This is a genomic window from Streptomyces sp. NPDC058145 (assembly GCF_042884245.1).
Taxonomy (GTDB): domain Bacteria; phylum Actinomycetota; class Actinomycetes; order Streptomycetales; family Streptomycetaceae; genus Streptomyces.
Genome location: NZ_JBHVUH010000018.1, coordinates 18584 through 133926 on the forward strand (window position 1 = coordinate 18584; position 115343 = coordinate 133926).

At 69.5% G+C, this 115343-nt stretch carries 84 protein-coding genes and 9 pseudogenes (1 of these 93 cut by a window edge); 42 read left to right on the forward strand and 51 right to left on the reverse strand.

Annotated features, from left to right (window positions below):
- The first annotated feature begins 158 nt into the window (after window positions 1–158).
- The 6 genes and pseudogenes from ACFVVO_RS32995 (at window position 159) to ACFVVO_RS33020 (ending at window position 4454) form a co-directional block, all read left to right on the forward strand.
- Complete coding sequence (locus ACFVVO_RS32995) at window positions 159–1481, forward strand: UDP-glucose dehydrogenase family protein (RefSeq protein WP_390059912.1); 1323 nt, start codon at window positions 159–161, stop codon at window positions 1479–1481.
- A 195-nt stretch (window positions 1482–1676) separates the two neighbouring features.
- Window positions 1677–2011 (forward strand): annotated as a pseudogene (locus tag ACFVVO_RS33000) (hypothetical protein); the annotation flags it as partial.
- Window positions 2012–2483: 472 nt separating this feature from the next.
- On the forward strand, window positions 2484–2651 hold the full coding sequence (locus tag ACFVVO_RS33005; protein ID WP_390060083.1) for a hypothetical protein: 168 nt from the start codon (window positions 2484–2486) through the stop codon (window positions 2649–2651).
- Entirely contained in the window at window positions 2648–2806 is a 159-nt protein-coding gene (locus ACFVVO_RS33010; RefSeq protein ID WP_390060084.1) for a hypothetical protein, read from the forward strand. Before ACFVVO_RS33005 ends, ACFVVO_RS33010 begins: the two co-directional genes overlap by 4 nt.
- A gap of 19 nt (window positions 2807–2825) precedes the next feature.
- A complete protein-coding gene (locus ACFVVO_RS33015; protein ID WP_390059913.1) occupies window positions 2826–3170 on the forward strand; it encodes a hypothetical protein in 345 nt (114 codons plus the stop codon).
- Between the two features lie 273 nt (window positions 3171–3443).
- Entirely contained in the window at window positions 3444–4454 is a 1011-nt protein-coding gene (locus tag ACFVVO_RS33020) for an NAD-dependent epimerase/dehydratase family protein (RefSeq protein WP_390059915.1), read from the forward strand.
- 94 nt (window positions 4455–4548) lie between these two features.
- Here ACFVVO_RS33020 and ACFVVO_RS33025 read toward each other — a convergent pair whose 3' ends face one another.
- A complete protein-coding gene (locus ACFVVO_RS33025; protein ID WP_390059916.1) occupies window positions 4549–5424 on the reverse strand; it encodes a glycosyltransferase family 2 protein in 876 nt (291 codons plus the stop codon).
- Window positions 5425–5510: 86 nt separating this feature from the next.
- Here ACFVVO_RS33025 and ACFVVO_RS33030 point away from each other — a divergent pair, with 86 nt between their 5' ends.
- Window positions 5511–6224 carry a transferase gene (locus ACFVVO_RS33030; RefSeq protein WP_390059918.1) on the forward strand — a complete coding sequence of 238 codons (714 nt, stop codon included), beginning with the start codon at window positions 5511–5513 and terminating at the stop codon, window positions 6222–6224.
- A pseudogene (locus tag ACFVVO_RS33035) lies at window positions 6106–6384 on the forward strand (hypothetical protein); the annotation flags it as partial. The gene ACFVVO_RS33030 and the pseudogene ACFVVO_RS33035, both read left to right, overlap by 119 nt.
- A gap of 73 nt (window positions 6385–6457) precedes the next feature.
- Here ACFVVO_RS33035 and ACFVVO_RS33040 read toward each other — a convergent pair.
- Window positions 6458–6600 (reverse strand): annotated as a pseudogene (locus tag ACFVVO_RS33040) (transposase); the annotation flags it as partial.
- 102 nt (window positions 6601–6702) lie between these two features.
- Window positions 6703–6999 (reverse strand): hypothetical protein, encoded by a 297-nt coding sequence (locus ACFVVO_RS33045; RefSeq protein ID WP_390059920.1) that lies wholly within the window; start codon window positions 6997–6999, stop codon window positions 6703–6705.
- 593 nt (window positions 7000–7592) lie between these two features.
- On the opposite strand from ACFVVO_RS33045, the gene ACFVVO_RS33050 reads away from it, so the two are divergent.
- Together ACFVVO_RS33050 and ACFVVO_RS33055 are read left to right on the forward strand one after the other, a co-directional pair.
- Complete coding sequence (locus ACFVVO_RS33050; protein ID WP_390059921.1) at window positions 7593–9272, forward strand: zinc-ribbon domain-containing protein; 1680 nt, start codon at window positions 7593–7595, stop codon at window positions 9270–9272.
- Window positions 9273–10149: 877 nt separating this feature from the next.
- Window positions 10150–11091, forward strand: a complete 942-nt coding sequence (locus ACFVVO_RS33055; RefSeq protein WP_390059923.1) for a hypothetical protein — start codon at window positions 10150–10152, stop codon at window positions 11089–11091.
- A gap of 99 nt (window positions 11092–11190) precedes the next feature.
- Here ACFVVO_RS33055 and ACFVVO_RS33060 read toward each other — a convergent pair whose 3' ends face one another.
- Window positions 11191–11430, reverse strand: coding sequence for a hypothetical protein (locus tag ACFVVO_RS33060; protein WP_390059924.1), 240 nt, complete (start codon window positions 11428–11430; stop codon window positions 11191–11193).
- Window positions 11431–11439: 9 nt separating this feature from the next.
- Complete coding sequence (locus ACFVVO_RS33065; protein ID WP_390059926.1) at window positions 11440–11643, reverse strand: hypothetical protein; 204 nt, start codon at window positions 11641–11643, stop codon at window positions 11440–11442.
- Window positions 11644–12215: 572 nt separating this feature from the next.
- On the opposite strand from ACFVVO_RS33065, the gene ACFVVO_RS33070 reads away from it, so the two are divergent.
- The 11 genes from ACFVVO_RS33070 (at window position 12216) to ACFVVO_RS33120 (ending at window position 27310) form a co-directional block, all read left to right on the forward strand.
- A complete protein-coding gene (locus ACFVVO_RS33070) occupies window positions 12216–14078 on the forward strand; it encodes an ABC transporter ATP-binding protein (RefSeq protein ID WP_390060073.1) in 1863 nt (620 codons plus the stop codon).
- A 95-nt stretch (window positions 14079–14173) separates the two neighbouring features.
- The gene (locus ACFVVO_RS33075; RefSeq protein WP_390059928.1) at window positions 14174–15658 is read left to right on the forward strand and encodes an NUDIX domain-containing protein; all 1485 of its coding nucleotides are present in this window, start codon (window positions 14174–14176) and stop codon (window positions 15656–15658) included.
- On the forward strand, window positions 15655–16926 hold the full coding sequence (locus ACFVVO_RS33080) for a protein-L-isoaspartate O-methyltransferase (RefSeq protein WP_390059930.1): 1272 nt from the start codon (window positions 15655–15657) through the stop codon (window positions 16924–16926). The genes ACFVVO_RS33075 and ACFVVO_RS33080 overlap by 4 nt, the downstream gene beginning before the upstream one ends.
- Window positions 16927–17017: 91 nt before the next feature.
- A complete protein-coding gene (locus tag ACFVVO_RS33085) occupies window positions 17018–17230 on the forward strand; it encodes an NUDIX domain-containing protein (protein ID WP_390059932.1) in 213 nt (70 codons plus the stop codon).
- Window positions 17227–18471 (forward strand): phosphotransferase, encoded by a 1245-nt coding sequence (locus tag ACFVVO_RS33090; protein WP_390059934.1) that lies wholly within the window; start codon window positions 17227–17229, stop codon window positions 18469–18471. The genes ACFVVO_RS33085 and ACFVVO_RS33090 overlap by 4 nt, the downstream gene beginning before the upstream one ends.
- A 297-nt stretch (window positions 18472–18768) precedes the next feature.
- Window positions 18769–19509 carry a GNAT family N-acetyltransferase gene (locus ACFVVO_RS33095; protein WP_390059936.1) on the forward strand — a complete coding sequence of 247 codons (741 nt, stop codon included), beginning with the start codon at window positions 18769–18771 and terminating at the stop codon, window positions 19507–19509.
- Window positions 19506–20162 (forward strand): M15 family metallopeptidase, encoded by a 657-nt coding sequence (locus ACFVVO_RS33100; protein WP_390059938.1) that lies wholly within the window; start codon window positions 19506–19508, stop codon window positions 20160–20162. Before ACFVVO_RS33095 ends, ACFVVO_RS33100 begins: the two co-directional genes overlap by 4 nt.
- Window positions 20163–20197: 35 nt before the next feature.
- Window positions 20198–20536 (forward strand): class I SAM-dependent methyltransferase, encoded by a 339-nt coding sequence (locus ACFVVO_RS33105; protein WP_390059940.1) that lies wholly within the window; start codon window positions 20198–20200, stop codon window positions 20534–20536.
- Window positions 20527–22572 carry a methyltransferase, FxLD system gene (gene fxlM, locus ACFVVO_RS33110; RefSeq protein WP_390059942.1) on the forward strand — a complete coding sequence of 682 codons (2046 nt, stop codon included), beginning with the start codon at window positions 20527–20529 and terminating at the stop codon, window positions 22570–22572. The genes ACFVVO_RS33105 and fxlM (ACFVVO_RS33110) overlap by 10 nt, the downstream gene beginning before the upstream one ends.
- 696 nt (window positions 22573–23268) lie before the next feature.
- Window positions 23269–25935 (forward strand): AAA family ATPase, encoded by a 2667-nt coding sequence (locus tag ACFVVO_RS33115; RefSeq protein ID WP_390059943.1) that lies wholly within the window; start codon window positions 23269–23271, stop codon window positions 25933–25935.
- Window positions 25928–27310 (forward strand): McrC family protein, encoded by a 1383-nt coding sequence (locus ACFVVO_RS33120; RefSeq protein ID WP_390059945.1) that lies wholly within the window; start codon window positions 25928–25930, stop codon window positions 27308–27310. Before ACFVVO_RS33115 ends, ACFVVO_RS33120 begins: the two co-directional genes overlap by 8 nt.
- Before the next feature lie 153 nt (window positions 27311–27463).
- On the opposite strand, the gene ACFVVO_RS33125 is transcribed toward ACFVVO_RS33120, so the two are convergent.
- Window positions 27464–27958 carry a helix-turn-helix domain-containing protein gene (locus tag ACFVVO_RS33125; protein WP_390059947.1) on the reverse strand — a complete coding sequence of 165 codons (495 nt, stop codon included), beginning with the start codon at window positions 27956–27958 and terminating at the stop codon, window positions 27464–27466.
- Window positions 27959–28061: 103 nt separating this feature from the next.
- Here ACFVVO_RS33125 and ACFVVO_RS33130 point away from each other — a divergent pair, with 103 nt between their 5' ends.
- Both ACFVVO_RS33130 and ACFVVO_RS33135 read left to right on the forward strand, forming a co-directional pair.
- On the forward strand, window positions 28062–29603 hold the full coding sequence (locus ACFVVO_RS33130) for a VWA domain-containing protein (RefSeq protein WP_390059948.1): 1542 nt from the start codon (window positions 28062–28064) through the stop codon (window positions 29601–29603).
- A gap of 297 nt (window positions 29604–29900) precedes the next feature.
- Entirely contained in the window at window positions 29901–30554 is a 654-nt protein-coding gene (locus tag ACFVVO_RS33135; RefSeq protein ID WP_390059950.1) for a hypothetical protein, read from the forward strand.
- Here ACFVVO_RS33135 and ACFVVO_RS33140 read toward each other — a convergent pair.
- Window positions 30520–31119, reverse strand: a complete 600-nt coding sequence (locus ACFVVO_RS33140; RefSeq protein ID WP_390059951.1) for a hypothetical protein — start codon at window positions 31117–31119, stop codon at window positions 30520–30522. The two genes, ACFVVO_RS33135 and ACFVVO_RS33140, sit on opposite strands and share 35 nt — an antisense overlap.
- Before the next feature lie 886 nt (window positions 31120–32005).
- On the opposite strand from ACFVVO_RS33140, the gene ACFVVO_RS33145 reads away from it, so the two are divergent.
- The 4 genes from ACFVVO_RS33145 to ACFVVO_RS33160 all read left to right on the forward strand — a co-directional run bounded on the left by ACFVVO_RS33145 (window position 32006) and on the right by ACFVVO_RS33160 (window position 46151).
- Complete coding sequence (locus tag ACFVVO_RS33145; RefSeq protein WP_390059952.1) at window positions 32006–38383, forward strand: protein kinase; 6378 nt, start codon at window positions 32006–32008, stop codon at window positions 38381–38383.
- Window positions 38384–38424: 41 nt separating this feature from the next.
- Window positions 38425–41376 (forward strand): DEAD/DEAH box helicase, encoded by a 2952-nt coding sequence (locus ACFVVO_RS33150; protein ID WP_390059954.1) that lies wholly within the window; start codon window positions 38425–38427, stop codon window positions 41374–41376.
- Complete coding sequence (locus ACFVVO_RS33155; protein ID WP_390059955.1) at window positions 41376–45521, forward strand: Eco57I restriction-modification methylase domain-containing protein; 4146 nt, start codon at window positions 41376–41378, stop codon at window positions 45519–45521. The genes ACFVVO_RS33150 and ACFVVO_RS33155 overlap by 1 nt, the downstream gene beginning before the upstream one ends.
- Before the next feature lie 246 nt (window positions 45522–45767).
- Window positions 45768–46151, forward strand: coding sequence for a hypothetical protein (locus ACFVVO_RS33160; RefSeq protein WP_390059957.1), 384 nt, complete (start codon window positions 45768–45770; stop codon window positions 46149–46151).
- Between the two features lie 46 nt (window positions 46152–46197).
- Here ACFVVO_RS33160 and ACFVVO_RS33165 read toward each other — a convergent pair.
- Window positions 46198–46284, reverse strand: a pseudogene (locus tag ACFVVO_RS33165) (DUF397 domain-containing protein); the annotation flags it as partial.
- 4 nt (window positions 46285–46288) lie between these two features.
- Window positions 46289–47058, reverse strand: a pseudogene (locus ACFVVO_RS33170) (Scr1 family TA system antitoxin-like transcriptional regulator); the annotation flags it as partial.
- A gap of 157 nt (window positions 47059–47215) precedes the next feature.
- Between ACFVVO_RS33170 and ACFVVO_RS33175 the strand changes: the two are divergent.
- Complete coding sequence (locus tag ACFVVO_RS33175; RefSeq protein WP_390059958.1) at window positions 47216–48022, forward strand: hypothetical protein; 807 nt, start codon at window positions 47216–47218, stop codon at window positions 48020–48022.
- A 79-nt stretch (window positions 48023–48101) separates the two neighbouring features.
- On the opposite strand, the gene ACFVVO_RS33180 is transcribed toward ACFVVO_RS33175, so the two are convergent.
- The 3 genes from ACFVVO_RS33180 to ACFVVO_RS33190 form a co-directional block, all read right to left on the reverse strand.
- Complete coding sequence (locus ACFVVO_RS33180; protein ID WP_390059959.1) at window positions 48102–49247, reverse strand: restriction endonuclease; 1146 nt, start codon at window positions 49245–49247, stop codon at window positions 48102–48104.
- A 177-nt stretch (window positions 49248–49424) separates the two neighbouring features.
- Window positions 49425–50744: a hypothetical protein gene (locus ACFVVO_RS33185; RefSeq protein WP_390059960.1), complete on the reverse strand. Its 1320-nt coding sequence runs from the start codon at window positions 50742–50744 to the stop codon at window positions 49425–49427.
- 260 nt (window positions 50745–51004) lie between these two features.
- On the reverse strand, window positions 51005–53560 hold the full coding sequence (locus tag ACFVVO_RS33190; RefSeq protein ID WP_390059962.1) for a hypothetical protein: 2556 nt from the start codon (window positions 53558–53560) through the stop codon (window positions 51005–51007).
- Window positions 53561–53628: 68 nt separating this feature from the next.
- Here ACFVVO_RS33190 and ACFVVO_RS33195 point away from each other — a divergent pair, with 68 nt between their 5' ends.
- The 4 genes from ACFVVO_RS33195 (at window position 53629) to ACFVVO_RS33210 (ending at window position 59169) form a co-directional block, all read left to right on the forward strand.
- Window positions 53629–55680: a hypothetical protein gene (locus ACFVVO_RS33195; protein WP_390059964.1), complete on the forward strand. Its 2052-nt coding sequence runs from the start codon at window positions 53629–53631 to the stop codon at window positions 55678–55680.
- On the forward strand, window positions 55677–55961 hold the full coding sequence (locus tag ACFVVO_RS33200) for a hypothetical protein (protein WP_390059966.1): 285 nt from the start codon (window positions 55677–55679) through the stop codon (window positions 55959–55961). The genes ACFVVO_RS33195 and ACFVVO_RS33200 overlap by 4 nt, the downstream gene beginning before the upstream one ends.
- Complete coding sequence (locus tag ACFVVO_RS33205) at window positions 55958–56593, forward strand: nucleotide exchange factor GrpE (protein ID WP_390059968.1); 636 nt, start codon at window positions 55958–55960, stop codon at window positions 56591–56593. Before ACFVVO_RS33200 ends, ACFVVO_RS33205 begins: the two co-directional genes overlap by 4 nt.
- A 74-nt stretch (window positions 56594–56667) precedes the next feature.
- Window positions 56668–59169, forward strand: a complete 2502-nt coding sequence (locus ACFVVO_RS33210; RefSeq protein WP_390059969.1) for an Hsp70 family protein — start codon at window positions 56668–56670, stop codon at window positions 59167–59169.
- A gap of 324 nt (window positions 59170–59493) precedes the next feature.
- On the opposite strand, the gene ACFVVO_RS33215 is transcribed toward ACFVVO_RS33210, so the two are convergent.
- The 7 genes from ACFVVO_RS33215 to ACFVVO_RS33245 form a co-directional block, all read right to left on the reverse strand.
- Complete coding sequence (locus ACFVVO_RS33215) at window positions 59494–59673, reverse strand: hypothetical protein (RefSeq protein ID WP_390059970.1); 180 nt, start codon at window positions 59671–59673, stop codon at window positions 59494–59496.
- Between the two features lie 233 nt (window positions 59674–59906).
- Window positions 59907–60281, reverse strand: a complete 375-nt coding sequence (locus tag ACFVVO_RS33220) for an ImmA/IrrE family metallo-endopeptidase (protein ID WP_390059972.1) — start codon at window positions 60279–60281, stop codon at window positions 59907–59909.
- 68 nt (window positions 60282–60349) lie between these two features.
- Window positions 60350–61138 carry a hypothetical protein gene (locus ACFVVO_RS33225; protein ID WP_390059974.1) on the reverse strand — a complete coding sequence of 263 codons (789 nt, stop codon included), beginning with the start codon at window positions 61136–61138 and terminating at the stop codon, window positions 60350–60352.
- A gap of 105 nt (window positions 61139–61243) precedes the next feature.
- Entirely contained in the window at window positions 61244–62356 is a 1113-nt protein-coding gene (locus ACFVVO_RS33230; protein WP_390059975.1) for a hypothetical protein, read from the reverse strand.
- Window positions 62357–62361: 5 nt separating this feature from the next.
- Entirely contained in the window at window positions 62362–64236 is a 1875-nt protein-coding gene (drmB, locus tag ACFVVO_RS33235; RefSeq protein WP_390059977.1) for a DrmB family protein, read from the reverse strand.
- Window positions 64233–67376, reverse strand: a complete 3144-nt coding sequence (locus tag ACFVVO_RS33240) for a helicase-related protein (RefSeq protein WP_390059978.1) — start codon at window positions 67374–67376, stop codon at window positions 64233–64235. The genes drmB and ACFVVO_RS33240 overlap by 4 nt, the downstream gene beginning before the upstream one ends.
- Window positions 67377–67434: 58 nt before the next feature.
- Window positions 67435–68841, reverse strand: coding sequence for an RNA polymerase sigma factor RpoD/SigA (locus ACFVVO_RS33245; protein WP_390059980.1), 1407 nt, complete (start codon window positions 68839–68841; stop codon window positions 67435–67437).
- A gap of 297 nt (window positions 68842–69138) precedes the next feature.
- On the opposite strand from ACFVVO_RS33245, the gene ACFVVO_RS33250 reads away from it, so the two are divergent.
- From ACFVVO_RS33250 to ACFVVO_RS33260, 3 genes are read left to right on the forward strand one after another with little or no spacing between them, the layout of a single operon-like run.
- Window positions 69139–70965 (forward strand): AAA family ATPase, encoded by a 1827-nt coding sequence (locus ACFVVO_RS33250; protein ID WP_390059982.1) that lies wholly within the window; start codon window positions 69139–69141, stop codon window positions 70963–70965.
- Window positions 70962–72215 (forward strand): McrC family protein, encoded by a 1254-nt coding sequence (locus tag ACFVVO_RS33255; RefSeq protein ID WP_390059984.1) that lies wholly within the window; start codon window positions 70962–70964, stop codon window positions 72213–72215. Before ACFVVO_RS33250 ends, ACFVVO_RS33255 begins: the two co-directional genes overlap by 4 nt.
- Before the next feature lie 30 nt (window positions 72216–72245).
- Window positions 72246–74381 (forward strand): UvrD-helicase domain-containing protein, encoded by a 2136-nt coding sequence (locus ACFVVO_RS33260; RefSeq protein WP_390059985.1) that lies wholly within the window; start codon window positions 72246–72248, stop codon window positions 74379–74381.
- Between the two features lie 55 nt (window positions 74382–74436).
- Here the strand turns inward: ACFVVO_RS33260 and ACFVVO_RS33265 are convergent, their stop codons facing one another.
- From ACFVVO_RS33265 to ACFVVO_RS33290, 6 genes and pseudogenes are all read right to left on the reverse strand, one after another.
- On the reverse strand, window positions 74437–76089 hold the full coding sequence (locus tag ACFVVO_RS33265) for an N-6 DNA methylase (protein ID WP_390059986.1): 1653 nt from the start codon (window positions 76087–76089) through the stop codon (window positions 74437–74439).
- Window positions 76090–76550: 461 nt separating this feature from the next.
- A complete protein-coding gene (locus ACFVVO_RS33270; RefSeq protein WP_390059988.1) occupies window positions 76551–77015 on the reverse strand; it encodes a DUF6308 family protein in 465 nt (154 codons plus the stop codon).
- Between the two features lie 1014 nt (window positions 77016–78029).
- Window positions 78030–80369: a tetratricopeptide repeat protein gene (locus tag ACFVVO_RS33275; RefSeq protein WP_390059989.1), complete on the reverse strand. Its 2340-nt coding sequence runs from the start codon at window positions 80367–80369 to the stop codon at window positions 78030–78032.
- Window positions 80370–80993: 624 nt separating this feature from the next.
- Window positions 80994–81161, reverse strand: coding sequence for a hypothetical protein (locus ACFVVO_RS33280; protein ID WP_390059991.1), 168 nt, complete (start codon window positions 81159–81161; stop codon window positions 80994–80996).
- Window positions 81162–81294: 133 nt separating this feature from the next.
- Window positions 81295–82073: pseudogene (locus ACFVVO_RS33285) on the reverse strand (BREX system Lon protease-like protein BrxL).
- A complete protein-coding gene (locus ACFVVO_RS33290) occupies window positions 81956–82522 on the reverse strand; it encodes a BREX system Lon protease-like protein BrxL (protein ID WP_390059993.1) in 567 nt (188 codons plus the stop codon). The pseudogene ACFVVO_RS33285 and the gene ACFVVO_RS33290 overlap by 118 nt, the downstream one beginning before the upstream one ends.
- 151 nt (window positions 82523–82673) lie before the next feature.
- Between ACFVVO_RS33290 and ACFVVO_RS33295 the strand changes: the two genes are divergently transcribed.
- Window positions 82674–85286: an ADP-ribosylglycohydrolase family protein gene (locus ACFVVO_RS33295; RefSeq protein ID WP_390059995.1), complete on the forward strand. Its 2613-nt coding sequence runs from the start codon at window positions 82674–82676 to the stop codon at window positions 85284–85286.
- 466 nt (window positions 85287–85752) lie between these two features.
- On the opposite strand, the gene ACFVVO_RS33300 is transcribed toward ACFVVO_RS33295, so the two are convergent.
- From ACFVVO_RS33300 to ACFVVO_RS33340, 9 genes are all read right to left on the reverse strand, one after another.
- A complete protein-coding gene (locus tag ACFVVO_RS33300) occupies window positions 85753–86031 on the reverse strand; it encodes a DUF6093 family protein (RefSeq protein ID WP_390060074.1) in 279 nt (92 codons plus the stop codon).
- Window positions 86032–86167: 136 nt separating this feature from the next.
- Window positions 86168–87289, reverse strand: coding sequence for a hypothetical protein (locus tag ACFVVO_RS33305; RefSeq protein WP_390059996.1), 1122 nt, complete (start codon window positions 87287–87289; stop codon window positions 86168–86170).
- Window positions 87290–87388: 99 nt separating this feature from the next.
- Window positions 87389–89470 carry a methyltransferase, FxLD system gene (gene fxlM / locus ACFVVO_RS33310; RefSeq protein WP_390059997.1) on the reverse strand — a complete coding sequence of 694 codons (2082 nt, stop codon included), beginning with the start codon at window positions 89468–89470 and terminating at the stop codon, window positions 87389–87391.
- Window positions 89471–89493: 23 nt separating this feature from the next.
- A complete protein-coding gene (locus ACFVVO_RS33315) occupies window positions 89494–90768 on the reverse strand; it encodes a lanthionine synthetase LanC family protein (RefSeq protein ID WP_390059999.1) in 1275 nt (424 codons plus the stop codon).
- Complete coding sequence (locus ACFVVO_RS33320) at window positions 90765–93836, reverse strand: lantibiotic dehydratase (protein WP_390060000.1); 3072 nt, start codon at window positions 93834–93836, stop codon at window positions 90765–90767. Before ACFVVO_RS33320 ends, ACFVVO_RS33315 begins: the two co-directional genes overlap by 4 nt.
- Window positions 93837–93922: 86 nt before the next feature.
- Window positions 93923–94093 (reverse strand): FxLD family lanthipeptide, encoded by a 171-nt coding sequence (locus ACFVVO_RS33325; RefSeq protein WP_390060001.1) that lies wholly within the window; start codon window positions 94091–94093, stop codon window positions 93923–93925.
- A gap of 899 nt (window positions 94094–94992) precedes the next feature.
- Window positions 94993–95196, reverse strand: coding sequence for a DUF5999 family protein (locus ACFVVO_RS33330; protein WP_390060003.1), 204 nt, complete (start codon window positions 95194–95196; stop codon window positions 94993–94995).
- 167 nt (window positions 95197–95363) lie between these two features.
- A complete protein-coding gene (locus ACFVVO_RS33335; RefSeq protein ID WP_390060005.1) occupies window positions 95364–95951 on the reverse strand; it encodes a hypothetical protein in 588 nt (195 codons plus the stop codon).
- Window positions 95948–96223, reverse strand: coding sequence for a hypothetical protein (locus ACFVVO_RS33340; RefSeq protein WP_390060006.1), 276 nt, complete (start codon window positions 96221–96223; stop codon window positions 95948–95950). Before ACFVVO_RS33340 ends, ACFVVO_RS33335 begins: the two co-directional genes overlap by 4 nt.
- A gap of 643 nt (window positions 96224–96866) precedes the next feature.
- Between ACFVVO_RS33340 and ACFVVO_RS33345 the strand changes: the two genes are divergently transcribed.
- Together ACFVVO_RS33345 and ACFVVO_RS33350 are read left to right on the forward strand one after the other, a co-directional pair.
- Window positions 96867–98255, forward strand: coding sequence for a Tat pathway signal protein (locus tag ACFVVO_RS33345; RefSeq protein WP_390060008.1), 1389 nt, complete (start codon window positions 96867–96869; stop codon window positions 98253–98255).
- Between the two features lie 31 nt (window positions 98256–98286).
- A complete protein-coding gene (locus ACFVVO_RS33350; RefSeq protein WP_390060009.1) occupies window positions 98287–98754 on the forward strand; it encodes an SAM-dependent methyltransferase in 468 nt (155 codons plus the stop codon).
- Window positions 98755–98763: 9 nt separating this feature from the next.
- Here ACFVVO_RS33350 and ACFVVO_RS33355 read toward each other — a convergent pair whose 3' ends face one another.
- Window positions 98764–99045 (reverse strand): hypothetical protein, encoded by a 282-nt coding sequence (locus tag ACFVVO_RS33355; RefSeq protein ID WP_390060011.1) that lies wholly within the window; start codon window positions 99043–99045, stop codon window positions 98764–98766.
- Window positions 99046–99087: 42 nt separating this feature from the next.
- On the opposite strand from ACFVVO_RS33355, the gene ACFVVO_RS33360 reads away from it, so the two are divergent.
- A complete protein-coding gene (locus tag ACFVVO_RS33360; RefSeq protein ID WP_390060012.1) occupies window positions 99088–99420 on the forward strand; it encodes a hypothetical protein in 333 nt (110 codons plus the stop codon).
- Window position 99421: 1 nt separating this feature from the next.
- Here the strand turns inward: ACFVVO_RS33360 and ACFVVO_RS33365 are convergent, their stop codons facing one another.
- From ACFVVO_RS33365 to ACFVVO_RS33400, 8 genes and pseudogenes are all read right to left on the reverse strand, one after another.
- A complete protein-coding gene (locus ACFVVO_RS33365) occupies window positions 99422–99949 on the reverse strand; it encodes an ATP/GTP-binding protein (protein ID WP_390060076.1) in 528 nt (175 codons plus the stop codon).
- Between the two features lie 49 nt (window positions 99950–99998).
- Window positions 99999–100436, reverse strand: a complete 438-nt coding sequence (locus ACFVVO_RS33370; RefSeq protein WP_366912249.1) for a DUF742 domain-containing protein — start codon at window positions 100434–100436, stop codon at window positions 99999–100001.
- Between the two features lie 40 nt (window positions 100437–100476).
- Window positions 100477–100953 (reverse strand): roadblock/LC7 domain-containing protein, encoded by a 477-nt coding sequence (locus ACFVVO_RS33375; protein WP_366912250.1) that lies wholly within the window; start codon window positions 100951–100953, stop codon window positions 100477–100479.
- On the reverse strand, window positions 100950–103430 hold the full coding sequence (locus ACFVVO_RS33380; protein WP_390060015.1) for an ATP-binding protein: 2481 nt from the start codon (window positions 103428–103430) through the stop codon (window positions 100950–100952). The genes ACFVVO_RS33375 and ACFVVO_RS33380 overlap by 4 nt, the downstream gene beginning before the upstream one ends.
- A 315-nt stretch (window positions 103431–103745) precedes the next feature.
- The gene (locus tag ACFVVO_RS33385) at window positions 103746–105320 is read right to left on the reverse strand and encodes an ABC transporter substrate-binding protein (RefSeq protein WP_390060016.1); all 1575 of its coding nucleotides are present in this window, start codon (window positions 105318–105320) and stop codon (window positions 103746–103748) included.
- A gap of 306 nt (window positions 105321–105626) precedes the next feature.
- A pseudogene (locus tag ACFVVO_RS33390) lies at window positions 105627–105855 on the reverse strand (IS5/IS1182 family transposase); the annotation flags it as partial.
- 209 nt (window positions 105856–106064) lie between these two features.
- Window positions 106065–106265 (reverse strand): hypothetical protein, encoded by a 201-nt coding sequence (locus ACFVVO_RS33395; RefSeq protein WP_390060017.1) that lies wholly within the window; start codon window positions 106263–106265, stop codon window positions 106065–106067.
- Between the two features lie 142 nt (window positions 106266–106407).
- Window positions 106408–106566, reverse strand: a complete 159-nt coding sequence (locus tag ACFVVO_RS33400; RefSeq protein WP_390060018.1) for a hypothetical protein — start codon at window positions 106564–106566, stop codon at window positions 106408–106410.
- Between the two features lie 381 nt (window positions 106567–106947).
- Here ACFVVO_RS33400 and ACFVVO_RS33405 point away from each other — a divergent pair, with 381 nt between their 5' ends.
- Entirely contained in the window at window positions 106948–107556 is a 609-nt protein-coding gene (locus tag ACFVVO_RS33405) for a CAP domain-containing protein (protein WP_390060020.1), read from the forward strand.
- Window positions 107557–107685: 129 nt separating this feature from the next.
- On the opposite strand, the gene ACFVVO_RS33410 is transcribed toward ACFVVO_RS33405, so the two are convergent.
- Together ACFVVO_RS33410 and ltrA are read right to left on the reverse strand one after the other, a co-directional pair.
- Window positions 107686–108891: an RNA-guided endonuclease InsQ/TnpB family protein gene (locus ACFVVO_RS33410; protein WP_390060077.1), complete on the reverse strand. Its 1206-nt coding sequence runs from the start codon at window positions 108889–108891 to the stop codon at window positions 107686–107688.
- A gap of 104 nt (window positions 108892–108995) precedes the next feature.
- Window positions 108996–110747, reverse strand: a complete 1752-nt coding sequence (ltrA, locus tag ACFVVO_RS33415; protein ID WP_390060021.1) for a group II intron reverse transcriptase/maturase — start codon at window positions 110745–110747, stop codon at window positions 108996–108998.
- 617 nt (window positions 110748–111364) lie between these two features.
- On the opposite strand from ltrA, the gene ACFVVO_RS33420 reads away from it, so the two are divergent.
- On the forward strand, window positions 111365–111562 hold the full coding sequence (locus ACFVVO_RS33420; protein ID WP_390060022.1) for a transposase: 198 nt from the start codon (window positions 111365–111367) through the stop codon (window positions 111560–111562).
- Window positions 111563–111732: 170 nt separating this feature from the next.
- Window positions 111733–111858 (forward strand): annotated as a pseudogene (locus ACFVVO_RS33425) (ABC transporter ATP-binding protein); the annotation flags it as partial.
- Here ACFVVO_RS33425 and ACFVVO_RS33430 read toward each other — a convergent pair.
- From ACFVVO_RS33430 to ACFVVO_RS33455, 6 genes and pseudogenes are all read right to left on the reverse strand, one after another.
- Window positions 111809–112318: a hypothetical protein gene (locus ACFVVO_RS33430; protein ID WP_390060023.1), complete on the reverse strand. Its 510-nt coding sequence runs from the start codon at window positions 112316–112318 to the stop codon at window positions 111809–111811. The pseudogene ACFVVO_RS33425 and the gene ACFVVO_RS33430 overlap by 50 nt on opposite strands.
- Before the next feature lie 83 nt (window positions 112319–112401).
- Entirely contained in the window at window positions 112402–112605 is a 204-nt protein-coding gene (locus ACFVVO_RS33435; RefSeq protein ID WP_390060025.1) for a DUF4157 domain-containing protein, read from the reverse strand.
- Window positions 112606–112862: 257 nt separating this feature from the next.
- Entirely contained in the window at window positions 112863–113576 is a 714-nt protein-coding gene (locus ACFVVO_RS33440; protein WP_359555959.1) for a zinc ribbon domain-containing protein, read from the reverse strand.
- A gap of 771 nt (window positions 113577–114347) precedes the next feature.
- Window positions 114348–114410: pseudogene (locus ACFVVO_RS33445) on the reverse strand (zinc ribbon domain-containing protein); the annotation flags it as partial.
- 4 nt (window positions 114411–114414) lie between these two features.
- Entirely contained in the window at window positions 114415–114978 is a 564-nt protein-coding gene (locus ACFVVO_RS33450) for a phage tail protein (protein WP_390060027.1), read from the reverse strand.
- A protein-coding gene (locus tag ACFVVO_RS33455) for a putative baseplate assembly protein (protein WP_390060028.1) crosses the window boundary here: on the reverse strand, window positions 114975–115343 show its end. The gene runs 1596 nt beyond the window's last position; the window shows 369 of its 1965 coding nt (coding positions 1597–1965); its start codon lies beyond the right edge, outside the window; its stop codon occupies window positions 114975–114977. The genes ACFVVO_RS33450 and ACFVVO_RS33455 overlap by 4 nt, the downstream gene beginning before the upstream one ends.

Below are 115343 nucleotides of genomic sequence, written 5' to 3' on the forward strand. Positions count from 1 at the left end.
TGGCTCCGACCGGGCCCCCCCACATCTTATCATAACTTTATTCGTGCTCGGCTGTAAATACCCACCCAACTTTACTAGGCGCATTCTTACCGGCTTTTCGGGGGGTGGGGCCGATGGTTTTTGGCCCCCCCACGGCACCAACCGACAAGGACAGCAAGATGCGAGTTTCCGTGATCGGCTGTGGTCACCTCGGCATCCCGCACGCCGCGGCGATGGCCGAGCTTGGCCACGAGGTCATCGGCGTGGACGTCGACCAGACCAAAGTCGGCCGGCTCAACGCCGGCGAGTGCCCCATCTACGAGGTGGGGCTTCCCGAGCTGATCGCACGGCACACCGCGAGTGGACGTCTGCGGTTCACCACCGACATCCGCGAGGCCGCAACCTTCGCCGAGCTGCACTTCATCGGCGTCGGCACGCCCATCGACGCGGACGGCCGCTCCTACGACACCCGCCAGGTCTACGGCGCCATCCGCCAGCTCGCCCCGCACCTTGACCGGCCGTGCACGATCGTCGGGAAGAGCACGGTCACCGTCGGCACCACCAGCCAGGTCACAGCCCTCGCCCAGCGCCTCGCGCCAGCGGGGCAGGCCGTCGACATCGTGTGGAACCCCGAGTTTCTGCGCGAGGGGCACGCGGTCGAGGACACCCTGCGCCCGGACCGCATCATCGCCGGTCTCACCACCGCCGAAGGTGAGAAGGCGATCCGCGCCGTGTACGCCCCCATCCTGGACACTGGCGTCCCCATCTTCGTTACCGACCCGCCGACCGCCGAGCTGGCCAAGGGCGCGGCGAACACCTTCCTCGGCTTGAAGATCAGCTACATCAACGCCGTGGCCGACATGTGCAAGGCCGCCGGAGGCGACGTCACCCAGATCGTGGACATCCTCGGCATCGACCCCCGCATCGGTAGCGGCGGTATGCGACCCGGCATCGGCTATGGCGGCGGCTGCCTGCCCAAGGACGTCCGCGCCTTCACCGCGAGCGCCCGGCAGCTCGGCGCCGAGAAGGCCGCCACCCTTCTGCTCGCTGCCGAGAAGATCAACGAGAGCCGTACCAGCGTCGCCCTGGAACTCATCACCCACGCCCTGGGCGACCGGCCCATCAGGGACGCCCGGATCACCCTATGGGGCGCGGCGTTCAAACCCGGCACCAACGACGTCCGGGAGTCCCCCGCCCTCGCGCTGGCGCAGGCCCTGCAGCGGGCCGGCGCGCACGTCACCGTGCACGACCCGCAGGCCGTGCGGACCGCCATGCAGCGCAATCCCGAACTCGACTACACCGACGACCTGGCGCAGTCGGTCGACGGCGCCCACGCCGTGGTGCTGGGAACCGAGTGGCCCGAATACCGGCAGGCCGACCCCGAAGCTCTCCGGGACAGCGTGACAGACCCGCTGATGGTCGACTGCCGCACCACCCTCGACGCCGCTCGCTGGCGCTCCGCCGGCTGGACCGTGCACCAGATCGGGCGGCCCGAGAAGTAGTCCCGGACCGGACGTACGGCATTGCTCGTCTGGCCCCCCCGAAGCCGCTTCGGGGGGCCACTGCTGCCGCCCCGCCGCTACCGCGCAAGGGCCCCAAGAGGAAACGGCCTGGACCTGTCCGCGCGGCCGCCTACGCTCGAACGCATGAGCAGCCCCATGTCGCTGGCCGCCCTGGAACCGGTGCTGAAGCGGGACAAGGAACTGATGATCAGCGGGGCAGTCGGCACGCTGTACGTCATGGTGAAGGGCAGCGACTGGATACCCGGATGCATCCTCGTCGACGGTGCCCCACAGGCAGTCGGACTCACCCGCGGGCAGTTGCCGCCCGGCTGTTCTGCCCCCAGGTGGTCACGGACACGGGCGCGAAGCTGTCCAAGTCCCTCATCCGAGAGGGGTGCGCACCCTTGCCTGACGGTGCGGCCCCCTGGATGCTCGACACCCGAGAGTGGCCCGGCTCGTTGGGTGAGTACGTCGACCGCTTGCTCAGTCTGACGGACGTATTACTCGCCGACCCCCGCCACTTCTTCCGGCTTCCCTGGCGCCCGTTGCTCGCCGCACGCGCCGCGATCGGCGGGCGCCCACAAAAGAGACCGGACCACCCCTCAGCCTGGACAGCGATCCGGGGTGGTCCGGTCGAGGGAGTCCCTGGTCAGGGCCCCGGTGCCGATGGTACCGGGGTGGTCGGCGTGCCCGAACTCGGGTGCGGCTGCAACCCCCTGCCCCATCGCGAAGTTAGAGCGGGTCACAGTTGCAGCTCGGTCGGGACCTGCACCACCAAAAGTCAGCCACGGCGGCGGGCTCGCCGAACGAGCACCCGTCACGTGTGTCTCCAGCAACCCCCCGCCGACCTCAGCCACACTTCGGTCCGTCCGACCGCTGGCCGCTGGTCGTGCTGCTCATCGACGAAGCCCACACCTACTTCTGCGACAAGGGCAGCGACCCGCCGAGGGGGCGCAGCAGATCCTGAAGTCCCTCAACGCCGACCACGAGTCCCCGGCGTTCATGGCCGCGTCGCTGCAGTACAGCGAGGACTGGCAGTGCTTCACCGGATTCCCGGTCGTGGCCCGCTGGAGCCTGGAGCAGGACTCGCCCGCCCTGTTCGAGGAGGGAAGCCGCACCGGTACGCGACATGTCTGGGGCGGCCGCACAGCATCGCACTGCCGGCGGTGACGACGACGGAGCCGCCCGGCCCCTACTGGCTGCGCCCCTTCCGCGGTGACCGGCTCGTCCCGCCGACGGCGCTGGGTGAGCAACTCGACCTGTTCCAGCCCGGCCCGACTCCGCACGAAGCGGTGCTCAGCTCCATGCTGAGCACGATCTCGTGACACGGAAGGTGGTACGCCAATGACCGCCGCCACCCGAGCGCCGACCGCATTCGCGGGCATCTCAGCCGACTACATCCGCCGCACCTACGAGGAAGTATTGGGAGACGCCCGGATCGGCCCCCCGGCCCCGGGCGACGAGAAGCGCGCGCGTCTTACGGCCAGCCTGCTCATTCAGCTCCGCGTACTCCTCGCGCACCTCGAAGCCCGGGCAGGTGAGATACCCGGGGAGACCGGCAAGACCGCCAAGCACGTCATGAGCCGCACGCGCGAGACCCTGGCCCTGGGTCTCACCGGGCCCAGGCCCCCCACCAACTTCACGACATGGCATGCCTGGCCCGGTCGCTGCTTGAGATGTGCAGGCTAGCGGCCGTCCTTTCGCCGGGCCGCGCCCAGCCGCCGGACATAGAGACTCCGTTGCCGCACGACGCCCCCTGAGCGTGCAGCAACGGGCAAGACGCCCGCAGCAGCCCGGCCGGGTACTCCCCCAGGTTGCTGTGGGACAGACTCCGCCCGTCCTTGACCAGGCAGTCGGCGCGGGCGGAGACCGGCGCTGGGGTTCCACCCCCCGTTGGGCCCCAGCGCCGGCACGCACCTGTGCGCGTTCGAGTCGCACACCTCACCACAGACGGAGGGCACTGTGCACGACACCCAGTTAACGGAACTCGCGGGCCAGACCGTACTGGTCACTGGCGGCGCCGGGCTGATCGGCAGCCGGATCACCAACTACTTGCGGCAGATCGGAGCCCGTCCGATTGCCCTGTGCACGTTGGACGCCTACCCGCGAGCCACCTACCGGGACCTGTTCGGCGTCGACCCCGCGGACCCTGGCGTCGTCGTCGGCGACGTCCAGGACGCGGCCCTGGTCAAGAAGGCCGTGGCCGACGCCGACTATGTGATCCACGCGGCCGCGCTCGCCGACGTCGCCGCCTGCACCCGCGAGCCCATGGCAGCGATCCACAACAACATCACCGGCACGCAGGTACTTCTCGACGCGGTCGCGGCCTGCGAGCGGATCCGCCGCCTGGTGTACGTCTCTTCGGCCAGCGTCTACGGCAACGGCAACCCCGACGACTGGGCGCGCCCCTGCGACGAGTTCCGGTCGGTGCGGGCCCTGCTGGAATCGGTGTACGGGCGGGTGCCGCCGCAGTTCCACGAGCACGCGCCGCTGCGCCCGATGTCCGTCTACGGCAACACCAAGGCGTGGGGGGAGACGCAGGCCGCGCTCACGCTGGGCGCGGTGGGCTCCTCGTACACGATCGTCCGGTACTTCTCCGTCTACGGAGATCCGCAGGTGGTCAAGGAGAACAGCCACTCATGGGTGGTGGCCTGGTTCGCCACCCGGGCCGCGCTGGGGCTGCCCCTGCACCTCAACGGAGGCGGCCACCAGATCCGGGACCTGGTCCACGTCGATGACATCGCCGAAGCCACCGTGCGGGCCCTGATCGCGCCCCGCGCCCACAACGAGACGATCAACATCGGGACCGGCACGCCCACCAGCATTCGGAAGGTCGCGGAGCTGGTCACCGCCCGGTACCCGGGGACTCGGATGGTGGAGACGCCGATGCCGCCCGGTGACCCGCTCGGTGGGTACGCCGCCATCAACCGCATGGACTCGGTCCTCGACCTGGCGGCCCACGATCACCGTTGAGGAAGGAGTGGCCCGCTATGCGGACTGGCTGAGCCGGACCCCCGGCGCCATCCCCGGGTGGCTGCGGTCCGAGTCCGAGGCCGCTTCCGCCTGATCAGATGACCGGCGGCCGGCCAAGCCGGGTCATCCGCCACACCGTGGCCCAGCGCATCGGCCGGCGGGGCGGGCACGGGGTACGCACGCCTTCGGCGAACCCTCCGAGCCAGGCCCGAAGCCCCGCCACCGACCGCATTCGGGCCACGGTCAGCACAGCCCACACACCCAGGTAGACGGGAACGAGGGGGGCGGGAAGGTGCCTTTTGGCGAGCCAGACCCGGTTACGGGCAACCATGCGGTAAAAGACCGCGTGCCGGGTCGGCGACGTCCACGGATGCTGAAGGACCAGCTCCGGCGCATAGAGCACCTTCCAGCCCACATCCAGGGCCCGCCACGCGAGATCGGTCTCCTCGTGCGCGTAGAAGAACGGCTCCGGCCAGCCGCCGATCTGATCCAGCATCCGCATGGACAACCCGTGACCGCCGCCCAGGAACGTCGTCACCAGCCCGCCCCGCGTCGGGTCCGTTGCGCGCAGGCGGGGGATGTGGCGGCGCTGGGTGCGGCCGCGTTCGTCGGCGATACGGAAGCTCACGATGCCCAGCCGGTCATCCGCCGCGTACAGCTGCGTGAGCCGGGTGAAGACGTCCGGGCTGATCAGCAGACCGTCATCGTCCAGGTCCACCACCACATCGACGTCCCCGAACTCCCGCAACCGCGCCATAGCGGCGTTGCGGCCGCCGGAGACCCCCAGGTTCTCCGGCAGCTCGACACCGGTCACCCCCTCGGGCAGGGGCGGCAGCGGCGAGCCGTTGCCGACGACCACCACCCGCGCGGCGGGCGTGTCCTGCCCCGCGACCGACGCGAGCAGGTCGGCAAGCTCGGCGGGCCGATTGCCCATCGTCAAGATGGCGACGCCTAAGCGCGGGTGATGCACGGATGAACTCCCCGTTCCTCGGTTCCGGTGCCGGTGATGCTAGCCGCCGCCGGACCGGCCACCGACCACCTACCGGAAGCCTCTCGATGCCCACCCTCCGCCTCGGCAACTACCTCACCGCCCCCACCAGCGACATGCTCGCCGGCACCCCGTACGGGAAGATCGAGGAGACGGACCTGTCCGACTTCCTCGCGGCCTGGGAGAACTGGCACGCCCAAGCCCTGACCCAGCTCCCCCACCGCATCCACCCCACCGCGCAGATCCACCCGACCGCGATCATCGGCGACGACGTAATCATTGGCCCCGGAGTACGCGTGTGGGAGTTCTCCACCGTCCGCACCGCTTCCGTGCTGTGCGCCGGCGTATCAGTCGGCTTCAACTGCGAAGTCACCCGCACGTTCCTCGGCGAGCGGACCATCCTCGGCCACCGGATCGGCGTGAACCGCACCCTGGTCGGCGCAGACGCCCACCTGTCCGCCAACGTGACCGTCGCGGCCATCAGCCTGTGGAGCCCCCACATGAGCAACCCCGAACGCGAGATCGTGCTCCGCGCCCCCGGCGGCCTGTACCGCTGCGGCACACCCCAGTTCGGCGCCCTGATCGGTGACCGCGTCCAGACCGGCAACAACATCAGCCTCGGCCCCGGCGTCGCAGTCGGCCGTGACTGCCGGATCGCCAGCGGTGTCACCCTCGCGGCCCGCTCCATCCCCGATCACAGCGCCATCACGGCACCGCACACCGCCGACGCCCACGTTCGCCAGCGGGCCGCCCAGCACGGGAACGCGCCCGCATCCGCATGACCCCTTCCCTCCAACCACCAGGAATCATGAACGGACAACCGGCACAGCCCACCATCGACACCCACGTCATCGTCCGCGACGGCGGCAGGATCAGCGAGGCAGCCCGTACGGCTGCGGTCGCTGGCATCTGCCGTCGGGGAAGCTCGACCAGGGCGAAACCCTCACCGCCGGGGCCGCCCGCGAGCTGCTCGAGGAGACCGACGTACGCGCCGCCCCCGACCGGACTGGTGAGTTGGCCGCGCAGACGGTTGATCCTGCGGGTGCAGTCCGCGTTCAGGTCGGCCCGGCGGCTGGTAAGGACCCGCAGCTCGATGGCTTGTTCGTCGTCCGACCGCAGGACTGTCAGGTCGTGACGCATCCGGGCCTGATCGTCGATGACGTGTGGTGGCTCCGCCGTCCGTGGCCGCCACCAGCACAAGGACTGGCGCGAACGCGTCGCCGACTGGCACCGCAAGGTGCTCGCCGCCCTGGGCCGCCCTCATGAACCGCCGCCTGGCTGCACAGCCTCATCAGTGCGCTGTTGTGTCGGCAGGGTGAACCTCCCGGGCTTTTCCTCCACCAGCCAGCCCCGTTCCACCGGCCTCTTCAACCGGGCTCTCGCACCCTCGACGCGTGAGGCGGAGGCGAACCTGATTCCATCCAGGCCTACATCTCCGCCCACCTGCAGCAGTCGCAGGAGTTCACCATCCTCATCGACGACGACCGCGCCCGCGAAGCAGCCGACTTGGTCGGAATGAAGATCGACGGCGACGAACTCGTCGTCACCCTGGTCCACTGCACCTCCGAGCCGATCCCGGCGGCCGGGTGGCCGACCTGTACGAGCTGTGCGGCCAAGCCGTCCGCGGTGCAAAGTGGCGACAGGACCACCTGGGCCCGCTCCTCGACCACCTGGACCGACGCGCCAGAAGCTTCCGAGCCCGCACCGGAGTGTCGCCCTGGGCCGTCTTGCCGGGGAAGGTTCGAGGGCGGCTGATGCTGGTCGGGATGGAGGGTGAGGCGACGTGCTCGTCGCGGGTGCGGCTCCATCTGGTCAAGAACCGCGGATGGGACTTCCTGCACGGCGGTAACGTACCGGTACTTATCCCGGGCGGCTGCCTCGTACCGCCGGTCGTCGTCTTGGCGGACATCCCTCTGGTGTACAGCGGGGATGGGTCGTTCGATGGCTCGGCGGGAGCAGACGTCACCAGTACGTCTGGGGCAGCACTTGCAGGGCCCAAATGGGAACATGGTCCGGTGAGCGCTACCCCCTCTAAAAAGTCGGCCCAGCGTTGTTCCGATCCTGACTGTTCACAGTCGGCCGCATACCGCACCCGCTCACGCCCCGCATGGTGTGACGGTTGCATTACCAAGATCCTCCGCGTCGGCGGCTTGGAGCCGCTGGAGCCGTTTACCAAGCCGAAGGCCTGGCGTCTGACGCGCTGCTTGAACTGCAGGGTGGAGGCGCACTACCGGTTCGAGTACACCCTGGAGAAGAACAACACAGGGGAAGCGACATGCCGTGCCTGCTTCTGGACGGCGTGGGCTGCGGAGCAACGTCGGGCGCAAGGGGCGCACGCGAACCTGGTTCCGATTCCGGCCTCTGATGCGCAGCAGATCGCGGAGGCTCACGGCTACGACTATCTCGGGCCACTGACCAGCCCGTCGCTCACGGACGATCCTCATCACGTCCGGTGCCGGCACTGCCAGCGGGTGAGCGCAGATCGTCTGGGCGACATCGAGTTCGGGTGCACGTGTCAGGTCAACCCTGGCCGCAGCGCACAGCAAGCCGCAGCTGGTCCTCGCAACCTCGCCAAGGACTGCGGACTGGGCGTGCTTACGTGGTGGGATCACGAGAGCAACACGACAGCAGACTGGGAGACTGCCACAACCCGGTCCACGCGAGAGGTCTACTGGCGCTGTCCCGACTGCGGACTTCAGTTCACCAAGCGGGTAAGGGACATGGTGAACCACAGGTCGTGTCCCAGCTGCGAACCCGGGCAACGTGCTGTACAGAAGGCCCGCGATGAGCGTTACAGGGCTACGCCCGTTGCCGACGTGCCGTTCCTGCTCGAAGCGTGGACTGACGGGGCTGATCCGCGCAGCGTGACCGTCGAGATTGGTGGCCCCGCGCGCGACTTTCGATGCCCGCAGGGCCACGCCACTCGTATATCGCCCTACATGTACCTCCACCTGGACTGCCCATCCTGCGCTGAACCGGACCCTGTCGACGAGCTGCCCATCGTCACCGGCGAGGACACCGCGCCGTACCGGCTCAATCCTGAGATTGTTGCGCAGTGGCACCCGACCAAGAACCGCAACAAACAGGTTGCGACGGTTTCCCCGGGATCACGAAAGAGCGTCTGGTGGCGAGAGCCGAGCTGCGGCCACGAGTGGCAGGAGAGCCCCTGCAAGCGTGACCAGGGTCAGCGCCTTCGCTGCCCGCAGTGCCGCACCATCCTCGACTCGCTCGCGTACCACTTCCCAGAGCTCGCAGCCGAATGGTCGCCGGGCAACCCTTTGTCCGCCTGGCAGGTGCGCCCAACAGGCCAGACCCAGTTCATCCCCCTCTGGATATGCTCCAGGACTCCCGAACACACCTGGCAGGCCTCCCTCCCGTCCAGGAGCGCAGGCAGCGGCTGCCCAGAGTGCCGGGAGCATGGAAAGTCCCGTGTGGAACTCGAGTACCACAAGGCCGCCGCAAAGGCGTTCGGTCGCGCCGCGTCCGGCCAGTCGGTTCGCCACGCAGCGTTCACGCGACGCTCGCACTGGCTTGTCGACATAACTGCCGAATTGCCACAAGGGCGCAACCTTGCAATCGAGTACGACGGCAGCTATTGGCACGCCAACAAGGCCGAACTCGACGTTGAGAAGTCGTACGACCTGCTCAGGGCTGGGTACCTCGTAGTTCGGCTACGCGAACATCCCCTGCCTCCGCTGCCGATCGACGACCCCGGCTACACCGAGTTCGTCGTTTATGCGACGGCCCCGACCCCGGAAGCGACGACAGAGCTCGTCAAACAGTGGGCGGTGACCCGACCCATCTGTGGTAGTCCTGGCGTTGCCGAGTAGTCACCGGCCGATCCTCGTTGCTCCGCACTGTCGGGGAGGGAAGAGTCCTGACTGGCGTTGCGGTTGCGTCCGCGGAGCGTGGGCTCGACGTGGTAGTTCCGTGGGGGTCATGTTAAGCGGCATCCTCGAGTGCTGCGGCGGTCTCAACCGCTCCCTTGTTACAGGGCGGTTGGGGCTCCTAGGAGCGCTGAGCGAGGTCCTGCAAGATGCGGAGGGCCTTGCAGGGTCATGGTGAAGCCGCGCCGCCCAGTTGTTGCAATCCGCCTCCCCACGGCGACTAGCCTGACCTCACGCTCAAGCTTCGCACGCTGGTCGAAAACGGCACCACCGCCGTGTTAGAGCCCGTGTTCCTGGTCCTGAGTAGGGCCGTTCCCTTTCCGGTGCCCGCGCCGCAACCGCGCGACGCCGTACCCAGCCGCCCGTCTCATCGAGGCGCCAGCCAGCCTCGATCGGACGTCCCTCCATCGCCTGCTTGATCGCACCTTCCTTGAGCGCAGCCACCGCAGCGGCCAGGGTTACGGATGGCCGCTCCCTGGAAATGGCCTGTACGAGTGCCGGGAGATCGGCCCGCTCGGGAAGTTCCGGCTTCTTCGTCGTGGAGGGTGACTTCCGGCGCAAGGTGGAGCTGGTGACGCCGGAGACGGCCGCGCGCCTAGCCCGCCGCAGGGGGGCGAGGCCCAACGAGTCCTGAGCCGCGGGGTTCGACAACGCTTCACCGCTCGCCCCCGACCGCAGGCATGGGGGTTCTTTGTCGTACCCTGCGCGTTTCTTGCAGTGGTGCCAGTCGCCTGGCGCGCGCGTGCCTCGCCAACTGGGAGGCCTTGAGACCGGATCAATTAGGTATGCCGGAAGACGTCTGGTGTCTACCGTTCTACGCATGAACGACGTCATGCCCGAGGGCGACGCGATACGCCTTTTCACCGTTCCGATCACCGAGGAGCTCGCGGGGGAAACTGCCGCGATCCTGACCCGGTTCCGCGAACTTGCGGACGACGGGCTGCGCGTGGAGGACCTTGAGGCATTCGAGCAGAACACCACCTCCCTGTTCCGCAGGGAGGCAGCGGCGCTCGGTGCCCTCAGCGAACCGCTGGGCACCGAGCGTCAGAGCCTTCACGGCATGTTGCTGCAGACCGCGGACCTCACGAAGGACAACGCGCTCGACCACGTACGCGCTCTGGAGCACGACATTCTCATGCAGCCGCCACCGGTGTGGTCGCCGCTCACCCTCAGCCGAGTCGTGCTGGAAGGCGTGCTCTTCACCGAATACCTCTTCGACCCCACCATCTCCCTGAACAAGCGTCTCGCCCGCCTCACGGGGATGTGGATGACCGATGCCCTCCACGCCCAGAAGCAGGCGGAGGCCATCGGTCCCGAGGATCAGGCGAAGGCCGCCCAGATGCTGGCCTATGTCGAAGACTGCTTGCGCAAGTGCCAGGCCGTCGAACGACGCAACGGTAACGGCAAGCTCATCGGCTACATCATCGACGGCGAGACCGCGCCCATGGATATCAACATCACCGAGCGCGCGTCCAAGGCCATGCCCGCCTGGCTCCCCGCGCCGTACCGATTGACGTCCGGAGCGGCGCACAACCGGCCATGGATGATCGGCCGCGCCAAGGACTCGGCTAACGGGGACGGGCTGGCCGGAGAGGCGGCCACGGTGGTGGCCGCGGCGATGGTCGCCATGGGATCCGTCGAGACAGTTGTGAAGGTCTGCGGGGAATACTTCGGAGTGCACGTCAGCGAGGCCCTGCGGCAGATGGAGGAGGAGCGCAAGGCGTTCTTGTCCAGGGCGATCGAAATCGCGCACCCAGGGTAAGGCGAAGAGCGCAGGCGCTTGGCGCCGGCCGGGCCGTCCCGCGATGCTACGACGATCAGCGTACGCCGTCCTCGTACGTGCGCCGCTTCACCCGGTGGCTCACGGCGCCGCGGACGGCCCTGTCGTCCAGTGGTCGAGGTAGCCGTTTTCCTCGCCGCAGACGTTCCATGGCGGTTCCAGGACCGCGCCGTCCTTGCAGACGGCCGTGTTGCCGTGGGTCGACTCGGGGTCGTCCGGTCCCACGGCGATGGTGTAGACGATGCTCACGGCTAACACGAGGGCGAACAGGACCAAGCCCACGAGTTTCAAGCCGACGATGGCCTTGATGATGTGCTCCACGGTCGGCACTCACCCGCCGATGGCGCGGATGTCTAATTCGGGCGGGTCGCGGAGCTCAATGTCGTTGGCCCCGATACCCTTCGTCTCCGCGATGTACGCCAGGGTTTCTGCGAGCAGGACGGGCGGGGTCTCTGTGTCGACGAACGAGCCCAGCCACTCGCCGGTGTGCCTGTTGTAGGCCAGCTTGCGGGTCGCCGCATTCGAGCCGTTCACGCCGGGCCCGCCCACAGTGAGGCCGGTGCCCTGCGCGGCCGAATGGCTCGCTCATCCCGATCAACAAGGTAGGGACGCCTGACCCTTTCCCGCCCCTCCCGCCCCGCTCACCCGTCCCAGGCCGCCGCCTTCGTGCGCCACGGCCCGGTCCGTGCTGTCCGCAATCCCCCGAAGGAGTGACACGACCTGATCGAACGAGTTTGAACGGCGACACCCCGGAAACCGCACGGGCCGACCCTGGCATTAGAACTCGCGTTCGCCGAATGCCCTCCATTGGGCCGTGACGGGACCGAATCCGCCGCGTTTTTAGAGCATCAGTGCCACACCGACGCTCAGACGGAGGACGCCATGCACCCCACCCTCGCCCCCTTGCAGCAGCCTCCCGGAATCGAACGGCGGTCCAGCCCGTTCACGCACAGCGTTGACGGCGCACGTATCTCAGAACGCCCGGATACGGGGTGGGCGGTATGAGTGAGCCCACCGATGCATCAGCCGACAACGTTCCGGGGCCGCGCACCACCACCGTGCCGTCCCCCGCCCCCTCCGCCACCGCGCCCGCGCCCGAGGCGCAGATGCGGTACGTCGACCTGACTGGCAGCCGCGAGGCAGCTGGCCGCTCGATCCGCATGCGGGACATGGCCCACCGTCTGCCGCAATTAGTGCGTCGCTCGCTGGCTCTCGCCTGGCGCGTCGACCGGCGGGCGACTGTCGGCCTGCTGCTGTGCCAGCTGGTCACCGGCGTGATGCAGGCCTTGGGTCTGGTCGCCGTTGCCGGCACCCTGACCGCCCTGCTGCGCGAGGGAGACGTCTACCACCGCCTCGTTCAGGCGTGGCCCTCGGTCGCCCTGCTCGCCGGGGCCGCGGGCGTGCGCGCGCTCCTCGGCATCACTGTCAACTGGCTCTCCTCCCGGCTGGGCCCGCTGATGTCCCGTGAGGCCGAGCAGATGTTGCTCACCGGCTGCGCCGAGGTCGAACTGTGCGCGTACGACGACCCCGACTTCAACCGCGACCGTGAGGCCGCCGACCGCGGCGCCCAAGTTACCGGCGACCTGATCAACGAAGGCCAGGACCTGATCGCGTCGGCCGCCGCCTTCCTCGCCGGGGCGATCGTCCTGGCTGGCGTGCACTGGGTGCTTCTCCCCCTCCTCGTCGCCGCCAGCCTCCCGCAGGCCCTCGCCCAGGTCAGCGCCGCACGCGTCCGCTACCTGGCCAACCTCCGCAGCAACGGCGACAACCGGATGCTGTCGGTGCTGCGCTGGCACATCTACACCAAGGACGCTGCCGACCAGATCCGAGCCGGCACCATGGCCGACTTCCTCTCCGGCCGCTACCGGGACACCGTCGCCCGGATCAACCGCGAGGACCGGGCCGCGGCCGACCAGGGCGCACGGATGTCCCTGGTCGGCGCGGTGTGCGGAGGGCTGGGGTCGGCGGTGGTGTGGGCGGCGGTCGTGTGGCTGCTGGCGACCGGCCGGATCACCGTCGGACATGCCGGCACGGCCGTTTTTGCGCTGCAGACCGTCGGCATGGCGGTCCGCGGCCTGGTGGCCGTCGGCGCCCGCGCGGTGCGGACCGGGCTGTACATGGACGACTGGACCGGCTTCCTCGACAAGGCCGGCGGCTTCCGCATGCGCCGCGGCCCGCATCACCCCGCGGCGCCGGAGACGATCGAGGTCAAGGCGGTCACCCACCGCTACGCGGGCAAGGACCGCGACGCCCTGTCCGGCGTCTCCCTCACTCTGCGCCGCGGCGAGGTAACCGCGCTGGTGGGCTTCAACGGCTCGGGTAAGTCGACGCTGTCGAAGCTGGTCAGCGGTCTCTATCTCCCCACCGATGGGCAGGTGCTGTGGGACGGCGTCCCCACCGGTGACTGCGACCCGCAAGCCCTGTGGCGGCAGGTCGCCCTCGTGCCGCAGGATTACGCGCACTGGCCGTTGACCGTGCGCGAGAACGTCACCCAGGGCCAGCCCACCGCGCGCGGCGACGCCGCGGTCCGTGAGGCGTGCGAGGCGGCCGATGCCGACGAGGTCGTCGACAAGCTCCGCGCCGGCCTGGACACGCTCCTGGCCCGCGAGTGGCTCAACGGGGAGGAACTCAGCGGCGGCCAGTGGCAGCGCATCGCCCTGGCGCGGGCGTTCTTCCGCCCAGCGGGTCTGCTGGTCCTCGACGAGCCGACGGCCAACCTCGACCCGCGCGCCGAATTTCGCATCTTCCAGCGGCTACGGACCCTCGCCGAGGACAGGGCGGTACTGCTGGTGACCCACCGCATCACCAACGTGGCCATCGCCGACCGCATCGTGGTCCTCGACGAAGGCAAGATCGTCCAGGAGGGCACCTACGCCCAGCTCTCCCAACAGCCCGGTTTCTTCCAGCAGTTGCTGTCCTACCAGATCACGTCCGAGCCGGACGGTGACAAGCACGAGGCCCCCGCGTGAGCCGCCCCGGCGCCGCCTCCGCGCGCCCCGCCGAAGCGGCCGCCCCCACCGCCGCAGACCTGCCCGCCCCTATCCTGCCGTCCCGAGGTGATGACATGCCGCTCCCCCGCTCCCACATCCGCAGAACCGCCGAGGCGTACCTGACCCGGCATCCGCACGAGCGGGACTGCCTCGCCGGGCTGATGTCCCTTCTGGACGGCGCCGACGACCCGGCCGACCGTGCGACGCTCCCCGGCCACGTCACGTGCAGCGCGGCCGTCATCGACCGTGAACAGCGCGTGCTGCACATCGGCCACCGCGGCACAGGGCTGCTCCTCAACCCGGGAGGCCACGTCGAGGGGGATCGGACGCTGCTGGGCGCGGCGCTGCGGGGAGTGTGCGAGGAGACCGGCCTTCGGCCGGGCGACCTGTGCCTCACCCCGCAGTTCCTCGGTGCCCCGATCGACATCGACGTCCACGACATCGACGCCAACCCCGCCAAGGGCGAAGGCGCGCACCACCACTTCGACTTCCGCTTCGTCTTCTACCTCGTGCCCGAGCAGCACCCCCGGCTCGCCTTGCAGGACGACGAGGTCTCCGGCGCCCGCTGGCTCGACTTCGCCGACGTCCGCTCCGGCACTTTGCGCGCCAAGCTCCTGGACGCCCGCGACCAGGGTCTCGACGGGAGGCCGGAACCCGTCAACGCCTCCGCGCTGATCCACGACGGCCACGGCAGATACCTCCTCCACCTGCGCGACCAGCGTGCAGGCATCTGGGCCCCGGGCACGTTCGCACTCCTCGGCGGCGGCCGCACACGGGACGACGCCAGCCTGGAAGCGACCCTGCGGCGCGAAGTCAGCGAGGAAGCACCAGGGCTGGAGGTGGTCGATCTTGCGCCCTACGCACTTGAGGAGGCGACGGGCGTCGACGGCCTCGCGGTGCCGATTCAAGTCTTCCAGGCCCGCTGGAGCGGCGACCCGGAGACGGTGGACCTGCACGAGGGCGTGCTGCTGCGGTGGTTCACCCCGAACATGCTCGAGCGGCTGAACCTGAGCCCCGGTCTCGGTGACCTGATCCGCCGGCACGCCGCCGAGCATCCCCCCGCCGGCAGCCCCCCGCCCCCGACCCGGCTGCTGCGCGACGAGGCGCCGGAGGGCACCGAGCTCCACATCGTCGGTGTCCACCTCTACCTGGAGGACACCCACGGCAGGATCCTCCTCGGCCTGCGCCACCCCGACTCGGCGTACGCGGGCAGTCTGTGGCACTTCCTGGCCGGGCACTGCGAACGCGAGGAGGCGGTCAGCTGCCTGGTCAGGGAAGCCCAGGAGGAGGCCGGGCTGGTCATCGAGCCGGACGAACTCGAGCTCGTGCACCTCGTCCACCTAGTGGACTCGCCGTCCGCCCGCCCTCGGATCGGCCTGCTCTTCCGGGCCCGCACCTGGTCCGGCTCCCCGGCCGTCCGGGAGCCCGACCGGTGCGTGGAGTGGCGGTTCTGGAACCCGAAGGACCTCCCGGCCGACGTCGTGCCCTACACCCGCCAGGCGATTGAAGGGGTGCTCGCCGGGCGCCTGTACTCGCAAACGGGGTGGGACCGGCGATGACGACCCTGCACACGAGCCCCGCGACCCCCGGACCGGCAGCGCGGCCGGCCGACACCGCCCCGCTCGCGGTGGATCCGGCTGCCGCGCGGGCGGCGATGGTCGCCGAGCTGGAGGAGAAGCATGGGCTGCGGCCCGGGCCCGTGCGCGACGCGTTGCTGGCGCTGCCGCGCGAGGTGCTGATGCCGCAGGCGTACGTGCGGCGCAGCGCGCCGGGCGAGGACCCGCCGCGGTGGGACCTGCTGGACTGGTCAGCGCCCGAGGACCGCTCCGAGTTGCTCGGGCTGCTCTACGGCGGGGGCAGTGTGCTCGTCCAGCACGACGGAGAGCCGCTGCTGGGCCGGGCACGCGGGACGCGCTCGGGTGCGTCGATCACGTCGATGTCGACGGTGATGGGCCTGACCGCCTCCCTGCTGGAGGAACTTGAATTGTGTTCCGGTCAGCGGGTGCTGGACGTCGGCACCGGGGCGGGGGTGACCGCCGCGGTCGCGTGCGAGGTCTGCGGCGACCGCGGCGTGGTCACCCTCGACCGGGACCGGCATCTCACCGACTCGGCCGCGGTCCGGCTGGCCGACCTGGGGTTCCGGCCGCAGGTCGTGTGCGGCTCGGGCGAACAGGGGGTGCCAGGGCTGGAGTTTGACCGCGTCTTCGTGTCGTACGCGATGCAACGCGTGCCGACGGCGCTCGTCGAGCAACTCGCCCCCGGCGGTCGGCTCCTCGTGCACATCACCAGCGCGTCACCGTCGTGGCCGGGCCTCGCCGTCGTCGAGCGCACCTCCGACGGGCGGATCGCGGCGGAGCTGCGGGCCGTGGAGTTTGCGCATCGGGCGGGGCACAGCATGAAGCGGATCTGGCTGAACGAGGACTTCCGCAAGCGCATCAACGCCGAGCCGGGCACCTGGACCCAGCGGAGCATGCTGGCGCCGCCCGCCGATGCCGACCGGGGCCTGTGGCTGGCCGCAGACCATCTCCTCGGCGGCCTGGTGCGGGACTTCGGCGTCGAACACCTGGTGATCGGCGCTCCCGACTGCGGCTCGTGGCTGCGCGTCGAGCCAGTGGGCCACCGGCGCTGGAACGTCACCACCCGGGGGCCGCGCAACATCTGGATGGAACTCCAGGACCTGAAGGCCCGGTGGCAGGCGGCCGGCAGCCCCAGCCGCTACCGCCTCCACGTCGGTCCGGACGGCGGCCAACGGGCCGCCTCGGCGTGCGGCCTTCTGTCCTGGCCTCTTCCCGCCCTCCGCCCGATCAACGAAGGATCCGCCACGTGACCTACCCCGACGACGACCTTGCGGACGACGGGCCCCTGCTGAAGGTAGCCGTGTTCACGGTCCTGCTCGCCCGGAATCCGGCAGGTGCCCGATGAGCGGCGAGCAGCGGCACACCGAACCGGTGGACGTCCACCTGATCCTGCGCCGGGAGACTGCCGAGGGGCCGCAGGTGCTGCTGTCCCGGCGAGCCGGTCCGGTGTACGCCGCGGGCCTGTGGCACCTGCCGTCGGGGCATCTGGACGGTCCGCACGAGGACGTCGTCATCGCCCTGGTGCGCGAGGCGCGAGGGAGACCGGCGTCGTGATCGATCCGGCCGACGTGCGGGCCGCAGTGACCGTGCACCACCGAAGTCCCGGCGGGGCCAGTCGCACCGGGCACTTCTTCGAGGTCCGGCGGTGGCAGGGCGAGCCCTGGATCGCGGAGCCGGACGTGTGCGATGCGATGGACTGGGCAGCCCTGGACGCGCTGCCGGCGCAAATGGTGGCGTACTGCCGCGCCGGGCTGGACGCCTACACCGCCGGCGCACGGCTTGCCTTGCATTTCCAGATGCCCGGCGACGCTGTCGCCTTCGACCCGGCAGCGGATCGGGTGCGTCTCGTCCCGGACGTGACCGGTGGGCCGGACCCTGGCGGTCCCGATGCGGCAGTCGTGGAGTTCACGGAGCGGGCGGTCGGCCGGATCATCAGGTGGACGGACACGTCGTGGGCGCGCGAGAGCAGCCGCGTCTGGCGCGCCGACGGCGCCCAGGGAGGCGCCTGGTATGTGAAGGTGCACCAGAACCAGCGGTTCCACGGCCGGGAGGTGCGGGGTCTGCGGACGTGGGCGCCGGCGCTGGGCGCGGCCGCGCCCCGGCTGGTGGCCGCCGACGAGGGACTGCGGGCCATGGTGATCACCGCGGTGCCGGGCCGTCCGCTGCATGGCGTGGTCCTGGCGCCGGAGCGGGAGAAGGCGGTCTTCCGCCGGATCGGCGCGCTGGCCCGCCGCATCCATCAGTCCTGCCCTGCCCGTCCCGCTCCGGCCGGCAGCGGTCCGGCGATCGCCAAGGCGGACCGGCATCTGGTGGCGGCGCGGGCTCATCTCCAACCGGGCGATGAGGAGTTCGTTCGCGCCCTCGTCGCACAGGCCGAGCACCTGGAGCCGCTGGCGTGGGTGGAGACCCACGGTGACCTCCAGCTCCGCAACATCCTCTACGACCCCGACACCCCCGCCGACCCGGGCGAGGCGGAAAACTCCGGGCCCTTCCTGGCGGTGATCGATCTCGAGCGCAGCGAGCCGGGACCGGCCTTACGGGACCTGGTCCGCCTGTCCGACGCCTGGCACGGGCGCGACGACCTCTTCGAGGCGTTTCTCGCCGGGTACGGCAGGCCCCTGACCGCCGCTGAGGAGGCCCAGCTAGTCATCGACGCAGCGCTCGACTCGGTGAGCGGGGTCGCCTACGGCGCCGCCCACGGTGATCCCGAGCTGGTCGAGCGCGGCCATCGGACGCTTGCCCGGCTGCGCGCCGAGCATCGTGCAGCCCTCTCACCGACAGGAGACGCAAGGTGAACGCCGACATAGCGCCCACTGCCTCAACCGAGCCGCCAGACGATGCCGGGCGACCGCCGGTCCGCTCGGCAACCGCCGCTGACGCCGAAGCCATCGTCCGGATGCGCTCCCAGTACGTCCTGTCCGCACCGATGACCGAGGAGTGGATCCGGCGGTGCACGGACGAGCTGACGCCACGGCTGGAACCGGAGGGAGACGCGCGGGCCTTCGTCATCGATGCCTCCGACGGCTCGATGGCGGCCTGCGCCCTCGGCCTGATCCACCCCGTGCTCCCGGCTCGGTCCTACCCCCCGGGGCTTGGCCGCCCGCTTGCAGCTGGTCGTCACCCGGCCCGAGGCCCGACGTCGCGGCCATGCCCGGGCCGTCGTCTCCGCGCTCCTGGACTTCCTGGCCGACGTCGATGACGTCACTCTGTTCGAGCTGCACACCAGCGCGGAGGCCGCGCCGCTGTACCGGGAGTTCGGGTTCAGCGGCGACCCGGCCCTCATGAGGATGACCCGGCACAGCACATCCGCCGTCGCCCTTCCTGCGGCGAGAGCGGACTCCTCGTGGATGCCGCCGGAGCAATACGCCCAGTCCCTGCCCAAGGCCGTCGCATTCGTCTGCCTGTACGTCACCGACGAGAACGACCGGCCGCTCCAGCTGCACTCCGTCTACTCCCCCGGCCACCCCTGGCACATGATCGGCGGCGCGATGGATCTGGGCGAGCGGCCCTGGGACGCGGTGGTGCGTGAGTGCCGGGAAGAGACCGGCATGACCGCCGTGGGTCCGCCCCGGCTGCTGGCCACCGTGTTCGGGCAGCCCCGGGCGCGGCGTCCGTACAGCACGCTACAGCTCGTCTTCGACGGCGGACGCCTCACCGATGCCCAGATTCGGGCCCTCACCCTCAACCCGCGCGAGCACGACGAGGCCCGCGTCCTGCCCCTGACCGAATGGGAGGCACTGATGCCAGCCCACGATTTCGCGCGGCTACGCGCCGTGGAGGAGGCCCGCCGCACCGGCGTGGCCGCATACGTCGACACCTGGGGGGACACATGACCACCGGCAGCATCACCTTGATGTCCGACCGCCGGGTTGCTGCGATCCCTGTCCAGGAGTGCGGGGAGGACCTGGTCGACGCCCGCGCGCACGGCCTGAAGGTCGACGACCGCAAGCGCGACGAGGCCGGGGCCTGGGCCCACGTACGCCACGGCGTCCTCGCCCGGCTGATGCACGCCCAGTCGTTGCTGCCCCCCGGTGTGCTGCTGCTGTTCGTCGAGGGCTTCCGGCCGCCGGCCCTGCAGCGTCGGTACTTCGAGGAGTACGCCGCCGAGCTCGCACGCGCGCACCCGGACTGGCAGGCCGCCCAGCTCCGGGATGCCGCCAGCCGCTTCGTGTCGCCTCCGGAGATCGCGCCGCACTCCGCCGGCGCGGCCGTCGACGTGACGCTGATCGACCACCAGGGCCGCGAGCTGGACATGGGCACCCGCGTCAACGCCTCCCCGGAGGAGTCCGACGGCGGCTGCTACACCGATGCCCCCGGCCTCAGCGTCCGGGCCCGAGCGAACCGGGCCACGTTGGGTCGCGCGCTGACCACCGCAGGCTTGATCAACTACGGCACGGAGTGGTGGCACTGGAGCTTCGGCGACCGGTACTGGGCGCTGCAGAGCCAGCAGCCGGCCGCCCTCTACGGCCCCGTCGAACTGCGTTGACAACCCGCCACCCCACCTTTTGCGAGGAGCGATCTGTGGGAATCACCCGGACTGACTGGTCCGAGCACTACATCCAGGGGCGAGGTTTCCGGCGGCTCGGCGACGATGAGAAGAAGTTGATCCTCGAGCACGTGCCGGCGCCCGAGGGCGGCCGCGCGCTTGACGTCGGCTGCGGCACCGGGGAACTGGCCGCCTACCTTGCCTCCTTGGGCTACGCCGTGGACGCCTTGGACTTCGCCGGCAGCGCGATCGCCCGGGCCCGCGAGGAACACGCCCGCCTGGAGCAAGTGCGGTGGCTGCCTCTGGACATCGAGCGCGACGACCCGGCCCCCCCCTGGACGAAGCGGGGTACGACCTGGTCGTCATGCGATTGATGTATCCGTTCGTCTCGGACCGCACGCGGGTCGTGCACAGGCTCGGCGAGCGGCTGCGGCCCGGCGGCACGCTCGTCGTCATCACCCCGGTGGTCGAGCACACTCCTGACGAACAACGGGGTATCGCGCTCGACGAGGACGAGATCGGGCTGCTGACCGAGGGCTGGGAGCGCACGGAGCGGTTCGATGCCGACCGCCTCGCGGTCCTGATCCTGCGCGGCCCTTGTCACACCGGCACCCGGGCGGTGGAGCGGCAGCGACCGCCCACTGGTCTGGCCGTGACGGGCGCCCTCGCGGTCGTCACCGACGAGGCCGGCCGGGTTCTGCTCGGGCGCTCGCGCCGGGGAGTGTGGGAATTGCCCGGCGGCAAGAGTGTCGGCTCGGAGTCGTTCGAGGCGGCCGCGGTGCGCGAACTCGCCGAGGAAACCGGGCTCATCGCCGAGGCCGAGAACGCGTATGTGGTGACGACGCTCGCCGACGCCGCCGGTGACGTCCCGCGGCTCACGGCGGTTGTCCGCATCACCGACTGGTCCGGCACCCTCGCCAATCCGGAGGCGGACAAGTTCGCCCGCTGGGAGTTCTTCGACCTGCACGGCCTTGCCTGCGTTGGTGCCGTGTTCGTCCCGGCCGCTCAGGCGCTGGATGCCGTGTGGCCCGGAGTCGTTCCCGGCCTGCCGCCCGTGGTGGTGTCCTACCCGCTCGCCGTCGAGCAGCCGCCCGTGCCGGGTGAGCCGGCCGAGGCGGTCCGGCTGCGCCAGGCGATGGCTGAGACGGTGATCGATGGTGGCTGGGCCCCGTCCAGGCCGGTCCGCGACGCGCTGCGGACCGTGCCCCGCCATCGCTTCGCCCCGGAGGTGAACCTCGCGAACGCGTACGACGGCGGCGACCGGGCCGTGATCACCCGGCGCGACGAGACCGGAGCGACGATCAGCTCGGTGTCCGCGGCATGGCTCCAAGCCGAGATGATCGAAGCCCTGTGCCTGAATCCGGGCGCGATCGTGTTCGAGGCGGGATCGGGCGGTTACAACGCCGAGCTGATCGCCCATGCCGCCGGGCCCCACGGGCGCGTGGTCACCGTCGACATCGACCCATGGGTCGTGGGCCGCACCCGCCGGTTCCTCACGGAGGCCGGCAGCGGCCGCGTCAGCATCGTCGAAGCCGACGCGCCACTTGGCGCGCCCGCCCGCCTCGTGCCCCGCGGCGGCTTCGACGGCGGCATGATCACCTACAACTGCTGGGACATCGCCCCGGCCTGGCGGGAGCAGCTGGCCGAGGGTGGACGACTGGTTCTGCCGCTGGAGATCGGCGGCTACACACGGGCGATCGCCTTCGAGCGGCGTGGCCAGGTGCTGCACGCCCGCCACTTCACCTACTGCGGCTTCGTCCGTGATCAGGGACAGCAGGCCCGCACCATTCCGGTCGTCTCCCTTCTCAACGATGGCTTGACGCTCCGCTTCGAGCACGGGCCCGCCGCTGACACGGATGGCTTGGAGGAGGCACTGCGCGGGGAGCGGCACGAGATCGCCACTGGCGTGACCATGGAGGCGGGCGCCTACTTCGGCTCCCTGCAGCTGTACGCGGCTACCACTTTGCCGGGCTTCTGCCGGCTGGCTGCCCAACAGGACCCGGACCAGGGCGTGGCCGGCATCGCGAAGGGCCGTGACGCGCCCGCGGTCCTCGGCGACGCTTCGCTCGCCTACCTCGTCTCCATCCAGACCAAGGACGGCAAACGTCGGGAGGACAAGGAGTGGGAGTGGGTCGTCCACGCCTTCGGCGAGCAGGGCCCGCAGCTCGCCGATCAGCTGGCGGTCACGGTCCGGGCCTGGGACCGCCACGTGCGTGCCGACGACAACAGCAAGCACGCCGATCCCGTCCTGACGGTCCACCCCGCCGGGACGCCCGACGATCTGCTGCCCGCCGGGGACGTCCTGGACAAGGAGCACTGCCGCCTGGTGGTCCGGTGGCCGGGGCGTGACGCGCTGCTTCCCCGCCCCGTTGAGCGCCCCGAGGCCGGCGTTGTGACGGAGGGAGTGTGACCGTGGAACCGGCAGTACGCGAGGCGGTGTTCGCCGCGCCGTCGGAGCAGGACGACAGAGAGCAGATGCGGCGTGCAAGCGGCGGCCGCGCGCCAGTTCCAGGTATCCGCGTCGGGGCCGGAGGTGTGGGGTGGCAGGGCCGCCCCCTGGGGCGTCGTGCCGGGGACTGCTGGTTGCGGGTCGTCGTCGCCGTCGTGGACAAGGCCGACGGACGGCTGTGGGAGGGCACGGCGCTCGCGGACACGCTCGTGCCACGGTCGGTGCCCCGGCCCGGTTGCGGGGACCGGTATGACAAATGTCCGAAGGTACTGGCAGCGGTATCCGACTTCGTCGGCCTCCTGGTCACTCGATGACCACACTGTCACCCTCGACCAAGCCGACCGTTCCGACGTACTTTCCGCCCCTGCTGCCGTTCTGACGGTGCATCACCAGGCATCCGCTTTCCACGGCCGCACACTATCGGTCCGTCGTCGTACTGAGCGCGGGCGCGTTCAGACACGGCAGCTGCACCCAGCCTTGTATCAAGGTTCCTCGTCATGTCGGCGCGGCAAAGCTGCTGTTCCGGCGCGGGCGCGCTTCACGGTCTGGTTCGAGCAAGGCGTCGCCAATGACGCTGCCTCGGTGTCTCCTTCGCGCAGTGGCTTCAAAGAACCGCGCACTGCCGGCCGCAGTGCTCGTGAGCCTGGCAGCCAGGCGATGGCCCGCACGGATCAGGTATTCCTGCACGCCTTCGCCGCTCCGGGCGAAAAGTGGGACGGTGACGGGTACGGCTGCGCCGAAGTGGGCCATAGTGACGGCATGGATCAGGACGCTCTGGCAACCGCAGTGGCTGCCTTCAACCGTGCCTCGTACGTCCAGGAGTTGGCGGAAGCCGAGGAGCAGCGGCAGGGAATATTTCGTGAGTTCCCTCTGGAGAGTTGGCCGGAGTTGCCGCTGGAGCGGTATGCGTTGGGGTTCGCCGACCGTCAGAAGTGGGGTGCGCCCTTCTGCGCTCGGATGGAGTTTCATACCGATGCACTCGGTAGCATCAGGGGTGGCGCCGCCGGCAAGCACATCATGTTCCTGCACCGTAGCGGAGAGTGGAAGCAATCCGCGCCGCTGAAGGGAATGAGCCCCGAGGATGCGTGGCAGCGGCTGCGCAAGGAGTTCGTGGAGGCGTTCGCGGCGGCCCAGGACGGTGCCTTCGATCGGGTAGACGACCTGGAGGTGCTCGCCTACGGTCCCGCGCTGGTGACGAAGTCCCTCGCTACGTACTTCCCGGACGACTTTCTCCCTGTCTACTCCAGCGATCACCTGCGGCACTTCATTGCTCTCCTCGGCGGATCCCTCTCTGGCGCGCCGGCCTGGCGCCTGAACCGGCGGCTGCGCGAGTTGGTACTGGCGCGGCCCGAGCTGGAGAACTGGAGCTCGCACGAGGTCATGCGTCTGCTGTACGAGGCGTTCGACCCGCGGCCGCAGTCCCCGACTCTCCTTAAGGTCGCACCGGGACGGCAGGCCTCCTACTGGGATTTTTGCCTGAATAACGGCTACATCTGTGTGGCTTGGGGAGAGGTGGGGAACCTCGCCGAGTACGGCAGCGACTCGGAGCTCCGCGAAGCACTCACCGAGTACTGGCCGAAACAAGCAGGCGGGCATGTGGCCCTCGCACGCCGACTACTGGCTTACCGCGATCTCAAACCTGGCGACCGCATCGTCGCGAACCGCGGGCTGTCCGAGGTGCTGGCCGTGGGGACGGTGACGGACGCTGGGTACAGCTACGACGAGGCGCTGTCGCCCGAGGCGCCCCATCTGGTCGGCGTCTCGTGGGACACCTCGTACGCTCAGACCCTTGGCTCGCCGCAGAACGGATGGCGACAGACGTTCGGCCCGGTCAGTCAGAAACTGTGGAAGCAATTGCAGGCACGACGGCAGGCGGGTTCGACACCGCGCGGTGCTTCGTCCGCGGACTCCGTCCGCCTGGATGTCGCCGATGCTCCAGACATAGCAGTCCCTCCCCAGGTCAGGCGGGTCATCGACGCGCTCGAGCACAAGGGGCAGGTCATCCTCTACGGCCCGCCCGGTACTGGGAAGACCCGCCTTGCCCTGAGCTCGGCCCTGGCACTGACCGGCAGGCCAGGCCGGATCGACGCGCCCGCGCCGGAGCGCCAGGAGGCCGTGCAGGCGATGATGTCGCCGACTCTCCGAGCGTCCGGGCGGCCTGCGGTATGGCTGTGCGTCGCCAGCCGGAACAAGAGCGACTGGTGCTGGGACGATTTGAAGAAAGAGGGCAGCGCCACCCTTTGGAAGGGACGACTCGCCCGCAACTTCGAGCAGATGCGGCCCGGCGACCTCGTGGTGGGATATGAAAGCGCACCCACGATGAAGGCCGTCGCTCTGGGCCGCATCACCGGCATCGACCTGTCCAACGAGGACGAGTGCCTGAGCGTTGAGTGGGTCCGGACGCTTGACGGCCCCACTTGGGAGGAGTTCGACACCGATCCGGTCCTGAGTCTCAGCGAGCCGAAGGTGCACCGCATGCAAGGCACCGCATTCCGGCTGACACCGCGCGAGGCCGAGCGGATCCTTGGTGATGACGAGTGGGGGGACGGCGCCGGCGCGGTCCAGCCCGCGGTCAGCCTCGTGACCTTCCACCCCTCCTACGGTTACGAAGACTTCGTGGAGGGTTTCAAGCCCGCTCCGGCCCGGGCAGGCAGCGGGCTGTCTCTGCAGCTTACAGACGGCGTCTTCTTCAATCTCTGCACGACCGCGGCCCAGGAGCCCGAGCGCACCTTCCTGCTGATCATCGACGAGATCAATCGAGGCGACCTGCCCCGTATCTTCGGGGAGCTGATCACCCTGCTCGAGCCCGACAAGCGCGACCTGCCTGTAGTCCTGCCCGTCAGCAGCCGGTCGTTCTCCGTGCCGCCGAACGTGCGCATCATCGGAACGATGAACACGGCGGACCGCAGCGTCGGCCACCTGGACGCAGCGATCCGGCGCCGGTTCGCCTTTATCGAGGTGGGTCCCGACGCGGACGTCATCTCCGGATCGGTAGGGCCGCTGGACTTGGCCGCGTTCTTCGAGGAGCTCAACTCCCGGATCATCCGATTCCTGGACGCCGACCACCAGCTCGGACACGCCTTCTTCCTCCGGGACGGGGAACCCCTCGCCAGCGATACGCACCTCGCCGCTGCCTTCCACGACGACATCGTCCCGCTGCTGGAGGACTACACCCTCGGCAGCACCGACCTGCTGCGGCACCTGCTCGGCAGGCTGGTCGACCCGCAGACCGGACGCCTCGCGCTCATACCCGCGGACGAGCTGGCGGCCGCGCTCGCCACGGAGTTCACCGCCCAAGGCACAGTCGGGGCCCTCGATGGGTGATCACCGCACGCAGCTTGAGGAGATCCGCCTGGGCGAGTACGAGTACCGCGAGGTGCAAAGGGAGCAGCTGACCGACACGGATCTGAGCCACCTGCACTCGCTCACAGACCAGCGGTGCCTACGGGTGTCCGAGACGCGATACGGCTGGCGCATCGAGGCGCTGTCGACGGTGGGGGTGCTGGTACTCGAACACATCCGACTGGTCATCGAACCCAAGACTGCCGTGGACGGCAGCCGCCTGATCAGCTGGCTGTGCTACGCCCTCCACCTCCCCCTCCCCCACGCGGCGACCCTCCGCAGATGGGACACCGACCCTGCCGGATTCACGGACCTAGTCATCTCCGCCCTGGTCGCGGAGTGCCGCATGCTCCTCCTCGGCGGCCTGCGCCGGGACTACGTCCGCCGCGACCTGGTCGAACCGGTGCTGCGAGGACGACTGGACCTTGCCGCACAGGTCTGCCGACGGTACGGCCAACTCGACCGGCTCCACCTACGCGCCTTCGAAAGGGACGCCGCCATCTGGGAGAACGAGGTGTGCGGCGCCGCACTCCATCTTGCGGCCCGACTCGCCGACCGCCACGAGCTGGCACGAGCGGCAGCCGACACGGCCGCACTCTTTCCCAGGCCCACCAACCGCGCCGCAGCCGTACGGATGCTCGCGAGAGCCAGGTACACACGACTGAATGCACGCTACCGCCCCGCCCACGCCTGGGCTCGCCTGCTCCTCGACGGTGGCGGCGTCGACGACCTGCTGGTCGACACCGGGCACACCGCCGACTCCCTGCTGCTACGCATGGAGACTCTGTGGGAGGCCGTCGTCCGGCGGATGACGATCGAGGTAGCCGCCGAGATGTCCGGACACCCAGTGCCTTCCACCGGCGGCACGGCGATCAAGGTGTCCGATGACCTCTCCTCCCACTCCCCGTTCCGCCCCGACGTCCTACTGCACTTCGCGGGCACGCAGCCCACGCTCTTGGCCGTGGACGCCAAGTACAAGCGCTACGACAGCAGGTCCGTCTCGGCCGGTGACATCCACCAGATGCTCACCTACATTGCGGGGTACTCCCCCGAGGGCACCGGCGCAGCCGTGGTCGTCCACCCCTCCCCCACCGGTGCCACACACCGCCGTCTGCGAGTAACAGCACCGCGTGGACAGCTCGCCGAACTCCACGTGGCGGGGATCGATGTACGCCTGCCGCCACAGGACGCCGAAAAGGCCCTGGCCGATATCCTCGCCCCCGCCCTCCACAGCACCGGCCGCTTCCAAGCGGCAGCCAGGAGGATGCCGCAGCCGCGCACAGCGGAGGCGGGGAGCGGGCCCGCTCCCCGCCTGGTCCCCACCCGCCGGGAAGCCGAGACCTCCTCACCGGGATGAGAGCCAGGCCGCATTGACGAGATTTCTTGGTCGAAGCGGAAGAGAGCTTCTGGCCTGCTCCCATCGTCCGCCGGACGTACGCGCATTCGAGCAAGTCGGTGACTGGCCGGCACCCCTCTACCCGCAGACCGCGCATATCGGAAGCCGCATGCCTCACCCGGTGGGTGGGGAGGCTGCTTTGAGGCAGCGGGCGAGGAGGGCGCCGGCGGCGTCCAGGCGTTCGTCGGGTGGGAGGGCGAGGAGGATCCGGTAGGCGGCGTCGACCACGGCGATGCGCTCTTCCCCGCTCGCCGGCACCTGACTGGGCGGTCCGGCAGGGGGCCGCTGTCGGTGGCTCGCGTTGGGGTGGTAGTTGGGGTTAGGGATCCACCGCTGTCCACCGTGAGCCTCCGGCCGGACCCGGGCAGGGCGCTGGTTGGCGGACGGGGCGAGGAGTGCGTCAACGGCCAGGCCAAATGTCTGGGCCAGTTTGGTGAGCGTGTCGAAGGAGGGCTCGCGGTCGCCGTTCTCCAACTGGCTGATGTACGGGTAGGACAGGCCAGAGCGCTCGGCCAACTCCTTACGGCTCCAACCCCGCTCGTTGCGGAGGTCGAGCAGTGACCTGCCCAGCAGTGGAAGGTTCTTCGCTCTGCGGTCCGATGCACCCATTAGCTACGCTCCTTGCATAATCAATGCCATCAGCATTACGCTACTAGCATATCAATGGGGCGGCTGCGGAAGCCGTCTCCAACCGCAGCAAGGGGGGACGCGTATGCGTATCGACGTACGCTCACAGTTCGACCTCATCGCGCAGGGCATGGACGAACAGGTCGCAGTTCTGGTCGACATCACCGCGCCCCGCCTGGACCCGGACGACGCGACTACCCGGCCCCCGCACACGCTGCAGGTGGTGCTTGACCGCAGCGGCTCCATGGGGCACGAGGAAAGGCTCGAGGTGGCCAAGACCGCCCTGGGGGACGTGCTCGACCGCCTCCGGCCGGACGACAACTTCGGACTGGTCACCTTCGACGACCAGGTCCAGGTCGTCGTCCCGGCAGGGCCGCTGACGGACAAGGACGCGGCCAAGTCCGCCATCGCGGGGCTGCGCCCCGGCGGTAGCACCGATCTGTCCGCCGGTTATCTGCGCGGGCTGCAGGAGGCCCAGCGGGTGGCCGCAGACGCCGGCGCCACGGTGCTGCTGATCAGCGACGGGCACGCCAACCGCGGCGTCACCGATCCCGAGGTCCTCGGCGAGAAGGCCGACCAGGCATTCCACCGGCGCATCACCACCTCTGCGCTCGGCATCGGCCAGGGATATGACGAGCATCTGCTGGCCGCGCTGGCCCGTGGCGGTCGCGGCAATGACGGGATGGCCGAACACAGCGATGACGCCGCGCAGTTCATCGAAGCCCAGATCGAGGGTCTGCTGTGCCAGGCAGCGCAGGCCGTCAGCCTGCTGCTGCGGATGGAGCCGGCCGTACGCGGGGTCGAACTCGTCAACGAACTGCCCATCACCATCACGCCGGACGGCGCCTTGATCGAGCTGGGCAGCCTGTACTCCGGGGAGACCCGCACCCTCACCCTCGTCCTCGACCTGCCGGCCGGACCCCCGCTGGGCCCCGTGCGGCTCGGCGAACTGCAGTTGTCATGGGCGGAGCTGCCCACGCTCAAGCAGCACACCGTCACCGTCTCCCTGCACGCCGAGGTGGTACCGCCCGGCGTGGCCGCGACCCGTACCTCCGACCCCCGTGTGGACACCGAAGTCGTCTTCCAGCAGGCCCAGCAGGCCAAGCGGCACGCCGCTATCGCCCTCAGGCGCCAGAACCCGCAGGAGGCGCTCGATAAGTTGCGCCGGGCGCGCGACGCGGTGAAGACCGCTGCCACCATCGCACCGGCCGAAATGGCCGCCGACCTCGACGAGGAACTCGCCGTCCTGGCCGCACTGATCCGGGAGATCAAGGCCGGTAACCACTCCCGCTCCGCGAAGACCGCGCTCAAGCGCGCCGGCGACGTCGGCCGCAACCGCGGCCGCCAGTTCGCCGCAGGAACCGGCCTCGACCACCGGAACTGGAGCAGTCAGCCCGGCGCCAGCCAGCCGAGCTCGACCCCCTACCCCAAGACACCCCGCCGGGCCTGGATCGATCTCGCCGAGGCCATCCGCACCCTCCCCCTGACACCCCAGGACCGCGAACCCATCGCCGAGGCCGTCGCCGTCCTCCTCCACACCCGCCCCGACTTCCACGCCGCCCGCTTCCTCCGCCACGCCTTGTCCACCAAACCCGGCAACGGCCCCGCCCCGGACTCGCTCTTCTGACCGCCCCGACCACAAGCCACCGCACAACCGGCAGAGTCCACCGGTTCGATGCCCGTGAACGACCGCGGGAGGCAACCTTCGGCGGCGACTTCCCGGGCGCGTCTCAGAACGCGATACCCCCCTTGGTGCTGGGCGGCTCACCGGGTGGGTCGTGGCACGGTTAAGCCCCACACCACCATGTCCGACGCCGACCGAGAACACCCCCCAGCCCAGCACGCCGCCCAGCTAACGCCCACCCTCTTTACCTGCGCCGCGCGCTGCGGTGCTCGGCGGCGGAGATAACCGGCGGAGGTTTCCATGACCGGCAGCCAAGCCCGACTCCTCGCGTGGCTGAATGCCGCTCCAAAAGTCCTGGCGTGGACCCAGGACCACGTGTCCTGGCGCGACGCAAGCGGCACCGAGGTACTGACCGGGTACGTCGACGTCGACATCCCGCAAGCCAGCGCGACCGCGAGACTGTCCTGGACCTGGACGGTGGACCCCGGCCCGGACCCCGACGAAGCTGACGAACCCCGATGGTTCGTTATCGAACTCCCGTACACAGTAACCGTCCACGCGGTCACCAACCGGACGCTGGATCAGGCTTCCGGCTACAAAAGTGCCGCTGCCATCGTCCCAGCCGGAGGAGAACTCACCACCGAGCAGGCACAACGCCTCATACGGCTGGCCGCCGAGCACCGCGCGCCTTTCTCCGCCATCGGTGGCTGGCATCCAGAAGACATCAGTGCAGCCATAGCCGAGTGGATCCTGCGCAACACCGGACTCCACAAGGAACTCCGCTACGACCCGACCCTGCCCTCCGTGATGGCCGAGAGACTCATGAGACGACTTCATCCCGAGGACCAAGACCTCGTCCCAAAGCCCTCGTCATCCTCGACACCTAACCGCCCGGCAGCCGAGCACCCGAGGCCAAACGTCACACCCATGCCTGACCGGCGAGGACCTGGCTGAGCAGGGGCCTGCCAATTTCCAGTGCCTCAGCGACCTGGACCTCCCCGACAGCCTTGATCGTGCTCGATGCAGCAATCAGACCGTCGGCCCACAACTGCCGTAGGGCCACGCCGATGTGCCGCTGAGCGTCGAGGAGGTGGACTGCATCGTCCGGCCAATCTTCTCGCAGCCTGCCCAGACCGTGGCCGGCGGCCTCAATGACCGCGGAAGGGTAGCTGTCGACTTGCTCGAGGACGTAGTCGCACTCGCCCCGTTCGATCAGGACGTAGAAGGCACCCGTGTAGGCGCTCACGCGGACATGGGCGTTGCCGCATGTCCAGGCCCGTTGGCCGGGATCGCTGAGCATGTCGTCAGCGAGCCAGAGGGTGAAGCAGTCGGTGGCCCACCACTCGTTGGGCGCGATCATGACCCGGTCTTCTCCCGGGTAGCGCACGACGACGGCGAGAGCGCCGTCCTCTTTCGTCGTACCGCGACCGAAGACGGTGTCGCCCCACTTCTCCACCGGTTCCCAGACGACATCCTCTACGGAAAGGTCTTCGTCTATGTACCAGTCGGGATCGTCCATCAGTGGCCTCCTTGCCGTGCCGTTGGGGAGTGGTGCGCGTGAGCCTGCCGACAGCAACACGGCAGGGTACGCCCGGACCACCGTGCCATGACGGTGAGCGCGCTGGCACGGGATCCCCTTCGTGGTGCGGTAGTTGCAGGAACCACGCCGGGGTCAGTCGCACCGCGCCGCCCTCCGGTGCCGCACCCGACGGCCCTCTGAGCCGGGAGCAGGCCCGGATGCTGGACGTGCTGCGCTCGCAGCAGTTCATGGACAAGTCCCTGACCCAGATCTGGGCCAGGCCATTGGTGACACCCCTTCACATTTTCTCCACTAGTGGGCTACCGTGTTCCGGCATTCAACCGCGGGGGAGGGTAACTACGCGCGTTCGCGCGACGGGGCTACGACAACCCGGTTTCTGACCATCCTGACCCGCGCGCGGTAACAACGGCGGTAGCGAAGAGTCGGCGCCGGGTCGAAACCGCCCCGCTACTGAAGCAGGCAGCGGGCGCCAGTCAATCGGATTCAAGGAATGGCCGCGGGCTCAGCCAAAACGGCGGAACCATGTCTCCAACGACTGGTGAACCTGCGGGTCACAGCGCAACCCGGCCTCAGTCAGTCCCGCCAGCGCGACCACTGAGGCCCCAGCATCGCCTCCGCTTTACGCAGCTCAACCCGAAGGACACCATCCGCGACCGCATTGACGTGCTGCACGGGCGACGCACCGCAACCAAAGAACAAGAGTGAACTGCCGGATAGGCCCCACTCGAGAAGGCTGGCCCCCGGAGCTGATACCCAGTAAGGTTCCGTTGACGTCGTCAACGCGCAAACGTGACGCTTGTAAGGTATACACTCTCCGCGGGGCGGCTACCACCCTGCACAACGAGGGTCAAAACGGGGAGGCACAGTGGGTCTGGAGACGGTCGACGGACGGTTCCGGATCACGGGGATCGTGGGGCGCGGGAACATGGGCGAGGTACACCGCGCCGAGGACCTCCAGGTCGCACCGGACTCCCCGCACCGGGAGGTGGCGGTCAAGACCGTGCTGCGCGGCCGGACCGGCATCGCGGTCGACGCCTCGAGGTCCGGCAAAGACGTCGAGCGTTTCCGTCGGGAAGTGCGGATCATGCGCATGCTTTCCCAGGGCCACCCCAACCTCACCCTACTGATTGACGGCGGTGTGGACGGTACGCCGGGCGGCAGCGGTCTGCCCTACCTGGCCATGGAGCTGCTGGACGGTAATCCGCTCGCGGACCTCGTCGACGAGGAGCCGCAGCTTCCGGTCTCCTGGGTCGCCGCCATCGGGGCGCAGATCGCTTCCGGTCTCGCCGCCGCGCACACTGCCGGAGTCGTGCACCGCGATCTGAAGCCGGCCAATGTGATGCTCACCGGCGACGGCACCCTGAAGATCCTCGACTTCGGTATGGGCACGATCGTCGACGACCCGGACCAGACGCGGCTGACCAGTACGGGCGTCAGCGTCGGCACGGCCCGCTACATGGCGCCGGAGCAGTTCCGCGCCGAGCGGGTCTCCGCCGCGGCCGACCTCTATGCGCTCGGCTGCATCCTGTACGAGCTGCTGATCGGACGGCCGCCGTTCTCCGCCCGGACTCCCTTCGAGCTCTCCGAGCAGCACCAGCACGAGCGGCCGCCGCGGCTGACCTTGGTGCGCCCGGACCTGCCCGCTGAGCTGGTCCGGCTGGTGGACCGCCTGTTGGAGAAGGACGCCGAGCTGCGGCCCGAGAACGCCGCCATGGTCCGTGAGGTGCTGGTCCCGCTGGCGCTCGCGGTGGACGACACGGCCGCCCTGCTGGCTCCCCACTGGCGGGTGATGGACCCGGTGGCGCGGCTGCGTGCGCTGCTCCCCGAGCCCGCGCCCGCCGCCCCGGCGCCCGCGCCGCGTAAGGAGCCGCGCCTGCCTGAGGCGATGGACGTCTTCGGCATCCACGGTGACCTGATCAGCGAGTACGCGAGCTTCACCAAGAGTGCCACGGTCATCCGGGACGCTCGGATCGCCGGCTTCGTCGCGGACGACCTGGCGGCGAAGTCGCAGTGGCCCGACCCGTGGCTGTCGCTGAACCCGTTCTTCGCCGACGGCGGTCAAGTCACTGACCTCGTGCGTGACGGAGTGCTGCACCCCAAGTGCGCGGAGATCTTCCAGGCCGGTAAGAAGGAGAGCTCGCCCCGCCCGGACGGCCGGCCGCTGACCTTCCACCTCCATCAGCGGCAGGCGATCGAGGCTGCGCAGGCGGGCGATTCCTACGTGCTCACCACCGGCACCGGTTCCGGCAAGTCGCTGTCGTACATCGTCCCGATCGTGGACCGTGTCCTGAAGGAGCGGCAGGCAGCGGGGGCGAACGCGGGGGGCCGTGTGCGCGCGATCGTCGTCTACCCGATGAACGCGCTGGCCAACTCGCAGCTCGGGGAGCTGGAGAAGTACCTGCGCCACGGTTTCGGGAAGGGCCGCGAGCCGGTCACCTTCGCCCGTTACACCGGCCAGGAGTCCTCCGAGGAGCGGCGCGAGCTCCGCAAAAACCCTCCGGACATCCTGCTCACGAACTACGTGATGCTGGAGCTGATGCTGACCCGGCCGGATGACCGGTCCAGCCTGATCCGCATGGCGGAGGGGCTGCAGTTCCTCGTCTTCGACGAGCTGCACACCTACCGCGGCCGGCAGGGCGCGGACGTGGCGTTCCTGATCCGCCGGGTCCGCGAGGCCTGCCGGGCCTCGGCGACCCTGCAGTGCATCGGCACCTCGGCGACCATGTCGACTGAGGGCTCCTGGGAGGAGCAGCGGCGCGAGGTGGCCCGGGTGGCCGGCCGGCTGTTCGGTGCGACGGTGCTGCCGAAGCGGGTCATCGGCGAGACCCTCGTCCGGGCCACCGAGGAAGCGCCGACGACCGTGCCCGCCGAGCGGCTGCGGGTGCCGGCGGCGCCCCGCTCGTACGAGGCGCTGACGAAGGACCCCCTGGCCCGCTGGGTGGAGTCCCGGTTCGGTCTGGAGCGCGAGGAGGGCACGGGGCGGTTGCGCCGCTGCGCCCCGGCCACCGTCGAGGAGGCCGCGGCCGAGCTGGCCTCGGTTTCCGGGGTGGCCGAGGAGAGCGTGCGCGAGGCGATCCGGACGACCCTGGAGGCGGGCGCGCAGGCCAAGCATCCGGTGACGGAGCGGCCGCTGTTCGCGTTCCGGCTGCACCAGTTCCTGTCCAAGGGCGACACCGTCTACACGACGCTGGAGGACCCGCTCACCCGGCCGCTGACCCGCACCTACCAGCTGGAGCAGCCGGACAGCGACGGCAAGCCGCTGTTCCCGCTGGCGTTCTGCCGCGAGTGCGGCCAGGAGTATCTGACCGTCTGGCGCACCGAGGAGAGCGGCACGTTCCGGTACGAGCCGCGCCGGGACACATCCGCCTCCGGGGGCCGCGCCGGTGAGGGTTACCTGTACCTGGGCATGCCCGGGCAGGACTACGAGTGGCCGGCCGATCCGCAGAAGGCCGTGGACGACCGGCGGCTGCCGGAGTCGTGGCTGGAGACGGACGCGCAGGGCGTGACGGTCGTCAAGAAGTCCTACAAGCCGCGGGTGCCCAAGCGTGTCGTCGTGGACGCCCACGGCAACGAGTCGGGCCAGGGCTTGGTGTCGGCGTTCGTGCCCGCGCCGTTCCTGTTCTGCGTGCACTGCCAGGTCTCCTATGAGCAGACCCGCGGCCGGGACTTCGCCAAGCTGGCCACCCTGGATCAGGAGGGCCGCTCCTCGGCGACCTCGCTGATCTCCGCGTCGATCGTGAAGTCGCTGCGGGCGGTGCCCGAGGAGAGCCTGGGCAAGGAGGCGCGCAAGCTCCTCACCTTCGTAGACAACCGGCAGGACGCCTCGCTGCAGGCCGGGCACTTCAACGACTTCGCCCAGGTGACCCAGTTGCGCGGAGCCCTTTACCAGGCGGCGGTGCGCGCGGGCGAGGAGGGGCTGCACCACGACGACCTGGCCGAGGCCGTCACCGAGGTGATGGGCCTGACGGCACGCGAGTACGCGGCGGGCACGGACCTGCCGCCCTCCCTGGAGCGCCGGGCGGCGAAGGCCTTCCGGGACGTCGTCGGGTACCGCCTTTACCGCGATCTGGAGCGCGGCTGGCGGATCACGATGCCGAACCTGGAGCAGACGGGTCTGCTGCGGATCGACTACGAGGACCTGGCCTGGATTGCCGCCCACCCCGAACGCTGGCGGCCCACGCACGCCGTGCTGCGCGACGCGGATCCGGCGCTGCGCGAGGAAGTGTGCCGTACGCTGCTCGACTTCATGCGGCGTGGCCTCGCGATCGACGTGCAGTACTTCCGTGACGACTTCGACACCCTGCAGCGGGCGAGCGAGGAGCGCCTCACCGGGCCGTGGGTACTGAGTGAGAGCGACCGTCCGGCCGTCGGCACCGCCTACCCGTACGGCTCCCGGCCGGGCATGGAGCGCTCCGCGCTGTTCCTGTCGGCACGCGGCAAGTTCGGCAAGTACCTGAAGCGGAACATGCCCGACCTGCGCGCACCGGACGTGTCGCTGGAGGACATCCAGAAGGTCATCGAGGACCTGCTGACGGTGCTGCGGGACGCGGACCTGGTGCGCGAGGTGGAGGCGGCCCCCGAGCAGTCCGGCCCGGCCTACCGTCGCCGGGCGGCGCAGAAGCGCACCGGGTACCGGGTGTCGGCCGCCGCCCTGATCTGGCGGGCCGGGAGCGGTGAGCGGGGCGCGGTCGACCCGCTGGCACGCACCTACAGCAGCGGCGAGGGGCCGCGCGTCAACCCCTTCTTCCGCGACCTGTACCGCACCGCGGCCGCCGAGCTGGCCGGTCTGTACGCGCGGGAGCACACCGCGCAGGTCACCCCGGAGGACCGCCTGGAGCGCGAGCGGAAGTTCCGCGACGCCGAACTGCCCCTGCTGTACTGCTCGCCGACGATGGAACTGGGCGTGGACATCTCCTCGCTCAACGCGGTGATGATGCGCAACGTGCCGCCGACCCCGGCGAACTACGCGCAGCGCTCGGGCCGCGCGGGCCGCTCCGGCCAGCCCGCGCTGGTGACCACTTACTGCGCGACGGGCAACAGCCACGACCAGTACTACTTCCGCCGCTCCCAGGACATGGTGTCGGGCCAGGTGGCCCCGCCCCGCCTGGACCTCGCCAACGAGGACCTGGTCCGCTCCCACCTCCAGGGCATCTGGCTGGCGGAGACCGGCATGAAGCTCGGCACCGCGATCCCGGACGTCGTCGACGTCGCCTACGACCCCGACGGCGGCGACCGCCCCGATCCGAACATGCCGCTGCCCCTCCTCCCCGACATCCGCGATCTGTCCCTGGACGAGGACGCCCGCCGGCGCGCGGTCACCGCCGCCCGCACCGTCCTCACCCCGCTGATCGCGGACTTCGAGTCGACCACCTGGTGGTACGACGAGTGGATCGAGGACCGCATCGAGCGCGCCCCGCAGGTGTTCGACGCCTCCTTCGACCGGTGGCGCGACCTGTTCCGGGCGGCCGTCATCGACCAGTACGAGCAGAACAGGCGGGTCGTCGACCACACCCTGTCCCCCGGTGAGCAGAGCAAGGCGCGCACCCGCCGCCGGGAGGCGGAGACGCAGACGAACCTGCTGCTGAACCGCTCTGTCGACAGCAAGTCGGTGATGAGCGACTTCAACCCGTACCGCTACCTGGCGTCCGAGGGGTTCCTGCCCGGCTACAGCTTCCCCCGGCTACCGCTGGCCGCGTACATTCCGCGCTCCGGCAACCGCCGCAACGCGGACGGGGACTACCTGCAGCGTCCCCGGTTCCTCGCGATCCGCGAGTTCGGCCCGGGCGCGCTGATCTACCACGAGGGCGCCCGCTACCAGGTCACCCGGGTCCAGCTGCCGCCGGACGCCTCGGGCGACCTGGCGACGGCGGAGGCCAAGCGGTGCGACGGCTGCGGCTACCACCACGAGGTCAGGCCCGGCACGGACCGGTGCACGATGTGCGGGGAGGACCTGCGGACCAAGCAGACCGGCCTGCTGCACCTGCACACCGTGTACACCACCCCGCGTGAGCGGATCTCCTCGGACGAGGAGGAGCGCCGCCGGGCCGGTTTCCGCCTGGAGACCTCGTACGCCTTCCAGGACCACGGCGTCCGCAAGGGACGCCTCACCTCGCACGTCAGCGACGCGGGCGGAGCGCCCGTCCTCGACCTGGACTACGGCGACTCGGCGACCGTCCGCATCACCAACCTCGGCCGCGTCCGCGACAAGGAGGGCGAGCCGGACGGCTACTGGCTGGACCTGGGCGACGGCCGCTGGCTCAACGACCGGGCCGCCGCGGACGCCATCGAGGGCACCCTCATGCCCGTGGTCGACGAGGACGGCAACGAGAAACGCCGCAAGAAGCGGGTCCTGCCGTACGTGGAGGACCGCCGCAACATCCTCGTGGTCACCCTCGACGAGCCGCAGCCCGAGCCGGTGGCGCTGTCCTTCCTGTACGCGCTGGAGCGGGGCATCGAGGCGGCGTTCGAACTGGAGGACTCCGAGCTGACGGCGGAGCTGCTGCCCCCGGACGACGGCCCGCGCCGCCGCCTACTGTTCACGGAGGCCGCGGAAGGCGGCGCCGGTGTGCTGCGCCGCATCCAGCACGACAAGGACGCCCTCGCCGAGGCGGCCCGCACCGCCCTGGAGATCTGCCACTTCGATCGGAAGACCGGCGAGGACAAGGGCGGCCCGGCGGACGGCGAGAAGTGCGCCCGCGGCTGCTACGCCTGCCTGCTGACGTACGCCAACCAGGGGCACCACCGCCAGTTGAGCCGGCACGCCGCCCGCCCGCTGCTGCTGCGCCTGGCCGGCGCCCGCACCGAGCGGGAGGACCGCGGCGAGTCCCGCAGCGAGCGGTTCCGCAGGCTCGTCCCCGCGGCGAGCGGCGGGAAGACCGCGTCCGCGAGCGGTGGGAAGGCCGCGCCCGCGAGCGCCACGCCGACCCCGGTGGAGGCGGACCTGACCGCCCTGGTCGCGGCCGGTGACCTGCTCGGCTGGCTCAGGGCGAAGGGCTACCGGCTGCCGGACGAGCTCGACGCCCTCGTCCCGGACGCCGGGGCCCGCCCCGACCTCGTCTTCCGTCTGGACGGCGCCAGCCTCGCCGTGTTCGTCGACGTCCCCGGCCACCCGGCCGACTCCACCCGCGACCTCGAGGCCGGCTACCGCCTGGAGGACCGCGGCTGGGACGTCCTACGCTTCCCCACGGACGCGGACTGGGAGGCCATCGCCGACCACAACGCCGCCTACTTCCAACTCCGTTGACCGCCTCACCGGCTCCCGACACCAAGGATCCGAGACATCTCATGAGCCTCACGTACACCGCCGGCTCGCTGGTCGCCGCCCGCGGACGGGAATGGGTGGTGCTGCCCGAGAGCGCCCCCGACATGCTGGTGCTGCGCCCGCTGGGCGGCAGCGACGACGACATCGCAGCCGTCTTCCCCGCCTTCGAGGACGTGCGCCCCGCCGAGTTCGCGGCGCCCAGCCCGGCCGACCTGGGCGACCAGCGCGCCGCCGGCCTGCTGCGCACGGCGCTGCGCATCGGCTTCCGGTCGGGCGCGGGCCCGTTCCGCTCGCTGGCATCGATCGCCGTGGAGCCCCGCGCCTACCAGCTGGTGCCGCTGCTGATGGCGCTGCGGCAGCGCACCGTGCGCCTGCTGATCTCGGACGACGTCGGCATCGGCAAGACGGTCGAGGCCGGCCTGATCGCCAAGGAGCTGCTGGCGCAGGGCGAGGCCACCCGGCTGGCCGTACTGTGCTCCCCGGCGCTGGCCGAGCAGTGGCAGGGCGAACTGCGGGAGAAGTTCGGCATCGACGCCGAACTGGTCCTGGCCTCCACGGTGTCACGCCTGGAACGCGCCCTGGAGCTGGGCCAGTCCCTGTTCGACAAGCACCCCTTCACGATCATCTCCACCGACTTCATCAAGTCGACCCGGCACCGCGAGGACTTCCTCCGGCACTGCCCCGACCTGGTGATCGTCGACGAGGCCCACACCTGCGTGGCCGCCGACGACCCCGCGCAGGGCGGCGCGTCGTCCGCGACGAACCAGCTCCGCTACGAGCTGCTGCGCAAGGTCTCCGCCGACGCCGACCGCCACCTGCTGCTGCTGACCGCAACCCCGCACTCCGGCAAGGAGTCCGCGTTCCGCAACCTGCTCGGCCTGGTCCGCCCCGAACTGGCGACCCTGGACCTGGAGACGCCGACGGGGCGGGCGAAGCTCGCCGAGCACTTCGTGGCCCGCAAGCGCGCCGACGTCCGCACCTACCTCACCAAGGAGGAGGACGGCCTCGCCGACGACTCCCTGGCCGAGCGGACCGCGTTCCCGTCCGACCGCTGGACCAAGGACGAGCCGTACAAGCTGACCCCCGCCTACCGAGCGCTGCTCGACGACGCCATCGCCTACGCCCGCAACCGCGTCGAGCGGGCCGGCGAGCAGGGCAAGCGGGAGGCCCGGATCGCCTGGTGGTCGGTGATCGCGCTACTGCGCTCGATGGTGTCCTCCCCGGCCGCCGCCGCGCAGACCCTGAAGACCCGCTCGGAGTCCGCCGCCGCCCGCACCGCACAAGAGGCGGACGTGCTGGGCGCCCCGGTGGCCGCCGACTCCGCCGACAACGACCGCCTGGAAGGCATGGACGTCGCCCCGGGCGCCGCCGAGACGGAGGACGCCGGCGCCCGACTGCTCGAACTCGCCGAGCGAGCCGGACAGTTGGTCGGCCCGGCCGAGGACGCGAAGCTGAAGGCGCTCACCCGGCACCTGAAGGACCTGATCGCCAAGGGCTACCACCCGATCGTCTTCTGCCGCTACATCCCCACCGCCGAGTACCTGGCCAAGCAACTGGATGGCAAGCTCGGCAAGAAGACGAAAATCGCCGCCGTGACCGGCACCCTCTCCCCGCAGCAGCGCCTGGAGCGCATCGAGCAGCTCGCCGCCGAGGCCGCCGACGAGGGCGGCGACCCGGCCGTCCGCCGGGTGCTGATCGCCACCGACTGCCTCTCCGAGGGCGTCAACCTCCAGCACCACTTCGACGCCGTCGTCCACTACGACCTGGCCTGGAACCCGACCCGCCACGACCAGCGGGAGGGCCGCGTCGACCGTTACGGCCAGAAGCGCGACCAGGTCCGCGTCATCACGATGTACGGCGAGGACAACGGCATCGACGGCAAGGTCCTGGAGGTGCTGTTCAAGAAGCACCGGCAGATCAAGAAGGACCTGGGCATCTCCGTCTCCGTCCCCGACGAGACCGCCTCCGGCGTCACCGACGCCGTGGTGGAGTGGCTGCTGCTGCACGGGCGGCAGGGCAGCCAGGAGAGCCTGTTCGAGATGGACGGCCACCAGGAGTCCTTCGACCGCATCGAGCACGAGTGGTCCTCGGCCGCCGAGCGGGAGAAGACCTCCCGTTCCAAGTACGCCCAGCGCGCCATCCACCCGGAGGAGGTGGCCCGCGAGGTCGTCGCCGTACGGGCCGCGCTCGGCGGCGCGGAGGAGGTGCGCGAGTTCGCGCTGGAGGCGCTGCGCGACCTGGACGCGCTGGTTCGCGACCCGCGCGACGGCACCGGTGACTTCACCGCGCAGGTCGGCGGCACCCCGGCCGGCCTGCGCGACGCCCTCGCGGCCACGCTCGGCAACCGGCTGGTGGAGGCGGACCGCGAGATCCCGTTCCGCACCACCCCGGCGATCGGCCGCGGCGAGGCCGCACTGGTCCGCACCGACCCGGCGATCGGCGCCGTAGCCTCGTACGTCCTGGACTCCGCGCTCGACATCAACGCGCTCGGCCCCCGCCCGGCCCGCCGCTGCGGTGTGGTGATGACGGACGCGGTAGCCATCCGTACTACCCTCCTGCTGGTCCGCTACCGCTTCCACCTCACCCTCCCGTCCCGCACCGGCGAACGGCAGCTCGTCGCCGAGGACGCCCGCCTGCTCGCCTACGAGGGTGTGACGGCCCGCGCCCGCTGGCTGGACGACGACGCGGCCACCGCCCTCCTCGCGGCCCGCGCCACCGCCAACACCCACGAGCAGGCCGCCCGCAACGCCATCTCCCGCGACCTGGGCGGCCTGCCGGACCTCGCCGCGCACCTCACCGAGTACGGCACCCGCCTGGCCGCCGAACTCGACGCCTCGCACCGCCGGGTGCGCAAGGCCAACGAGGAGATCGTCCGCGGCCTGAAGGTCGTCCCGCAGGAGCCCGCCGACGTCCTCGGCGTGTACGTCTACCTGCCGCAGCAGTCCGTTTCCCCCTCTTCCGGAGCCGAAGCCTGATGTCCGCCGCCACCCGCACCGCCCTGGCCTTCACCGCCGTCACCACGGTCGGCGGGCTGCTCCCCGCCGACATGCTGCTGCGCATCGCCGAGGCCCGGAACCTGCCCGGCACCCGGCCCGCCGACTACGGCCTGCCCGCCTCCGTGCCCGTGCGCGACGAGGCCGAGCGCGCCTGGGAGTACCTCAAGCCCCTCTGGCGCGACCTGCGCGCCGCGCTGCCCTCCGACCCTGTCACGGGTACGCCCTCCGCCGACCCGACCGGCCGGGCCGGCACCGACTGGCTCGCCCAACTGTTCCGCAAGCTGGACTTCGGCGCGCTGACGGAGGTCGGGGCGGCGGGCATCCCGGCCGACTCCGACCCGGAGAAGCGGTTCCCGGTGTCGCACCGGCACGGGCCGGCGCTGGTCCATCGTGTGCCGTGGAACCAGGAGCTGGACAAGCGTCCGGTGGCCGGTCAGGTCCCGGCGCAGTCGATGCTCCAGGACTGCCTGAACCGCACCGAGGCCCACCTGTGGGCGGTGCTCACCAACGGGCGCCGACTGCGGCTGCTGCGGGACTCGTCGTCCTTCGCCACGGCGGCCTACGTCGAGTTCGACCTTGAGGCGATCTTCGACGGGGAGCTGTTCAGCGAGTTCGTGCTGCTGTACTGCGTGCTGCACGCGTCGCGGTTCGAGGTGGCGGAGGGGGCGGCGGCCTCCGGGTGCTGGCTGGAGAAGTGGCGGACGGTCGCCATCGAGTCCGGTAGCCGGGCCCTCGATCACTTCCGCGACGGCGTTCAGGCGGCGCTGACCGTCCTCGGCACCGGGTTCCTGAGTCACCCGCAGAACAACAAGCTGCGCGAGCACTTGGACGTCCACGCCTTCCAGACGGCGCTGCTGCGGCTCGTCTACCGCATGATCTTCCTGTTCGTCGCCGAGGACCGGGGGGCCCTGTTGGACCCTGAAGCAGACGAACGGACCTGCGAGCGCTTCACTCGCTACTTCTCCACCGCCCGCCTCCGTCGCCACGCCCTGCGCCGCCTGGGCACCATCCACGACGACCAGTACCGCGCGCTGGAGCTGCTGATCGAGGCGCTGGGCTCCGAGGAGGGCCGACCCGAGTTGGGCCTGAAGGGACTCGGTGGTCTCTTCAACGAAACCCCGGCCGACGAGCCTCTGAGGGGCGCCCGCCTCGCCAACCGCCACCTATTCGAGGCCGTCAAGCATCTCGCCCGCGTACGTGACGCCGGCTCCGCCCGCTGGCGTCCCGTCGACTACCTGCACATGGGTGCCGAGGAACTGGGGTCGGTGTACGAGGCCCTGCTGGAGCTGGTGCCCAAGCACAGCGCCGCCGACCGCACCTTCGAACTGGTCGACCGCATCGGCAACGACCGTAAGAAGACCGGCAGCTACTACACCCCGACCGCGCTCACCGAGACCCTCCTCGACTCGACGCTGAACCCGGTGATCGACGATGCCGTCAAGCGCGGCGAGCAGCGCGCGAGCGCCGAGGGCCAACCCGATACCGCCGACATGATCGTCGAGGAACTCCTCTCCCTCACGGTCTGCGACCCCGCTTGCGGGTCGGGTCACTTCCTCGTGGCGGCGGCTCGCCGCATCGCCAAGCGCGTCGCCGCCGTCCGCCACCGCAACCCCGAGCCCACGACCGAGACCGTCCGCCACGCTCTGCACGAGGTCGTCGCCCGCTGCGTGTACGGGGTAGACCTCAACCCCATGGCGGTGGAACTGGCCAAGGTGTCGCTGTGGCTCGAGGCCATGGAACCGGGCAGGCCTCTCAGCTTCCTGGACGCGCACATCAAGCACGGCAATGGTCTCATCGGTGCCACGCCTCGTGCATTGCGCGACGGTATCCCGGACAAGGCGTTCAAGGCGATTGAAGGCGACGACGAAAAGTTCGCCAAACACCTGGCGAGCGAGAACGAGATGCAGCGCACCGGCAACGTCGGCCTGTTCAATCTCGCTGCTGTCGAGACGAAGGTCTCCAATACTGCCTTGGCGGCTGGCCTGACACGTATCGCCGCCGTGCCCGACGGGAGCCTCAGCGACGTACGCCGCAAAGAGGATGCCTACCGGTCCTGGGCGAAATCCAGCGAATACGTCCGTGCCCGGCGCGTCGCCGACGCATGGTGCGCAGCCTTCACCTGGGAAAAGTCTAAGGACGCCCCGCCAGCCGTTACTCATAACGTGTTCGCCGCCCTACAGGACCCTGATCCGGAAGAAGCCATCCAGGAAACCGTTGACGAGATCCGCCGCCAACGAATGCAGTACTCTTTCTTCCACTGGCATTTGGAATTCCCGGACGTGTTTACCGTCCCCGATTCACCAAGTTCCCCTAGCGTGGACCCGCGCACGGGTTGGACGGGGGGCTTCTCCTGCGTCATCGGAAACCCACCGTGGGACCGACTCGAATTCGAGGACAAAAAGTATCTCGGTGTAGCTGCGCCCGAAATTGCAGCGATTGCCGGAGCTGCCAGAGATGACCGCATGGAGGAATGGTTCAGCCAATTCCCCGAACAGCACAGACGCTACCTACTGGCCCGCCGGTTCATTAAAGCAACTACACACTTCGCGACTAACTCGAGTACATTCCCCTTGTGCGCAGCCGCGCTCACACTCGACGGCGTCACAAAGCTACAAGTAGACCAACTTTTCGCCGAACGTTTCACTTATCTCCTCAATCCACTGGGACGCGCTGGAATCGTAATTCCCACGTCCATCGCCACCGCAGCCGGTGGACAATTCCTATTCTCCGACATCGTCAATCGCAAGAGTCTTGCGTCTCTCTATGATTTTGAGAACAAGCGTCCAAAATCTCCCGCTCTACCCAAGGGTGGCAAGTGGTTCGAAAGCGTCCATTCCAGCTATAAGTTCGCCTTGCTGACCCTCACAGGTCACGAAGTGACCGAGTCCGCCGCCCGGCTTGGCTTCTTTCTCAGCGAGAGCGCAGACATGGCCGATCCGGAACGTGTTTTCCCGCTCAGCCCTGACGAACTGACGCTGATCAGTCCCAACACGGGGACGCTTCCACTCTTCCGCACGCGTCACGACGGCCTCCTCACCGCTAGCATCCACCGACGCTTCCCGGTTCTACACCGCGAGGGTGGCTCAAACCCTTGGGGTACAACCTTCCTCTATATGGTCCGTGCGGCCAACGATGGTGGGGCCCTGCATACCCGTCAGCAGTTGCTTGACAACGACTGGAAGCCGACCGGCAGGGAATTCATCAAGGGCGAGAAGAGGATGGCCCCGCTCTACGAAGGCAAGATGCTTCATCTCTTCGATCACCGCTGGAACGAATATATCGGGACGAACGAGAAGGACGCACACCGAATCACTAACACCGACAAGAAGAACCCTGCCACATTTGCTACCCCCCGCCACTGGATCGCCCAATCAGGAAAGATCGCCTTTCGCCGCAAGGGGAAAGAAGCAACGGCGCCAGGTATCGATGATCGCCTGGCTCGAGCGGGATGGAACCGGGACTGGCTTCTCGGTTGGCGTGACGTGTGTCGTACTACTGATGAACGGACAGCCATTCCCGCATTCTTCCCTCGCTCCGCTGCACTGAACACGCTACCTCTCGAACTCCCACATGTTTCACCGCGCCTGGTAGCTGGGCTTGTCGCCGCTCAGTCGTCCCTGGTTTTCGATTACGTCAGCCGCCAGAAGGTGAGCGACGCCCACATGAAACTATTCCTTTGGAAGCAACTCCCGGTTCCCACCCCGGCCATCCTTGAACCACATCTTCTTTTCCTGCTTCCCCGCATCCTCGAACTCGTTTATAGTGCCTACGACATGACCCCACTTGCCCGCGACTTCGGCGACGGGGGCCAGCCGTTTCAGTGGGACGAGGAACGCCGCGCTCGGTTGCGCGCCGAACTGGACGCCTACTTCTTCCACCTCTACGGAATCTCCCGCGCGGACACCGACTACATCCTGGAGTCCTTCCAGTCAGAGTCGGGCGGTCTGAAGAACAACGAGATCGCCAAATTGGGTGAGTACCGCACCAAGCGCCTCGTCCTCGCCGAGTACGACCGCATGGCCGCCGCCGGCCTGACCCTGGAGAACCCGCTCACCGAGGGCGAGTCCGGTACCTACCGCTCCACCCTCACCCCGCCTCCCGGCCAGGGCCCCCGCCACGATTGACCTGCCCCTGGGGTGGCCCCCTGGTGGCCACCCCAGGGCACGTCCCAACGCTCAGCCAAGGAACCAAAGCACGTGGTACGTAGAAGCCAGACCAGCAACCCTCGCTCGACTGTCGTCCTGACCTCGGGTGCTGACTGGCATGGCCGCGTCGCCAGTCAGCGGCGTTCGAGTGGCGGTGACTTCCCTCTACCAAAGGGGCAGGCAGGGAAGATTCAGGCCCTGCAACGCGCGATCAAAGCGCTACAGATGGCCAGCGCCACCAAACACCGGACCGAAGCCCGTTACCTCTTGAGCCGCGCTCGGGCACTCGTCGAAGCCCTTCCAGCTTCACAAACCGTGCAGGAGCGCAAACAGCTCGCCGAGCTTCGGAGGAAGTTCGGAGCAAGCAGCACGGCAGTACCCAAGAGCGACAAGAAGCCCAAGTCGAACCCGGTCCTGAAGTCCAAGGTCGCTCCGAAGCCCAAGCCGCAACCAGGCCCGAAGCCTGACTTGGCCCCGAAGCCCAAGCCGAAGTCCCGCCGCCGAAGGGCGAAGCGCAACCCGTTTGACAGCTTCAGCAAGCGTTACATAGACCGCGTGGCCTTGGGCTACGCCCCCGCGAGCGAGGCCAAGGACTCCCGAACGCGATAAGGGCATGCCGCCCGCCACTCCAGCGGACGGCACACCCTCAAGTCACTCACCGCTCCGACGCGAGCCGCACGAACTGCCCCCAGCGCTCGCGGCTCACCGCGAAGGCCGGGCGGGTCACGTCCTTGGAGTCCCTACTAGCCGAGTCGTCGCCCCTCCGGTGTCTCCAGGACCTGCACGGGACCGTCCGGACACGCATGCAGCCCGGCCTGCAGCGGAACCACCTGAAGGGTGACGTTGCGCGGGGTACTGCGCTCCAGCACATGGTCCACCCGCTCACGCATCATCTCCGCATCCCCGAACCGCCGCCGGAACACGTGCTCCTCAACGATGAAACTGAACGGCACCCTCGGCCGCTCCCGCATCATCGCCTGCCGTTCCATTCGCGCCCTGAGCTGCTCCCCAAGCTCCCCATCGGTCCGCAGCGGAATCGTGCCCTCGAACACCGCCCGCGCGTACGCCTCCGACTGCAACGGCCCCGGCACCAACCGGCATTCATTCGTGCACAGGCTCACCGCCTCCCGCTCCAGCCGAGCCCACCGCCGGAACCAAGCCGCAAGCCGCGCCTCCCCCGCGTCAGATGTGCTTCCTCCGCGCGCTCCACGAACGCCTGGTTCGGCATCCGGCGGCCCAGTTCCACAGACTCCACGGTGTGCTTGGAGTAGCTGACCCGCGTGCCGAGATCGGCCCGGCTAAGCCCCGCGTGTTCGCGTAAGGCCTGGACGACCGCGCCGAACGTCCGCAGACTGTCCGACGGAGTCAGCGACGCCAACGGCGACCTCGCCCCGCGGCCCCGCCCAGCGGACACCGAACCCGACGCGCTCCAGACCGGCGGCCGCGGCCTGACCCCCGTCACCGCCCTCACCGACCACTGGGGACCGCCGCCCAGACCGCCCCGCCTCTGCAGCATCGGTTTGTTGGCAGTGCCAACGCGCTCGCTTACGGTGTCTGTTGTTGTGCGGGGATCGGGGGCAGGTTTGGCGAACAACCGGGTGCGGCTCAGCGGCGGCTCGGCCTGGCAGACGGACTTCCGTCGTAGGACCACAGGACGCCCCGTACGGACGCCCATGGACGTCGCCAGCCTCCATCGGAGGCTGAGCTACACCCTCTTGGACCTGGAACGGGCCATCGAAAGGCACGCGGTGGCCGAGGCGACCGACCTGCACGCCCTGGCGTGGCTCCAAGTAGCCGAAGCCCCGCCCAGCGAGTCCAGGAAGCAGCGGCAACAGCTTCAGTCGTTCAAGGCGGTCCTCAACTCCCGGAGCTGGCAGGAGGAGGGGCGTCGACGGGCGGCGGCGGAGACCCAGCGGGTCGTCATACCCGGCCCCACCACCACAGCGCGGCCGAGTACCCGCCCTGCCGAGAAGCCCGCGCGTCTCCGCCCACCGCGCCTCGCCAAGAAGCCGCCCAAGGTGACCGGGGTGAGCCGTTCCCAGCCGCAGCCACGGCCGCAGTCGCAGTCGCATGCGGCGGTTTCCGTGCCTCACAGGCCGGCGCGTCCCGCCGCGCCGCCCCTGCTGGAGGCCGGCCGACTTTCGGAGATCTCGACCGAACTCAGGCCGCTTCTGGAACAGATCGCCCGCATGGGCGCGACCACCAGTTGGTCTCTGATCCTTAAGCGCCTCCCCGCGCTTCCGCGGCTTCACCGGGACGACGAGAGTGTCATCCTGTGGCTGGTGGACGAGGATCGCCAACAAGGCGAGCCTCTTCTCTCGGCGCTCGTCACGGTCGGCAACCGGCAGATGCACCCCCGTTTCCCCGTCATCGCGGGACAGCTCGGACTGCCTTACTCCGGCAACCCCACCGAGCAGCAGACGGCGTGGAGCTACGAGGTCCTGCGGGTGCATCAGTACTGGCGCTACAAGCGTCCCTGACACGGAATTCCCACCTGCCCACCTCACACAGCACGGTGACGGCGGCCCTCTCCACAGGTCCAAGGCCCTCCGAGTGCCATCAGGCGCGCATCCCCAGCTTGAAGGCGGCTTCGCGGGCCTTCTCGTCGGCCATGGCGATGAGCTGCTTCCGCCCGCGGTGGGTCTGAAAGTCCGACCGCGACTTGGCCAGGAGGGCGTCGGCGCGCTCCGTCAGCTTGTGCGCCGCTTTCAGTGCTTTGATGAGGTCCTTGGTGTACCGGTTGGACGGCAGCGCGTGGACCTCACTCGTGCGCGCACGGACGCGGGTGATCAGACGGAGCACGGTCTGCCGCTGGGCCTCCAGCTCGGCGGCACGCTGAGTCTCGCGTGGGTTGGGCGCCTGCGTGCGTGCCGAAGCCGTCCGGCTCCCGCTGGGCATCGTCCGGCTCCATCCGGCGGTGGATGCAGGACGAGCGGACAAGCGAACCGCTGCCGCGTTCACCGGGGTGATGTGACCGACTTCCAGGAAGGAGAACAGCGCGACGCCTCTCTTTTCGGCGAACTCCTGGGCGCTGGCTGTATAACCTCCGGACGCGTAGAACAGCAGATGCTGATGCGAGTCCGCCACTCCCCGCAGCTCCCGAACAGGACCGACACCAACTGGCTGGCCGTAGTACTTCACCTGCGCTATCGCGTCGCGGGCGAACACGTCGACGCCCCCATCGGCGCCGGCGGCCGTCTTCTGCGCGTCGGTGAAGCCGAGGCTGCGCATGTGGTCGACGGCGGCGAATTCGGCGTCCTGCCAGGTGCGGATGCGCCTGGCGCGGTACACCCTCTCCTGTGAGCCGGAGCCCTCTTCCGCAGGCGGAGGTGTGAAAGCCCGGCCGACCCCCGCCCGGTGGGCGCCGGGCGTCTCCGAGGCTCTGCGGTCGCCCTGCGCGTTGGGCGGAGGAGCAGCCGAGGCAGTGCCGCCGACCTGCCGGCCGGCGACGGCCAGAGCGCGGGCCGCAGCTGCGGTAAGGCCCTTAAGCTTTACCGCGCCTTTGGGGCCATCGAGCACGACCGTCGCACTGAACCGGGACTTAGTCTCCCTCTCCAGGACGGTGAGGGGGCGGCGCAGTTCCATGTGTTCCATCTTGAAGGCGCCGCGCCACAGGAGAAGGCGTCGACGGGTCAGCGCACCGTGGAACCGAAGAGTCGTGAACAGCAGCTCGACCCGTTCATCGGGTGCCAGTTGCGCCAGCAACTTCTCGGCCTGCGGTGATGTACCGACCCAGCCGCTGCCGAGTACGGCAGCGGAGGCGGTGCGAGGATCGCTGCGAAGACTTGACACCATGCCATTTTGCACGACGACCCTGCGCCACCACCGCGTTCGAGGTTTCGGTGCAACCCCTCACCACTCACCAGGTGGCTGCGAGCGCGCCTACGCCTCCGCGGGCAGCGCGGGGAACACGACCACCGAACCGTCCTTGTCACGGGCGATCTCGATCGCCACGTCCGTGGAACGGCTGTTGACCGTGACGCCGTCGCCCAACCGGTGAATCCGGTGTGCCGCGCGCATCAGGCTATCGACTTCACCGGTCGTGAAGACAGGCAGCAAACCGTTCGGACGTGCCAGCTCCAGCGCCGACAGGCGTACCAGGACACCGGCGATACCCGACTCCAGTGCGTCGAGACGCTGCTGGTCCCGCTTGAGCACGCGGGCGAAGTTCTCGAACGGGTTGCCAGGGTCGCCTTGTGCCTGGTCGACGGCCTGGAGGACGTTGACCCGCCGCTTCAGCGCGATGGCCAGGGCAGCGAGTTCCAGGTGGGCACGGAACCTGCCGCCGCGGTCGTCCACGCCGGGGAACGACTTGGTCAGCGTGCCGATCTCGACGGCCTTGCCCTCAGGCAGCTTGTCGAGTGCGCTCTGCCACCCGGCAAGGCGCCGGTCAGCGGCGCCCAGTCCCACGTTGATGGCATGCACCGCCGAGTCCAGTCCGAGCGAGACACCGAGCTTGCCCTGGTCGAGCAGAATGGCGGTGGCCTTGTCGATGGCATCGCGGCAGCCGTCGAGCTGGCTGCGCTCGTCTTCGAGTTTCTGCTCGTGCAGCTGTTCCAGCAGTTCCGTGATGCGCTCGATGGCCTCCTGGCGCTTGGCGTCGGCATGCGCACTCACCCCCACCGCCACGGCCATGAGCACGAGCGGCGCCGCCACGGTGAGCGCCGCGCTGCCGGCGGCCGCGACGCCGGCCGTCGCACCGGCCCCACCGACCGCGCCCGCCGCTGCCACTTGACCGACCGGCACGAACTTCGCGGCACCGGCAATCTTCCCCGCCGAGTTCACCAGCGGGCCGCGGATGGCACCGGCCGCCCCCTTCGCCACCATCGGCCGAATGATGCCCTGACCGAACTGGGCGGCGACCTTCGCCGGAACCACCATTCGATACAGGCCTTCAGCGGCAGCGGTCGCCCTGGCCGCCGCAGAGGAACTCCGCGCTGACTGCGTAATGAGCTGCGACAAGTGCTGTGCCAGGGGACTCACGGCGTCGAGCCGGATGCCCCGGCCGCGGTCGAGCTCGTCGGGCAACGGATGTACCTCAAGCGTGGCGATCGGCTCGTCGGCAAGGGCGGCCAGCACGCCGCGCAGTTCAGCCAAGCGCTCAGCCGTCATCGGCGTGTCCCCGGCCACTGCGGGCACCTGGACGTCACCCGTCGCCAGCGTCCACACCGGAACAGCTGCCTTCTTGCGGTAGTCAATCATCGTCTCCCCTAGCTTTGCCGCCACAGCCTACGGCTGCCGCCCGACAAGAACGGTGGACTCTCGTCCTCCCTGAATCTCAACGCCCGGACGTCACTCACCACGCATCGGACCCTCCCGGCACCGGGCCGGCTTCCTCGCACACCTGCAACCTCCGTCGCGCCATCACCGCGTCTGCACCCACCTGTGCAACCCCCTCAGTCGATGCGTGACGCACACGGCTTCGCCCCCACCCCGTCACGGACACCGGTATCGCGCCCCGCTCACCGCCGATATCGCCAGAGCTGCCGCAACCGTAGGGCCTCCATGGCCCGATGAGACTCGAGCTCCGTATCGGGGACGGGCTCCCGGCCGAGTTCCAGGCGCGCTTGGTGATAGAGCCGGTGCGGGGTGGCAACGGAACTATCGACCAGCGTGGTCAGGAGCGGCTCATCGGCCGGTGTGTCCCGGTCCACCGCCACGAGCAACGCAACCTGGTCGTCAGGGTGCAGGGGCGGGAGCTGCCCACCCGCCCTGAGGCGGAGGTCGCCCCAACTAAGGGGGGTGCCGTCGGCGCGGGCCAGTTCCTCAAGGATGCCGCGGACCGTGGGGGCAAGCTTGTCGATCCTCTCGGCCGACAGTCGGTCGTCTTGCGGCGGCTCGGCGGTGCGGCCCGTCCCCGCCGGCGTGTTCCGCGGGGCGGTCGCGGGCTGGGCGGAGCGCTCGGCGGACATCCTGTCCTCCAACCTGCTCCGCCACCGCTTGACAGCCTTGGTTTCCGCGGCGGGCAGCGGTTGGGCGAGCTGATCACGCTGCTTCTCGATCTCGTCGAGCAGCCGCAACAGGTCCTGGGTGGGCCGTTTCCTATGGGTAGAGCCCAACTCACCGAGAAGGCGTCTGATCTTCCTGAGATTCGGATCCGTCTTCCCGACCGACTTCGGTTCGATGACTTTGGCCGGTTTCGGTTCGGGAGCGGTGGTCCCGTGCTCCGTCTTGGCGGGGGTGACAGTGATCGGGCGGCCGATGAGCCGGTCGAGGAGATCGAGAACACGGTCGCCCTCCCCCAGCCACACGCGGAGGGCCCGCCTATGGGGACGGACTTCCTCGTACCGTCGGAGAAAATTCTCCCCTTGTCGAATCGTCTCCGACAGGCGCTGAGCTCGCGCCCCCTTCGTCCGGGCTCGGGTCCTCGCCGCCTCCTCCAGCTTTTCCCTCATCTCCGCGCGTCTCCGGTGTGCCTGACTCAGGTCGCTCTCGGAGGGGGGCTGCTCCTTGGAGGCCGACTGATGCACACGGGGCGGTGGAGGAGCCGACACGCGTGCCGGCCGGCCCCCGTATGCCGCGTGCGTCTTCTTGGCCTCGGCCGCCGCCCACTGCTGCAAGGCGAACGCCGAGGCCGGTTCGGTGGCCCCGAGTCGGCTCAGTACCTGCCCCAGGTACGGAAGGGGCCTGCCCAAGTGGGTGACGACCAGGACGCTCAGCAGCGGACGGTCGGGCACCCGAGGCCTGTCTACCTCGACCAGCAGTTCCTGGCGCTTGGGGTTCGGCAGGCCGTGGACCCACCCACCGAGCCTCTCGTTCAGATCGCTCCACGTCACCGTGGCACCCTTCGCCGCGACCTCCTCCAGTACCTTCCTGAGCGCGTCGGCCGCCTTCACCGGCACGGTCTCCGGCACTTTCGGCCGAGGGGGCGCAGGTGCGGTGAGCGGGGTCCGCTCACGGGTACTGGAGCTCCGGGGCGCCGGCAGCTTCTCGTCGAGCGCGACGCTGGGACGCCACAACCCGGTCCGCTCCGCCTCCAGGCCCTTGAGCCGTTTCAGGGCGTCGGCCCGGACCGCCCACGCACAGCCGCTTCCCTCGACGACGTCCGTGACCAGCAGCCGAACCGAGCCCGCGAGTCGGTAGACGTACTCGTCCGTGGGGGCCGGCACCGAGTCGGGCAGGGACAGACAGGCTCGGACGATGCGGCTTCCCACCGGCTTGACGAAGCCGGGAAACAAACGCCTGCCGGGCATGTCCAACTGCGAGGAGGACAAGGGTGCTGCCTCGGTGTCCACGGCGAACACGAACTGTCCATCAGCAAGGGGCACGCTGCCGGGGAACGGGTCGCAGCCGATGCCGTCATCGCGAACCGCCGCTTTGGCGCGCAACTCCTCGAGTGCGGGCGTGACGAGCCCTCGTTCGGTCATCCGGCACTGGTCCAGGGAAGCCCAGGGCGTCTTCTTCCCGTCGGTCACGGTACCGATGAACACTCGACGGTCGTTGTTCTCGGTCTCGCACCGCACGAGCAGCGCGTACCCGCGACGCGCCACCATGTCGCGTGCGAGCGGGCCGTCCTGGCCGAAGACCCACTCGATATGGCCTTCCTTCGCCCCCAGACTGTCCGCCGCCTTGCGCCAGCTGAGGTAGTCCTCCGGGTGTAGCTCGAACCGCAGGAGCGTTTTCATGCGAGGCAGCCGGAAGTCCACGGCATCGCCGTGACAGTGTCCCAACCCGCGCAGTTCACCCTGGGCCGCGAACCCGTGCCCGGCCAGCCAGCGAGTGGCATGGGCCTTGACGAACAAGTGGTCGGCGCCGTCCACGCTGTTGGTGATCCGGTGGCATTCACCACGGTCTGGGTCGGGTTCGTGGGCGAAGTGACAGACCTTCGTCACGTACCTCTTCGGGCGCAGCCGCTCTCCGCAGCCGCCGAGAAGCATGCCGCACCAGAAGTCGTCCTTCCCGAACTGACGGAGAAACTCGTCGAGGTTGTGCGGCTGCTCCGGGAGGATCACCGGCTGGTCCGAGTCGCGGCCTCCGATGACCGCGGTCTGGATGAGACGGGTGTCGATCTGCCCCAACTTTGGATCCTCCGATGAACGCGTGAGACGACCGCCTCGAGAGACAAGCAGATGGAACGAACTTTGACATGCGTGCATCGATCGCACTACATGCCCTGAATGCGGAAGAGCCTGCTCAGGACATGAACCGAGGCGTCGGGAAGCCGCTCGCCACGCATCGCTTCCTGTACCCAACTTCGGCTGGACGCGCACAGACCAGCCACCACACCCACCAGTACGTTGACATCGCTAACAAGCTTATTTACGGTGACCTTTGCTACGCAAGGGGCTCAGGGGGGCGGCAGACCGTGCAGGTGGACGACACCGGTGGACCCGGCCCGACCGTCACGGTGGACGGCCTGCTGCATGCTGCCGAACACGCCTTTCTGCGCTCCGAGTTCGACCTGGTGCGACCGCTTCTACAACATATCCAGCGCACGTTCGGCGTTCCTGACGCCGAGGAGGCCGTACGGTACGCCGTGCTCCGTGCCGCGCTGGCCGCGCGGGTCGGGAACTGGCCGGAGGCGGTCCGGCGGTGTCCCGAAAGCGAATTGAACTTGGCGGCGACGGGAGTCGTGCACGCCCTTTCGGTGTACGCCCTCCGCAGGCTGGGGGAAGAGGGCGGGCGGCACACCGATGCCGGCACCGCGGCGCTCGCGATCGTGCTGTGGGCTCACCTCCTGGACGAGGACGATCCGGGTGATTTCCGCGCGCTGCTCACCGGCCGACGCGGCGCTGCCGTGCCCGACGAACTCTGGGAGGAGGGCCGCCTCCACCTGCTCGGACGCATCACCGATCTGCTGCACGCCCTGGACGACCGGGCCGGTCGGGATGTCCTCGCCGCCTGGGAGACGGCCTGGGCTGCGGAGCGTGACGGTCCTGTGGTCGTACCCCCGGACGTCGGGCCGGACGGCCTGATCCCGCTTGGATACGCTGCCCTGCTTCTCGCAAGCCATGGCCGCGGCAATGCCCTCCTCGACGCTTACGCCGCACGCCACCCCGACCCCACCACCTGGACCGTGGACTCGCCCGACCACCGCGCGTGCGCCAGCGCTCTCACCCAGGCCCTAGCGGAACGGGGCCGGGACCGGGTGCAGGCCGGGGAATGGAGCGAGGCACTCACGGACTTCAGCACGGCGGCACGGCTCGGGCACGCCTTGAGCACCGAGGACCGGGCGGCCCTCCGCCGCGCGTGGAGGAACGTCGGGCGGAGCCGCACCGGGCGCGACTACTCCCCCATCATGCGTATCCAGGGCCTGGAACTGGCCCACGCGCTGCTGCCCGAGGACGGCCCGCTGGCTGCCGAACTCACCGCCGAACTGGTGCGGCAGGGCCGGAAGGTTTTCGGCAGCGACCCCCGGCAGAGCAGGAACCGCTTCGCGCGGGCCCTGGTCGTGTCGCCCAGTGACCGGGACGCCCGGTCCGGCCTCGACGACCATCTGAGGGCGGACCTGCGTCGGGCGCTCGACGGGGAACAGCCTCAGGAGAAGATCCGCGCAGAGGCGGTACGGGACCTGCTGCGGCGCGATCCGGACTGCGCACCGGCCCGGAGGTGGCTGAGGGACCGCAACGCCGAGTGGGCCGTGGCCGCCGCGGCCGGCAGACACATGGCGGCGGCGCGGTCCGCCGTGCGCCACGTGATCCAGTACGACGGCGGCGAGGGCCCGTACGGGGAGGAACTCGTCAGCAGCGTGCTCGTCGATCTCCTGGTCGACGCGGCCTGGTTCTCCGGAGCCGAAGGCACTCGCGCCGGACAGGAGCGCCGTGTCGACCTGCTGGGCACGGCCGTCGGCATCGCGGACCCGGCCCGTGACCACGTCAGGGAGGAATACGAGGCGGCGGTGCTCGACCTCGCCGAGTACCTCGAGACGACGGCGTCCCCGTCAGACGTCATCGAGCTGTTCCTGCGGGACGTGATGCGCACCGGTGTCAGTGCACGCTTCGACCAGACCGTGAAGGCCGCCTATCTGTGTCGTGCCCAGACGCGTGAGGAGGAAGGCGACCTCGGCGGGGCGTGGCGCGACCGCGCGTGTGCGAAACAGATTGGTGCCGAACTGCCGGATCAGGGTCTTTTGTTCGGTCCTGCTCCCCGGATCCGTCGACGCCACCACCACGACTTCGGACAGGAATCTCTCTTTTGAACGTCGACAAGCCGGCCTCGGGAACCGAGGGCGCCGAAACACTCCCGATTCCCTGGTTCGGTCCCACGCTCCACGAACTCGTCCCCGGCAGTCCGCCGGGCACCCGGCCCCTGGTCCTCCGCAGCCGGGTGGGGCAGGCTTTCGCCGCGGCCCGGCAGGATCCGGTCGAGCAGGAGCGCATCCGCCGCGCCGACCACGCCTCCCGCGGCGCCATCGGCTCCCTCGTCGCCGAGATGCTCACCCCGCCCCTGCCCCGCCACGACACCGAGGTACGCCCGTGAACGGCCCCGCCCCGACCGGTCCCACCGATCCGCCGTCCGACCTCGACAAACTACGGCGCCGGGTCGAGGCGCTGTCCCGCAAACGCGACGAGGCCGAGGCTCGACTGCACGCCCTGCTGAGCTCCCTGCTACCACTGGACGACCTGCTTGCCGACACACGCCACCGGGCCGGCGCCCTGCACGAGGTGCGATCCGCCCGCGAGACGACCTCGGCCGCCGTCGCCCTGAGCGAGCAGATCGACGCGGCACACCTGATGCTGCGCGGTGAGTTCGCCCGGCACGACGTCAGCCCGATGGAGACGGTGGGCAAGGCCCCCGACCCGGCGGAGATGCGCGTTGTCGGGACGGAACCCCACTCCTCCGTCCCGGACGGGACGGTACTGAGGGAGAAGGTCACCGGCTTCCGTCTGGGCACGTCCGTCCTACGGCCCGCGCAGGTGGTCGTCGCGGTGCCGGGCCCCGCACCAGAGCCCGAGCCGGTCACGGCAGCCGGGGACGGACCGGACCCAGCGGCCTCCGGAGAGACCTCAGCCGACGGCAGGCGGGCACAGCCACGGCGTACCACCCGCTCCGAGCGGAAGCTGCCGCGCAAGCCCTCCGCCGGGCGGAGACGCCGCTCCCGTCGTTCCTGACCCGGCAGCCCCACCTCGTCCGCAGCGCACCGCCCACGTTCTCACGCCCCACGACGACCAGGAAGCAACCCTCCATGCACCGGACCCTCGGCATCGACCTCGGCACCACCAACTCCGTCACGGCCTGGCTGCACGACGGCGTCCCCTCCGTCCTGCCCAACCGACACGGTGAACAGGCCACTCCCTCGGCCCTCGGGATCGACTCCCGCGGTGCCCTGCTCGTCGGGCGTGAAGCCCTCAACTGGCGTGATGGGTATCCCAATTCTGTGATCACGGAGGTCAAGCGGCTGATCGGACGACGCTGGGACGACGAGCTCGTACAACAGGCGCTGAAGGCACGTCCCCACGATGCGCCGCCTGTCCGGGCGAGCGCAGACGGCTCGGTGGAGATTCGGTTCGGCGAGCACTACCTCTCCCCGGTGCAGGTCTCCGCCATGCTGCTGCGCCGACTCAAGGAGGACGCCGAGAGCGCCGCGGGGGTACCGTTCCGGCGTGCGGTGATCACGGTGCCGGCGTACTTCGCCGAGCCGCAGTTCGACGCGGTGCGTGAGGCGGGGCGGCTTGCCGGTTTCCACGTGGCGCGGATCGTGCAGGAACCGACCGCCGCCGCACACGCCTTCGGCATCAAGGCGGGCGAGAACGGCGCCAAGGACTACGCCACCGTGCTCGTCTTCGACCTGGGCGGGGGTACCTTCGACGTGTCGCTGCTGACGATCGGTCCGGGTTACTTCTCGGTGAGCGAACTGGGCGGGGACAACCTCCTCGGCGGCGCCGACTTCGACGCGCTGCTCGACGACCACCTGCGCGAGCAGCTCGAAGGGCGCGACCACAGCGGCGAAGCAGACGCCTCCCGGATCCGGACCGCCGCCGAGCGCGCGAAGATCGAACTGTCCTCGCGGGACGTCTCCGAGGTGATCATCGCTCCGCTCGGCCGCCAGGGCGGATCCTGGTCCGGGACGGTGCGGCGCACGGTCTTCGAACGGCTCCTCGGCGAGCACCTGCGCCGGATGCGGAAGACGGTCGAGGCGGTACTGAAGGAGGGCGAGGCACTGCCCGAAGACATCCACCGCGTCCTCCTGGTCGGCGGCTCTACCCGCGTCCCGGCCGTCCGGCGCCTTCTCGAGGAGATCTTCGGCCCCCACAAGGTGGCGCACTCGGTGGATCCCATGGCGGCCGTCGCCCACGGCGCCGCCGTGGAAGCCAGCCTCCTCAGCACCCTCGACTGCCCCGCCGAGAGCTGCACCGTCGAGGGCATTCCCGTCACCGCCGACGCCTGCCCGGACTGCGCCACCCCGCTGCTCGGCACGGCCACCGTGGACTGCCCGGTCTGCCACGTCCCCGCCTCCGAGCGCACCGCCGCCTGTCCCGTGTGCGCCACGAACCTGTCCGGGCTGCGCGCGGCCGCTCCGGTGGCCCCCCTCACGGAGTGCCCGGAATGCGGCCGGGACGACAACCCCACCTCCGCGACCGCGTGCCTCGACTGCGACACGCCGCTGGACGCGGGCGGCCTGAAGTGCCCCGGCTGCGGAATGGTCAACGCCGCCGGTCTCAGCGCCTGCTCGTTCTGCGGCAGCGACTTCGGCACCACCGTCGCCGAACAGGTCACGGCGCAGCACCTCGGACTCGAGCTCACGGACGGCACCGTGGCGCTACTCTTCCCCGGCGGTACGCCCTACCCGACCGAGTGGCGCCGGGTGGACAACCTCGTGGTGCGCGGCGGCGGCAGCACCTCGGTGCGGTTCAACGTCTGGGAAGGACCGCACCTGCGCTCGGCGCCGCGCAACCAATTCTGCGGCAGCTACGTCGACGAGCAGGGTGACGAGCTCCGGGGAGATGTACCGCTCGCCCTTCTGGCCCGGCTCGACGCCGACCGGACCGTGGAGTTGAAGTACCGCATCGGCTCTGACGACTGGCGCAATGCCCGGCTGCGGCGCGTCATGGTCTCCGCCGCCGTCGGCCGGAAGGCGGCCGAACTCCACGCCCGCTACATCGACTTTCTGCACACCTGGGACCGGGAAGTCACCCACGCCGAGAGAGATGCCCTCACCGAGGTCATGGCGGACCTGAAGGCCCTCAGCAAGGGGGAATCCGTGGGCCGCTCCCTGGACGGACTTCTGGACTCTGCACGCGAGACCTTGGAGCTGTGCGCACAGGCCCGGGGTGCCTCCGCCCTGGCGAGGCTCGCCGCGCAGGGCGGACGCAGGCTGATGTCGGACCCGCTGCTGGAAGAATTGCGCGAAGCTGCTGAGGCGGTCATGGACGCACGCGAAGCCATGGACACCGACGCGATGGGGGCCGCCACGGAGCGGGCCGATGACCTCTGGACCGGACTCGACCCGGCAGTCCGCACCGCACTCGTCACTATCCGCCTCGCCGAACAGGACGCCTACCCGACGACCCTCCGCAAGGAGATTCTGGCCGCCCGCGACGCCCTGCGCAGCGCCGTGGATCGCGGCGACGAGGCCGCCCAGGACACCCAGCTCGTACGCCTCGGACGCCTCACAAGACAGGGCCGTGGCCAGCTCGCCGAGGGGAGCGCCCCCACCGCCGGGAGCGTCCTGCCGTCCAAGCGGTGACAGGTCGCGGAACTCGGCACGGTGCAGGGCCCAACCGGCCCTGCACCGCATGACCCGAGGGATCTCGGATCACCCTGTCCCTTCCCGTGCCTCCCTTCTTCGGGCTCGGTCGACAGCCGCCGGACGCGATCCGGGACGCCGCGAATGTGCCGGCCGTCGGCAACCATGGCCAGGAGGAGGCGATGTCCTTTCGTTTAGCGAGATCTGCCCGGACACAGCGGCCTCGCGCACGAGAGTGACGGTGTTCTTGACGTAGATGCCGCGTGCGGTGGCCTACTCGCCCGCGTCAAGGTCGTCCGTGATCCAGACGGCCGAGGCAAACTCCTATCGTGTCTCGATGGGGGCGAGGGTTTCGGCTTCACCGAGGTGGCGCAGGGGTTCGGCCGGAGTACCGCAGAAGACCGCCCGGCGTAACCGGTCGACGAGGGCGAGCTCGGCTTCGGTGCACAGTTCCATCGGCTCGCCGAGCCAGCCCTCCGCCGGGAGCCGGGCAAGGTCGCGCACGTAGGCGACGGGCTTCCTCCGCCACCGCTTCGCTCCAGCGGCCGCATCCGTCAGGCACTTTGCGGAGCAGATTCAGACGCCCCACGGTGCCGAAGCTGCAGAGCACCGTATTGTCGGGGAAGAGGCTGACGCGGCCGCAGGAGTTCCTGGAACCTGTGATGGCTGGAATTCCGGGTCGTACTTCTCATCCTTCGGCATGGGACGCGTGGTCCGCGCGGGTTCGGCCATGGCTCTCAGGTCGTCGACGGTGCGGTCCAAGTAGGCGGCAAGCGGACGGAGGGCCGTCTCTCGGCCTGGTCGGTGGGGCCCCGCGGATCGGTGGCCATGCGCTGCCATGCAGCCCGTATCTCGGCTTCCGGCATCAGCAAGTGGGCGGCGGAGACGTTGGCCCTCGCCTCGGTGTAGTCCTTCTGTCTGCCGGGCTGCGGTGGCGCGTCGGCGCGCGAGTCCTGGGCATCGCGGGCGCGCAGGTGTCCGACCTCGTGGACGAGGATGAAGCGTGTCCGGGTCCACTCCTGGGTGGTCACACGCAGGACGATACGGAAGGCATCAGACTGCCATGTCGCGCCGGAAAGGGCTGCGTGGGCGAGGGACTCGACGAGCGCCACTTCGATCCCGCAGCGGCCTGCGGGTAGCCGGGTGAGGGCCGACAGTCCATGTCCATCCGGAAGCGACGTTACGGAGCCGAGTCCCCCGAGTCCCCCGAGTCCCCCGAGTCCCCCGAGTCCCCCGAGTCCCCCGAGTCCCCCGAGTCCCCCGAGTCCCCCGAGTCCCCCGAGTCAGGATGATCGAAGGGCACGTCGTTCTCACGGTAATCGCCGTCCCAGCTCAACGGGGGTTGTCCGAAGATGGCGCGTGCGGACCTGATCGTCAGTCTCCCGAAGAGGTGGTTGCCACCGGCGCCGAGCGCGGCACCGACACCGAGTGGCACCTGTTTGCTCAGCACCAGAACCCCCTGCTTGGTCCCATACTTGGTGATGAACCACGGGCCCAGCACCTTGTTCGCCCGGTTGATCGCACTCATGGGGACCGCACTGACGATGCGCCGTGCCCAGTAAGGGCCGGTGCGCCCGATGAATCTGTCCAGGGCCCTCACCGCTCTGTCGCCGAGGAGGACGGTCAAGACCAGGAGCCTGCGTCGCTCGATGTCTTTGGGGTGCGTGCCATGGACCTCGGCCAGCGACAGCGCGTAAAGCACCGACGCCTCGGTGAAGACCATGGCGTCGGCCAAAGCCGTGGGGATCCCGGCGCCGGGCACGATGCCCGCCGCGCCGGACGCTCCCCCGGAAGTGGTGACGCCAGCGAGGTAGAAGCGGTCCAACCGGCGGATCAGCTCCTGCGGAGTGTCGCTGGGATGGACCCGCCGCAGGCGCTCGACGTGCTTCTTCGCCAGAGGCTGCTGGGCGACCAACGCCTTGTCGAGTACCTGTTGGAGCAGGTTCTTGGCGTCATCGGCCTTGCTCATCGGGGTTCTTGTCCTCTCGGATCGCGTCCGGAAGTCACTCGCCGCATATCGGACCGTCTCGGATCGGGGCCGGTTTCATCGCACGCTCGTGGCCCAGTCCTGCTGTCACCGCATCAGCACCCACCCGCCCAGCCCCTCCAGGTGCCGCGGCAACCGACTGCCCTGCCAGCCCAGCACCAGGCGCTGCCGGGCGCGGGTGATCATGACGTAGTAGGCCATGCGGAGGGTCGCCGCCGTGGGGTCGGTGGCGGAGTCGGACTCCGCGTCGGCGATGACGACCGTGTCGAAGTCGAGGCCCTTGGCGCTGGCACGGTGGACGACGACGACACCGGGGCGGGTGAGGTCGAGGTCGCGGTAGCGGCCCGCGGCGGCCGTCGAACTGTAGAGCTGGGGTTCGTGGGCGAGGCCGGCGCGCTCCAGGCGGCGCATGAGATCGGCGGCCGCGCGCAGGGAGTTGACGATGACGCCGATGCGGTCCGCCGGGTGCCGCGCCGCCATGGTGGTGATGTCGTCGGCGAGATCCTTGCCGCCGGAGTAGCGGCGGACCACGGGCAGGGCGCCGCTGCGGAAGGGGATGCGGGGGATGGCGCCGCCGGTGCGGAAGTGTTCGGCAAGGGAGGCGATCTCGCGGGTGTTGCGGTGGTTGCCGGATGTCTCAACGCGTCCGGTGGAACGGCCGAGAGCGTCGGTGATCTCGGTGAGGGTGGAGTTGGTGTCGGTGAGGCGCTGGCACTCGTCGGCGAAGACCGTGACGGAGGCGGCGGCGAGGCGGGCCATCAGGTAGAAGCCCGGGGGCAGATCCTGGCCCTCGTCGACGACGAGGTGGGGGGCGTCCACTTCCTTCTCGCCGACGCCGGCGGCGGCCTGGAGGGTGAGGGCCGTCCAGTCGAACCAGCCGTCCTGGGTGCGCGGTGCGCCGTACCCGAAGTGCCGCAGGACCCAGCTGTGGACGGTGGCGGCCTCGACGGGAGCTCCGGGAACGGTGAGGCCCTGCAGGGTGTCGCGCAGGAGCTGGCGCAGGAGGTTGGAGCGCGTCAGCAACAGGGTGGGGCGGCCGGTGAGGGCGAGGTGGACGGCGCGGTGCGCGGCGAGCAGGCTCTTGCCGCTGCCGGGCGGGCCGCTGACGACGTGGTTGCCGGTCAGCGGCAGAGCCTCCAGGCAGTCGCGCTGGGCCGGGGTGAGGTCGGGATGGAGGACGGTGCTGTTCGTGGTGGTCATGCGGGTCATCCCTGGGCGGTGGCGGCCGCGTTGCGACTCGCGGTGAGGACGTCGGTGAAGTAGCCGGGGACGCGGGCCGAGCCGACGACCAGGGCGCGGTCGAGGAGGGTGTTGCCCGTCTGGCAGCTCGTCTCGGGCAGCAGGGTGCAGGCGTGGCAGGCGGCCCGGTTGAGGTTGCCGAAGCCCTGGCCGGTGTGCTCGGCGCACAGCGGGTCGGCGGAGCACCAAGCGGCGGCCTCCAGCATGCGGATAAGCGTCTCGGCGAAGTGCGGCGCCTCGCCTTGCCGGACCAGACCGCCGAGGGTGCCCTCCGCGTCACCGGCGGCCGTGTAGATCAGCAGTCCGCGCTGGTCGTACTCGGGGCGGCCGTACACGCGCTCGCGCAGACTGGAGGTGGTGTAACCGGAGTCGAAGGAGAGTTGGCGGATGAGGAGGTGGGCGAGGGTGTGCAGGAGGATGAAGCGGGGGGAGAGTTCGCTGCCGGCGGTCTCGGCGAGCTGGTCGCCGCGGAACGACGCGTCGAGGTCGGCACGGACACCGAGGACATGGGCCTGGACGCGGGGGTTGTTCTCCCAGGCGGTCAGGCGCTCCTCGTCGAGCGTGAGGACGATGCCCTCGCCGTAGACCTCGGTGGCCGGGAGCCAACGCCGGGTGCCGCTGGTGTCGGCAGGCACGAGCGTGCCGCCCGGGGAGTGGCGGCGGAACCCGGTCAGCGCCCGCACCTCGCGAAGCCGATCGGCGAGGACGACGCCGCCGATGTGCGCGTCGAGGGTGGCCCAGGGCTCCTCCGTCTCGCCGGCCAGGCCGAGGTCGCCGCGGCGGATCGCGAACTCGCCGGTGGGCTCGGGAAGGTGAACGGCGTCGAAGGCGTACCACTCGTCACGGCTCAGGTCGGCCTTCTTCGCGTCCGGCCCGCCTGCGGGAGGCGTGGGCGCCGGGGCACCCGTGGCCTCCGCGACGAGCTGGTCGATGAGGCTGTCGGGGGCCCCGGTGTCCTCCTTGATCGCGGCGCGGAAAGCGTCGGCGCTGGACTTGCCGAGTGCTTTGAGCAGGAAGTTCCAGCAGTCGTGGGCGCGGACCGCCTCCGCCGCGTCCTGCTCGGCACGTGGGGGCTCGGCGGACTGTGGGATGTCGAGGGCCGAGTACACGACCGGGTAGTAGACGTTGCCGGCGGTGCGCTGCACGATGTGGACCTGCTGACCGCAGGAGGCGTTCTCGTTGCGGCGCTGCCACGGATTGCGGGCCATGCAGTGGCCGCTCTGCGGGCCGAGGATGTCGAGCAGGTCGCGCTCGGCGCCGCACGGCGTGCCGTCCTGCCTGCTCGCCCCGCAGCGCACCGACAGCGCCTCGAGCCCGGAGGCGCGGTCGGCGACCCGGAAGCTGAGCCGGCGTGCCTTCCACGCCTGCTTCGCCTCGGAGCAGGCAGCCCGTGCCTCGGGCGGGAGCTTGGAATGGGCCCAGTACCACCAGTCGACGTCGTCGAGGTGCCCGCCCGGGCAGATTCGCACGAACCGCATGGGAGTGAGGCGGGGTGCGGCGGCGCAGGACGTGCAGACGGGCGGCTCGCCGGGCTTCTCCGCCTCGTGGAGGAAACGGACCATGCTCCGGCAGGATCCGCAGAACAACCAACCGGGGAAGCGGACGTAGGGGACGCCGGGGCGGTCGGTCTGGTCGTAGCGGTCGTTGAGGGTGTGGGGCGCCGCGTAGAAGTTCTTGACGCCGAGACGGGCGGCGAGCCGGTCGGAGGGGACGGGGGTCTTGAGGTCCGGCCACCTCTCGATGCCCGCGGCGACGAAGGACTCGCCTTGCACGTCGATCACGGCGCCGACGCCGAACGGCAGCACGGTTTGCGCCTGGCGGACCCGGAGTTTGCGTGTCACTTGCCCGCTCCCGTCACGGTGATCTGGCATTCGCGGTCCACGCTGCGCATGGAGTTGAGGGTCTCCCATAGGCCGTAGCGCTGCTCGAAGGCCTTGAGCAGGTTGTACTGGCCCTTGCCCTGGCTGCGGTAGTAGAGGTCCTTGCCCTCGGCGGCGGCTGTCCGGGCCTGCCGGCACCAGTCCTCCAGCAGGTAGGCGAGCTCCTGACGGACGTCGGCGCGTACGACTTCGACGTCGGCGCCCGTGGCGCCGCGCTCGGCGGTCGCGGCGCGCTCGGCGAGGGCGTCGGCGATCCGCTCGGCCTCGTCCCGGTGGCCGGTGATCCGCCCGGCCTGGTTCTCGGCGGCCAGGCCGAGCCGGTGGCGGACCAGGACGACGAGTGCGGCGTGCAGGGCACGGCGGCGGGCGGGCCGGGACCAGGGAGTGACGCTGGCGGGTTCGACGTAGCGGTAGAGGGCCCGGTGGTAGTCGATGAAGGTCTCGTAGTGGGACCGGTCGCGCGGGCGGGTGGCGTTGAAGTAGGTGACCACGAGGCCGGGCACGCGGTGCCGGCCGACGCGGCTGGTGGCCTGGATGTACTCGGCGGTGGTCTTGGGCTGGCCCTGCATGAGCATGTAGGCGAGCCGCTTTACGTCGACGCCGACGGAAAGCATGTTGGTGCACGGCAGGAGGGTGACCGACCGGGGGTCGTCCCAGGGTTTTTCGAGGCGGTCCAGGAGGACGGGCTGTTCGGCACGCTTCAGGTTGCTCGTCAGCTCCTGTACGTCACCGAGCGCGCGGACGCCGGTGCCCTCGTCCAGGCCCCGGAGCTGGGCGGGGATGTCGTCGCCGGCCGCGGTGACGGTACGGCCGAGTTCGCGCAGGCTGTGGTGGTAGGCGACGAGGGTCCAGTAGGCGTCGCGGTGCTCTTCGGGGAGCTGGTGGACGCCCTGGAGCATGGCCGCCGTGGTGGCGACGGCACCGCGGCCCGCGGTGTGCCCCTGCGCCATGACGCCGAGGTAGAGGCGGCCGGAGCGGCCGGTGTCGGGGACGGCGAAAAAGCTGTCGCGGGCGTCGAGCCCGGACGGCGGGAAGAGCTGGACGTCCTGGTGGTGCAGGGCGCGGACCTGTTCGACGGAGCGGCGGATGGTGGCCGTGGCGGCGACGATCTTCGGCGGGTGGCCGTCCGAGTCGGTGCACAGCTCCAGAACGGCCGCCTCGTAGAGGCCGACCGTGGTGCCGAGCGGCCCGGTGAGCAGGTGCAGCTCGTCCTGGATGATCAGGGACGGGGGCGGGTTGCCCGCGCCGGCGCCGAAGAGGCGGCCGGAGTCGGGCTCCCAGGCGAGCCGGGTGAACTTGTCGACGGTGCCGAGGACGAACGTGGGCGGACTCTCGTAGAGGTGCTGGTCGACGACGGCGACGGGCAGGACGTCGTGGAAGGCGCACTCGTCGCGGGTGCAGTGGAAGGCGAACTCGTCCGTCCCGGCGCGGACCCCATAGTCGGAGCGGACGCCGGACCGGGTCGGCGGCAGGATGCGGGTGCCGCACCACGGGCAGCGGTCGAGGATGAACACGTCCTCGGGATGGGTGGCACCGTACTGCTCCTCGAAGGCTTCCTTGGCCCTCTGGAAACTGTTGGGCGTGGTCCCCTCGCCGACCCACAGACCGATCGTGAGCGGCTCGTCGCCGAGACCGAGTCCGGGTTCGGTGCGGCGCAGCTGTTCCAGGGCACAGACGGTGGTGGCGGCGCGCTGGAACTGCTGGGTGGTGAGCAGGCTGAGGGTATAGCGGCTGAGCACGGCGGTGCCGCCGCCCCCGCCGCGGATCCGGCGCAGGGCGATGGTGAAGGCGGCCAGGAGCAGGTACGCCTCCGTCTTGCCGCCGCCGGTGGGAAACCAGATCAGGTCGGTGGTCCGGCGGTCGCGGTGACCGGGGTCGGCGACGCCGTCCAGGGCGAGGAGGAAGAAGGCGAGCTGGAAGGGGCGCCAAGCGGCCGTGGGGTCGACGGGCGGCTCGAGGGCCACGGCGTCCGAGCGGCGACGCCGCTCACCGGCCTGGTCGGGGGCGGAGTGACGCATCTGCAGCAGCATGACGCGCTGGGCGATGCGGAAGGCGTCGAGGAGTTCGGGCCGGCCGGGGTCGCACAGGGTGCGCACGCCCGCTTCGATGCGCGTGACCGCCTGATGGACGCGGTCGAGGATCCGCTCGGCGGCCTCCCGTCCCCAGGCCGGCACCTCGATAGAACGCTGGCCGACGTACCAGGCGCGGTAGGCGGCTGCGAAATCCGCCAGCTCCTCCAGGAGTTGATCCCGGCCTACGGACGGGTTAGCCAGGTGGGAGAGGGTGAGCACGGGGGCGTCGAGCGGGCCGCCGGCCCGTATGGCGGGCACCTCGGCGCGCGGCAGAACCTCGCAGGCGAGGAGCTCCACCGTGTCACCCTCGCTGCGCTCCTCGCGGACGGCACACCCATGGCCGACGGCGTGCGTCACCACATGCCGGTACTGCAGGCGCAGTTCGCGCTCCTCGGGGTCGCGGCTGGCGAGCCGGACGCTAGGGTACGGCAGCACGGAGCCGTCGGCGGGGCGGACGGTGAGCCCGCACTGGAACAGCATGTCGTCCCAGCTCGGCGCCTTGCCGCCGGAGCCGTCGTGGTGCTTCTCGTTGATCAGCGCCACGGTGATCAGCGTGCCGTCGCCGTAGGAGCGGCGGGTCACCTGAATCCTCGCGCGGCCGTCGAGGACCGGCACGTCCTTCCGGCCGGGACTAATCGTGTGCGTCTCGGGCGGGAGGGGGACGCGCTGCCAGCGCCGCCCACGCCCGGAGTCGTTCCGCCGCGTCTCGTAGCGGGCGGCCGTGCAACTCACCTCGATCCGCGAGGCGTCGGTGTAGAAGCTGAGCCCCAGGGAGGCGGGCAGCCAGCTGTTGGTCTCCGGCACCGGGTCGGCGGCCGGGTTCGCGTCGGGGGCGTCCTCCTCAGCGCCGGCTGCCTCGGGGTCGTCGGCCGCGAGGGCGAGCTGCCGCTGGAGGTCGGCCTGTTGCGGGTAGAGCGTGCCCATGAGGTACTGCCGGTCTGGCGGCGCGTCGAGTACCTCGTCGTCGCCGCCGGCGGGGCCGACGAGCTGGCGGGTGAGGTAGTCGACCAGCTCCTGTCGCGGGTCCATGTGCGGGGTCCTTCGGATCAGGGAGGGGGCGGAAGGCTGACGGCAGCGGGCGTGCGGTTCAGGAGCGTTGAGGTATGAGCCCCAGTTCGATCAGCCTGTCGCGGAACACCGGCTTGACCTTCTTCTCGATCTGCCGGATGCGCTCGCGGGTGACCCCGAAGACGGCGCCGAGCGCGTCCAGAGTGGCCGGCTCCGCACCGTCGAGACCTATGCGCCGTGCCAGGATGTGAGCTTCACGTTCCGGGAAGCAGTCGAGGACGTTGCGGACCCCCTCGACGAACTCCTTGCGGATCACCACGGCGCAGGGCCCCGGCAGTCGGCTCGGCCCGATGATCAGGTCACCGAGGGCCGCGTCGTCGCCGATGATCCGGTCCAGGGAGTCGGTGGGCCGGCTGATCTTGCGCACCTCTTCCACTTCGGCGAAGGTGAGACCCGTCGCATATGCAATGTTGTCGACGGTCCTGGGGCGCCCTTCGCTCATCAGCTTGCGCTCGGCCACGGCGACCTTGCTGACCTTCTCGTGCATGTACACGGGAATCCGGATGAGAGTGCCCTCGTCGGCGATGGCCCTGGTGATGGACTGCTTGATCCACCACGTCGCGTAGGTCGAGAACTTGTAGCCCTTGGTGGCGTCGAACTTACGGACCGCGCGCATCAGTCCAATGCTTCCGTGCTGGACGAGGTCCTCGATGTCCAGTCCGCGCCCCTGGTAGCCGTGCGCGATCTTCCACACGAGGCGCCGATTGTGCTGGACGAGGCATTCGTAGGCGCGCCACCGTTCGCCGGTCCGGGACAGCGCCTTGATCTCCTCCTCCGGGACGTCACGGCCGAGATGACCGGTGCCGTCCCGGAGGAGGACGGCGAGGCCCACTTCCTCCTCCGCCTTGAGCAACACCTTGTCCGGGTGCCGCCGCCACCGATCCGCCTCCAGTACGGCCCGCGCCGCGCGGACGGCGTCGGACTGGCTGTCGCCCGTGGCGGAAGCCACGGAGCGGGCGGTGACACGCTTCTTGCCGGTCGGCGGCTTCGGGGAAGCGGCGCTCACCGCGGGGACGGGCCGACCGGGGCGGGTGACCGGGAAGCCGGTGGTCAGCTCACGCGCTTCGGCGGGGCTGAGCCCGTGAAGTCGTACGACGCCGTCGTGGGCGAGCCTGCCGACCTTGCCGTCGGCGTCGGCGTAGCGGGCGAGCATCCGCCGTGCCTGAGTCAGGCGCCTGGCCGCTTCGCTGGGGACGGGCATGGGTTCGGTCACGGCACCGAGGTGCGCGCCCGATGCGCTCACGGGCACGCCCGAGTTCGAGACGCGACCTGCGGACCGTTCCCCGGCCGTCGTTCCGCAGGCCTTACGACGCAAGGGCTTCACCTGCAGCCCCACGGAGGCGAGCCCGTTGCGGAGCCCTTGTCGCTGCTCGTCGCTGGTGAGCCCGAGCCGGTCCGCCTCCAGGTCGAAGACCCGGTGACTCACGAGGCCCGAACGAGACGCTGAACGCCTCAACCTCTCGATGACCGACGGCAACTCCGCCTCGATTGTGCGCCGTCTGGCCTCAGCCGTCGGCTCCCCACCCATAGTGCCCCCACTTGAGCATTTGAGCGCCCGGGTTTCGGCGATGAGCCGGCCGGGCACATCACTCACTCTAGAATCAGCACGTTTACATCGTCAACAGGCTTGCGCGGTCTGTTTACCGCCAAGCGAAATCAATTGACGACGTCAACAGGTAAGGTGAGCGCGTCCGCGCAGGCCCGCCCCTCCGGAAGGTCGCCCATGCCGCAGTTCGTCCGGCTCCCCGGCACGCCCGAGTTCCGCATCAAGCTGCCCAAGGACGGCGGCGAGGCGCGCGGACACCTGCTCACCGAGTTCGGCGGCAACGGCACGCATAAGTTCCTTCTCCTGAAGGACTCGTCCGTAGTCGCCGAGGCGTGGCCGGGGCTCGGCGACCACGCACGCCGGACGCGTGCCGAGCTGCGCTCGGACGGCGGCTTCGCCGACGTCCCCGCCGACCCGGCCCGGCCCGAGGCACCGCCGCGCTGGGTGGCGACACGGGACATCGAGTGCAACTCCTCCTCGGCCGCCGCCGCGCTGGTGTACGGCTACGACGCCTCCGGGCCGGAGTCCTGGCGCACCGCCGAGGGGCATCCGCTCGCCGACTACCTGTCCACGGGCTGGCGCGCGCCACGCAAGGCATGGCTGGTGCGCGGCTCCAACGTATCTGGGCACAACCTGGTGCGGCAGCTGTGGCTGGAGGAGGGGTTCGTCTCGCTCGCAGGTTCGCATCTGCCGCCGCTGGAGGAGGCCGAGCCGACCAAGAGCACGCTGCGCCGGTTCGTCGAGGAGGGATACGAGGGGGCGGCCTCCTACAACCAGAAGCGGGGCCTAGTCGACGAAGTGCACGCCTTCCTCACTCAGATGCGCGTCGGCGACACGGTGGCCGCCATCGCCGACGGCCGGCTGCACGTCGGTCGGATCACCGGGGAGGCCGTCCAGACCGCCTCGCCGGGCGGGCTGTCCAACCTGCGCAGGACCGTCGCCTGGTCGCCGCGCGGTCACGCCTACGAGGAGCTGCCGGAGGAGGTGCAGCAGAAGCTCTCCGTCCAGCACGACGTCGTCGACCTGACCGGCGTCCTGGAGGCGCTCGACGGCCTCACCGGGCGCATGGAGGGCGCCGGCCCGGCGGTGGACGACGGCACCGGGGAGGACCTCACCGCGGAACGGCCGGCGCAGCGCGAACTGTCACTGCCGGACATCACCGGGGAACTCGCCGCCGACCTCCTCGTCCACGACCACTCCTGGCTACAGGAGATGCGCGAATTGCTCCTCGACGAGCGTCAGTTGGTGTTCTACGGGCCGCCTGGCACCGGCAAGACGTTCCTGGCGATGAAGTTGGCCGAGTACTTCGGCGGCGGACCGGAACAGGTCAAAATCGTGCAGTTCCATCCCTCCTACGCCTACGAGGACTTCTTCGAGGGGTTCCGGCCCGTGGAGGACCCCGAAACGCGGGAGGTTGCGTTCCGGCTGACGGCGGGCCCGCTGCGGGAACTCGCCGATCTCGCCTCCCGCGAGGGCAACCGGCACATCCCGCATTTCCTCATCATCGACGAGATCAACCGCGCAAACCTGGCGAAGGTCTTCGGCGAGCTGTACTTCCTCCTCGAGTACCGGACGAAGTCCGTGCGACTCACCTACTCCGGGGACGACTTCGCGCTGCCGCCCAACCTGTTCGTGATCGGTACGATGAACACCGCCGACCGGTCGATCGCCCTGGTCGACGCGGCGATGCGGCGCCGCTTCGCGTTCGTGGAGCTGTCCCCGCGCACCGAGCCGACCGCCGGGCTCCTCGCGCGCTGGCTGAGGCGCGAGGACAGGGATCCGGAGCCCGCCCAGCTTCTGGACGCGCTCAACGCCCGCATCGACGACGCTGACTTCGCTATCGGGCCGTCGTACCTGATGAAGCCGGGTGTGTACCGCGCCGGCGGCCTCGAGCGGACCTGGCGCACGAAAATCCTGCCACTGCTGGAGGAGCACCACTACGGCGAGGGCCTGGACGTCGCCGCCCGCTACGCCCTCGACGCGCTGCGCGAGCAGCTGCCGTGACCCCGCTCGAGGTGACGCTGCGCGAGTACGGGCCGGCCGTCTCCGTGCCGCTGGGCGCGGAGGCCGGGCGGGCCCTGGCCGCCTCCGACGTCCTGCGGAGCGCCACTCCCGACCCCGACCGCGGCGGGCAATGGCTGCTGCGTGCGGGCAGCCGCGTCGGCGCCCTGCGCACACCCGGCGGCCTGGTCGTGCGGATCATGCCCAAGACGCCCGTGGACCGGCTGTTCTTCCTCCTCGGGTTCAGCCTCGACCCGGCCCGCGCCTGGCGCGACAGCAGGGAGGGCACCGTCGACACCGGGACTTACGACGATGTCGTGCCCGCACTGGCGCACGCCGTGGAGCGCCAGGTGGACGCGGCGCTGCGGCAGGGTGTCCTCCAGGGATACCGGGAGGTGGAGGAGTCCGCGCTCGTCGTACGCGGGCGGCTGCGCGAGGCCGAGCAGATCCGGCGGCACTTCGGCCGGACGCCCCCCGCCGAGATCGCCTACGACGCGTACACCGCTGACACGGCCGAGAACCGCCTCCTGCGCGCCGCGGCAGAGCGGTTGCTGCGGCTGCCGGGCGTTCCCGGACCCGTCCGGCGCCGCCTCGCCCACCAGCGCATGCGTCTCGCCGACGCGGCGTCGCTGATACGCGGGCAGGAGCTGCCGCGCTGGCAGCCCTCGCGCCTGAACTCCCGCTACCAGACCGCGCTACGGCTCGCCGAGGCGGTCCTGCGCGGAACGTCGCCCGAACACCGGCCACCCGGATCCGTTCCGCTCGCCGTCGACGGGTTCCTGCTCGACATGAACCAGCTGTTCGAGGACTTCGTCACGGTGGCCCTGCGGGAGGCCCTCCGGGAGTACGGCCTGACCGCGCGGCTCCAGGCTCCCTACCACCTCGACACCGCGGGTCTCGTGCGTATCCGCCCCGATCTGGTCGTACGCACCGGTGACGGACGCGTTCCAGTGGCCGTCGTGGACGCCAAGTACAAGGTCGAGAAGGCCGCCGGCCTCCACAACGCCGACCTGTACCAGGCGCTCGCCTACGCCACCGTCCTCGGCCTGCGCGAGGCGCACCTGGTGTACGCGGCCGGGCGGCGGCCCGAACGCTTCCATGAGGTGCGGGGAACGACCGCGGGACCGGACGGACGCGGCACGCGTCTGTACCAGCACAGCCTCGACCTGTCCCGCGAACCGGGACAACTCCTGTCGGCCGTACGGCACATCGCCGGACGGCTGACCGGAGACCGTGCGAACCCGACATCATGAGACAACGTCCGGCAGAGAGGAAGACGCCCCATGCCCCGGCTCGCCTTCGCCCAGAGCTTCTGGGACGGCTACGACACTCTGGAGAAGCCAGTCCGAGCCGGGGTGCGCAAGGCCATGGCCAAGTTCCAGGCCATGAGCGCCGCCGAACTCAACGCGGACAAGGGACTGCACCTGGAGTCCGTCGAGAAGGCCCGTGACCCGCGGATGCGCACCATCCGTATCACCGACTTCTGGCGCGGCGTCGTCCTCGCTCCCGACGACGGCAGCGATGTGTTCCTCCTGGTCAACGTCTTGCCGCATGACGACGCCTACACCTGGGCGGCGAAACGCCTGTACAGCGCGAACACCGCCACCCGCGCCCTGGAGGTGCGCAACGCCGTCGCCCTGGACGAGCTGACACCGTTGTACGAGTCGGCCGCGCGCACGGCTCCCCTGTTGCTGTTCGCGGACGTCTCCGACGGCACGCTGCGCGAGCTCGGCATCGACGATCAGGTGCTGCGCGCCGCACGCTCCCTGGCGGACAAGGCCCAGCTTGAGGCGTTCTCGACGCTCCTGCCGGAGGACCAGCTGGAGGTGCTGCAGTACCTCGCCGAGGGCTTCCGCCCCGAAGAGGTCTACCGGGACGTCGTGGCCGTCCGCCGGCCCGCCGACGCGCCCGCCGAGCCGGTCGAGGACCTGGCCACGGTGATCGCCAACACCTCCGCACGTATCCGCCTGGTCACCGGGCCGCAGGAACTGGAAGAAATCCTGGAGAAGCCCTTCGAGGCCTGGCGGGTGTTCCTGCACCCCTCCCAGCGGCGCGTCGCCTACCGCACCTCCTACGGAGGCCCCGTCCAGGTCACCGGTGGACCCGGGACGGGTAAGACGGTGGCCGCCCTACACCGGGTCAAGCACCTGCTCGGCCGCTCCCAAGACGGCCGGATCCTGCTCACCACGTACACGAACGCGCTGGCCGCCGGACTGCGCGAGATGCTCGGTCTGCTCCTCGACGAGGACGAAGCACTTCTGGCCCGGGTCGACGTGACGACGGTGGACGCCTATGCGAACGGCGTCGTGCGCACGAAATCGGCGGCCGCGCCTAAACCGATCGGGGACCGGGAACAGCGGCAGTTGTGGGAGAAGGCCGTCAAGCAGCTCGATTTGCCGTTCACCGCCCAGTTCCTGGCCCAGGAGTACCGACATGTCGTTCTCGGTCAGAATCTTCGCGATCTCGACGCCTACCTCGGCGCGAGCCGCCGCGGTCGCAGCACAGGCCTCGGCCCGGCACGCCGCCGGGAGGTGTGGAACGGCGTGGAACGGTTCGAACAGTTCCTGCGCGACCGCGGCGAGACCACACACCTACGGATCTGCGCCCGCGCGGCGGCACTCCTCGCCGACGAGCCGGCTCCCTACGCCCATGTCGTCGTGGATGAGGCACAGGACCTGCATCCTGCGCAGTGGCGTGTGCTGCGCGCTGCCGTCTCCCCCGGCGCCGACGATCTGTTCATCACCGGCGACCCGCACCAACGGATCTACGACTCTCGAGTGTCGCTCGGCTCGCTCGGCATAGCCACGGCCGGCCGCAGCTTCCGGTTGCGGGTCAACTACCGCTCGACCGAGGAGATCCTCGCCTGGTCGGCACGACTCCTCGCGCCCGTCACTATCGACACCCTCGAGGGCGAGGGAACGGACTCGCTGGCCGGGTACCGCTCCCTGCTCCACGGACGCCGCCCTCAGGTACAGGGGTACGCGACCCGTCAGGAGGAGACCGAGGCCCTGGTGGACCGAATTCGGGTGTTGCTTTCCGAGGGCCTCGCACCGCGCGAGATCGGCGTGTGCGCACGCTTCAACCTGTCTTTGGACGCGGCCGAGGAGAAACTGAAGGCCGCCGGCATCCCTGTGCTGCGGGTCAAGGGGCAGGTATCGCAGGGCGCCGAGGGGATACGGCTGGCAACGATGCATGCGATGAAGGGGCTGGAGTTCCGAGCGGTGTCCGTACTCGGGATCAATGAGAGCACCGCTCCGTTCGCCCGTGAGATCACCCCACGCGAAGTGGACCCGCTGCAGCATGACGCCGACCTGCTCCGGGAACGCTGCCTGCTCTTCGTCGCCTGCACTCGCGCTCGCGAAGCCCTGAGCGTGACATGGAGCGGAACTCCGAGCCCGTTTCTGCCACGCGCTACCTGACCAGCTGCTCGACACAGACCAGCGCGGGCACCCACCGAGGTGCCCCGCGCCGTCCTCACTCCTCCGGCGTCAGAGCCCCCGTGGCAAGGCCGTCACGGGCGACGTCGGCGAGCTGCCGGCATAGCTCGTCAACCTTGCGCACGCCTTCCTCGAACTCGGACACGGCTCGGAAAGCAGATCCGTACCGACGCTGCTCGTCGATGCCCATGCGAGGGATACGCGAGCCTCTGCTGTCAAGGCGATGGGTGCCGCTCGCACTGGTGGACCGCCGGGCATTGACGGAGCTGCGCAAAAATCCCTGCAGATAGTCCGTGTCGAGCAACTCGCTGGCCGAGACGGGTTCAGCACCGTCGTACGCGACGAGCCCGGCACGGGCAAGATCAGCAACACTTGTGGTGGCGCCGCCCAGTGAGCCCGGTCCGCCCCCCGGCGCAAGCTCGGGCAGGAGGGCGGCGAGTCGACGGATGTGGCCCTCCAAGTCCTTGCGCAGGGCGGTGTAATCACCGGGGTAGTCGCGGTGCTGGGAGCGGAGATGGCTGCCGGGAGTCAGGTCGACAATGTCGTCGAGGAGCTCGATCAGCGGCACATCGGTGACCTGGTCGGGGCGTGGTTCCAGGCTCCCGTCGGGGCTGTTGTCGGTCAGGTCAACCATGCGCACGGCGTGGTTGGTATCCGCGCCTCCCGTGTTCTCTGGACGTCGCAAACACCAAAGATGGATGGGCAGAGCGTGAGAGGGCGCCGTCCCTGGTGGCAGGGCGATCACTTGGCGCACGATGCCCCGGCGCACGAGTTCGGCACGGATGCGGCGGCCGGCCTTGCGGTAGGCGACCGAGGCGGGCATGACCATGAGGACGTGGCCGCCGGGCTCGGTGTGCGCATAGGCATGCTGCAGCCACGCGAGCTCTCCTTCGGCTTTGGACGGGGTACCGAGTTCCCAGCGGGAGTCGAGCAGCAGCTCCTCCCGTCCCCACTCGGTCACACCGGCTGGTGGGTCACAGACGACCAAATCCGCCTTCAGGTCCGGCCATTCGTCTGCACGTAGGGAATCACCGGCCACTATCCGCACGCCTGCTCGGCTTAGCAGGTCGGCGCGTAGCTGTGCATAACGTGCACTGTCGAGATCCATCTCCTGGCCGAAGCAGCGCGTCTTCGGTGCAGCGACGGACAGGAGCAGCACTCCGATTCCACAGGCCGGATCGAAGACTGTGGCGTTGGCCGGCAACTCAGGAGCAAAGTGGCACACAGCACGGACCACACGCTCGGGAGTTACCTGGTCCGATCCCGCGCGCCGTGCGGAGTCCATGAAACGTTCAGTCAGTCCATTCACGAGGTCGACGGGCGCTTCACTCTCGGCGAGCACGCGAACGCGGGTGGCGACGTCCTCCGGCAGTCCCGGTTCACGTTTTCCGGCCAGCACTCCGGCCACCTCTGCCAAGCCAGCAACCATCTGTTCCCCATAGGCGGCCCGCATCGCCTGCCACAACTCGACCTCGGGCGACACCTCCTGGCCCTTGCGCTGCTTGTCCAGCCATTCCTGGACCTCGGCGAGCGCATAGAGCGGACTATTCGCAGCGCCTCCCGCGGGCGCGGGAAAGTCGTCGTAGCGCCGACGCCAATTAGAGACGGCGGCCCGAGTGACTCCGGCCAACCGAGCGATCTCGGCACCAGTAACCAGCGGGGCGACCGATGAAGCTCCGTTGTCCGTCATACCCCCAGCGTACACGGACCCTCACACCCATTCCATGAATGAATACGTTGGCAACATACACACACTTTCCCCTTACCAGGTGTGTACTTGTTTACTTCTCAACCAGTGCGTACGCGGACTCGGCTCACGCTGGTGGGCTGCAGCCGTACCGTTAGACGGCACACCGCGAGCACAGACGGCTTAGCCGCCGAGGGCGACGCCGCCCACCGCCCCTCCCTCGCCCTCCCACCCGACGAGCGACGCCTGGGGCTGTCGGGCCCTCCTCGCCTGCTACCTGCGAGCAGCCGCTCCACCCACCGGTGAAACCTCCGGCATGCGGATGCGCCGCCTACAAGTTGGAAGGCTCCCCGGCTGCGCAGGCAGATGTCGGAAGAGTTATTCGCCGAAGCGGGCCTCGCCCGGCGAACGATGCCAGGCGGCAGCGACTCACGGACACGCCTCGCTCCAGTGCCCCGAACTGGTCAGGGTGTCGTTGACCCAGGCGAGTCGGCGCCCAGATTCCAGGCCACAACATCGAGGATCCGCAGCAGCGACACGTCGTTGGGAGCCTGCGCTGCCAGGGCCTTCCACTGCTCGGGCTGCTCCTCGAGGTCTTGGGCCATGCATGCGCCGAGAGTCGTGAAGAAGAGGGCCTCCGGGCGTCCCGGCGTGGGATGCAGCGGATAGTTGGCGCGCGTGCTGTAGTAGCAAGCCTTGACCCGCTGGTCGAAGAGCGGGACGAAAAGCGGGCGCTTGCGGTGGAGGACCTTGGTCAACTTCGTCAGTCCGATGCCGGGCACTCTTGCCGGAGCGTCCAAGACGCCGATCAGGCTCTCAAGCAGGGGACCATGGCGACCACAGGCGACTGCGGTCTGCAGCGTCAGGTCCTGACGTATGGCGGCCAGCCCGGCCTCCAGCGCCGGCCGCACAGCCTGCAGTGAGTACACAGCAGCCATCGTGGGGCCGGCGTTGAGGAGAGCGGAGCGAGGAAGTCACCATCGTTCAACTCGTCCGGCCCGCTGCCTGTGGCCATACGGTCGTATGCCGGGTAAGCGAACGGCTTACCCCCCTGGGCGGCCGCGGCGGCTCTGTTCGCCGATTCATCGAAGTAGGAGCGAACCCACCGCGCCGCTACCCCGACCTCCACGCTCCGCCCGCCAACACGCACCTTCGGGTCTCTCAACGCCGCCCCCTGGCCACCGGGACCACTGCTCTCGCGCGGGTGAGCCACGCCTTCTCCGCATATTGCATGCGTCCAGTGTGCTGACGCCCGTCGCTTGTCAGCCTGCACTCGCCAGAGACCCGCTGATCACGGCGGCGGGAAACGATCTTGATGCGCACGGGAAATGACCTTCAGCGGTGTGGCCTCATGGCTGGCCGCCCCTGATCCGCGAGACCAAGTCCGGCAACCATGCCCGCTCCTCGAAGGCCGCGCGCTCAAGCGCGCCAGCGACGTGGGCCGCAACCGCGATCGGCAGTTCGCCGAGAGCACCGGGCTCGACCACCGCAGCTGGACCGCCCAGCCCGCCTCTGGCCGACTACCCGAAGACGCCCCGCCGGGCCTGGATCGACCTCGCTGAAGCCTTCCCCGCCCTCCCCCTTGTGCCCGAGGACCGCGAACCCATCGCCGAAGCCGTCGCCACCTTCCTCCACACCGGCCCCGCCTTCAACGGCGCCCGCTGCCGCCGCCACTCCCTGTCCACCAACCCCACCGCCCCGACACGCCCTCGGACCACGCGCCGGGGCTCTTCTGACCTCGCCCGTCCCCGTACCATGTGCGGATAGCCGTCTACCGCGAACGTCTACAGGGCGGAGCCCTCTGGCCTGCACCTTCCGGGCGGCCGAGAGGCGATGCCCCGGCAGGTGCCGGACCGCTCATCGGTAGGGCGAGTGGCACCAGGCCCCATAACGCTTGTCCGACACCACGGCGCAGCTCCCGCACGCGGTACCGGAGCAGCTCATCATCGAGGGCGGCGAAGCATTGCGGCGATGTGCCGCATGTCCTTCACCGGCGCCTCGATCCGGGAGTCGCCTATGTCCTGCCGGAGGTCCTGCAAACGCATCCGCATGCGGCGGGCTTGCTCCGTCTCCCCTAGTTCATCCAACAGCGCACCCGCCAAAGTCAGAGCCGAGACGAGTTGTTCTCTGTGCTCTGCCGGGTTGTCAGCCGCGACACGCTCGTAGACGCTCACGGCGTGCTCGGCCTCTCTGAGGGCTGCTCGGGGGCGCTGCTCGGCCTTTAGGTAGGTACCGAGGTCGTGGTGGAGGTGGCCGAGCCAGGGAAGCAGGGGATGCGAGGGCTCTTTCTCGACCGGACTGAGCAGGTCGATGGCGTACTTCGACAGCTGCACAGCCTCGGGGGTCCTGCCCAAGTTGTGCAAGGCGGAGGATCTGCGGGCGTCTAGGACCGCACGGTCGTAAGGGCGGCCGGATACCAACTCGCCCGCCTCGGTGAACGTTGCCATCGCGTCAACGTGAGCACCGTGCCTCGCCTGAAGGCTCCCGAGCTCGCCCAGAAAGCCAGCGAGTTCTTCCTGAGGTGCGTCAGCATGCCCCCTCACAGCTGTGACGCGCAGTTTGGCACCTTCGACAGCGGCCGCAAGGTCGGCGGCGTCGACGGCATAGGCGACCAGTTTGTGCAGGACCTGCATGAAGAGGCTGTATCGGGCGGGTGCGTCAACCAGCCACTGGCGGTACACGATGCCTGCTGCCCGGCCAGCGCACTCCTCAGCCTTCCGACGTTCGCCAAGGGCGCTGTGGAGATCTGCCAGGATGCACAACGCTTGGGCCAGCTCAATGTCTCGGTGCGGGGGCAGTGGGGCATGGTGGTCATACAAGCGGACGGCGTCGAGCGCGAGTCCGACTGCGTCCACCAGGCGCCCTTGAAGGCCAGTGCTCTCGGCGAGGGCGGTGAGCGGGCGCGCGCGGTCGAGACTGTCACTGGCGTACAGGTCCAAGGCACTGGCTGCCGCTTCCGCGGCATGTTCCGGACGGTCGAGGGTCAGGTGGAGTTCAGCGGTAGCTCTCAGCGCGTCGGCTTCCTCGACCGCCGCCAGGCCCTCCTCGTCCCGCCCCAGCGCCCCCAGATCGATGGCGAGATCGTTCAGGCTGGCGGCGAGGTCGGGCACGAAGGCGTCGGGACGCAATGCGGCCAGCCGGCGGTAGGCGGTGACCGCTTCCTCTGCGGCGGCCAGGCCCTCCTCGCGCCGCCCCAGCGCCCCCAGATCGATGGCGAGGTTGTACAGGCTCCTGGCGAGGTCGGCCAGGAAGGCATCGGGACGCGCCACGGCCAGCTCCCGGCGGATGGTGACGGCTTCCTCGATGGCCGCCAGGCCCTCCTCGCGCCGCCCCACCTTTCCCAGCCGGAGGGAGAGGTTGTTCAGGCTCATGCCGAGGTGTGGCAGGAAAGCGTCGGGACGCGCCGCGGCCAGCCGGCGATAGGCGGAGACCGCTTCCTCACCGGCGGCCAGGCCCTCCTCGTCCCGCCCCATCTCTCCCAGCCGGACGGAGAGGATGTTCAGGTTGTAGGGGAGGTAGGGCAGGAAGTCGTCGGGACGCGTCGCGGCCAGCCAGCGGTAGGCGGTAACGGCTTCCTCGACCGCGGCCAGGGCCTCCTCGTCCCGACCCTGCTCCTCCAGATCGATGGCGAGATTGTCCAGGGTGGCGGCGAAGTCCTGGTAGGCGGTGACGGCTTCCTCGATCGCTGTCAGGCCCTCCTCGTTTCGCCCCAGCGCCCCCAGCCACTGCGAGAGGTCGTTCAGGCTGGTGGCGAGGTCGGGTAGGAAGGCGTCGGGACGTTCCGCGGCTAGCTCCCGCCGGATGGTGACGGCTTCCTCGATGGCGGCCAGGGCCTCATCGGGCCGACCAAAAAGCTCCCACAGATCGCCGGCGAGGTGGTGCAGGCTGCCGGCGAGGCCGGGCAGGAAGTCGTCGGGACGCGTCGCGGCCAGCTCCCGGTAGCAGGTGACGGCTTCCTCGACGGCGGATAGGGCCTCCTCGCGCCGTCCCAGCTCCCACAGCCACTTGGCGAGGTTGTTCAGGCTCTGGGCGAGGTCGGGTAGGAAGGCGTCGGGACGTTCCGCGGCCAGTCGACGGTAGGCGGTGACGACTTCCTCGACGGCGGAAAGGGCCTCCTCGCGCGGCCCCAGCTCCCCCAGCCGGGCGGCGAGTTCCAGCCTCCTGGCGAGGTCGGACAGAAGGTCGGGACGCTGCGTGCCCAGTTCCCGGTAGGCGGTGATGGCGTCTGCCATGGCGGCCGCGTGATCCTCGCGCCGCCCCAAAGACCCCTGCTCAATCTCCATGCCGACATCCCCTCCAGAGAGAACTGCACAGTAAGGACCATCACCCCGCCCACACCACATCCACTTCATAACCCAAACCGCCGGGTTCGGTAGAGATCTCAGATCGTAGTTGTGATTTGTGGTTTTCTGGCTGCGAGGTACGAGGTGGTCTCGTACCCGGCGGGCGGGATGTGGCCTCCTGGCCTACCAATGGTTTTGCCGTCTAAGCAACCTGATGTGAAATCAACCAATTCGACTGCACGCCCGGAAGTCGGGATGTGGCCTATATCACCGTGGAGGTAGAGTCGGCCTGGAGCACAGTGCCGGACGTTTCCACCAGGCCGCTCGCCGAACCCTCCGTGCGCCTCACGACGTAACGGGCTCTTCACAAGCCCCTGGTGGGTACTGGGGTTCACCTCATCCGACTGATGGCCAGGGCGCGGGGATAGCCGTTCCCCGGGAGCGGTAGCGCATCGCGCGCACCTTCCAGGGTCGAACAGTTCCCGTTCCTGGCCGTGCGGCCACCACCGTCCGCCGCAGTGGCGGCGGCGGAGGTCCTTCCAACGCCCACGAGTGACTCTCACAGTGCCGTCGCCATTGGTCAGCTCGTCGAGAACGCCGAGCGCCGCCGCAGGCTCATGGCAGTTAAGCCTCTGGTGCTTCCCGGTGGGTACGGTTCAGGGTGAGGCGGATCCGCGCCAGGGCCTCGACGATTGCCGCGGCGTCCTCGTCGTCGGGGCCGTAGACCACGCACATGTCGGCGTGGAGCGGTTCGAGCATCCGCCGGGACTCGACGTATGGCGCCCTTGGCATGGGCCACGATCGGCTTCTCGCTCGCTGGTGTGTTTACTGGTTCGGGTGCTGTCGGTACTTGGGCTACGACTCGCGAGCGGTGTGGCGGGGGCCTTGGCCGGGGTGCGGAGTGAGGCTGCTGAAAACCAAGCAGCTACACATCAATCACTGGCCCTCGCGGATGTAGGTCACCCCGAACGCCTTGACCTGGCGGTATTCCTGGAGCCTGGTAGTACGCCGGGTATTTATCCTCCTCCAGAGTCGAGACCGTGTGCCAGGTTCCGCTCCTGTCCAGGTACCCGAACTTGACGTCGGCCATCGTCGAGTCGATCCGCAGGATCTGGTCCTTGACGCGCTTGCGCCCCTCGATCGCGAACCGCAGGATCTCCTCGACCTCCTCGGGTGCTGCCTCCCGATGCGGGAAAAGGATCTTCATCAGTCCAGAGAACGTTTTGTGGATCCTGTCGCGGTCACGCGTCGAGATGTCCGACGAGAGCGAGAAGTGCTGCTGGTAGCGGTCCGAGTAGTCCTGGGAGCGCATCGACGTGAGCACTTCGGCGATGTAGTCGACGACGAACCGTAGCCGTCCGAGAACATTTCCCCGCGGATGGTGTCGACCTCCCACCCTGGGATGTAGCAGTGCAGCCGGTCGAGGTAAGCGGAGTCGTGGTAGCTCTCAGGCAGCTCGTCGAACAGGTCGGAGCGCTTGAGCATGTACGGCACGGTGTGCGAGGTGTTGCCGACGAATACCATCGACGCCTCAGCACCGAGCGTCTCAACGCCGCGGGAGAACGACTTGTTCGCCATGTAGTTCTTCATGATGTCGACGAGCGCCCTGTCGGTGCGCTTCTTCTTGCCGGCGAACTCGTCGAATGCGACAACAGCCCAGTAGCCGACCAGGCCGATGCGCCCGTTGGCGTTGTTGACGAACAGCTTCGGCACGGTGACCTCGCCACCGGAGATGAGCATGCCGTGGGGGGGGAGAACTCCGAGAAGATGTGGGACTTGCCGGTGCCCTTGGGGCCAAGCTCGACGAGGTTGTAGTTTCGCTCGACGAACGGGATAGCCGCACGAGGCCTGCGTGGCGGCGGCGGGCTTGGCGGCGGTGCACTTGCGGGCCGGGCGCGGCTTGGGCTTGTCGGCGGCCGCGGAGTCGACCTTGCGGCGGCGGATCCGCTTGGCGGCGAGCTCGTCGGCCGGGGCCTGCGGTGCGGGCGCGGGCTCATCGGCGGCGGCCTGCGGCTCGGGCTGGTCGTCGTTGCCAACGTCGGCTGCGGCCGCGGCCTGGATGGTCGCCTCGGTGTCGGGCTCCCAGGGGCGTTGTCGGCGATTGCCTCGGCAAGTACTTCATATTGTCTCATTGACGATAAGTGAGGTGTCATGCCAAGCTGACTCAGCCTCAAACTTTCGCTGCGAAAGCCCCTTCTGCCTCTCGTCGCGACTGCTCCGCCCAGGCTGCTTGCGCCTGGGATCGCTGCCCGCACGTCACCGCTCGGCTCGCCTGTGCGCGCCGCCGCACCTTATGGAGACTCCATGGCCCAAGCCCGTACGCCGCAGTTTGCCTTGGACGCGCGGGGCACTGACCGGGCCGCCGGCGTGCTGCTCGGCGCGGCCGTGGGCGACGCATTGGGCGTGCCCTACGAGTTCCAGACGCGGCTGCGCGAGGACCAGCAGCCGCGGATGATCGGCGGCGGCCTGGGACCGTACGAGCCCGGCGAGTACTCCGACGACACCCAGATGCAGGTGTGTATCGCCCAGGTCGCGGCCACCGGGGCGGACCTGCGCACCCCGGAGGCCCTTGACGCGATCGCCGCCAACTTCCAGGGCTGGCTGAGCGGCGGCGCCAGTGATGTCGGCTCGCAGACCCGCACCGTCCTGGGCACCGCCGGCCGAGCCGGCGGAGCGCCGGGCGCGGCGCTGCTGGATGCCGCCCGCAGCTTCACCGCCGGCACCGATCGCGCCGCCGGGAACGGCTCGCTGATGCGCACCGGGATCGTCGCCCTGACCCACCTGGGCGACGTCGCGGCGATGGCCGAGGCCGCCATCGCCGTCAGTGAGCTCACCCACCCGGATCCGGACTGCGCCGAGGCCTGCGTGCTGTGGTGCTCCGGCATCCGCACCGCGGTGCTTGAGGGCACGTTCGACGGCGTGCGCGCCGGTTTGGACCTGATTCCCGCGGAGCGCCGGGCGATGTGGGCCGAGCGGCTCGATGAGGCGGAGGACAAGGCGCCGCACCACTTCGGCAACAACGGCTGGGTCGTTCACGCGCTCCAGGCCGCCTGGTCGGCGATCACCCGCACCGCCGTGCCCGAGTTGAGCCCTGCCGAGGGCAGCTTCCCCGCCCAGCACCTGCGCCTTGCCTTGGAGGCGGCGGTGCGGGCCGGGACGGATACCGACACCGTCGCGGCGATCGCGGGCGCCCTGCTCGGCGCGCGGTGGGGCTGCTCCGGCATCCCGCTGGCCTGGCAGCAGGCCGTCCACGGCTGGCCCGGCCTCAGCGCAGCCGACCTGGTCCGCCTCGCGGTGCTCACCGCCCGCGGCGGGATCGATGACGCCCAGGGCTGGCCCTCGGCGCCGCGCATGGCCGTCGGTAACCACCGCAGCTTCGCCATACCTCACCCGCACGACCCCGGGGTGATTCTGGGCAACCTGGCCCTGACCCAGGCTGGTGAGCCGGTCCCCGTCGACGCCGTGGTCTCGCTGTGCCGGGTCGGTACGGACCCGATCCTGCCCGGTGCTGACGTCGAGCACGTCCGGGTCTGGCTGGTGGACAGCCAGGGAGAAAACGCCAACCTCCACTACGTTTTGGACCAGGCCGCCCGCCAGGTGCAGCGGCTGCGTCAGGAGGACAAGCGGGTCCTGCTCCACTGTTTTGCCGGGCAGAGCCGCACCCCGGCCGTCGCCGCGATCTACAGCCACATGGCGACCGGCGCCGACCCCAATACAGCGCTGAAGGACCTGCGCCGGGCGCTGACCGGCGGCTGGCATCTCGAGGCGCACCCCGAGATGTATGACGCGGTGTATGAACTGGAGCAGCTGCTGGAGGAGCCGGGGCCGGGCGACGATGCCGAGCAGAAGCAGCGCAGGCAATTCCTGAAGGAGAAGGGGGCGGCGTCCCGGGCGCGCGGGATGCTGCTCGGCCTGGCGCTGGGCGACACGTTGGGCGCTGCCCGGGGCAAGCTGCCGGCCGACGGCCCGCTGCAGGCCCGGGTCAGCACCCAGTTGGCCTGCTTCACCGCCGAGGGAACGATCCGCGCGTTCGTGCGCGGCGACCACAAGGGCATCTGCCATCCCCCATCGGTGGTGTGGCACGCCTACTGCCGGTGGGCTGCCCTGCAGGGGATCGAGGCGCGGCGCTGGGCATGGGAAAACAACACGCCGGACGGCTGGCTCGCCCAGGTGCCCGTGCTGGCCGAACGGCGTGGTTCCGCACCGGCAACCGTGGCCGCCCTGTCCAAGATCGAGCAGGGCACCATGGACAGGCCGACGACGACCAGCCGCGGCTGCCATGCACTCACCCGCACCCTCCCACTCGCCGTAGCCGTCGCCGGAAGGGACCCGGGGTACTGGGTCCGACAGGCCCGCGAGATCGCCGCGCTCACCCACGGCGACAGAGCCGCGCAGTCCGCAGCAGCCCACGCGACCGCGCTCCTGAGCCACTGCCTTACCGGCGAACGGGTCCAGGACGCCTTGCAGGCGGGGCTGTCCGCCCTGCCTTCCCTCGACGAGGACCTCACTGACACCGAGCACAGCCAACTCACGGCAGCACTCCGTCAGGGCCAGGACCATCCCGCGGACGCCCGACGGCTCGCACGGCTCGCTCCGGACGCCACCGCGCCGTCGGCACTCCTCGGCGGCCTGCATGTCGCCGCTTCCTTCCCCGACCGCGCCGACCTCGGTGCCGCACTGCGCTTCGCCGCCGAGGCGCCCGACGGCGACTCGGTCGCCTGCGTGACCGGTGCGCTGCTCGGAGCGGTGCACGGCGCCGAGGCGCTGCCCGTCAACCTGGTGAGCCGCCATGAACTGGCCTGGGTCCTCGACACCCTGGCTTGCGACCTCGTCGCCCAGCTCACCGACCGGCCGGGCGGCACCGAGTACACCAGCGGCTGGGACCGGCACTGGTGGAACCGCTACCCCGGCTGGTGACCCGCCGGCTCCTGTCTCGAGGGCGTCGACCGCGTCACCGGCTCCCCGCTCGTCGATCTCGGTGACCGGCGTGGCGAAAGTGTGCGCGCCGGTGTTGTCCGCCTCCAGGGCGGTGAAGCCCGGGACGGGGCGACAGGGCGGGCAGCGGGTCCTCCCTTTACTGCCGACTGGCGGAGCTGGAGACGAAGCGGGCCGTCGTCCGCGAGCGTGGTGGCGCCGCCCCCACGCTCCGTACAGGGGCACGGCGTGGTCGCCGTCGGTGGCCGTGCGGCCTGGCTGTCGGGGATCCGGTCTCTTCCAGCAGTTGCTCTCTTACCAGATCACGTCCGAGCCGGACGGTGACAAGCACGAGGCACCCGCGTGAGCCGCCCCGGCGCCGCCTCCGCGCGCCCCGCCGCAGCGGCCGCCCCCACCGCCGCGGACCTCCCCGTCCCGCTACCGCCGTCCCGAGGTGATGACGTGTCGCTCACCCGCTCCCACAGACGCGCCACGTCCGGCCGATGGCCGACTCATCTTCGGCCTCTACGACGGCCACGGTGTCCTCGCGCGAGGCGGCCGGCGCCGACAGCGGAGTAAACAGTCGGTAGGGGGACGGGGTGTCGTCCACGTAGGCCTGGCCGGCGGGATGCAGGACGGCGGAAGGACCGCCGGTGGGGAAGATCGCCCCCGGGCCTTCGTAGATGGTGACGGGCGGACCGGGCTCGTGCCCCCATGTGCGGATTGAAGACCGGCTCGCCAGGCCGATAGATGCAGATCTTGTTGGTGAGGATCTTCTTCTCGACGATCGCGCTGACGGCCCCCAGAGTCAGCCTTTCAGTAGGCACGCTCATGTGTTCGAAGCTAGCCGCGACCGCCGACAGCCCGGAATCTACGCGCGGGACTCACCGGGTAGGTGCGTTCGACGTCGCTGTGGCGGCAGAGGAACTGGTGAGCACTACTTCGCTGCGATCGAGAGCCGATGAGAGGTCGCCCGACAGTTCGTCTGGGAGAACTCCTGCTCCCAGGCCGCAGGACCGGATCAGGTCGCGGCACGCCTGTGCCTCGCGTTCGGTGGCGAGCGCAGGCAACAGCGCGTGCGACACCACCTCGCGGGCGGCGTACCCGTTGCGTGCTTCCCTGATGCGTCGCATCAGATCCTCAAAGAGTCGCCTGGCTCCGGGGTGCTCGGGCCCGACCGCGTCCAGGACCGTGAGGCCGAGCCGAGTATCGAAGACGGTCAGGCCCGGTTCGGCTTCACGGCTGAGGTAGGTGTCCACCAGCTCGGTCCCGATGCCGTCATGGCAGTGGCCTGCGTCGCGGCGAGACAGCACCGTCAGGCACGCGGTGACCGCCTGTTCCCAGGGCTCGCCGGGAGTTGTGTCGGCGAGCAACGCCGCCGCTTGCTCCCTGCCGCCTCCCGTGAGGGCTGCTACGACGGCAACTTGCCGCCCGTCGAGCATCCTTGTGCCCACGCCCCGGTGCTGCTCGATGTGAGCCAAGGCTTCACGCCAGCGGCCCGTCGTGGTCAGCGTGCGTGTGCCGTCAGCGAGCAACACACGCCACAGCCACGCGTGGACTTCCCTCCGATCCTCGGGGGACGCGGCCAAGTTGGCTGGCACGGTGATGCCTTCGAAGACAGCAGGGCTACCGGTGCCGACGGACTCGTACAGGTCGAGAAGCCGCTGGCGCCCGTCGTCGGTCTGGCCGGCGCGGATCTGCAAGCGGGCGAGGTTGACCAAGGGTTCCAGCCCCCGGATGGCGGTCAGGGCAGCCAGCGGACAGGCGCGAAGGTACGCGTGGGCGTGTCGGTGGCACATTGACCGGGCCAGGTCGGGAAGACCGAGGTCGGATGCGAGAAGCGCCGCTTGGTTGAAGACGGTGGAGGACAGCCCTTGGTCATTCTGTTCCGCCGCTCTGTCTGCCAGCTCCGCCAAGGCCCGCACTCGAGCGGGCAGCGGCGGGCAGGCGGGCCGGAACCGGGCGACGAGAGGAAAACGCCTTGCTATCGGGCCGTGCGGGTCCATGTGTCCCCCTGGGACGACGGGTAGGGGCTGGAGCAAGGAGAAGCGGCGGTGCCCGTCGGCCGCGCAACGGGCACCGCCGCCGTCATGTCCCCGCTGATGTCACCGCCAGTCGACGACGATGCGGTTCAGCGGGGTTACGAGAGTGAAGAGGCCGGGGCTCTGCTCGATCGCCGGGGCGTCCAGGGGCTGGATCTCGAACGTGGCCTCCCGGTCGCGGTACTCACGGTCCCAGGCGCGGATCGTGTCGGCGACCCGGGCGGTCAGCTCGTCACTGCCGGGGCCGTGTCCGATGACGCCGAACTCCCAGAGCTTGCCGCCTTCGGGGGTCTTCTGGTCCGACAGTCGGCGGGCGAGGTACGTGACGGCGCCCTTGTCCACGGCCGCGGTAGACGACGGGTAGGGGTCGTCCGTGAGGAGGGCCCCCTTGGCGTCCTTCGGGAACAGCATCCGGATCAGCCCGCTGCGCAGCGAGCAGGAGACGAACAGCTCCATCCACTCCGGCGACTCCATCGCGCGGACCATCATCCCGGTCCACTCCTCGGAGCGCGGCTGCTCCAGCACGCCGACCAGGGCCTCGGCGTCGATGGGCTGCCCTGCGGGAGCCTGGAGCCGTACGGAGCCGTCCGTGCTGAGCGGGATGACGCGGCGGTCGTCGTCGGCGATGCCGCGCCGCAGCGGCATGAAGGTGTTCATCGTGCTGCTGACACTGGTCCAGCGGCCTTCGCGCTGCTCGTAGGCGATGGAGCGGGACACGCTGCCCTTGAGTCGCTGGGGAACGACGAGCCTCCCGCCGGGCGCGAGTTGCTGCATCCAGGCGTGCGGGACGCCGTGCGCGCCGACCGTGGCGATGATCCGATCGTACGGTGCTCCTTCGGCATGGCCGAGGGCTCCGTCTCGGGTCAGCGCCTCCACGTTGGTGAATCCGGCTGCGGCCAAGTGCTCGCGGGCACCTTCCACCAAGTCGTCATCGACGTCGATGGTCGTGACGTGGCCGCTCTCGCCGACGAGGTAGGCGAGCAGGGCGGCGTTGTAGCCGGTGCCAGCGCCGAGTTCGAGGATGCGTTCGCCGGGCTGGGCGTCCAGTTGGTCCAGCATGAGCGCGACGACTCCGGGTTGTGAGGCACACGAGATCGACGTGCCGTCGCTGTCGTACTTGATGTTGACCGGCACGTTGGCGTAGGCGTCTTCGAGCGCGGCGTCGGGCACGAACAGGTGGCGCGGGACGGTGCGCAGGGCAGTCTCGACCGCGGGCGTGCGGGCGTACCCGGACTCGCGGATCTTGTCGACCAGGGCGTTGCGGAGCTGCGTTGCGTCGGCCTCGGAGGTGGTCATCGTGTCGGTATTCACCAGCTTGACGCTAGTGGTTTCGGGCGTGCCCTCGTTGGACGACGCAGTGTTGTCACTCGATCCCATGACTGCCTTTCGTGCGATGTTGAACAGGGCGCTTTGGTCGTCCGAGGGGAGACCTGCGCGGTTGGCGTGGAAGATCACGTGGTGGGCGATGACCGCTCGGAGGCCGCGCGTTAGCTCACCGCCGGCAGCGAGCTGGCCGAGCGTCGCTCCAGCCCTCTCGAAGGCGGCAACCCAATCCGTATGTCCGTCGAGCGGGCCGGTCGGACGGCACAGGCTGCGCGTGTCAACAGTCATCAGCTTCTGTATCGCCAGGACCAAGGCGGCGGCCCGCTCCGGGGCAAGGGCTTGGGTCGCCGGTCGGAACGCAGCGGCCTTCACCCACACGTCCCCTTGCTCGAACCAGTCCAGGTTGGCGGCCCGCATCAAGGCACTGAGCAGAAGGACAGCCGTCTCCCTGCGTCCCAGCCGTCCGGGCCCGGGGTGGTAGGTGAGCAGATGATGACTGTCCATGTGGAACAAGTCGTGGGCGGCGTCCATGGCCTTCGCCCCGCCGAAGGCAGTGGTCTCCGGCTCGTAGATGCCAGGCGTCCACGACTGGGCCGTGCCGTCCCGGACGAGGTCGCTCAGCAGCGCCTCGATCAACGGGGACGGCGTGGCTGCGCGGTATCGCAGCGGCCAGGGATGCTTGTTCATGAACCACCAGCCGGTGAGCTGCCCGTCTTCCTCGGCCGCGAGTAGTGCGGGACCGAGGCGTTCGGTTATGGCTCGCTTGCCGGTCGTGCGGTCGGTAAAGGTGACGTGGTGCTGATGCCAGCGGTACGGGGGCATGACGGGATCCTTCGATCGGCGGATCAGGCGATGAGCAGGCAGGAGTCCCAGGCTGAGGCGGGTGGAGCGGTGGTGGCAGGGGCCAGAAGCGCCAACGCCATACCGGCAGCACCGTTCAGGAATCCGGGTCCGGCTTCCTCGTCCTGAGTGACCGCCCTGGCCGCGTCTTCCGGGACGGTGCCGGGCGGGCAGACTGCGCTCAGCAGTGGTGGGACCGCCGCGCGGAGCCGTCCAGCCGTCGACGGGTGGGCGTCGGTGGCGGTCCGGGCCGCTACGTGTGCGAGGCCGGCGAAGCCGTGGCACAGCCCGTTGTCCGTCGTGGCCTTGAGCTGGGCGACATCTGTGAGCGCGGCCAAGGCCGCGACTTCCGCCTCGATCTGGCGGTCGGCGTAGCCGAGTGCGAGGGCGGCGAGTTGCTGCGCTCGGGCCACACCGGCTGTGCCGTAGCACCAGGAAGGGCGCCTGGGCGCTGATGGGGCGAGGTGGCCGCTGCGCAGTTCCTCGCGGGTGACCCAGTACGGCCAGGCGAGGCCGGGGCCGGTCTTCTCCCGCCAACGGTCCAGCCAGGCCAGGATCGTGTGGAGGGCTTCACGGTGCCCGCCGACGATGATGCCGCGTCGCGCGGCGAGGGCCAGCAGCGCGAGGACGCCGCCGACGCCGTGAGCCGTGCCGCTGTTGGCGTGACCGCCGGGAAAGCGGTCGTCGGGTCGGCCGGATGGTCCGGTCAGCGTCCACCAGCCCGGCAGGACTTCGTCCTCGTGGGTGATCGGCTCGGTGAGCCGTACGCAGTAGTCGAGGATGGCACGGACGTTGGCCCCGGCCGGGTCGTGGCGGAGGAAGTAGGCCCCGTAGCCGACCAGGCCCCGGATCGTGTCGAACTCGGCGAGATCCGGCAGGCGTCCCGCGTCGGCGCGGCGGCTCGCGGCGGCCAGGCGGCGGCGAACGTCGGCGGACATCTGGTGGTCCAGGGAGTCCCGGGCACGTTGGTAGGCGCCCGGCAGGTGTTCTACGGCGCAGGCCAAGGCGTGGGCGAGGGCGGGCGCGCCGTAGAAGGGGTGGCTGTCGGGTCCGCTGGTGAACGGCTGCCGTGCAGCAGCGGTGAGCCAGGCATGAGCGCGTTTCCACGAGCCCGTGCCGGCGGCGGCTCGCTCGATGTGCAGCAGGGCGATGCCGGTGGGTCCGTACGCGAGTTGCTGGCGGTGCGAGGACGCAGGGTTCCATCCCGGGGGCGTCGTAACGGGGTCGGCGAGCAGTTCGGCGACGGCGTCCACCGTCTTGACCGCGAGGGTGTGAGTCATCGCGCCCTCCGCGACAACCAGGCCAGGGCGGCGGCGCGCGTGAGGTAGAGGCAGACCTCTTCCTCGGGGAAGTCGACCGCGACGTGCCGGACGAAGTGGACGTGCAGCAGTGAGGAGAGGACGTCGTCCAGGACGATGCCTTCGGTGTCAGGGCCGGGAAGATGCAGCCGGTAGGCGGCGACTGCTGCGTCCCGGTCGGCCCACGCCTCCATGACGGCCTGTCCACCGGGCACGTTGCGCAGGGCCGACCAGCCGTCGGACGGATCGGCCAGCCGTACGGCTTCGGTGAACTGCGGACGCGGCACCGCAACGGGGGCAACCGGCGGGATGTGGTCGACCAGCCAGCGCATCGCGGCCTCGGTGCTGCCGACGAACGCCGTGGCGATGGAGATCGTGTGCGCGGCCACCAGCGCACGTTGTTGCGGACGCTGGAGCTGGCGGAGCTGACTGACGACGGCGCGCGAGTCCGCCCGGAACACCTCCTCGGCGGCGCTCCAGGCCGCGCCCGAGCCCCAACGGCCCATCTCACGGTACGAGATGGGGTAGCGCATGTCCGATAGCAGACCGGCAGTGCGCAGTTCCTCAGCCCAGGTGCCGATCGTGCGGGCGGTCTCGGCGAAGGCTTCGGGGCCGGGCAGCGCGATGCGCACTCGCAGGTGATGATCCGGGTCGCGGAAGCGGATGAACCACCACGGCGGCCCGCCGAGTCGATCCAGCAGGTTCGGGAGATGCTGGGAGAGCAGGGCATCCTGACGGCGCAGGTCTCCGTACAGGGTGGCCAGCAGCAGAGACGAGACGCCCGGTGTCTGGATCTGCTCTGGGGAGAAGGTGCGGGAGCGGACGGGGGTGGGCAAGGACGGCCACCCCGGTGATCGCGTCGCCTTGAGTGGCAAGACGACCTCATGCGCCCGGCCGTCGCACCACCCGTACGCGTCGGCGTCCGGGGCTTCGACGAGGACGGCCGTGCTGACGCGGTTCAGATGCTGGCGCAGCAGCGTTCGATGTCCGGCTTGGCGGAGGTCGAGGTGCAGGCGCCGGTCGTCCTCGGCGAGGTCGATCCGCTGAGGCATCCGTCTCCGTGCCCGCAGGTCTTCGAGTGCGGTGTCCCACTGCGCCTGGGGGCGGGCGCGGCCGGGCAGCTCCGTCGCTTCCATCCGCCACCGTGCCGGGGCGAGCACCGTGCGCCCGTAGCGCAATCTGGGCAGGAACGGCATGGCTTTCGCGGCGCCCCAGTCGAACAGGGTGACCTGCGCGCATTGGGCGCGCGACAGCTCGGTGAGGAACCGGACCAGGGGCGGGGTGTGCTCCTTGAGGTTCAGCGCATGCATTCCCACGGCCTCGATCCGCTGCCCACGCTCGGGTACAGCCAGGTACATGCGGCGCCCATCGCAGGCCACTGCCAGGTCTTCGGGCGTGATCACATCGCCGCTGGCGGCCCCGTGCTCGTGAACGCTGATCACGGTGGACAGGACCTGCGGGGCCCGGGTGACATGGGCGCTCGTGGGCAGCAGCGGCGGGAAGGACAACTGGGCGGGGATGGTGCCGGCGTCCGCGGTCGGAAGGTCGGCCAGTTCCGCTGACAGCCGCTCGCGGGCGTCGGGAGCCAGCACGCTGAGGAACCGGCCCGTGCTGACACCGACGCCACGTGACACGCTCGCGACTTCCAGCCGGAAGTGCCCGCGGTCCAGGTCCTCGGTGCTGGCGGCGTACACATGGACACTGACTTCAAGGTGCGGCGGCACCCTCGGGCGCTTGGGCCCCAGGTCCATGGCGGCTACCAGCTCGTCGGTAAGCACGACCTCGTCGCGGCCGTCGAGGACGGCGGTCTGCGCCAGCCGTACCAAGGTGTCGTCCCGTACGGACAGGCGGGAGCGGCGGCCGTCGTCTTGGGTGCCCGGATAGCCGTCGGGGAAGCCGGTGCCGCTGTCGGCGACGACTTCGTTGAGCGGCACCATCGTGCCGATGCCGTACTTCTCGTAGAACCGGCGCTGGTACGCCTTCCACGACGCCGTCCCGTACGGATGGGCGCTGACTCGGGTCAGAACTGTGGCGGCACGCGCGATCTCGTGGGCGACCTCTTCGGGAAGCGAGACCTCTGCGTCCAGGCGTAAGTCGAGAGCCAGGGGGTGGCGGCGTAGCTCCGGAACTTGAGCCCGCATGCGCGTAGCGGCTCGGGTCCGGCCGCTGCGCGAGGCGCAATCACTCAGGTCGTCACGGACGGCGTGCAGTTCACGAACTACGGCGGCGATCGGTGCCACACCGTCCGCCCCCGCCGTGTGAAGTTGGCCCAGTAGGTATCCCAGCGCGTCCGTTTCGGTGCTCGGTGCGTGCAGGCTGGTGATCAGCACCTCGTTCCGGATCAGCTCCCGTACAAGGCGGTGAGCCTTCGCCGGTCCCGCCGCTGGGAACTCGGCAGTCAGCTTGTCCACGAGGAGCCCGACGCGGATGGGCTCTCGGGCAGCGCACAGGACCAGCTTCACCGGGTCGGTCAGGGACAGGGACGCCTCGACCGCGCGCCTACGGCCGCCTTGGCGGTCGGACTTGTACGGCACGATGAGTCGATCACCACGGTTCGCCGTGGTGTTGTTGACGACCACCGCCAGGCGCTCCAGCAGCTCGGGGCACGCCTCCAGCCGCTCGATGACGACAGTCAGCCACTCCGCACTCGCCCGGCCGACGGCTGTGTGTTCCGCACCCCACTTCGCGCGTGCCCGTGTCCCGATCGACGCCGAGGCAACGCCGGCGAACAGGCCGAACGGCGTCGCCCGGTGTTCCGCGCGCAGGACGTAGCGGGCCACCGAAGCGACCGCACGCCGCACGTCACGCTCGGCCGGGTTGCTGGCCGAGCACAGCGCGCGTACCTGCGAGGCGAGAGCCGGGCTGGCGTGATCCAGGGCTTCGGCAACGTCTTCTTCGGACCACACCTGGCGCAGCCACGCGAGGCGGGCAGCCGCGCTCCACGGGGACAAGTCATCGAGGTCGGGGCACGGGGATACGGGAAGTTCCGGCCGAGCGACCGCACGGAGGATAGCGGTCTTCCCGGCGCGGAACTCGGTGCTCAAAGCCATCACGACCTCCGTGGTCCAGGCGGGCGGCCGGTGCTTTCGCTCGGTGAGGTGCGAAGGCACCGGCCTGGGATGACGTGCGTGTCAGGTCAGGCGACGTTGGTGGTGCAGGCGCCGCAGGTCGAGCCGCAGCCGTCGTCCGTCAGGCTGATCAGTCCGGCGGTGTCGGAGACCTCGACCAGGGTGACGTCCAGGTCGAAGCCGTCCGACGTCGCGCCCTGCGGCTGGGCCTGCGTGCTGGGTGTGATCTGGGGACTCATGCGAACTCCCGTGTCTACAAGTGGATTTGCGGATGGTGGTTCTGCCAGGCACCTACGTGCGGAGCGTGTGAAGACCACAGCGCCGCAGAGGTGATTCCCGGCCACCGGCCCGAGGTGCCATGCCCCCACGTAGAACGTGCAGGGCCGCCTGTCCCAGGCCGGAGTCTTGCGCCGCCCCGGTGGTCGGGCTCGTACTCACCGACTCACCGAGGCGGCCGTTTAGAGGCGAGCTGTCGAGATCTCCCGTTCGAGGTCGACAACCGATACGCCGCGCAGCTCGCGCACGAGCTGCGAGGTGAGGAATCAGGGCCTGAGCAGGTGGTCCTTGTAGGGCAGCGGAATGTCCTTCACCTCGTCGCTCACCACCACGGGCACCGGCCGTAGATCAGCCCCCGTGGTGTAGAGCGTGCCGAGCACCCCGTAGAGGCGGGGAACACGTGCCCGTATCGCAACCGCGCCGTGCTTCAGCAGATGGGAGCACCGCTCGACCGCGATCGCGGCGCAGTCGAGGCAGAGGGGCGGCTGCCAGGTCAGGACTCCCTCGGGCCAATCCGGCGGCGTTGCGTCTCTTGGCCTCGTTGCGAGGAACAGGTAACCGCTGGCGGTGCGGCTGGCCGGCGAGACGATGCAGACCTGACACCGTAGGCCCTGCATCGTCTCGCGCTGCCGAGACGGATGTACCAGGCCCCATCGTGGAGACCCGACCGGCCAGCCGTCCTCGCGGGGTTGCGAGGACCGGGCCCTGAGAACTCCTTGGTCGTCCCGATCATCCGGTGCCTCGTCCAAGTAGCACAGCCTTCCGCCGTCGGGCCGGAGGCCGAGCATGGCCGCAACTTCGGGTTCCTCGCCACGGCGGGCGGTGACGTATGGGACGACGGCGGACCACGGCGCAGAGAGGGTCATGCCGCAACCCCCACCGCGGGTGAGAGCGGGCGGTTCGGTGCGGTGATCCGCCCGTCCGGCAGCAACTCGCCGGTGTCCTCGAAGAGGAGGACTACGTTGCAAAGCAGCGTCCAGCCCTGCGCCGGTTGCTGGGTTGCGGCACGAGCGGCTTCACGATCCGTAGCATCTGCTGGCGGACACGGTGGTTGGTGCTGGCACATGGGATTCCTCATCGACAGGGAGGTCTGGGTCGTGGAGCCGTGATGCCCGCTCCCTGATTCCTCTACGGTCGAGGCCATGCTGCCGAGACCGGGGGAAATGACAGCCTCGGCAGCAGGGAGCTAGTGCCGCGTGCGGAGAGGACGGGGCGCCTCGCCGTACGCGGAGATCACGAGATGTCGTTCAGTACCGAGCTCAGGAGCGTTTCGTGCGGCACGGGGCCGGGCTGGAACTGGTTGAGGTGATCCCGCAGCGGCCCAGAAGGCACGAGGCGGTCGCTGCGGCAGCGCCTCAGCCAGTACGGACCGGGCGGCTCGCTCTGATCCAGCGGAGGGAGCGCGAGCTGATGCGGCCTGCCGAGGCACATCGCGAAGCGGTGGGGCGCCCATCGGTCACCGGTCCCAGGCGGAACGAGCCAGATCAGCCAGCCACGCTGGGGATCCTCGATGACGGGGCCACATGCGTCCGGGGCGTCGCCCGGGGACCGGTGGATCTCGTCCATGAGTCTCACCAGCCCGTATGCGGCGGGACCGCTCGCGGTGACGACGATGTCGAAGTACTGACCGCCCAGCGGAATCGTGAGCTGCTGTCCCGTCGAGAGAGCCATCAGGCGCCGGATGCGGTCGGCCAAAGTGCCCATGTCCGCAGCCGGCTCGCGGTGCACACCCGTCAACAGCGGTTCGTTGAAATGGACCTCCGGCGCGGGGCGGCGCTGGTCGACCTTGGAATGACGGCGGGGCAGTTGCGTCGTCGTCATGCCGAGACCTCCGGAACTGCCCCGGCCAGCCGGGCTTGAACGGCCTTGCCCATCACCAGGCCGTTCACGTCCCGCCAACGGCGAAAGGCGAGTTCGGCCCCGGCCTCCTGCACACACCACAGGCCGCGGGGCTTTTCGCCCTCACCGGCAGGTTGCCAGGCCAACGCGGCGAAGAAGCCGGGGAACTCCGGCATCGGGTCATCGACCTCGACCAGCAGCTGGCCGGCGGAGTCGACGTACAGATGCACCTGGATCGTGTCGGTCTCGTCCACGGGAGTGTGCCTGACCGCGTTGTCCACGAGCTTCTCCACGATCCGGGCTGCGTCCTCTACATCGCCCGTCCACCGGGCCACGGTGAGGCGGGTACGAGCGAGAGGCAGGGCGTTCCTGCCAGCGGCGGCGGGCGCAGTAACGCTTCCGTCCCACATGCACACCAGTTCGTCAGGCACCTTGAGGGGGAGCCGTAACAGCTTGGGCTCGGACTCCTCCTTGACGCTGTCGGGACGCTGCGTGGGCACAGAGGTGGACGGCACAGATCTGGTGCTGAACGCGGCGGTGAGTGCGGGGTAGTGCGGGGACGGGTTCACGGGGACTCCCTGTTTCATGGCTGGGGGCTCCGGCGCCCAGAGGGCTGGGCAGCTCAGCAATCGGCGCCCCATACGCGAGCCACGTGGTGGTTACGAACAGCAAACCGCCTCCGGCTCGACCCGGGTACCCGCCAGAGGGAGCGCCGCTGCCAAACGTGACACAAGATCGTTTACTCACTTCCGGTCAACGGCGGCAAAGGCTGTCGGTTCAGTTCAGTGAATGTCGTCTGGGATGCAGCAATAGGTTTGGATTGCCACCTCATGTCGACGCGCGCCGAGCGCAGTTGACAAATCTGACTCAAGATCATCAGCAGGCGGGGGCCGCATCATGGCGCGCGAGCGGAACGAACGGTTCGAAGCGTTACTGAAGGATGCAGGCTGGTCACGGGCCCAGGCGGCGAGCGCCTTCGTGCGAATCGCAAATGAGAGCGGCCTGACCGACTACGCCCACATCGCTCGCCAGCATGTCCAGCACTGGGTGGCCGGACACGCCCCATCTGGTCAGGCCCCCATAATCATGTGCGAGGCGCTGTCCCGTCGCCTGAAGCGCATCATCACTCCTGCCGAAGCCGGGTTCACAGCACCTGACTCGCCGGCGCAGGGGGCGCTGGACTGGCGCGTCGATCCGCTGACCGCGCTGACCGACTTGGGGAGCACTGACTTGGATCCGGACAGGCGGAACCTACTGCGTGGAGGCGTGTACTCGGCCGCCGCCCTTGTTGTCCCCTCCGATGCCTGGTGGACCGAGATGGCAAGGGATCCGGCCAACTCGGAACAGAAGGGCTCCCAGCGCGTCGGCGGAGGCGACGTAGAGAACGTGCGCGAAATGACGTTGGCCTTCTCCCGTATGGACCAGCGCCGGGGCGGCGGGCACGGCCGGACCGCGCTCGTCGAGTACCTGCGCTCGGACGTCGCCCGCTATCTCGTAGGAACGTTCCCCAATGACCACGTCCGCCGCCAGATGTTCTCCGCCGCGGCAGAAGCGTCCTACCTCAGCGGCTGGATGGCTTTCGACAACGGCGAGCATGACATCGCCGAGCGGTATTTCGCTCTTGGACTGAAGCTGGCCGCCCGAGCCGCCGACGCTCCGCTCTCGGGCCACATCTTCCGTGCCATGGCGCATCAAGCCCTAGACCTGGGTCTGTTCAGCAAGGCCCTGGAGCTCTCGACGGCCTCAGTCGCTGGCCAGCGATATCAGTCCGCGACGCCACGAGAGCGGGCACTGCTCGGCGTTGTCCATTCCCGCTGTCTCGCTGCAACTGGACAGGACAAGACGGCGATGAAGACGCTGCTTCAGGCCGAAGACGACCACTGCAGTGCCCATGACGGCATCGAAGAGCCCGCCAGAACCTTCTTCTTCGGCGAGGCGTCACTGGCCCATGAGACGGCGTGCACCTTGCGCGACCTCAAGGACCATAAGGGGGCAATCAGCCAATTTAACCGCAGCGTCCGGACTCGCGAACCTGCATTCAAGAGGACGCACGCCGTGACGCTCGGATATCTCGGGGCAACACAGATTGCTACGGGCAATGTGGAAGAGGCGTGTGCAACCTGGTCCAAGGCCCTCGACGCTATGGAGGAAGGCGTCTACTCCGGCCGAGCTCGGCAGCGCGTCGTGGAGATGCGCTCCTTCCTCTCGCCGTACCGGCGGCGCGGCATCCCAGCCGCCGTCGAACTGGAAACCAGGGCAGCCGACTACCTGCGCACCGTAGATTGATCACGTTCGGCAGAGGGATGAGGAGGGCACTATGACTCTGCAGATCGAGCCCATCGGCACCGTTGTCGGTGGCCGAACGGAAGTCTCTGACGACAACTGGGGCGGCGTCGAGTGCATCATCCGCCTTGACCCGAAGTTCCCCCTCGAAGTCGTGAAGGGACTGGACAAATTCTCCCACCTGATCGTCACCTGGCACTTCAGCCAGGCGTCCCCGACTGACGTTGCTTTGCACGCACGCAGCCCCCGGAACAACCCTCGCTGGGAACCATCCGGCACGTTCGCGCATCGCAACCACCGACGCCCGAACCAACTCGCCACCAGCTTCCCCAGGTTGCTCAAGGTCGACGGCCTGGACCTCCATGTCACCGATTTGGACGCGGTCGACGGGACTCCCATCTACGATCTCGGCCCCTACTTCCAGGAGATGGGGCCTCAAGACGAGATCCACGAACCGGCCTGGCCCGGCGAGATGCTCAGCGAGTACTGGGCCGAGTCGTAACGGTTGCGATCACGTCATCCCGGAAGCCGCGCTCGTCGATCCGGTGAGATCCGGGCGCGGCCCGAAGGCACGACGGCAACGGGGGTGGGAGATCGGCCAATCCGCCGCGTCATCGACAGTACGCACCGTGCGGTTGGCCTTGTCGGGGTCTTGGTGGGTGGTCCAGCCGCAGTCCGCTCCGTCGAAGACCTCCACCGTGGTCACTCCGGCCTGGCGGGTTCGGTTGAGAGTGCCTGCGTTGTAGCCGACGGCCGACTTCGCGAGCGTGGCGGCCTCGGCCCACGCGCGCACCGGAACCCGCGCCCCATTGCGGTAGACGACGTACGTCAGCTTGTGCTTGGTGGCCAGCCGATTCGCGCGGCGGCCGCCTCGGCCAGTACCTCCGCAGACGGGTCCCGGACGCCACCGACGTTCCCCGCCACAGTCCTCGTTCAGCAGCGCGCCGCCGACCAGGCCCGCCGCACCGGCGCCGATGAGCGCGCCCGCACCGAATCGGCGCCCGCCCTGCTGCTGATGGTGGTCGTGGTGGTCTCCGTACGGCGGCTACGGCGCCGTACGACGCGGTCGCCGCTGGGTGCGGCGGGCGCAGCGGGCAGGCCAGCACGTGCCGCGGTGGAGACGGCCGTCACCGTCGCCGCCGCCGACCACCTGCGGACGGGCGTGTAGCCTACGCCTCCGCCCGCTTCAGCGCATGGTCGAGTACCACCAGCAGTGCGTCGAGCACCGAGCCCCGTTCTCGGGCGTCGAAGACGAACAGCGGGACGTGGTCGCTGACGTCCAGCGCCCAGCGCACCTCGTCAAGCTCGTGCGCGACCTCGCCGTCAAAGGCGTTGACGGCCACCGCGAACGGGATGTCCCGGTGCTCGAAGTAGTCGACCGCGGCGAAGCAGTCGTCGAGGCGGCGGGTGTCGACGATCACCAATCCGCCCAGGGCGCCCTCCACCAGGTAGTCCCACATGAAGCTGAAACGCTCCTGGCCGGGCGTCCCGAACAGGTACAGCTTCAGGGTGGGATCGAGGGTGATGCAGCCGAAGTCCATGGCGACCGTGGTGGTGGTCTTGTGAGGGGTGTGGCTGAGATCGTCCACGCCCGCCGCGACCTCGGTGATCGACGCCTCGGTGGTGAGCGGTTCGATCTCCGAGACTGACGCCACCGTCGTGGTCTTGCCGACGCCGAACCCGCCCGCGATCACCATCTTCACGGGAAGGGGCGGCCGTTCGGTCTCGTGTGGGACGCACGGTGCGTCAATCCCGTTGGCTGTCACGGTGTATCCCTTCGGATTCGGCGACGCCACGGAGACCATCGATCACCCTTTGCAGAACGGAGACGTCGCGGGAGGCATCGGCACTGGGCACGTATACGGCTAGGAGCGCATGGGCGCGCAGGTCGGCCGCGAGCACACGGACGACGTTCAGATGCAGGTGCAGCTTCGCGGCGACCTCGGCCAGCGACTGCGGCCGCCGGCATACGGCGACGATGTCGCGGTGTTCGAAGGCCAGGGTTTCGAGGGTGGCCAAGCCCAACGAGGTGGTCACGACCTGGGTCTCGATGGGGAGCGGCGCTACCGCGTCGCTGCCCGCAACCCTTCCCGCGGTCAGCAGGAACGGCCGGATCGCCGAAGGGCGGCCGGCGGATCCCGAACCGCCGGAGCCCGGGTGGTGCTGACCACCCTCGGACGCCATTCTGGGTCTTTCCTTCCTGCTGCATGTGGTGGCGGACGGTTCACCCGGTGGCCGGGGAACCGACGCTGTTCTTGAGCTCGAGGACCAGCTCGGGGCTGAGGGCCGCGCCCACCCGGTTGGCGAACAGGGTCATCTCGTAGGCGACGTTCCCCAGCTTCGCCTCGTTCGAGGTGACGACGCCGAGCACGGATCCGCTGCCGATCGCGGAGACGAGGAGATGGCCTCCTTCCAGATCAATGATCACCTTGTTGAGGGCGCCGAGGCCGTAGTTGCCCGAAGCGCCGGCGGCCAGGCTGGTGATTCCCGAGACGATCGCCGCGAGGCGCTCGGAGTCCGCGTGGTCGCACAGCCGCGAGACCGCTATCAGCAGACCGTCGGAGGAGACGGCGATGGCATCCACCACGCCCGCGGTCTCCGTCGCGAATCGGTTGAGCAGCCAGGTGAAGTCCTCTGCGGCGGCACGCAGGTCAACGGGCTCCACTGGGTTGGATTGAGTTCCACCTGTCGACGTGGTCACTGCCCCACTCCTTCCGGTCCCTTTGGGGATTCTGGTGATGCCGGCATCCGAGTCGGCTGTTGTCCCGGCTGCGCGCTCTCGCGCTCGGCCCGGGCCACCGCCTCCTCGAACTCTTCGATCGAGGAGCGGACCGCCTCCGCGTCGAGCGGCCGGCGCGACGTCGGCGTCGGCCGGCGTGCCGCCGCGGCGTTCTCGAGCGTGGCGCCGCGCACGCGGCGCCGTAGCGGCGGCGCGGCCGGTGCCGGGGTGAGTGCCTCGCCATCCGGGTGTTCCTGCGCCTGCGCTGCGGCCCTTTCGGCGGTGTTCGCGGACCGGGTTTCGGGGGGCGGACCGGCCGTGTGCGCGGTCCGCGGGACACGTCGCGGCAACGGTGCGGGCTCCTTCCCGGTGCTGTCCCGCGGTGCGCCATCCGCGGGGGTTCGCCGCGAGGGCTGGGGATGCTGCTGGGGAACGGCGGATGTGACGGCAGGCCCGGTGAGCGCTGGGGGCTTGGCGGGCCCCACGGGCCGACTCCGGGTGGGGAGGACCGACGAGGAAAAGTCCTCGCCCGCGAACACCGTGGGCACGTGGCTCAACGGCATGAGCAGCTTCGAGGGGATGAAGACCCTGCTGGTGACCCCACCGCCCATCGTCGCGGTCAACGTGACCCTGATGCCCCAGCGCCGGGCGATCCGGCCGACCACGAAGAGCCCGAGGACCTTGGTGGGGACAAGGTCGAGCCGCTCGCGGCGCACCAGCCGCTCGTTCTCCTCTTTCAGACGCTCGGCGCTCATGCCGAGCCCGTGGTCGACGACCTCGACCACCGCCGCCTCGCCCTGGGAGCGCACCCGCACCTCGACGGGGCTCTCGGCAGGGGAGAACGCCACCGCGTTCTCCATCAGCTCGGCGAGCATCAGGGTCAGATCGCCGACGATGTCGGGCGCGACGGTGACCTCGTCCAGCACACGCAGGTGGATCCGCTGGTACTCCTCGATCTGGGCGAGCGCGCCCCGTACGACGTTGGTCAGCGCCGTCGGCCGGGCCTCGAGAGCGGTCTCCGCCAGCCCGGCGAGCAGCATCAGACTGTCGGCATTGCGCTGCAGGCGCACCGCCAAGTGGTCGATGTGGTAGAGCTGGTCGAGCAGCGCGGGGTCCGTCTCCTCACGCTCGACCGCATCGATCAGCGCCAGCTGGCGCGCGGTCAGGTTGCCGACGCGCCGCCCGACGTTCCCGAACATCTCCGCCACATTGCGCCGGCTGAGCACCTGGCGCTGCAGCAGGGCGGCGGCCGCCTCCTGTACCTCGTTGAACGCCTCCGCCAGCGTGCCGATCTCGTCGCGTGCCCGCACCGGGACTGCGTTCAGCCTGAGCCGGCCGTCGTCCTCGGCCTCGTCGTCCGCCACCCGCGCGAGCTCCTGCCCGGTCGCCCTGGCCACCTGCTGGGCCGCCGCGGTCAGCATCCGCACGGGCCGCACGACGGAGCGCCGGACCAGGAGGGAGAGCAGCAGCCAGAAGGCGAAGATCAGCACCACCGCGGTCAGCAGCCACCCCACTCGCCACCAGGCCTCGGAAGAGGCCCGGTCGCCGTCGTCCGCGATCTGGTGGATCAGTGACCGGGTGATCTCCAGCCGGGTGGACGCCTGCTTCTCGTACGTCGGATACGCCGCGATGGCCTTGTCGACGGCCGCCCGCACCTCGTCGAGGTCCCTGGCCTCCAGGGAGGAGGGATCGAACTGGAGGGACGCGAACTCGGACCGGATGGCGTTCTGGTGCGCGTTGCGCTCGATCCGGGCCAGCCGGCCGCTCTGGGCCATCGAGGCGATCCGGCTGAAACGCTGGGCGTGGTGGTTGTAGAGCTGGAGGCTGCCCACCGCGCCGGTGAATTCCGTGAGCGCGCTGGAGTCGCCGGTCTGGGCGGAGAAGACACCGGTCTCGAACGCGGCATGCGCGGCGTCCGCGCGCAGCAGGGTGTCCAGGACGTTCTCGGGCGACGACACCGCACCGCCCGCGGATCCGCCGAGGCCGAGCCCGTCGATGAGGTTGGACACCATGGAGCCATAGGCCGGGTCGATGCTGTCGGCCGGGAGGTAGGCGCCTTCGACCGTCTTGCGCAGCCCGGTCAGCCCGGCGACGCCCCGCAACGCCCTGGTCTCCGCCGCGGGAAGGCGGGATCCGAACGCGGAGCGGACCTCGGCGACCTGGCGGTCGACGGCCCACTGGGCCCGGCGGTAGTCCCGCGGCGACGGCGCGGGCCCACCGGGCTCCGCGGCCTGGTAGCGCACCGAGAGCAGAATCGCCTGCTGATGCTCCCTCTGCAGGTCGTCGACGAGGGAGGCGACCTGCTCGCTGCTGCGGACGAGGGCTGCGGTGCGCGCCGCTGACTGCGCCTGTGCGACCTGGCCCGCGATGACGTAGGCGAGGATGGCGGCGACCACCGCGGCGGGGATGATCACCAGCACATTGAGCTTGCGCTGGAACGGCCAGCGGTCGAGGAACACGTCGGCCCTTCGCCGAACCCGCGCTCCCCGACGTGCCTGTTCCGCTGCTTCCACCTTGTGCGGGGACACCAAGCCTCCGGAACGATGTCGTACGGGCAAGCTGCTCTGTTGCCTGGGTGAGTTGCCGTGCTGATCTGTATCGCTTGTCCGAACGGGCGGAGACTACAGCCTTTTTGCCCGTGGGGTTCAAGCGTCGTGCAGAGAGAACGGTGACGATGGGCGTACCGGCCGGTCCGGGGCCGGGCCTTCGAGGAGCCCTGCGCTCGGGCGGCGGTCATTGCCCTGCCGGGCGGCGCCCGTGCACCGCTTCGGCCCTCAGCCGTCGACGGAGAAGTCGCGGAACCGGTAGTCGGACAAGGGGTGGCTGGGGGTCGGGACCAGTCCGCCGACCCCGGCCGCGTACGCGTCGACCTGGTTCTTGAAGCCCCAGACGATGTAGCCGCCGCGCTCGTACTCAATCTTCTGGGCCGCCTTGAGCAGTTCGTCGCGCTTGCCCTCGTCGAACTGGCCGCGGGCCTGGTTGACGAGGGAGACGAACTCCGGGTCCCTCCAGTGCGTTTCGTTGTAAGGGGCGCCCTTGATCGATCCCTGTTCCACCTGCGCCAGGTAGTTCCGCGTGAACCAGTAGTCCATGGCGAACGGCCAGCTCAGGTACTTGTCGCCGTAGAAGGTCGCGGAGTCGGTCTTGCGGACCCGCACCGTCACCCCGGCGCCCCTGGCCTGCTGGGCGAAGAGCTGCGCGGTCTCGACCGCGCCGATGCCGATGCCGTTGGAGGTGACCAGCTCCACGTTGAGCCCCTCGTGCCCGGCGGCTTTCAACAGGAATCTGGCCTTGTCGAGGTCCTGGACGCGCTGCGGCAGATCGTGGTTGTACGCCGGATCGAAGGGTGCGTAGATGTCGTTGCCGATGCGTCCCTGTCCTCTGAGCACCTGGCGGACCATCTGCGGCCGGTCGACGATCAGCCGCATCGCCTGGCGGACCCGCTCGTCGTCGAAGGGGCCGGTATCCAGGCGCATGGTCAGCGGGGTCCAGGCCCCGGGCTCCGAGATCAGGACCTTGCAGCCCTGGGCCTCGACCAGCTCCATCTGCTCGAGCGGCAGGTTGTCCATGGCGTCGATCTCCCGGCTGAGCAGCGCGTTGACCCTGGCCGTGTCGTCGGGGAAGTCGATGATGTGCAGTTGGTCGACATGGGCCGGGCGACGCCAGTAGTTGTCGAACCTGGTGAAGACGCTCTCGTCCCCGGGGGTGAAGGACTTGTAGACGAACGGGCCGGTGCCGATGGGTTTCCTGAGGTCGAAGTCCGCTGGGACGACAGCCATGACAGTCTGCGCGAGCAGGTCCTCCAGCAGGGCGTACGGAGTCTTCAGCGGGATCCGCACGGTCAGGGAGTCGATCCGCTTGAGGTCCGCGACGTCGACCACGGCGAGGCTGCTGGCCCCGGCGGCGGGCGCCTTGGGGTTCGCGATCCTGCGCAGGGAGGCGATGACGTCGTCGGCGTCCAGGGTCTTGCCGTTGTGGAACTCCACCCCGGAACGGAGCCTCAGCGTCCAGGCCCTGCCGTCCTTGGACGGCTCCATCGAGTCCGCGAGCAGGGGCTTGACGCGGTATCTCTCGTCATGGACAAACAGCCGCTCGAACAGGTTCACCGCCCGTGCGTGGTCGGGCCAGATGACGGGATTGTGAGGGTCGAGGGTGTCCTTTGCGCTGCCGCCGGTACAGCCGACGCGCAGGACGCCGCCCTTCTTCGGGGTCCTGACTCCCGAGTCGTCGCCGGACACGGAGCACCCCGGGAGCAGGCCCGCCGCAGCCGTGGCGAGCAGGCCGCCACCACCACGCAGGACGGTTCTTCGCCTCATCGCTCCGCTGGGGTTGTTTCCGTGCTCGCTCATGGGCAGGTGTCGCCTTCACATCAAGGCCGTTCTCATGGCGCGCTGACTGCTCGGATGACGCACAGCACCTCTGCAACGCGGGCAAAGGCCAGTCGGCCGGGCTTCGCGCACGCCACAGCCGACCGCCTCGCCAACGCGGTCATCGCCCCATTACGGATCGTCAGGAGGTTAGAACACATGCCCATCGAACACCCATCGAACATCGGGAAATGGTGCAAGAGATCGGGCCGGGTCTGCCGGACGGGGGTGGACCGGACCACGGCCGGGGATCTCAGCAGTTCACCGCGGCACCGCGCCGGTCACCGAATCGGTCAGCCCCTCCACGAACTGCGGCACCAGCACCAGCGCCGGCCCGGCAGGCGACCAGGCAGGCCGACCGCGCGCGGGGAAGGGATGCGTGAACTCCTCGTCGCGGAACAGCGGCCCAACTCGCCCAGCAGCCGGAGTGCCAGGCTTCCCCTCGGGAGCGCTGCCGCGCCACCGGCACCGTCTCCGCCGGGACTTCCCCGGGCCCGTGGGCCGAAACGACATCCACTCGCACCCCACACGACGACGTCGGCCTTCAAGACCACAACCAGGTCTCGAAGGCCGACGTCAGGCCGAAAAGGTGGAGCTGGTCGGGCTGCTCAGGCTGGTTCGTCGGCCCGGTTCGGCCGCGGCGCGGTCCACTCCGACTCGCCGGCTGGCGGCTCGTTGTTCGCTCCGCGTGGGACGTGCCACTACTCGGTTCCCCAGTGGCACCGCCTAGCTGATCACGAAGGGAGTCAGGGCCACCTCCACATCCCACGGCGTCGACGAGGGGGACCTCAGCACGAAGCTGTACTGGCGGCCGTCGGTATCGGGAACAGCTGCGGAGACGCAGCGCGGGTGGTTGGCCAGCAACTGAACGGCCTTCTTCACGATCGGCTTCCGTCGAGCCGCATAAATAAACAGCGGAAGCACCACGAAGCGGTCGTAGCGGGTCAGGTAGCCGAACAGCTGGCCAATGGCCTCGTGAGACTTCGAGGCACCCTTCCAGATTTTACCTCGCCGACGAGGACGTTACGGTCGTCGATCCGCAGCAGAAGATCGGTTTTCCCTGCGCCGTTCAGGCCTCATGGTCAGGCCGGCGCTCTCCGGCCTTGCGAATGCGCAGACTGTCGGTGATGTAGTAGCCGTCGTACTCGAAGTCACGGCGGATCCTGTCGAGCTCTTTCGCCCACTTCTGCTGGGGCGTCTCCTCCCCGGATCCGGGGTATCTCTCCACCTCGTTGCGGTAGGCCGCGGAGCATCCTCTCGAACACGGCTATGGCGCGGGTGACCTGTTCGGGGTCGCTCCAGGTTGCGGTGCTCGACCACCCGGATCACCAGCCTCGTCCAAGCCGTCCTCACCCTTCATCTGACCAGCTCAGAGTGAGGGTGGAAAAGGCTCACTGCCTAGGCGCAATGGGTCGTCGGCGGACCGGCCGGCGGCAGAGTCGTCGCCCGGCGGTCGTCTGCGGGAGAGCGGCTGCGGGCCAAAGCCAGGGAGCAGGACAAGCGCATCCGGGAGCGGCACGCCCGACCCGCAGCCTCGGATGGCGACGGGCCAGGGCCGGTGGCAGCCTGGATTACAACACCTTTCGTTTTCACAGGAGGTGGAGTGCCCGTGCGAAGCCACATATCGCGCACCGGAAGACTGCTGAGCACCGCCGCGGTCGCCGCCCTGTCGGCCACGCTCCTCCCTGCCGTCACGGCCTCGCCCGCGGCGGCCGTGACCTGCGACCAGGCCGCCGCCAATCGGGCCCCGACCGCCGGGACGGTCACCGAGGCGAGGAATGCCGTGATGTGCCTGATCAACGCGCAGCGCACACAGCGCGGGCTGCCTCCCCTGACCATCAACCAGGCCCTGACGAACGCGGCCCAGCAGCATGCCGTCGCGGCCGTCCAGCTGAAGTGGTGGGGAACGGGCCAGGACCCGCACCGCAACCCCCAAACAGGCTCGACACCGCAGAGCCGCATCCAGGCGGCCGGATACTGTCCCAACCCACGCTCGTGGGAGTTCAGTGAGATCACCTACACCGGGTGGGGTGGATCGGGAACTCCGCAGGCCGCCGTCAACTGGTGGATGAACAGCCCGGGTCACCGCGCTATCATCCTCAAACCGTCGCTGAGCGAGATGGGCCCGTGGGCCCAGCCCGGCTCGGCGGACCGGGCCGGGGCCTCGTCGTCCAGCGCCGGCACCTACGTCGTGACGTTCGGACGCTGTCAGCGGTGAACACCCATCGGCTATCGGCGACGAGGCGTTGGTCCGCTTCCGAGCGTCGTACGGAGCCGGCACGACCGCGGCGGGCGGGCGGCGGGGCGGGGGCGGCGCCCTGGAGCCGCTTTTGACATCCTCGCCCACCTAAAGGAGGGCGATTCCCGTCTGCCGCACCGTTGTCGGGTGCGGCTCCGGGCGGGTTCCCGCTTCGCCGCGCTGTGCGGGGACGGGTCCCCGTCTTACCTGCGCTCCACGGGCTGACACGGCCAGTCCGGCCGCCTTGGCGACGTTGACCGCCGCGTTGATGTCCCGGTCCAGGACGGCCCCGCATGCCCTGCACGTCCACACGCGGACGTGTAGGGGCTTGGGGCCGTCCTGGACGCCGCACCGCGAGCACACCTGGGAGGTCGGCTCGAACCGGCCGATCTTCACGAAGGTACGCCCGTACCGGGTCGCCTTGTACTCCAGCATGCCCACGAACGCCGACCATCCGGCGTCGTGCACGGACTTGGCCAGACGCGTGCGCGCGAGTCCCTTCACCGCCAGGTCCTCCACCGCGACCGCTTGGTTCTCGCGGATCAGCTTCATGGAGAGCTGGTGGTGGAACTCGCGGCGCGCGTCCGCGACCCGCGCGTGTGCCCGTGCGACGCGGATCCTGGCCTTGTCCCTGTTCCTGCTGCCTTTCTCCTTGCGGGAGAGGGCGCGCTGCGCCTTCTTCAAACGCTTCTCCGCCCGGCGCAGGAACCGCGGACTGTCGACCTTCCGGCCGTCGGAGAGGACCGCGAAGTGCCCGAGCCCCAAGTCGATGCCGACTTCTGGTGTCGCCTTTGGCAGCACCTCGCACGGGCCGGTCTGCACGACGAAGCTCGCGAAGTACCGGCCCGCCGAGTCCTGGACCACCGTCACCGTGGACGGCGTCGAGGGCAGCGTCCGCGACCACCTCACCCGCACGTCGCCGATCTTCGGCAGGCGCAGCTTCTGCCCGGGGGTGATGGACCAGCGGGCGTTCGCGGTGAACCGGACGGCCTGCCGGGTGTCCTTGCGGGACTTGTACCGGGGTGTGCCTACGCGCGGGCGCTTGCCCTTCAGGGCGTCGAAGAAGTTCCGGTACGCCGTATCCAGGTCCCTCAGGGACTGCTGGAGGACGACCGCCGACACCTCGCCGAGCCAGGTGCGCTCCGGGGTGTTCTTCGCCTCGGTGATGAGCTGCTTCGAAAGGTCCCCGGTCTTCGGGAACGGCAGCCCCTCGCTGCGGGCGGTCTCCCGGGCCCTGAGAGCGTCGTTGTAGACCACCCGTGCACACCCGAACGCCTTCGCTAACGCCGCGCGCTGAGCGGTGTTCGGGTACAGGTCGGGTAGCCGGGATGCATTACTGCATCCCGGCCCCCTCAGAACCGTGCGTGCACCTTTCAATGCACACGGCTCAAGCTCGCCCCATGGGCCAGCGCATTTCTTCAGTTGGCCCGCTTGCCGTCTTGAGCATGTAGCTGTCGATGGCATGCGGAGTGCACGAGACGGAGGTTGGTTCTCTCGTCGGAGCCGCCTTCTCGCCGGTAAACGAAGTGATGCTTGTTCAGCATCTTCTTCGACGCCGCGAACCAGTTGATCCACTCGCGCGGACTGTCCGGTTCGTACTCGGCTCCGGCGATAAGCGCCTGATTGCAGAGCGGGCACAGCCCCTTCTGCTTGTACGCCAGGGACAGGCTTACCTTGTCCATAGGCGGTGGCGTCTTCTTCCGGCGGCGTCCTTGCCAGTACTCGTTCAGGGATGGGTCGTCAGGAGACGCCGCACCCTTCACTTGTACGTGGCGGACAATTTTCGTCCATTTGAAATATGGAAGGTAGGCATCACTATTGCGATCCCCGAAAACCCATCTGTCATTTCTGGACTCGTTGAACCTGCCGAAGTGTCTGTTGGCAACCCAGACTCTCGACTTCCTCGGGTGGCTTCTTCGGGACCATTCCCACAGCAACTTCCACAAGTAGTGGTCGAGGCTGGCGAATACTCGCGAGGAGACCGCCTTCCGGTAGTACGCCGACCACCCTCGGATGATGGGGGTCAGCACCCTCAACACGCCTGCCGTGTTGGAGCCGTAAAGCCCCTTCACTTCTGTGCGCAGGGTCCGCCGGATTCTCTTGACGGCATCGGTACTCGGTTTGATAAGTAGCTTTCCATCGTAGCGACGGATGTTGAAGCCGAGGAAGTCAAACCCGTTCTCCACGTGGGTGATCCGGGTCTTTTCTTCGTTGAACCGTAGTCCTCTCGGCTCCAGCCACTCTGACAATTTCTCCTTGACCTGTTCCGCTGCCGACTTGCTGTGGCACATGACCACAAAATCGTCTGCGTACCGGATCAGGATCGGTGTCCCAGGGGCTGCCTTCGGCTCGTAGGACTTCGCCTCGGTTCCCCAGTACCGGCACCCTGCCGCCTCTTCCATCCCGTGGAGTGCCACGTTCATCAGCAGCGGACTGATCACTCCGCCTTGTGGAGTTCCCTCTTCGGTTGGCGTGAACCGCCCTTGTTCGACCACACCGGCTTTCAACCATGCCCGAATGAGGCTGCGGCCGGGGAATCCCCCGACCGCGTGCATCAGACGTGGGTGGTCGATGCGATCGAATGCCGCTGATAGATCCGCATCCAGGACCCAGAGGCGTTTGGCGTTCTTGCGTGCCGTTGCCCCGAAAATGGCCTCGATGGCGTCGTGACAGCCCCTTCCCGGTCGAAAACCGTACGACCGGGGTTCGAAACGAGCCTCCCACTCAGGCTCCAGTGCATTCTTGACGCGAGCCTGCATGGCCCGGTCTCGGATGGTGGGAATCCCTAGTGGTCGTTGTTTCCCATTGCTCTTCGGGATGTACACCCGCTTAACCGGCATGGCACGCCATGGCTTTTCGGCCTGATGGACCTCTGTTGCAAGATTCCATCGGGCCCCGGGCGTGACAGCCTTCTTCCTGTCGACGCCGGCGGTCTTGCGGCCAGTGCTCAGCTGAGTCACGCGTCTCACGCTGGTGAGCGTGTTGGAGTGGCTCCGTAGCATGAGCTTCTGAAGATTCCTGGCCTTGGGCCAGTCCTCTTCCTGCGCGGCCTTGAAGATCCGCTGTCTCAGTCGCCGTACCTCTCCCTCGCACTGGCTCCAGTCGATCTGGTGCCACAGCGTGGAAGCGTCCTCTGGTCCGTTCGCCGGGATGAGTGGCAGAGCAGACATGTCCACCGTCCCCCCGGTGTCTAACTTGTCCGTCGGTTCGGGCTTCTTCTCAGTTCACTTCAAAGGCTTACCTGGTCCACGTCTGCTCCCTTTCAGGCCGGGGACAACCCCGTATCCGGCAGGTTATACAGGCGTATTCGCCCGCTTTCCCTTTCCCTTTCGGGGACCGGCATTCGCTTCTTGGACCATCCTGTCCGGCTGAAGAATTCCGCTTCCCTTGCGGTCGGCCTACCAGATCGCTCTGGACCTCAACCGGGTTTCCACGTTCCGCACCAACAAGATGCGTTCGGGGAGGGTGCCCCCTATTGCCCCGCGGCCAGCGGTGTTCACGAGCCCCGGGTCCGAACCCTTGGCTCCGCTCGATGCCTCCCAGCATCCGGGCCGTAACCGCCGCTCCTGCTCAGCATCGGGCGGGCTACTTTGACGAGGCTTTGACAGGGGTTCACTTTCGTTCACCCTTCCGAACTGCCCCTCGGCCTGTGGTGCCAGATGCCTTGGCACCCTTGGGCCTTGAGCGCTCAGCTTCACACCCCGCCGTTGCCAGCGACGCATGTGAGCGTGGGGCCAGACCTCAGAACACTGGTCTGGGACAGCCCAGTTGAGACCGGGCTCCCCACTTGAATGGTGCGACCTCGTGTCGCACACGGAAGCTGTACCGAAGCTGCACGCGGGCCACGATACGCTTCCCGGATCTCGTCCGTCACTATTGGCGGGCGCAACGCCTGTGGTCCGGCTCGTACTTCGCCGGGTCGGTCGGCGGTGCGTCACTCAGCTTCGTGAAGCAGTACATCGAGCGGCAGAACCGGCCGCTCTGACGCCCGCCGAAGTGACCCGTACGGATCCGTGCCCATAGCTGAGGTCAGAGCAGGCTAAAGATTCGCTTCACCACCGGGCTGAAGCCCGGTGCACTGCGGGTAGACCCGGTAGCCGACTTTCGCTGAGCGGCCCACAGAGACAAGGACTGGCAAGAGGGACGGCCAGGATCCTCGCGCGGATCAGCGAGGCAAAGCTGACCCGGGTGCGCGCCGAGAAGATCGCCATCATCTTCCAGGCGTTCAACCTCATCCCGACGCTGACCGCCCAGGAGAACGTCGAGACGGCCCTGGTCCCCCCATGCCGCGCAGCCGGTCGTTGGCCTGGTTGATGCGCTGCTCGGTGGCGAAGCACGTCTTGGCCTGGCGGGTGCCCTGGGTGTTCTCGACCGCCAGGTCGAGTTTTGCCGCCAGCCGCAGCGGGACCTGCCCCTCGTACTCGACGTTGAGGGTGCCGTCCGCGCCGACGTAGCTGTGGGCCTCCTCCGTCCGCCCGGATTGGGGGTCCGTGACCGGCCTGGGACGGGCCACCTGTCCGGGGAAGAAGTCCTGTGCCACCGCGCCTGGTTGGCCGTTCTCGTCCAGCGTTCCCAGGACGGGGTACCGGTCCGTGCCGGGGTGGACGACCGCGTGCCGCTGGATGTGGGGGGTGTCCCGGCCCGTCCGGTGGTCGTGGCCTGATTGCACCGGATCGGCCTCGTGCTCCGGTACCGGGCCGGCCAGCGCCTTGCGGGCGTTGCGCTCCGCCGATTGCTCCAAGCGGTCCGCGGGGTCGCTGACCTTCAGCCCGGAGCCGCTGTCGGTGCCGGATACCGGCCCCTGGTGCTGCTGGATGACGTGCGTCAGCTCGTGCGCCAGAGTGTGACGGTCCCCGCCGCCCCCCGGCCCAGGACGATGTCACTGGCCGAGGTGTACGCCCGCGCGCCCAGCTCGTCCGCCGAGCGCTGCGCGACCGTGCCGGTGTGCAGCCGTACGTCGGAGAAGTCCGCGCCCGAGCCTGGCCTCCATCTCGGCGCGGACGTGCTCGGCGAGCGGACTTCCGGCAAAGCGCAGCACCTCGGGCGCCGAGGAGCGCTGCACCGGCTGCGTGCCTCCCCGGCGGAGCATGCGGACCGCCGCCTGGTTGCCCGCCGAGCCCTGCAGCCACGGCCGCGGGCGCCGGACGCCCGGCGGGCAGCCTGGCTCCGGTGCGACGGCCGTGAGCCGGTCCCGGTGCCCGGGTCGGGGCGGTCCCGTCCTGGGACCGGGGCTCTTCTTTCCTCGCGCGCATGCCGAAGCCTCCGTATCGCTAGATCTCGCTCGATCAGGACCGCTGGAAGAACTCCACCTCCGCCAGAGCCAGATGGCGGCCCGGTGCCAGGCCGGTGGCCGAGCGCAGGACCAGGCGTACCGTCTTCACGTCGCTGATTCCGGTGGGGAACGGCTGCGAGCCCGGCTTGTCGCTGAGGGTCAGCTGCTTGTCGTACCGCTCGCCGTCCTGCGTCGTCACCTCAAGGTCGATCTGCAGTGCGCGTCCCTCGCGGGCGTACTCCTCCGGTGCCTTGGATGCGCCGTTGGTGATGAGCAGGTCGACCATCCGGAACGGCTTGTCGAAGGTGTACGTCACCGAGGCGCCCGGCGCGGGGGCGCCCCAGTAGCGGTTGGCCAGCCCGTCCGTGGTGTTCTTCGCCGGGTGCCCGGGGACCTCGGCGCTCGCCCTGGTGCGTGCCGGGGTCACGGGCTTGGGGTCGGACAGCTTGTCCCGGGTGTCCTCGAACAGGGCGCGTCCGGCCGGCAGCAGCAGGACGGCGCCCGCGCACAGAGCCAGCACCACGGCGAGGATCACCAGGAGCCGTACCCCCCGGCCCGAACTCGCCCGCACCCGGCGGCGGAACGGCCACACGGTCCGCCACCACGGCAGCGGGTCGGCCTTCGCGGTGGGCTTCAGCGGGGCCGCACAGCGCCGGCAGAACCGGCGGTCCGGCTGGTTGGGCGTGCCGCAGGAGGGACAGGGCCTCCCCTCCACTTCCTCCGTCACCGCTGCGGGCCGTACTACGGGGCGTGGAGCCTGCGGCTTCGCGGGCTGTACCGCCACGATGGGCTCCGGCGCCGGTGCCTCGGGGGCGGCCGGGGGCCGGGGGCCTGTCGCTTCCCGGGTGCTCGGAGGGGGTGCGGTGGGGCGGTGCGGGGGTGCGGCCCGGGCCTGCAGGGGTCGTGGTGGTGCAACGGATACGTCGGGAGCGGGCTCATCTCCCGTATGGGGTACGGCGGTTGCGGACCCGTCGGCCGTTCCTGAGCGGGCGGACACGGGTGCCGCCGTGGGCGCGGGCGTCGACGGCACGGGTGGCGTGGTGGGGGGAGCTTCTCGGGCTTCGTTGGTGCGGGGGGTCTCGGCGGTCCCGGGGGTCTTCTCGTCGCCGCTCGCCGGGCGGTGTTCGGGGATGGAGGGCTCGGTGCGGGCGTCGGCGGGTGCGGCCTGGGGCGGAGGGCTCGTCGTGTTGTCCTGGCCGGGCCGGGCATCCGGACCCTCGTCGGCGCCGGAATGTGAGGCAGGAGGCTGCGCCGCGCTCGGCCCGCTGGCCTCGCTACGGGTCCGGCCGGTCAGCCGGCTGCGCAATGACGAGGTGCGGGGAGGTGTGACGGACGTGGACGCGTCCGCCGTAGGTGATGCGGGGGCCGGGGCGGGATCCGGGGCGGTCGGGAGCTGCGAGGGTGTGCTCGGTTGCGGTTCCGACCGCTCCGGTTCCGGCGACGTGGCCGTTGGTGTGCTCGCGGCCGGCGGATCGTCCGACCAGCCCAGGTACGCGCCGCAGTTGCCGCAGAAGTCGTCCCCGGGGCTGTTGGACGCCCCGCAGGCGGGACATGCGCGCATGGCGTCACCTCCCTTCGTCGGAGGGTGGGCCGGGCAGGACCTCCACCCGGCAGACGGTGTGCACCGGGCACGTGGCCCGGACGATCTCGCGGACGCGGTGCACGTCCACCTGCGCCTCGCGGTCCGGCCACACCCGGACCAGGGGCTCGCCGGGAGGCTCGGGCGGCAGGTCGGCTCCGGCGGTGTTCGACCACCACGCGCCGCCGTCGTCGGTCACCTCGGCGTGCACGCCGAGCGCGAGGTGCAGGGCTTCGACCAGGCCGCGCCTGGTGCCGCGCCACCGGTGCAGCTCCACCGCGCGGACGACCGCCTCGCGGCGCAGTTCCACGGGCCACTGCGGGTCGTCGTCGGCGCCCACCCAGGACGCCAGCCAGGCCAGGAAGTCCGTCGGGGTGACCCGGGGATCGAGGTAGGCGGGCAGGTTGTCGAGGGTCGCGAACACCGGGGCGAGGACGGTGTCGAGGCCGGCGGTGAAGCGCTGCGCGAAGTCGTCGTCGGCGTACAGGGCGGGCAGTTGCCCGCCGATCGGGTGGCGGCTCGGCAGGTCGGGTACGGCGGCCCGGCTCATCCCCCCGCCTCCGGCTCGACGGCCGTGACGACCACCTGGTGCTGGTAGGAGAAGACCAGCGCGCCCGCGGCCACGTCGATGCGGTCCACCGGAGCGCCGCGCCGCCCGGTGATCGGGTCGGCGGGGAAAAGCCGGATCTCCTCGATCAGCGCGTTGCCGGTGGCGCGTTGCAGCACGCCGAACACCTCCCCGTACTGCACCGGCCGCCCGAACGGCCATCCGGTGCCGTCCGGTCCGCCGTGCAGCGGGTTGAGGTGGCGGAACAGTGCGGCGAGCGCCGCGTCGCGCACTCTGTCGGTGTCGCCCGGTGCCGCCGCGAGCCGGGCCACGACGGTGACGCCCTGGTAGACCGGCGGCTCGACGAC

What these genes read in the sequence shown, in the direction of transcription:
- ACFVVO_RS32995 (WP_390059912.1), top strand. Translation starts at nt 159, where the DNA reads ATGCGAGTTTCCGTGATCGGCTGTGGTCACCTCGGCATCCCGCACGCC.
- ACFVVO_RS33005 (WP_390060083.1), top strand. Translation starts at nt 2,484, where the DNA reads ATGGCCGCGTCGCTGCAGTACAGCGAGGACTGGCAGTGCTTCACCGGA.
- ACFVVO_RS33015 (WP_390059913.1), top strand. Translation starts at nt 2,826, where the DNA reads ATGACCGCCGCCACCCGAGCGCCGACCGCATTCGCGGGCATCTCAGCC.
- ACFVVO_RS33030 (WP_390059918.1), top strand. Translation starts at nt 5,511, where the DNA reads ATGCCCACCCTCCGCCTCGGCAACTACCTCACCGCCCCCACCAGCGAC.
- ACFVVO_RS33055 (WP_390059923.1), top strand. Translation starts at nt 10,150, where the DNA reads ATGAACGACGTCATGCCCGAGGGCGACGCGATACGCCTTTTCACCGTT.
- ACFVVO_RS33070 (WP_390060073.1), top strand. Translation starts at nt 12,216, where the DNA reads ATGCGGTACGTCGACCTGACTGGCAGCCGCGAGGCAGCTGGCCGCTCG.
- ACFVVO_RS33075 (WP_390059928.1), top strand. Translation starts at nt 14,174, where the DNA reads ATGCCGCTCCCCCGCTCCCACATCCGCAGAACCGCCGAGGCGTACCTG.
- ACFVVO_RS33080 (WP_390059930.1), top strand. Translation starts at nt 15,655, where the DNA reads ATGACGACCCTGCACACGAGCCCCGCGACCCCCGGACCGGCAGCGCGG.
- ACFVVO_RS33085 (WP_390059932.1), top strand. Translation starts at nt 17,018, where the DNA reads ATGAGCGGCGAGCAGCGGCACACCGAACCGGTGGACGTCCACCTGATC.
- ACFVVO_RS33100 (WP_390059938.1), top strand. Translation starts at nt 19,506, where the DNA reads ATGACCACCGGCAGCATCACCTTGATGTCCGACCGCCGGGTTGCTGCG.
- fxlM (WP_390059942.1), top strand. Translation starts at nt 20,527, where the DNA reads ATGCGATTGATGTATCCGTTCGTCTCGGACCGCACGCGGGTCGTGCAC.
- ACFVVO_RS33115 (WP_390059943.1), top strand. Translation starts at nt 23,269, where the DNA reads ATGGCCCGCACGGATCAGGTATTCCTGCACGCCTTCGCCGCTCCGGGC.
- ACFVVO_RS33120 (WP_390059945.1), top strand. Translation starts at nt 25,928, where the DNA reads ATGGGTGATCACCGCACGCAGCTTGAGGAGATCCGCCTGGGCGAGTAC.
- ACFVVO_RS33125 (WP_390059947.1), bottom strand. Translation starts at nt 27,958, where the DNA reads ATGGGTGCATCGGACCGCAGAGCGAAGAACCTTCCACTGCTGGGCAGG.
- ACFVVO_RS33130 (WP_390059948.1), top strand. Translation starts at nt 28,062, where the DNA reads ATGCGTATCGACGTACGCTCACAGTTCGACCTCATCGCGCAGGGCATG.
- ACFVVO_RS33135 (WP_390059950.1), top strand. Translation starts at nt 29,901, where the DNA reads ATGACCGGCAGCCAAGCCCGACTCCTCGCGTGGCTGAATGCCGCTCCA.
- ACFVVO_RS33140 (WP_390059951.1), bottom strand. Translation starts at nt 31,119, where the DNA reads ATGGACGATCCCGACTGGTACATAGACGAAGACCTTTCCGTAGAGGAT.
- ACFVVO_RS33150 (WP_390059954.1), top strand. Translation starts at nt 38,425, where the DNA reads ATGAGCCTCACGTACACCGCCGGCTCGCTGGTCGCCGCCCGCGGACGG.
- ACFVVO_RS33155 (WP_390059955.1), top strand. Translation starts at nt 41,376, where the DNA reads ATGTCCGCCGCCACCCGCACCGCCCTGGCCTTCACCGCCGTCACCACG.
- ACFVVO_RS33160 (WP_390059957.1), top strand. Translation starts at nt 45,768, where the DNA reads ATGGCCAGCGCCACCAAACACCGGACCGAAGCCCGTTACCTCTTGAGC.
- ACFVVO_RS33175 (WP_390059958.1), top strand. Translation starts at nt 47,216, where the DNA reads ATGGACGTCGCCAGCCTCCATCGGAGGCTGAGCTACACCCTCTTGGAC.
- ACFVVO_RS33185 (WP_390059960.1), bottom strand. Translation starts at nt 50,744, where the DNA reads ATGATTGACTACCGCAAGAAGGCAGCTGTTCCGGTGTGGACGCTGGCG.
- ACFVVO_RS33195 (WP_390059964.1), top strand. Translation starts at nt 53,629, where the DNA reads ATGCGTGCATCGATCGCACTACATGCCCTGAATGCGGAAGAGCCTGCT.
- ACFVVO_RS33210 (WP_390059969.1), top strand. Translation starts at nt 56,668, where the DNA reads ATGCACCGGACCCTCGGCATCGACCTCGGCACCACCAACTCCGTCACG.
- ACFVVO_RS33225 (WP_390059974.1), bottom strand. Translation starts at nt 61,138, where the DNA reads ATGAGCAAGGCCGATGACGCCAAGAACCTGCTCCAACAGGTACTCGAC.
- ACFVVO_RS33230 (WP_390059975.1), bottom strand. Translation starts at nt 62,356, where the DNA reads ATGACCACCACGAACAGCACCGTCCTCCATCCCGACCTCACCCCGGCC.
- ACFVVO_RS33240 (WP_390059978.1), bottom strand. Translation starts at nt 67,376, where the DNA reads ATGGACCCGCGACAGGAGCTGGTCGACTACCTCACCCGCCAGCTCGTC.
- ACFVVO_RS33250 (WP_390059982.1), top strand. Translation starts at nt 69,139, where the DNA reads ATGCCGCAGTTCGTCCGGCTCCCCGGCACGCCCGAGTTCCGCATCAAG.
- ACFVVO_RS33260 (WP_390059985.1), top strand. Translation starts at nt 72,246, where the DNA reads ATGCCCCGGCTCGCCTTCGCCCAGAGCTTCTGGGACGGCTACGACACT.
- ACFVVO_RS33265 (WP_390059986.1), bottom strand. Translation starts at nt 76,089, where the DNA reads ATGACGGACAACGGAGCTTCATCGGTCGCCCCGCTGGTTACTGGTGCC.
- ACFVVO_RS33275 (WP_390059989.1), bottom strand. Translation starts at nt 80,369, where the DNA reads ATGGAGATTGAGCAGGGGTCTTTGGGGCGGCGCGAGGATCACGCGGCC.
- ACFVVO_RS33280 (WP_390059991.1), bottom strand. Translation starts at nt 81,161, where the DNA reads ATGCCAAGGGCGCCATACGTCGAGTCCCGGCGGATGCTCGAACCGCTC.
- ACFVVO_RS33290 (WP_390059993.1), bottom strand. Translation starts at nt 82,522, where the DNA reads ATGACACCTCACTTATCGTCAATGAGACAATATGAAGTACTTGCCGAG.
- ACFVVO_RS33295 (WP_390059995.1), top strand. Translation starts at nt 82,674, where the DNA reads ATGGCCCAAGCCCGTACGCCGCAGTTTGCCTTGGACGCGCGGGGCACT.
- ACFVVO_RS33305 (WP_390059996.1), bottom strand. Translation starts at nt 87,289, where the DNA reads ATGGACCCGCACGGCCCGATAGCAAGGCGTTTTCCTCTCGTCGCCCGG.
- fxlM (WP_390059997.1), bottom strand. Translation starts at nt 89,470, where the DNA reads ATGCCCCCGTACCGCTGGCATCAGCACCACGTCACCTTTACCGACCGC.
- ACFVVO_RS33315 (WP_390059999.1), bottom strand. Translation starts at nt 90,768, where the DNA reads ATGACTCACACCCTCGCGGTCAAGACGGTGGACGCCGTCGCCGAACTG.
- ACFVVO_RS33320 (WP_390060000.1), bottom strand. Translation starts at nt 93,836, where the DNA reads ATGGCTTTGAGCACCGAGTTCCGCGCCGGGAAGACCGCTATCCTCCGT.
- ACFVVO_RS33325 (WP_390060001.1), bottom strand. Translation starts at nt 94,093, where the DNA reads ATGAGTCCCCAGATCACACCCAGCACGCAGGCCCAGCCGCAGGGCGCG.
- ACFVVO_RS33330 (WP_390060003.1), bottom strand. Translation starts at nt 95,196, where the DNA reads ATGTGCCAGCACCAACCACCGTGTCCGCCAGCAGATGCTACGGATCGT.
- ACFVVO_RS33335 (WP_390060005.1), bottom strand. Translation starts at nt 95,951, where the DNA reads ATGACGACGACGCAACTGCCCCGCCGTCATTCCAAGGTCGACCAGCGC.
- ACFVVO_RS33345 (WP_390060008.1), top strand. Translation starts at nt 96,867, where the DNA reads ATGGCGCGCGAGCGGAACGAACGGTTCGAAGCGTTACTGAAGGATGCA.
- ACFVVO_RS33350 (WP_390060009.1), top strand. Translation starts at nt 98,287, where the DNA reads ATGACTCTGCAGATCGAGCCCATCGGCACCGTTGTCGGTGGCCGAACG.
- ACFVVO_RS33365 (WP_390060076.1), bottom strand. Translation starts at nt 99,949, where the DNA reads ATGGTGATCGCGGGCGGGTTCGGCGTCGGCAAGACCACGACGGTGGCG.
- ACFVVO_RS33370 (WP_366912249.1), bottom strand. Translation starts at nt 100,436, where the DNA reads ATGGCGTCCGAGGGTGGTCAGCACCACCCGGGCTCCGGCGGTTCGGGA.
- ACFVVO_RS33385 (WP_390060016.1), bottom strand. Translation starts at nt 105,320, where the DNA reads ATGAGCGAGCACGGAAACAACCCCAGCGGAGCGATGAGGCGAAGAACC.
- ltrA (WP_390060021.1), bottom strand. Translation starts at nt 110,747, where the DNA reads ATGTCTGCTCTGCCACTCATCCCGGCGAACGGACCAGAGGACGCTTCC.
- ACFVVO_RS33450 (WP_390060027.1), bottom strand. Translation starts at nt 114,978, where the DNA reads ATGAGCCGGGCCGCCGTACCCGACCTGCCGAGCCGCCACCCGATCGGC.